Consider the following 115343-nt stretch of genomic DNA (forward strand, 5'->3'; position numbering starts at 1 on the left):
ACTTTTCCAATCAGTCAGGTGTATTCTCTTCGTTATACGAAAGAATACTCGCATCCGAAGATGCTTTTCTCTGCCTGAATCCGGTAAGTGCCCACACAGTTTGCTTGGCTTGGTATATTGTTAAAGAGCGACGCTTCAGTCCCTTGGGGAACTCTGAAGCGGGATGCGTATTTTACGCTTTCCGGGGCCAGCGTCAAGATCCTTTCGGATCTTTTTTTTGCAAGCGCTTCGCGCTGCTGGCTCGTGTCACTGCGGCTTATGCCTCGGTGACAACGGCGGCGAATTATAAGGATCATCGCCGCCCGTGCAAGATCTTTTTTCAAAAACCCAATTGATTGCTTAGTTTTTAATCAGACTTGATTGTTTCGTCTTCAGAATGCTGTTTTTTTGCACTTTCGTCATCTTTTTTCTCAACCTCATCATCGCAGTCTTCATCAGTATCTCCGACCACGTGTTTTAATTCTAAACGGTTTACCGAGCGAATTGTGAGGATGGGTCCAGACAGCGCGTAAAGGAAAAAGATAGTAAAGAGAACCAGCGACGGTTCAGTTGCCACGACTACAAAAGCAAGTACGACGGCCAGAATAACGACAAAGGACACACGACCACGCCAGTCGACATCTTTAAAAGAGTGATAACGGAAATTACTCACCATTAACAGGCCAGCACAGATAGTGACTATCGCTGCCAGGTAGCTAATCGAATTTGGATCCACCTCGTATTTACTACCGACCCATACCAGGCCACTGACGATGGCAGCGGCGCTTGGAATAGCAAGCCCCTGAAAGAAACGTTTATCTGAAGAGCCAAGATTGGTATTGAAGCGTGCCAGACGCAAAGCACCACCAGCGACAAATATAAAGGCTGCCAGCCAACCGAACTTACCAAGATCCGACAAGGCCCAGTTATACATAACTAACGCAGGGGCCATACCGAACGATACGATATCGGCCATACTGTCGTATTCAGCGCCGAAATCACTTTGCGTATTGGTCATGCGGGCAACACGTCCATCCAACCCATCAAAAACCATAGCGATAAAGATTGCTATCGCTGCGGATTCAAACTGATTATTCATAGATGCGACAATGGCGAAGAACCCAGAAAACAGGCCTGCCGTCGTTAACAGATTAGGCAGCAGAAAAATTCCGCGGTTCTTAGTCGATGAGTTGTTTGACATAGGATTATCCTGGTTGCAATAGTCGAGACCATTCAGGATAGCATAGCATGGGAGCCGCGATAAATAGTGCCACCCACTGGGCGGCACTGATTTTATGCTTCACTATCAACCATTACTGGACGATGGTTATCTGCTCATCCTGATAATCCACTTTAATGGGCGTGCCTGGTAATAGCTTACCGGCCAGCAACTGCTGCGCTAACGGGTTTTCAATTTCCTGTTGGATTGCCCGTTTCAAAGGACGCGCCCCGAACACCGGATCAAAGCCCGCAGCGGCAAGGTGATCCAGCGCCGCATCGGTCAATTCGATACTGTAATCGCGATCGGCCAGACGCTTATACAGGCGCTGCAGCTGGATTTCAGCAATCGCCCGGATTTGCGATTTCGCCAGCGGATGGAAGACCACAGTTTCGTCCACACGATTCAAAAACTCTGGACGGAAATGATGTTGCAGGATCTCCATAACACCCGCTTTCATTTGCTCGTAGCTCTGCTCATGCGCACGCTCCTGGATAACATCAGAACCTAAATTCGAGGTCATGATAATGACCGTGTTGCGAAAATCGACCGTACGCCCTTGTCCATCCGTCAGGCGTCCATCATCAAGAACCTGCAATAAGATGTTAAAGACATCTGGATGCGCCTTCTCGATTTCATCTAATAAAATCACTGAATACGGACGCCGTCTTACAGCTTCTGTCAAATAGCCACCTTCTTCATATCCGACATAGCCAGGAGGCGCACCCACCAGGCGGGCAACCGAGTGTTTCTCCATGAACTCTGACATATCGATACGAACCATGGCATCTTCGGTATCAAACAAAAAGCCCGCCAGTGATTTACAAAGCTCAGTCTTACCGACACCGGTTGGCCCTAAAAACAGGAAGGAACCTATGGGGCGTTGCGGATCAGCAAGGCCTGCTCGTGACCGGCGAATCGCGTTGGCGACTGAGGTCACCGCTTCATCCTGGCCGACCACGCGCTTATGCAACTGGCTCTCCATCTGCAATAACTTCTCGCGCTCACCTTCCAGCATTTTGCTGACCGGAATACCGGTCCAACGAGACAGCACGTCGGCAATCTGTTCATCTGTCACCTTGTTCTTTAACAAGGTCATGCTTTGATCCTCAGCCTCGACGGCCGTTTCCAGTTGCCGTTCCAGCTCTGGAATCTTGCCATACTGCAGCTCAGACATACGGTTCAGGTCACCGGCACGACGGGCGATATCCAGATCAGTTTTAGCCTGCTCAAGTTGTGCCTTGATATTCTGAGCACCTTGCACAGCGGTTTTCTCTGACAACCAGACCTCTTCCAGCTCAGCGTATTTACGCTGCTGATCTTCAAGTTCTGCTTCCAGAGTTTCCAGTCGCTTCTTACTGGCATCATCATCTTCTTTCTGCAGCGCCTTTTGCTCCAACTGCAATTGAATAATGCGCCGTTCCAGGCGATCCAGTTCTTCGGGCTTGGAGTCGATTTGCATCCGAATACTCGACGCCGCCTCATCAATGAGGTCAATGGCTTTATCAGGCAACTGCCGATCCGTGATGTAGCGATGAGAAAGCGTCGCCGCTGCAACAATAGCTGGATCCGTGATCTGTACTGAGTGATGCACTTCGTAACGCTCTTTCAGACCACGTAAAATGGCAATGGTATCTTCAACTGAGGGTTCGTCGACTAATACCTTCTGGAAACGACGTTCAAGTGCCGCGTCTTTCTCGATGAATTTGCGGTATTCATCTAATGTCGTTGCGCCCACACAGTGCAGCTCGCCACGTGCTAGTGCAGGTTTGAGCATGTTGCCGGCATCCATGGCACCTTCTGCTTTGCCGGCACCGACCATAGTGTGCAGCTCATCGATAAAGAGGATGATGCGGCCTTCTTCTTTGCCCAGCTCGTTCAGCACAGCCTTCAGGCGCTCCTCGAACTCACCGCGGTATTTCGCGCCGGCAAGCAAAGCGCCAAGGTCTAACGACAGTACGCGCTTGTGCTTAATGCCTTCAGGAACTTCACCGTTTACGATGCGCAGCGCCAGACCTTCGACGATAGCCGTTTTACCAACGCCCGGTTCACCGATAAGCACAGGATTATTTTTGGTACGGCGTTGCAGCACCTGAATGGTACGGCGAATTTCGTCATCACGGCCAATCACCGGATCAAGCTTGCCTTGTTCGGCGCGCTCGGTCAGATCAATAGTGTATTTATCGAGCGCCTGACGTTGATCTTCAGCATTTTGATCGGCAACGTTTTCGCCACCACGAACCTTCTCTATCGCGCTCTCAACTTTGCTTCGGGTCATCCCCAGACGTTTCAGGAGGTCACCGAGCTTGCCTTTATCTTCTGTAGCAGCGAGCACAAAAAGTTCCGAAGATATGTACTGATCCTTACGTTTCTGCGCGTACTTATCACACAGGTTGAGCAAGGTGCCGGTGGCCGCTGATGCCTGAACATCACCGCCCGTGCCCTCGACCTGTGGCAGACTGTCCAGTGCTTCACTTAAGCCAGCGCGCAGCTGGTTACTGTCAACCTGCAGATAGGTCAACAACGGACGCAAGGTGCCGCCGTCCTGATTCAAAAGCGCCTGCATAATGTGTACCGGCTCAATAAACTGGTGATCACGGCCCAGTGCCAGCGACTGTGCATCAGCAATGGCGAGTTGAAATTTGTTGGTTAGTTTGTCAAATCGCATGACTTTATTACCTCTTAAACAAACAGTATGTCCTGACTGTTTATGTGGGTATAAAATGTACGATTTCAAGAGGCAGGAATTAGATTTTCCAAATTAAAGAGGCGATACGCCCACTGCTGGGATCTCTGCGGTGAGAGAAAAACCGGGCATCGCTATAGGTGCAGAGGTGACTCTGGGTCACCTCTTTAACGCCATGTCCGAGTAACAGGCGCTCGGCGAGCAACGGCAGGTTTGCCAGCCACTTGCCCGATCGATGGGGATGAAAGGTGGACGAATCAACGATTCCGAGTCTGGAAAATGCCTGGCGAACTTCGTCACCCACTTCAAAATGAGACTGACTAATCGCCGGTCCAATATAAGCACGAAAACACTCGGTGCGTTGTGGCAACTGGGCCAGCGTTGTGCCAATAATGCCCTGTGCTAAGCCCCGCCAGCCGGCGTGAATAGCTGCAATGATGGCGCCATCTTCACTGCAAAGTAAAATCGGCAGACAGTCTGCGGTCAGCACAGCACAGCAGCTATCAGCAGCAGAAGCCCAAATGGCATCCGCCCGACTACCCAATACACTGCTTTCTTCAGCGACCACCACGGTGCTGTGATACTGACTCAACCATTTGGGCGCCCGCCGCAAACCCAATGCGCGTTGCAATTGGCGTCGGTGCAGCAGCACCCGGGCCGGATCGTCACCGACATGCGCCGCAAGGTTACCAGGCGCGTCCACCGTAGTGATACACGCCTGAATACCCGGCGGCAGTTGCCAGTTTGGCTTGATACCAAAATCAGTCAATTGGATTTACTCGTCCGGGTGTGCCTTGCGGTCGGCCCGCAGCATGGTCAGCAGCTCGAGAAAATCCTTTGGCGTTGGCGCATCCCAACTCATCCATTCACCAGAAATCGGATGATGCAGAGATAGCCGGGCAGCATGCAAAGCCTGGCGGCGGAAACCGCGCAAAAACTCAAGCAGCTCCGGGCTGGCATTTTGCGGTGGGCGTGGACGACCGCCGTAAGTGTGGTCCCCTACCAACGGGTGTCGCAGGTGCGCCATATGCACCCGGATCTGGTGAGTCCGGCCGGTTTCCAGGCGTAATCGCAGATGGGTATGATTACGAAACCGCTCAGCAACTCGATAATGTGTCACTGCAGGTTTGCCCGTAGCCACCACCGCCATATGGGTGCGCTTAGTAGGATGACGGCCGATGGGCTCGTCCACATGACCACCAGCGGTCATCGGGCCATTACAGACCGCTTCATACTCGCGTGTAATCTCACGTTCTTGCATGGCTGCAACTAAGTGCGTCTGTGCAGGAATGGTTTTCGCTACCACCATTAAGCCGGTGGTATCTTTGTCCAGGCGATGAATAATACCCGCCCGAGGCACCTGATCGATGGCCGGGAAATGATGCAACAAGGCATTAAGCAAAGTCCCATCGGGTGTCCCCGCGCCCGGGTGCACCACCAATCCATGAGGTTTGTTGATGACCAGAATGTCATCATCTTCATAAACGATATTAAGTGGCATAGGCTGGGCTGCGAAGCGCTGCTCTTCAACGATCTCAGCATTGACCTCGACGACCATGCCAGTGATGACTCTTTCTCGTGGCTTATCGACCTTTTTTTCGTCGACAACAACACAACCCTCGGTAATCCAGGTTTTTAACCTTGAACGCGAGTAGTCGGGGAACAACTCTGCAAGAGTCTGGTCCAAGCGTTTGCCATTGCAAGAAGCGGGGACCGTTCCAGTTAATTGAATGTGTTCACTCATAAAATAAATAATGGACCTGTGAAAGCAGCCAAGGCTGCGATAGAATGCAAGCAACGTCGAAGTGATTAGTGTACCTGTTTGGGGCGCTATGCACCAAAAATTAAATTAACAGAGATTAGAACAGCAACTTATGAAACTGCGTATTAGCCTGCTTTTAGCTTTATCCGTCATGCTCGCAGCATGCTCAAGTTCGCCAGACGATGAAGCGCTCGATTCCCGAGTCCTGAACGACGCTGATGCACTGTACCAGCGCGCTCAATCCAATATTGCTTCCGGTAACTTCAGCACCGCACAGGAAATCCTGCAGCAGCACGCGACCCGTTACCCGTTCGGCCCTTATGCGCATCAAGTGCAAATGGATCGGATTTACGTGTATTACAAATTAGGCAACATTGACAAAGCGTTGGCTGAAATTGACCGTTTCATGCAGTTGAACCCGAATCACCCTAATCTTGATTACGTGATGTACATGCGCGGCCTGGTCAACCACCGGGCTGACTCGAACACCATACAAGATTTAGTAGGTATCGACCGCTCCGATCGGGATCCCAGTAAAGCAGAAGAAGCCTTTAATGACTTTGCTCGCCTGCTACAGCAATTCCCTGATTCCAAGTATGCAGCAGATGCCAAACAACGCATGGTTGCGATTAAAAGTCGCCTGGCAAAATATGAACTCGCAGTGGCTCGCTACTACCTCAAACGAGAAGCATGGTTAGCCGCTGCCAACCGCGCTAAATATGTGTTGGAGAACTACGCCAATGTGGCCGCGACAGAAGATGCTCTGGCGATCATGATGCAAAGTTATGATGAATTAGGCCTTACCGAAATGCGCGATAATGCTCGTGCAACCCTGCAGGCGAACTTCCCAGGTAGTGACTACCTTTAAACAACCCGCTGCAAAATAAAACAAGGCGCCGTTATCAAACGGCGTCTTCGTTTTCCTCGCCCGTACGAATGCGAACTACACGCTCTACATTGCTGACAAAGATCTTACCATCACCGATTTTGCCTGTTTGCGCCGTTTCCATAATGGCATCCAGACACGCCTCAACCTGATCATCAGCGACCACAATCTCGAGTTTCACTTTAGGTAAGAAATCGACCATATACTCAGCACCACGATAGAGCTCAGTGTGGCCTTTCTGCCGGCCGAAACCTTTGACTTCGGATACTGTCATACCGGCGATGCCAACTTCGGATAATGCTTCTCGCACATCGTCCAGTTTAAATGGCTTGATGATAGCTTCAATTTTTTTCATGCCGTGCCTCTGCCGTTAGTTGCCGCTCTAATTCGTAGCGAAAATGATTGGTGATGGGGTAACGTCTATCCTTCTCAAAATTGCGAGAAGTGATTTTAGGACCCACCGCGCCTTGTCGACGTTTGTATTCATTCATATCAACCAAGCTTATCACACGCAAGACGTCAGCGTGTTCAAAACCCGCGGCAATAATGTCCATAGGAGCCCAGTCCTGCTCAACGTACAAGTGGATAATCTTATCCAGAACCTCGTAATCTGGCAGGCTATCCTGATCGGTTTGTCCCGGCGCCAGCTCTGCTGAAGGCGGCCGTTCGATCACTCGCTTAGGTATAACATCAGCTGAGGCTGTGCTGTTCATATGCTCGGCCAGAGCAAATACCATCATTTTTGGCACATCTTTGAGGGGCGCAAAACCACCACACATATCGCCGTACAAGGTGCAGTAACCCACCGCCAGTTCACTCTTATTGCCAGTGGTTAATACCAGCGAGCGGTTCTTATTCGACAGCGCCATCAGGATGACCCCACGGCTACGCGCCTGCAGGTTTTCCTCGGTCGCATCGGGCTCGTGATCGGCAAGTTGCGGCGCTAATTGCTGCATAAAGCTTTCGTAGATCGGCTCTATCGCGATCACATCATATTTAACTCCCAGTGAATGGGCCTGCTTTGCAGCATCTTCGCGGCTTATCTGGGAGGTGTAACGAAACGGCATCATCACCGCATGGACATGTTCGGCACCAAGCGCTTCTACTGCCAGCGCCAATGTCAGCCCGGAATCAATCCCGCCTGAAAGACCTAAGGTAACGCCCCGGAATCCGTTCTTCTGGACATAGTCGCGGATAGACAGCACCAAGGCCTGCCGCACTTCTTCAAGGCGGTTAAACTGTACATCCATTGCATCTCTGGCTTTGGGTTTAGTCAGTTCAGTCAGTGCCTTTATACCCTTGGCAGAAATATGCACATGGCCACAACATGGCTGACAATGAGGAAACTCTGCAACTAACTCGCCATTGCTATCAAGTACCAGTGAGTGACCGTCGAATACCAGCTCGTCCTGTCCGCCGCAATTATTCACGTAAACTATTGGGCAGCCAGTCTCGTGCACACGCTGTTGCAGCACATGCATACGTTGCTCATGTTTATCGACTTCAAAGGGGGATGCGTTTATGGTGATAATCCAGTCCGCACCAAGATCGACGATACGTTTTACCGGCTCAGGGTGCCAGATATCTTCGCAAAGGGTCAGGCCAATGCAATGCCCTTGCCAGTCAAAAACACAGGCCTCATGGCCGGGAATGAAGTAGCGCTGTTCATCGAACACGCCATATTGCGGCAGGCGTTGCTTGTGATAGCGCGCCAGGCATTTGCCCCGGTGCAAAACAGAGATGCTGTTAAAAAGCTCATTCCCAACGCGCTGCGGATGACCAACCACGGCCACCTGCTGCACTGCCGCCTCGGCAATCTCTTCTAACGCGTTTTCTACCAGCTGTTCAAAGTCAGCACGAAACAGCAGATCTTCTGGCGGATAGCCGGTGATCGCCAGCTCTGGAAATACGACGATATCCGCACCTTCCTCTTCAGCAAGGCAGGTGAGGATTGTTGCGGTATTTTTGGTAATCGCTCCAACGGTAAAATCCAATTGTGCGATGGCAACCGTGATGGGTTTCATAGGGCGTCTGTACCTTTACGCTAAACTAAGCAGCGCATAATATAGCAGGCTCCCTCAGCGAGCAAATTCATCGCTTAAATTTGGCCTAAAATGAACCGGCTAGTGCCACTCTTAAGTACAACCTCATCGGACTCTGGATCAATTGTTGCGGCCTCTACCCATTGGTAATAAACGTTGCGATGGACTTTGGCCTGCAAGCCATGATCCAGTTGCACATAAGGCACAGCATTTTTAATCAACAGAGGGTAATCTTCGGACAGAGGGTATTGACTGCCAATGTTGGTTGTTACCTGTATTACCGGCGATTCTGGCGCAGTAACGGACTTCCATTCAGTGACAATAAAAGGAGCGTCAGCAACGGAAATCTTTACTCTTTCCGCTGGTGTGATTAGAAAGAAATCGCCATTTTCCTGAACAAGTACGGAAGCGAATAGCTTAACCAGTTGTTGTCTTTTAATGCGCGAATTTTGATAAAACCAGTCACCTTTCTCATCGATATGTAATGGGATTTCACCGCAATACGGTGGGTCCCACTGGTCTGTCGGTGCATGGTTGCGCAGTTCTAATGACTTTAGAAGCTGCTCTAATTGCATATTAACTCACCAGGCGTTTTTGACGTAACAAGTACCAAAGCGTTGCCTCAGTACGATTTGAAACCTTAATAGCCTTAAAGATAGCAGATAAATGCACGCGGATCGTCCCTTCGGTAATACCGAGGATGGTGGCAATCTCTTTGTTGGATAAGCCCTGGGCGAGCAGCTGCATGATTTCCAGTTGCCGCGGCGAGAGGAAACTTTCAGCCTGCGAGTTCCGTGGAGCGAGTTCACTTAAGCGCGACTCATCAGGTAGATAGCGATCGTTTTTCAGTAATGCCCGTATTGCTAGCTTGGCATCCTCTGCACTGGTATCTTTAGGAAGATAGCTACGGACGCCAGAGGCGAGAGCTTGACGAATTTCAGACATGGGTCGCGACCAACAATACAAAACGATATGGGCTGTCGGTGCATATTTTTTGATGAATGCGAGGGACGGTCTGATTTCTGCGTCTGGTAAATCCATATCCAGAAAAATTAAATTATACTGGCTACTGTGTTTTAGGTAATCAGTGGCAAGCTCAAAGGTAGGAGCCTCGAAGATCGAGACATCCGAAGTGTAACTGGTGCATAGGTGAATTAGACCAGCACGAGTAAAAAACTGTGAATCGATAATGAGAATCTTCATGGCAGCCCCAAAATTCAAAACCCTAATTCGTCGTAATATAACTTTCGTTACGGCCTTTGACTAGGTAGTGTACACACTTGATAAGTTTATTACACCAAAACTGTTGCCTAATTGTAAGTAAGTATAAACAAACAGAGAGAACCCCATGCGAATTGTTTCTTCGTTGTTAGCTTTAGTTGTCTTCTTTATTTCGTTTGCCGCTAGTGCGCAAACGGTCCTTTATCATAATTTCAATGGCTATACGCTGACGGGTGAACCCGGTAACGGCGCGGTACTGAAAGAGTTTGACGCCATGCTGGTCACCGACGGAAAGGTGGCCGCCGTTGGCACTTTGGCGTCGATTCAAGCCAGTTTAAATCCTGCCACAACGCAAAAGGTTGACTTACAGGGCAAAACCCTGCTGCCCGGTATCATCGATGCCCATGGCCATATGCTGGGCTTAGGTGAAAATTTGATTCAGGTGGACTTGCGTAACGCAGCCAGCGAGCAGGATGCGGTTGCCCGCGTCGCTGATTTTGCCGCTGCGGAAATGGGTCCTTGGGTGGTCGGCCGCGGCTGGAACCAGGAAAACTGGAGCGAGCGCTCGTTTCCCACGGCGAAAAGTCTCGATGAATTTATCGCCGACCGTCCCGTCTGGTTAACCCGGGTCGACGGGCACGCGGGCTGGGCCAACAGCAAAGCTCTTGAGCTGGCCGGCATTACCGCAGAAACAGTCAGCCCCGAGGGTGGAGAAATTATCCGCGACGCCAGTGGCGAGCCAACCGGCGTGCTGGTCGACAATGCTATGGCGCTGGTAGAGAGCCAAATGCCAGCGAAGAACGCAGAGTACTACCGTCGGGCGTTAGTGACAGCCTTCGACCATCTGGTTTCAGAAGGTATTACCGGTGTTCACGATGCAGGTGTCGATGCAACCAATCTTGCGGTGTACCAACAGCTTGCCGCAGAAGGCAACATGCCAGTGCGGGTTTACGCCATGTTAAGCGCATCTGAGCCGCGTTTACCTGACCTGCTCGCTGACGGCCCTATTACCACCGAAGACGACAGCCTGACCGTTGCCAGTGTCAAAATCTATACCGATGGCGCGCTAGGTAGCCGTGGTGCGGCGTTAATTGACCCGTACAGCGATGCCCCCAATACGCGTGGTTTGTTGGTGACTCAACCGACTGATATCGAGCAACTGTTCGAACTTATTATCCCGCATGGCTTTCAGATCAACATCCATGCGATTGGTGATCGCGCCAACCGTATTGCGCTGGATAAATTTGCAAAAGCCTATGCCACCATCGGCGGCCGTAACCTGCGCCATCGCATCGAGCATTCACAGGTGGTTCATCCGGACGATATTCCGCGCTTTAAGGAGCTGAATATCATCGCATCCATGCAGCCCACTCACGCAACGTCAGACAAAAACATGGCGGAAGACCGTATTGGTAAAGAACGTATGCAGGGCGCTTATGCCTGGCAAACCTTCCTTGACCAGGGCACTATCGTTGCCGCCGGCTCTGACTTCCCGGTGGAATTATCCAATCCATTCTTTGGTGTCCACGCTGCGGTAACTCGCCAGGACCGCGATAATCAGCCCCAGGGTGGCTGGTACGCCCACGAAGCAATGACCCTTGAGCAGGCGCTACGTGCGTTCACGCTTGATGCAGCCTATGCCTCAGGCCAGGAACAACAACTAGGTAGCCTTGAGCCGGGCAAATGGGCTGATTTTATTGTCCTGGATCAAGATCCATTTGCCGTAACCAGCGATAAACTATGGCGCGCCGATGTACTGGCGACCTATGTTGCTGGTGAAAACGTCTACACTCAGGAGTAATTATGAAGTTGCACGATGAACGTCGGGATTATGAGCGGGCGCAATTGCGCCGCTCGGTTCTTAACGATGATCCGTTTAAACAGTTTGAATCCTGGTTTGCCGCAGCAAAAGAAGCTGCGGTTCTGCCTGATCCAACTGCCTTTACACTAGCGACAGTGAATGCCCAAGGGCAACCGCACCAACGTATCGTGCTAATGAAAGATCTCGATGCCAATGGCTTCGTGTTTTACACCAATTACGCCAGTCAGAAAGGTCACGACCTGGCCGCCAATAATAAGGCGTCGATGCACTTTTCCTGGCTGCCGCTGGAACAGCAGGTACGTATTGAAGGTCAGGTCGAAAAAGTTGATCGGGCGGTAAGTGAAGCCTACTTTCACAGCCGTCCGCGCACCAGCCAGCTCGGTGCACTCGCATCACAGCAAAGTGAAACCATTGGTTCGCGCACGGAACTCGAGCAGGTGTATCACGACCTTACTGAACGTTATGAAGGCAAAACCATTCCTATGCCAGAAAGCTGGGGCGGCTACCGGGTCTGCCCTGACTATTTCGAATTCTGGCAAGGTGGCAGATTCCGTCTGCACGACCGTTTTATTTATCAACGCGACGCAGCAGGAAGCTGGACCATAGAACGCCTGCAGCCCTGATTCAGGGCAAGGGCTGCTGACAAAACTCAGCGCACCACTCTAATTGACTCCAGGTGGCTGCGCTGTAGCTGATGCCCTGCCGCAACTGCCGCTCCCGCGTGGCTAACGCACCTTCGCCTGGCACCCGCACAGGCTGATTCGGATCAATAGGTTCGGCGGCCTTCACCGCATTAACCAATTGCTGCGCTTGTCGCTCAAAAGCTCCGGCCGTCATCAAGGCAGTCGGATCAACAACCTGCAGCCACACCGTATTGGCATCACCATCTTCAGCTGCCGCGTCAGCGCGACCGTAATTACTCAGACCTAAGGTCCAGAACTCACTAAACAGATTCAGCCCAGTGCCTTTATAGCCCAACTGTTCACCGCCTAAACTCGCCAACACGCTGGGTTTTTCGGCAACAAAGGTTTGCGGATCACAGCTGTAATCGCCAGCTGGCGTGATCAGTGCCGGGTACGGCAGTTGACATCCTTCGGCCAGCGCCGTACGTACTTTGCCCGCAGCGGTCATCGACAAGCTCATGTCGAGCAATACGGGTTGCCCGGCGGTGGGCACGCCAATAGCAAACGGATTGGGTGAGAAACATGCGGATTTGGCGCCATGAGGAGCCACCACTTCCTGCGCCGGCGTACTGCACATCATCTGGATCAACATACCGGCCTGCGTGGCCTGCTCCAGGTACACCGCCAGCGCAGCCACATGCTGAGCACGGCGGATAACCAAAGTGCCGGTACCGTAGTCGCGCGCCATATCGATGGCGCGGGAAATCGCCAGGGGAAGTACATATAACCCGGAGAGTAAATCCGCATCCCAAAGCTGAATGGCCGCCCGGCGCTCAATCACCTCTGGCTGCCCTGCGCCTTTGGTCGCTCCCTTGGCTAACGCCTGTAAGTTATAGCGTAGCCGCAGCAGACCGTGGGTTCTGAAGCCCAGTAAATCACCGGCAACCAGGTGCGATGCCATGCTTTGTGCGACGTCTCTTGTCGCACCTTGCTGTTCCAGACAGCGTATCGCCCAGTTGGTCATTGCCTCAGCTGATCGTTTTTTTTCGTTGCTCATGAGCCCCTTCGCTTGTTATTCCGCTGTAGTTCGATAAGCTTACCAAATACTTAACGTCAGGCAATACAGAGGAGTAAGCCGTCGGTGTCTGTCAGCAAAAAAATACAACGGATTGCAGTGCTCACCAGTGGTGGTGACGCACCAGGAATGAATGCCGCGTTGCGCGCGGTCGTGCTTGCCGCTGATCATTATGGTATCGAAGTTATCGCGTTTCGACATGGTTACCAAGGATTACTGGACAATGAATACCTGACGATGAAGCCCAAAGATGTGCTCCATGTGCTGCAATACTCAGGCACCATCATCAAAAGCGCGCGCTGCCAACGCTTTAAAGAAGAAAGCGCAGCGACCGAAGCTGCGGCTAATCTTGAGGCGCTGAATATCGACGCACTGGTGATCATCGGCGGTGACGGTTCCTTTCGTGGCGCTGACCATTTAGCCAATCACTGGCAAGGGCAAATTATTGGCGTGCCGGGCACCATCGACAATGACTTGTATGGCACCGACGCAACCATAGGCTATGCCACCGCTGTAACCATCGCCATGGATGCGCTGGATAAGATCCGCGATACCGCGGATGCCATGGATCGGGTATTTATTGTTGAAGTCATGGGCCGTGAAGCAGGCTTCATCGGTCTTGGTAGTGCAACGGCCGCTGGCGCAGAACGCGTGGTATTGCCGGAGTTACAAAAGGACAAACCCCTCACCGTCAGTGCCTTGGTCAAACATATCCAGCGGGTAAAAGAAATTCGCGGCGAAGGCAGCTACGTCATGGTACTGAGTGAACATCAATGGCCCGGTGGTGCAGTCGCCCTCGCTGAACAGCTCGACGCCGAATACGACCTGCCGTGCCGCCCCTGTTTACTTGGCCACATTCAACGCGGTGGTCCGCCTGCTCCTGCAGACCGGATACTGGCCTCCGAGCTTGGTGTTCATGCCATCGAGCTGATTCTGCAGGGCAAGCATCGGGTCATGGCCGGCATGCGCGCAAATCAGTGCGTGGATGTGCCGTTGCGCGATACCTGGGAAAAGAAAAATCCGCTCGCGAGCAACTTGCTGCGCATTCAGCATGAAATCTTTAATCCAGTGAAGAAAAATCCTCGTATGAATACGCAGTAAAGGAGTAGCATTCCGGGGCTTTTACGCTGATAATATGCGCCCTTGTAAAACTGCCCTTGCTGCCCTGTTGCAACGACGGAGGTGATTGATTTTGAATCAACAATCAACTGATGCGGTAACACCCGTACAAATTGAGACATTAACCCCTGTGCGCGAATTTTTTGGCGCCAAAGTTGATGGAACTATTCACGCCAATGCCACGCACATGATTGGTTTTGGTTTTGATGGCACCGCCTGTTTCCGTAAGGGAACGCGCAATGGCCCCGATGGGCTGCGCGCGGTATCTGAGGATATCGAATCCTATTCGCCTTATTTGGACGCAGATCTCTTTGATCTGCCCTTCTACGATCTTGGCAACCTGTCACTCGGCGAAGGCACTGACATCGAAGGCCAATGGCAACATGCCACGGACCAGTTTGATGCGCAGTTTGGCAAGCTGGATTTAGCCGAGCACAACATTCGCTTACTGACCCTGGGTGGCGAACATTCGATTTCTTATGCGCCGATTCGCAAGTATCTGGCGCAATATCCCGATCTGGTCTTGTTGCACCTGGATGCGCATGCTGACCTACGCGATGGATTCCTGGGTTTTCACTACTCCCATGCGTCGATTATCCGGCGTTGCCTTGATCATTTTGGTCCAGACCATCAGCTGATTCAGTACGGTATCCGCTCCGGTACGCGTGACGAGTACAAATACATGAAAGAGAACAAGACCGTACGCACCTCGCGTAAGGACTTCCTTGAAAGTGTAGCGGCTATCGCAGCCGATCGGCCGATTTACCTGACCCTGGACCTGGATTATTTTGACCCTTCATTTTTGCCAGGTACGGGTACGCCAGAGCCAGGCGGTGAAGACTTTCATTCGTACGTAAGCCTGATGAAGATTTTACGCGAAAAGAACCTGGTGGGTGCCGACGTTGTGGAGCTATCACCGGAAATTGACCCTACAGGTAACTCTGACGTTTTTGCCGCAAAAATCGTCCGCGAATTACTGATTGTTTTAAATGAAAAAGGAGCCCGCTAATGGCTGACGGCAACAGCAACTGGACCATCGACGACGCAGAAGAACTCTACGGCGTTCGACGCTGGGGCGCGGGCTATTTCTCGATCGGCGACAGCGGCAATATTCAGATTGCCCCGAATCATCGCCTACCTGATGTCACTATTGATATGAAAGACGTGTTGGATGAAATCCGCGCCGAAGGCATTCAACTGCCCGCGGTCATCCGCTTTCATGACATTTTGCGCTCACAAGTTGAGATTTTAAACGAGACGTTTGCGCGAACCATTGAAGAAGCCAGCTACACCGGCAAGTACAGTGGCGTATTTCCGATCAAAGTGAATCAAATGCGCGAAGTGGTCGAAGAAATCATCGACGCCGGCGAACCCTACAACTATGGTCTGGAAGCAGGCTCAAAGCCCGAGCTTATGGCCGTGCTTGCCTACAATGAAAATCCAGACGCGCTGACGGTGCTGAACGGCTACAAAGATGAAGACTATCTGACCCTGGCGCTACTGGGTCGTCAGTTACGCCGTAGAATGATCATCGTCATAGAAAAATTCAGCGAGCTGGAAATGCTGATTCCGTTGGCGAAAAAGCTCGGTGTGCAGCCATTGATTGGCCTGCGCAGCAAGATGATGGTGCGCAGCTCCGGTAAATGGGCCGGCTCAAGTGGCGATCGGGCCAAGTTTGGCCTAAGCATTACCGAGATCCTCAACATCATCGAACTGCTGAAAAAAGAAGACATGCTCGACTGTGCGAAGTTGCTTCATTTCCATATCGGCAGCCAGATGTCCGACATTCGTAAAGTCAAAGAAGCGGTGTCTGAAGGTGCACGCCTGTATGCCAAGTTGATTAAAGAAGGCGTACCGCTGGAGTATCTGGATATCGGCGGTGGCCTTGGTATCGATTACGATGGCACCAGCTCAACCACAGATTCTTCCCGTAACTACTCCACCGACGAGTACGTTGCCGACGTGGTCTACGGGGTGAAACAGATTTGTGACCTGGAGCAGGTTCCGCACCCTAACCTGGTTAGCGAAAGTGGCCGGGCGATTACGGCACACCATAGTTGTGTCGTCACCAATATCGTCGGTGAAATCAAAAACACTGGTGCCCAGTTTGATATCAGCGCCAGCGACGGCGAGCATATTCTGGTGAGTAACATGCGCGAACTGGTCAACAGTGCCGACATGCACCCGCAGGAGCGTTACAACGACGCGGCATCGTACAAACAAAGTGCTTATGAAGCCTTTAAACTTGGCATTCTCTCGCTCAATGAGATGGCCAAGTTAGATACCATGTACTGGCGCATTCTGGTCGAGATCCACAGCTCTCTGGATCGTGAAAGCTTTGTGTTTCAGGAACTGGAAGAGCTCGAAGACATGCTGGCCAGTCAATATCTGTGTAACTTTTCGATTTTCCAGTCGGCGGCAGATACCTGGGCCATCGGTCAAGTGTTGCCTATCGTCCCTGTAAGCCGTTTAAATGAAAAACCTGAGGTGCGCTGCTCAATCGTCGATATCACCTGCGACAGCGACGGTAAGCTCTCAAAATACATCGAAGGCACAGAGATCAGCGACAACATTCCTATGCATACGCTTCACAAAAACGAAGACTACTATGTGGGCATGTTCTTAACCGGCGCTTATCAGGATGTCATGGGAGATATGCATAACCTGTTTGGTCGTTTGACCGAGGTCCATATCTATTGCCACGACGACGAACCGGGCGACTTTTACATCGAAGAAGTGGTTCCAGGCACCTCAGCAGAGAAAGTGCTCGAAACCATGCAATACAACACCGATTTCATGGCCAAAACCGTGAAAAAGTGCATTGACCGCGAAGTTCGTAAAGGTCACATCGCCCCGCGGGAAGGCGTACGCTGGACGGACTATTATGAAAAATGTCTGGCGGGCAGTACCTACTTAAAGGCGTAAAAACCAGCAATCTGCGTATTTCCTGAGCAAACGGTCGAAAATCGCTAAAAAGCGGTTGACTCTGACCGCAAAAACTCGTTTAATACGCCCCGTTGCCCAGATAGCTCAGTCGGTAGAGCAGAGGATTGAAAATCCTCGTGTCGGTGGTTCGATTCCGCCTCTGGGCACCATTATTCTAAAGGCCTCGCACTCATGTGCGGGGCTTTTTTCGTTTTGGTGATGAAAACTGGCGCTTCAATAGCAGTGAATTACCGATGACTGACAGCGAACTTGCAGTCATGGCCACGACACCAATCATTGGGTGCAGCAAGCCTACCGCGGCAATGGGAATGGCAGCGACGTTGTACGCACTCGCCCAAAGCAAATTTTGCAAAATCTTACCGAACGTCGCCCGCGATAAATGCATCGCGTCGACAACACCAGTAAGCTCACCGCGCACTAAGGTTACGTCTGCGGCCTCAATGGCCACGTCGGCGCCTGCGCCGATGGCTATACCCACGTTGGCTTGCTTTAAGGCTGGCGCATCATTAATGCCGTCGCCGACCATAGCTACGTAGTTACCGTATTTTTCCTGTAATTTGCGCACCGCATCAACTTTTCCAGCAGGCAATACTCCAGCCTGCACTTCGTCGATCCCTACTTCGTTAGCCACGGCACGAGCAGCACGTTCATTATCACCGGTGATCATCACCACGTGCAGACCAAGCTCATGCATACCGCGAATAGCGGCTAACGATTCCTGCTTAATGGTATCGGCAACGGCAACAATGCCGCGTGCGCTGCCATCAACCGCAACCAGAACTGCAGTTCGGCCCAGGCCTTCTAACTTGTCCAGCTCCGAATCGAAGTCCTTCAGGGCGCCAACATTCTCTTCATCCAGCAACCTGCGGTTGCCAATTAACACAAAAGCCCCATCCACCCACCCTGAGACCCCTCGAGCACCAGTTGAGCGAAAATCAGTAACCTCAGCGGATGACACATTACGCTCGACAGCTCCTTCAACAATGGCTCTCGCAATTGGATGTTCCGAAGCATTTTCCACCGCCGCCGCCCAGTGTAGGAGTTCCTGCTCAGTAACACCTTTTGCGGTTACCACTTCGGTCAACTTAGGCTGACCTCGGGTAATAGTGCCGGTTTTATCCAACACCATAACCTGAATATCTTTGAACGTTTGAATGGCTTCGCCCGAGCGAATTAAAATACCCCGCTCGGCTCCGATACCCGAGCCAACCATCAAGGCTGTGGGCGTTGCCAAACCCAACGCACAGGGACAGGCAATAACCAATACAGCTACCGCTGACAATATCGCGAGTACGAGGTTGCTTGCATCAGGGTCAACCCAGGGTAAAAAGCCTGCGCCCCATTCCAGAACAGGCCGCAAGGTATCCGCCGCAAGCAGCCATACGATAAAGCTAACCAGTGCAACCAACAAAACGATGGGGACAAAGCGACCGGTCATACGGTCAGCAAACTCCTGAATAGGCACCCGCGAGCCCTGCGCTTGTTCAACTAACTTAATAACCTGAGACAAAAAGGTGTCACCGCCCACTTTGGTCACTTTGACCCGCAAGCGACCTTCTTTATTAATCGTTGCGCCAATAACAGTATCACCTTTAGATTTAAAGACTGGGACGGATTCGCCGGTGGCAATAGATTCGTCCAGGTGACTTTCACCATCCACTACCTCACCATCGGTCGGGATCTTATCGCCGGGCCGGATCGCCATAATATCGCCGGGTTTTAGTTCTTTGACAGGAACTTCTGACTCTTTACCATCTCGCTCTACACGAGCCGTTTTTGCGCCCATGGTTACCAATTTACGAATCGCTTGAGATGCGCGTCCTTTCGCTTTAGCTTCGAGATAACGTCCCAGTAAGTGGAACGTCATGATGGTGGCAGCCATTTCGATAAATGAGGTCATGGTGTAGAAAAAGCCGACCAGGCCAATGAGATAAGGCGGAACACTGCCAAGAGAAATCAGCACATCCATGTTGAATGTGCGATTGGTAAGCGAACGCCAGCTTGACTTATGCGTCGCAGCGCCGCCAAACAGAAATACTACAGGGAATGCTAATACAGCTATGATGGCCAGATAACCCGGAATAGGTTGCCAAAACATATGTGGCACCATTAACAGCATAATGAGGGTCGTGGGTATCCCGGCAATCCACAGCCGCTTGGCGGCTTGGCTTAAATAAGCCTCTTCGATTGCGACATCCTGGCCATAATCATCGTTATCTAGAGTCGATACTTGAGCAACATCATAGCCAGCCTTTTCTATGGCTGTTTTCATTTCCTCAAGGTCTAAAACTTCTGGATCATAATGAGCTTCGACGCGATGAGCCGCAATGTTGGTTCTGACATCACCCATGCCCTTCAGTCGTTTCAACGACGTTTTTACTATTCCTGCGCAATGATCGGATCCCATCCCGGGTACCGTGAACCTTACCCGACTCTTGTCGCCTTTCATTGTTTTGCTCATGGTTATCTCCGAAGCGATAGCTCCAGTCAAACCGGGGCTTACCGGTGAATAATCAACGTTCCCAAAAAGCTACATATCAGAAAAGCGGTTCGCTGTTTGTACCATTCGTTTTATCTCGTTTTCTTCTACATTTTGGATCGTTTCGAGCAACTCTTTTGCACTATTTATATCGACACGAGAATAAAGATGATTGTAAAGTTCGAGCACCTGTTCATGATGGTTGACTATCTTCTCCATAATGTGCGACATATCCATCTCTTTAAAAGGTGAATCGCAGTGACCATGTTCAACAATTGGGTGTTTATCAATATAGTCATAACACCAGGTATTCAGTGCTTTTTCCTCAGCAATATTTTCAAATCCTTTCACCATACGCTCAAGACTGCCCTCATGCTCGGCCAAATAACGAAGGATCATCTGCGAGCGCTCGTCCTTGTTCTGCTTAGAGCAATGTAGCAAGCAGTCTTTTAAGTTACGGTGAAAAGAAATCGTCCAATTGAGCACATCTCTAATTGTTTCGACTTGCATATCCCCTCTCCTCAGAGTGATTATTTTTGATTGCGTTTACCACCTGAACCTGTTGGATCTCCATGACAACTGCAGGGTGTGAGGCTCAATTCTTAGCGTACGTCTTACACGATTCATTAAACCTATAATCAATAATAGCTCATGCGTCTTACAATTGATTACCCGATCCAACGTTCTGGTTATTCCTAATGCCAATCATGCACCCAAATTAGTCGAGTCACAGAAATTCCAGTGAGCAGCGCATTGACGTGAGTAGCTGCGGCGGTGAGCATGTGCGGGGCTTTTTTCGTTTCGGCAGGGTCGAATACAATCAAGCGGGCGAAGAGCGTTAGCGAGGCCCATCCCTGAGCCTGGCTAAAGCTATGTGGTTTACTCTGATGATTCTGGCATGTAGCTCAGATCTTGGTGCAATGCGTACATGTAGCTCCACCATTCACTGACTGATGCTCTGAAATCGGCTTGTAGCTTCTCAGCTTTTTTCTTGCCAACTGCTGTTTCAAGACGCTTCCAGACACCTGGATCTTCGGCATCTAAGGCAGCGGCATCAGCATAGGGTTCAACGACAAAGAAGTGAGAGGAGTCGCGTCCGCCCATTTTGTAATACCAGTCTGCGCTTTGTCCCCCATCACCTTTGATGCCTTTCTCGATTGCTGCCACGGTTTTCTCGAATAATTCGAAGTCACTCACCGTAAAATAATAGACAACAACAAAGCTGGCAGCGGACGGTTGGTCAGAACTCCAGTCAGGCATATAGCTTGCTATCTGATGGTCGGTTGAATCCAGATGTGGTAAAACACGTTCTTGTACCACTCCGCGGCAGCTTTCATCCGTAGCGTCATCAGCAAAGAACTCTTGCCAGTTCTCATAGTTGCCCGTGACAACAAATACACTGCCGGGCCCCTGGATGCGACTCCAAATCCACCATGGTGTGTCATCACCGGCATTTTTATAACACTCGCGAACCGCTTTCACGCCATCCATGAAGGCCTGGGTGTGACCCAGCTTCACCGACAACTCGGTTGTGGAGAGATAAAAACTCTCCCGTTCGTGATTATCTGCGCTGGCGACCTGACTTAGGAGTGGCGTTATACAAAAACAAACACTTATTAGTAATAAAAATTTCTTCATTGGTTTTTCTCCTGAAAAACTTGGTTTAGATCATCCCTTCTTGAACCACTAAGGCATCTGGCCTTAAGGCTTGAATATAGTCGAAAAACCAGCAGGGAAAGGCTTCTATAGCAATAGACGGGGGCGGCGGTGTACATTTTGTGACCACCTGTTAACCAAATTAGGAAGTAAAAGGCGGCATAGATTTCGGGTTCACCTGCTTGTTTTTTATGCTAACCTCAACTTAACTTTCTTTTTTTTAGGTGACATTGTGCGAAATGCCAGTGTAAATCATCATCTTACCAACGTTTCCTGGGGTCTGGGCTACGGCTCTGTTGCCGCCATAATTAACTATTTCCTCGCATTCGAGGTTTACGGTTCGGTGACGATCCTACTGGGCCAGATGATCGTATTTTTGGCGCTATTTACCCGTGGCCTCACCGCCGCTGTTATCGCGGCGTTAATGGCTTCCGCTGCCGTCTACCTCTATACCCAGAACGCCTTTTTCTTCATCACCCTCATTTCAGAAGTGTTAACTGTCTACCTGCTGTACCGTCGCAAAGTTCCTATTTTATTGGCGGACCTCCTATACTGGGTGTTACTGGGCATTCCTATGTCCTATCTCTACCTTCCGACAGTTCTCGATTTGCCGACAGATTTTCTGGTCATTATTATGGCAAAGCTGGTGTTCAACGGCTTGCTGTACACCGCCCTGGCGATTTTGCTGTTCCAGCTGGTTCCCAAAAGTTGGCGCGTGGTGCCCATGAAACCGGTATCCGACTCCCTCACGGGTCGAATTTTTTACCTCAGCTTTCTCTGTATTGTCGTCACATCTTTATCCTTCTCTTTCCTCTATACCGTGCGTTCAGCACAGCAGATAGAACAACAAATCGTTGCTGACATCGGTGCCAAAGCAAACAGCCTGCGTGAAGTCACTGAGGATTTCGTTACCGATTATGTGGTCGCGGTGCGAAACCTGCGCGATAGCATGGCTTCGCTTGCTAGTTTTGAGGAGCAACTCGAGTTAATGGCACTGACCCAGAATAATTACCCAAGCTTTGTCTCCATGTTGCGCGCAGATGCCAATGGCAAGATCTTGCATGGCGTGCCAACTGACCATTTTGGTGAAGTTCTGACACAAACCTCAACCTTGCCGGATATTGATGACCGTAATTATTTTCAGGCGCCAAAAGCGACCCGTGAAGGCTATGTTTCCAGTGCCTTCAGGGGACGTGGATTCGGGACGCAGCCCATTATTGCCATAAGCGAGCCGCTGCTTAAAAACGGGGAGTTCATGGGGATTGTTGAAGGCTCTCTGGATATTCCAGAGCTGAACCGCCTGGTACGGCGCACGGATATCGATCCACGGTATCAATCAGTGGTCGTTACCGATAACGATAACCAGGTTATTTTCGCCTCTGATCAACTTAATTTAATCGCACTGGCAAGCTTTTCACCACGTAACCTGCTTAATTTATATACGCAGGACTTACCCTTAACGCGACTTCAGAATCGTGACATGCTCTATACCCAGCGCTTGAACAAATATGGCTGGAATATTTATGTATTCTCGAGTCCCGAACAGCTTACTCAATTATTCGCTCATAATCTGATTGTTTTGTTTGTTTTTCTCATTCTGATAGGCGCTTTGTTTGCTCTGGTCACCCGCCGCTTCGCACGCGAAATTACACGGCCATTGGAGAGTCTCGCTGAGCAGCTGAATCATGACACCGACCTGCCTCTTGCTATCGATCAGTCCGAGATGAGTCGTGAGGTACGCACCATTGCAGACAATCTTATTTCCGCACGTAAGTTGATGGTGAACTTTAATCGCCAGCTTCAAACTCAGGTCCAGGAAAAAACTGCCGACCTGGAGAAATTAAATGGCAAGTTGGAAAAATTAGCCCGGGAAGATGGCCTAACTGAATTGTTAAACCGCCGTACCTTCGATGATCTGGCGGAACAGCGCTATCACGAAGCTATGGCCACCCGTAAGCATGTTGCCCTAATTCTGATGGATATTGATCACTTCAAACGCATCAATGACACCATGGGTCATCCCGTGGGCGATGAATGCATCCGCATGGTTGGGCTGATACTGAAAGAATACTTCGAGCGCAAAGGTTGTCTGGTTGGCCGCTATGGCGGCGAAGAGTTTGCCGTGTTTGTCAGCGAAGTGGATGACCTGCGTGCACTTGCTAAAGAGTTCCAGGACGCACTCGCCACCTCGTGCCAGGTTGAGGGACAGATGATCCCGCTGAACATGAGCATGGGCATCGTCGAAGTACGCAGCAGCTTTTCCGGTGGTAGCTTCCGCCGTTTGGTTGCGCATGCCGATAAATTGCTGTATCAAAGTAAAGATTCTGGCCGTAATCGCATTTCAATTGAAACCTTGTAGGACCTACTAACATGCACAACAAACGTATCGTCATCACTGGCGGCGCCAGTGGACTGGGATTTGCTTTGGCTCAATTAGCAGCAAAGGCGGGCTGGCGAGTGTGCATTGTAGATCGCGATGAAGAACGCGGTGAGGCAGTGATTAGTAGCTTACAGCGGTTACAGGCAGATAGCTTTTTCATGCCCGGCGATGTCACCCGGATCAAAGATCTTGAGCAGGTTGCCGAAGCTCTGACCGAGCGCTGGCAAGGCGTTGACGTGGTGGTAAATAATGCAGGCGTGGCGCAGGTGGGCAAGCTCACCGATACCAGCATCAGCGACTGGCAATGGATTATCGATATCAACCTGCTCGGTGTTGTGCGTGGCTGCAAAGTCTTCGTGCCTATGTTGCAGCAACAAGGCGGGGGTCACATTATTAATGTAGCTTCTATGGCTGGTTTACTGGATGTGCCCAATATGAGCGCCTATAACGCCACCAAAGCTGCAGTCGTGAGCCTGTCAGAGACCCTGCAAAACGAGCTTGCCGGGGACAACATTCATGTCGCTGTCGCTTGTCCCTCGTTTTTCAAAACCAACCTCGGCAAAGGCATGCGCTCCAACATTGAAGGAATGGAAGCGAAGCTCGACAAACTCATGGCGTCGAGCAAATTGAACGCGACCGATATCGCCAAAAGTATAATGCGTACTATCGAACGGCAACAAAGCTATACATTACCTCACCGTCAGGGCCGCTTTGCCTGGTATTTAAAGCGTTTCCTGCCCCGTAGCTGGTACCGCCGCATTCTGCATAAGTCAGTGAAAAAGCACGATAGATCAGATAGCTAACCTTTATATAGAGCTACCTTTTTCGAGGTATCTCTTTATTCCTTTAACAATTTACTAATCCCTCAGCTGCCGCCATCATCTTTTGTGGTAGTATGCCCGCGCAATCCTCCCTAACAACCTTTGTGTGCAAGGAAAATAGACACATGTGGAAGCTACTTCTTGTTGCCTTCGCTTTCTTAATCGTTAGTCCTGCAGCATTCGCTGCGTCAGGGCCCTTGGATTTAACTACTTCAACCGTTGGTATTATCGCACTGGTCATCTTTACCGCGGCTTATGTGCTGGTCATGGGCGAAGAACGCCTGCATATGCGCAAGTCTAAACCCGTTCTGGTCGCTGCCGGGCTGATTTGGATGATGATTGGCTGGGTCTACATCGATCAGGGCTTTCCGGGCGTCGCTGAAGATGCCTTCCGGCACAACCTGCTGGAATTTGCCGAGCTCATGCTGTTCCTGTTAGTGGCGATGACCTACATCAACGCGCTGGAGGAGCGACGTTTGTTCGATGCCTTGCGCTCATGGATGGTAAAAAAGGGTTTTACTTACCGCCAGTTGTTCTGGATATCCGGTTGTCTTGCATTCTTCATCTCTCCCATCGCCGATAACCTGACCACCGCCCTGCTGATGTGCGCGGTGGTTATGAAAGTGGCCGATGGTGACAAGAAATTCATTGGCATGAGCTGCGTCAGCATCGTTGTTGCGGCAAACGCTGGCGGCGCATTTAGTCCTTTTGGTGATATCACCACGCTGATGGTCTGGCAGGCAGGCATTGTCGAGTTCCATGAATTCTTCGTGCTCTTCATCCCCTCAGTACTGAACTACCTGGTACCGGCGCTGATCATGAACTTTTTCATCGACAACAAAAAGCCGCACGCGGTGTATGAAGAGGTTGAATTAAAACGCGGTGCACTGCGCATCACAGGGCTATTCCTGCTCACTATAGCCACCGCTGTGTCATGCCATATGTTCCTGCATTTGCCGCCAGTGCTGGGCATGATGATGGGCTTGGGTTACCTGCAGTTCTTCGGTTATTACCTGCGTATGACATTGCCAGGCTCGCTGGCCCGTAAACGCGCCATGGCGGAACGCGCCGGCGATATAGAGCGCTTAAAACGTCTCGGAAGTGTGGTTCCTTTTGATGTCTTCAGCCGCGTGCAACGCGCCGAGTGGGATACCCTCTTGTTCTTTTACGGCATTGTAATGTGTGTGGGCGGCTTAGGCTTTTTGGGGTACCTGCATCTACTTTCCGACACCCTCTATACACAATGGTCGCCTACCTTAGCCAACGTTGCCTTGGGGGTCATGTCTGCCGTTATCGACAACATCCCGGTCATGTTTGCCGTCCTTTCCATGCAACCTGATATGTCCCACGGGCAGTGGCTGCTGATTACCCTGACGGCCGGTACCGGCGGCAGCTTGCTATCGATCGGTTCAGCCGCGGGCGTGGCTCTGATGGGGCAAGCGCGCGGTTACTATACCTTTGCTAGTCACCTGAAGTGGGCGCCGGCAATCGCTTTAGGCTTTATTGCCAGTATCTTTGCCCACTTATGGCTAAACGAACAACTCTTTACCATTTTTGGTTAAGGGTTCTCCGCGGTTTCGGCCACCAGTTGCCGGAACCAGCGGTGGCCAGCGTCATGCTGCAGTAGCGGACTCCAGATCATAGTTAAATCGAGATCTGGAATTGCAAAAGGCGGCTGACGCAGGGTCAATTCTTCATCATCTTGATACAGCAACGCTGCCCGGGTGGGGAGCGTTGCTATCAATCCTTGCCGCGCCAGATGCATGGCAACGTGATAATTACGGGTAAAGACCCTGATATCACGCTTGTGCCCGAGCTGGGCCAGAGCTTCATCAACCCAGCCGAGCTTCTGTGCGTCATGGGGATCCATACCAACGCCTACGCCAAAGCCAGTTTTGCTGACCCAGACGTGCTCCGCCTGCAAGTAATTCGCCAGACTGTAGTCCTGCAATAACGGGTGATCGTTACGCATCAGGCAGGAAAAATCGTCTTCCCACAGGGCTTTTTGATGGAATGACTGCGGCAGCTTCTCAAAACGGTTGATAGCAATATCGACTTTACCGTTTTCGACGTCATGAAAGCTGATATCGCTCGGCGTCATGATATCTAAGGTCACCATCGGGGCCTGGGCTTTGAGACTGGCAAGCAACTTTGGCATCAAGGTTGAGGCGGCGTAGTCTGAAGCCATGATACGAAACACGCGATCCGTAGACGCCGGCTCAAAATCGCGGGCCGGCTGCACCATTTCTTCCACGGAATATAAGATCTGACGCACAGGGTCCTGCATGCGCTTTGCGGTCTCCGTCGGAATCATGCCTTCACTGGTACGCACCAGAATCGGATCATTGAGCAAGCTACGCAAACGCTTTAAGCCGTTACTCATGGCGGGTTGGGTAATATTGAGCTGGGCAGCGGCTTTGGTCACGTTCCGTTCGCGTAACAGCATATCCAGATAGACCAGTAAATTGAGGTCAATGTCTTTTATATTATTCATAAAAAAAATAAATCCCGCTATACGAATATAGCGGGATTATAACGAGCTTCTGGTAAAGATACAGCCACAGCTGAAAATTTCAGCCTACGACCTTGGTCTATTCCCAGAAAAATGCTGCGCGCGGCGCGGCTTCCGGTACCAACTGGTTCATGTTGGTAGCATCGTACAAACGGCCGTTGACCATGGTATGAGTGACCCGGTCGGTGACGCGAATGTTCTCCAGCGGATTACCATCAATGACGATAATGTCCGCCAGCTTGCCCTCTTCCAGAGAACCGATCACATGGTCCAGACCAAACTCCATGGCTGGGTTAATGGTGGACGTCGCCAAAGCTTCCAGCGGCGTCATCCCGCCTTGCGCCATCATCCAGATCTCCCAATGCTGCGCGAGTCCTTCACGTTGACCATGAGCACCTGCGACCACTTTCACACCTGCATCGGTTAAACGCTTTGCAACTTCAGCATTATTGATGTGGTTATAGTGGTGGTCAGGCGCAGTTTCGCGACGCATGGCCTTGCCGACTAAGTTATCCTGCGGCACGAACTTGGATAGTTTTGGATGTTTCCAGACGTCAGTCTTGGCGTACCAGTAGTTTTCACCCCAGATACCGCCGTAGGCCACACCTAAGGTTGGCGTGTAATAAACGTCCGTTTGCTTCCAGAACTGCTCAATGTCGTCATAGATTTCAGCCACCGGGATTGAGTGCTCAATGGTGGTGTGACCATCTGCAATCATCGACAGGTTGTGTTGCAACAACGAACCGCCTTCTGGCACCACCATCATCTCGAGTTCACGACCTGCCTGAATAACCTGCTGACGTTGATTACGACGTGGCTGGTTGTAGCTCTTCACCGAGAAAGCACCGACTTTTTTCAGGCGTTCAAGATGGAACTTGGCATCGTCCAGACTATCGATGTGAGAGGTATAGCCTGGTCCGTTCGCGCCATACAAAATGGTACCGGTCGAGAACGTCCGCGGCGCAGCGATAAGACCTGCTTGTTGCATTTCGCTGGCAGTAAAGATCTCCGACGTATCATTGGATGGGTCGTGAATCGCAGTTACGCCGAAAGCGAGGTTGGCATAGGCCTGCCAGTTCTGCTCAGGAATGATCTCATATTCACCCTGACCACCGTGCGCATGCCCGTCAAACAACCCAGGCATCACCGTTTTACCGGTGGTATCGACAACGTAAGCATCGCTTGGGATCTCCACATCGGCAGCACGGCCGACCGCAATGATTTTATTGCCGCGCACCACAACCGCACCGTTGGTGATCACCTTGTCGCCGTCCATGGTAATGACCTGGCCACCAACAAAGGCTACGGTTTCGTCGTGTATCGCAGTATCCGCTGAGAAACTGATATTGCTGCCACTACTGACTTTATCAAACTCGGTGTCACCTTTATCAATAGTAAATAAGCCACCGACTGACGCATGATAAAGCTCAGGCCCTAATGACCAGTAAATATTTTTACCATCTGCGGTCCAGGAAATGTTTTCACCGGCGCGCACCGAGAGCTGCTCGACAGGGAACTGCTTATCACTCGGACCAATAGTGATTGGCGAACCACGTTCGACCAAAGGTGTCACAAATACTTTAAAACGCTCAGCAAAGGCCAGGTGCTGACCATCTGGCGATACCCGGTATTCAGTGGCATGCTCAGAAGTATAGAGTGTGCGTTGTTCTTTCGTTGCCAAATCAACGGACATTAACTGTTGTGCGCCCGCTGAACTCATCAGATAGACCCGATCGTTGCGCGCACCAAACTGTGGCTGGAAGCCGCCTTCACTAACGAGTCGCGGCTGCGCGTCAGCAGCTAATGACAAGTGATAGACCCCCGGATTCAGACCGTAGGTGTCCGGTGTCAGATAACCACCGCTGACTTTCCGGTAAACCACAGAGTTGCCATCCGGGCTGAATACAGGCTCAATAAATTTGCCTTTGCCCGTCGGCAATACGCGCTCTTTGCCGCTGTTCAGGTCACGAACGATAAGTTGTCCCTGCTCCTGATCATCCCAGGTGACATAGATAAGCTTATCGCCATCGCGGGAATAACTTGGATATAGCTCCCAGGCACCCTCACGATCGGTCAGACGCTGCGGCTTTCCGTTTGGCAGAGCGCGCTGGTACAAATGCCCTAACGCTTCATAGACCACACTTTCGCCATCAGGGGCGACCTGCACGCTACGTAACATTTTCACATTGAACTGGTCTTCACCCAGACTTTGTTTGAAATGCAGTGCCGTCTGAACTTTTTTCGTGGTTTCAACAGTAAATGGAATCACCCGCGCCTGACGCGTTGCCACGTCAAGTTTCATGATCTTACCGTCAGCCCAGAACACGATAGACTCGCCATCGGCAGTCCAGTCCATGGTCGGATAAACACCGTGAATCGCCCAGGTTTCCTGCATGTCGCGATCAAGTTTCGTATACAGGCGCTTTTCTTCACCGGTTTCGAGGTTGTAGGTGTACAACACGCTGTTGAAGTCTTCGCGTTTGATGTAAGCCAAGTGCTTGCCATCAGGTGAAGGTGTCGGACGGATTGCACCGCCGGCCCCACCCAGTAACACGTCAATGTCACCGGTTTCGCGATCAAAACGTTTGATGGTGTAGATACCCTCTAAGGAATCCTTGCTGTAATGGAAGGTCTTGCCGGGAGTATCATCTTGAGAAAAATAGATGTAACGCCCATCAGGAGAGAACGCTGGCTCGCCCAGATCTTTTTGATCGTTGGGGCGCTCGGTCAGCTGTACACCGCTACCACCGTTCACGTGATACATCCAGACTTCACCGGCTCCAAGAGAGCGGCGCGCAGTGTAGTGTTTCCGAGCCACTAAGAACTGGCCGTCAGGGCTCCAGGCAGGGCTGTTCAGCAGGCGGAAGGTTTCATTGGTCACGGCACGGGCATTGCTGCCGTCTGCATCCATGACCCAGATGTTGTCGCCACCGTCAGCGTCAGAAGTGTAAGCGATATACTTCCCGTCAGGGGAGAACACCGGCTGCATCTGCCAGGCAATACCACCGGCAATCAGCTCCGCATCACCGCCGCTGGCGGGCATGCGGTAAATGTCGCCCAGTAAGTCAAACACCAGCCATTTGCCGTCCGGACTTAAATCAACGTTCATCCAGGTGCCTTCATTGACCTTGATCTGAACGTCTTTAAATTCGCCTTGTGGCGCCTGTACGTCCCATGTTTCTTCGGCTAGAGCCTGGACTGGAAGCGCCAGAGCGACGCTGACCGCAAGGGCCAGCGTGGTTAATTTTTTCATGATTAGACCTTTGTGTTGTGTTATTGCTTCGCTTCGTATTTCGCGGCTTCACCTTTAGCAGGCACGGTCGACTCAATAAACGTACGTACGTCACTGTTTGCCGACTTAAGATCTTCTGCGCGTAAATACATCATATGACCGCTGCGATAGCCTTTAAAATCGATCCGGTCCGCCATACGACCGCTTGGGTCAAGGTGCCAGGTCGTGTACTTGGCATCAAAGTAATTGGTCGCACCATCGTAATAACCTGACTGCACTAAGACGTTCAGGTAAGGATTTTGCGCCATTGCCTGGCGGAGGTTTTCGCCAGTGTTGTTATTGCTGCGATCCCATGGATGAACAGGACCGAACATGTTGTATTTAACGTCGGTCTTGTAGTTCAGCTCTTCACGCAGGTAGTAATTAATCGCAGGCGTGAACGAGTGTAACCACGACGTCAGTTCGGCGTTGTAATCAGGGCTGGCACCAACATCATCACGGTCGATACCAAGATAACGCGAGTCCAGTCGGCCCACGGTTTGTCCGCGGTCGCGTAATAGCTCTTTCCAGAAAAAGCGTGGATTAATATCAAGGTTTGCGCGCAACACAGTTTGCTTGCTTAAACCTGAGAACCGCGCGACCTGCTCGGCAACCTGCTCGCGCTCAGCGGCGGGGAGCATCGCGCCTTTGGCCAGCGCCGGCAAATAGGTATTCAGCGTATAGGCTTCAACTTCGTCCAACACTTCCATCAGGTCTTTGCTTTGCAGGTCCTGATTTAAAGCATCGTGATACCAGGCGGTGGCGGCGAAGTACGGCAGGCGGTTGGCAGCTTCCACCGGACCCAGACGATCGATACCGATTTCCGTAGGAGAAACCAGGATAACGCCGTTCAGATACATCCACTGGCGATTTTGCAGCGCCAGAGCTAAGCCGGAAACCCGTGTCGTACCATAGCTTTCACCAATCAGGTACTTCGGCGAGCGCCAGCGTTCATGACGGGTGACAAAGGTATTGACCCAATCCGCCAGGTAGTCGACGTCCGCGTTGACGCCAAAGAACATTTTTTGCTGTTCACTCTTCGACGGCATTTCGCCTTCTGCGTTAGGCAAAACGCGCGAGTAGCCGGTATTCACCGGGTTTACGAAAACGATATCCGCCACATCTAAAACGGAGTGTGGGTTATCTTTTACGCCGTACGGCATAATTGGAAAGCCTTCATCGTCGACGCGCAGGGATTTTGGACCGGTGTAGGCGATATGCATCCACACTGAAGCTGAACCAGGACCACCGTTGAAAGAGATCAGCAATGGCCGCTCTTCACGGTTTTTTACGTCCTGGCGCTCATAATAAGTGAAGAACAAAGCTGCGGTAGCTTCACCTTCGTCGTTAAAGACCGGTTGCGTACCCGTGGTCGCCGTATACTCAAAGCGCTCGCCATTAATTGAGGCGCGGTGATTGGTCACAACCACATCATCAGCGGCAATTTTTGCCACCGGAGCACCGTGATCATCTGCCAGGCTTAGTGGGCTCAACAACAACGCAGCAGTAACACAGCTCGCGCTGATAGCTCTGGATAAAACATTCATTAGCATCAACCTCATTGTTTTTAGAGTGCCTTCATTTAAGGGTATGTAGGCGCAAACCTCAAGCTCTGTGAGTCCAATGCCACGGATTTGCGGATGACTCGCACCACTGCCTAGCCCAGCACCAACCAGACCAGATAGACCAGGCTAAAACCACATAAATACGTGAGTCCTAGCCAGGCCCAAATATGTAACCCCATCGCCATCCGTTGCTTGCGCACCAGAGTGTAGTTTAACCAGGCAAAGAATGGCGTGGTTAAAAATGCCAGAGTCATGGCAAAACTCAGCATGGGCCCCAACGCGCTCTGAAAGTAAAGAATCACTAACATACCGGCAATGGCCTGACCGATAATCCATAAGCGCAGGCTGCTTCTGCGGCGGCTAATGAGGCGATAGCTTTCACGCAGTGTACGGGCGTAGCCATCAAGCACCGCCAGTGTCGTACCGAACATGCACAAGAAGGCGATGCCCCCTACAAAATACTCTGACCAGTCACCAATGGTGGCGCTGTACATGGATACAAACTGCTCAGCAAAGGTCACCCCGGCCATAGCTATCGGCTGCGCAGCACCAAATTGCACCAGCGCTCCTAAGGCTAAGAATAGTAATGCCAAGATCACCGTCGCCCAATAACCAAGGTTAAAGTCGAACAAGCCATCGCGAAGTGTTAACACGGTGAGTTTTTGCTTGCTGCGCAGCCACAACGAATTAATTGCCGATAGCTCAATGGGAACCGGCATCCACCCCATCATTGCCACCAGAAACGCTAGCGCAGAAAGCTTCCAGGGGGATGGCGGCACAAAATCTGCGGGCGGCGGCACATGATTGAGCCAGGCCATCACCACCGCAACGACGGTAGCAAGCGTCAGTGCCACCATAATCCACTTGGAGATCAGATCTAGGCTGCGGTATTGGCCGCCGAGCAGCACGATAAGGCACGCAAAAAGAATCAGCCAACATAACAGACTGAGGCTGAGTCCCGGCACAAACAACTGCAGCAAGCTGGCGGTAAGCAGCAGCACGCCGGCCGTATTGACAACCGCGGCAATGACATTGAGAACAGCAAAGCCCCAGAGGTACAGACGGTGTTTACGGTAGTAACCGCTTACTAAGCTTTCGTTATGACTGAGGGTGTAAGAGACCCCGAACCGGAAGAACGGGTACTTCAGAATATTGACCAAGGCCACCAGCCACCACAGCTGCCAACCAAATAATGCACCGGCCTGAGTTGAGGCGACTAAATGAGATGCGCCCACCGCTGCGGCAGCAAGAATAATACCAGGACCAAGTGTTTTTAAGGATGGAGCCATTGTTTTTCAAATTCTTCCGGTGACATAGGACGGGCAAAGTAAAAGCCTTGACCCTGTTCGCAGCCTAGCTTTTGTAGCAGCATGGCCTGCTCTTCGGTTTCGATGCCCTCAGCAATCGTTGTCAGTCCTAAGGTTTTTGCCATAACAAGAATGGTATTAACCAGCGTTTTACTCTGCTCGTCAAGCGTCATTGCATGCACAAACGAAATATCTATTTTTAAAATATCAACATCGAACAACTGCAGATAGGCAAGAGATGAGTACCCCGTACCAAAGTCATCAATCGCTAACTCAAAGCCATACTCACGCAGTCGTTTGGTCACTGCAAGTGCTTGTCTGGGATCAATCATCAGGTCACTTTCGGTGATCTCCAGAATGATAGAGCTGGCCGGTAAATCGCCACAAATACGGACAAATTCGTCGACCATGTCAGCGGACGCAAATTGTTGCGCGCCTACATTAACCGAGACCGGTGGAACCTGTTGGTAACGCGTTTGCCAATCCTCAATAAGGGCGCAGGTTTTCTTTAAGACCTGCCAGCCCAGTTCGGGCAGAACCCCTTGCTTTCGGGCAATGGCGATAAAGGTATCCGGAGGTACCGTCCCCAACTCATCGTCGAACCAGCGACACAAGACCTCAGCACCAAGACACTGCTTCGAGTTGAGGTCGATTTGTGGTTGCAAGTGCACGGTAAGTTCCTGGTTTTGTAGCGCACGAAGGAAACGTTCGGTCTGACGACGCTCCAGACTCACCTTCTGTTCTAAATCTGTATCGAACGTGCAATAGCTCAGGTCATTTTGCTTGGCTTCATACATCGCGATACTCGCCTGCTGCAGCAACTCAGAGCCGGACTGCGCAGTTTGTGAAAACGCCCCGCTGACTTTAAAGTTGAGTAGTAGCTGATGGTCGTGAACCGCTATCGGATCAGCGAAAAGCTGTGTCAGGTGGTCCGCCAGTTGCAAAAAGTCGCCAATACCCGCGCTGTAATTTGCACTGACCACCACAAACTCATTGCCGGTAATCCGAGCCAGGAAGGCTGACTGATCAAATTTACGCAGCTCCGCTTGTAGTTGCCTGGCGATAACACGCAACAGCGTATCCCCGGTCTGTAAGCCAAAACGCTGATTGATGGCGCGAAAACCACGAATATCGAGAAGGACGAGTAACAGATCTGGCGCCGATGTTTGTTCATATTCCCGTTGCAAAAAGTCCAGTAGCGCCGGGCGATTGGGCAATCCCGTCAATTCATCACTAAAGGCGATTTCGGCAATTCGCTGCTGCTGCAAATGCTGCTCAGTAATATCCCGCAGGAAGCCCTCAAAATGGGTGATATCGCCGTTGTCTGAACGTACTCCCTTACCTTGCTCCCAGACCCACCGCACCGCGCCATCTGCGCGGATGATCCGATAATTAACCTGAAAGTAGGAGTCGCTGGCCACTGCCAACCTTATTGCCCGGTCCAGCTCATCACGATCCTGTGGGTGAATCAGATCAGCATAGGCGATTTCGTTATTATTGAGTAACTGCTCAGACTGATAGCCGGTGACCTCGTACACGCCCCGACTCATCATTTCCATAGTCCAGTAGCGGTCATTTTTGCAGCGGTAGGCCATGCCGGGCAAGCTATCCATCAGCGTCAGCAGCTGTCGCTGGCTTTCTTTAAGGTGGTTGGTGAAGCGCATTTGCGCCAGCTCAGCAGCTGCCTGAGAGGCGGCGACCTGCAACAGCGCCAACACATCTGTTGAATACTGCATTGGCGCGTCATTAAGAATCGCCAGCAAGCCCAGTTTGGTGCCCTCAACCGTCAGCATGGGCACGCCGATGTAGCTTTCTGCGCCAAGCGTCTGCAGCATCTCATCATCAGGAAAGCTTTGACATACACCTTCATTAAAGATGCAGGAGTCGGAATTTAAAACGCTCTCACAGGGCGAGCCCTGCAGGTCATAGCTTCCTGATGTCTGATGACAACCGCCCGAGAAAAACGAGATAATGTGGGCCCGTTTGGGATCGTGATCAAAAACCTCAGACACCATGACATGGTCAGCACTAAGCAACTCACTGAGCAGTCTCGTGAGATTTTCTATAAATTTGAGTTCACTTTGCGCACGAAGGTTTTCCGCCAGCAGGTGAAATGCTTTTTCCAGGTTGACCCGATGGATGGCTTTTCTCCCCCAACCATTTGAATTAACTTTTTATTTTCATAAATACTTAGCATAGATATGTTCATGAAAAGGTCAATAAAAAAAAGGGACTCAAATGAGTCCCTTTTTGTTCGTGTGAGCTTTTAGTTATTCTTATGAAATAACTCTTATAATCACTCCACAGGAATCAGGGTACTGTGGAGACAGCGCATTTTGAATAAGTCGTTTAAAGTACATAGCGATTACGTACGCACAAAAAGCGAGTCAAATCTGGGTAGAATCGAAGTGAAGTACGCGGTTCACTCACTACTAAATCAATTTGCTGATATAAACTATCGATTTCTAACATTAATTGAGTTAGTTGCTACCTGATCTAACAATGGCATCAGAAAAACTTAGTAACTGTCAGATCAGATCTGGGGTTATAAACGCAAAAGAAACTATAAATTTAATTATCAATGCTCTTCAATTTTCTCCAAAATTAACACCCTCAACATACCTCTCAGTTTATCGTTAAAGGACTCTACGAAGTCGTCTTCTCGAACCGAAATTTCATCTTTGACTTCAGCAACAACATCTTCATACAAGCACTGGAGGTCTTCAGGAGTAGGCTCGAACAATCCCTCTGCTCTCTCGTCAAACCGACTTTCAATAGCGAGTTCTGGAATCGTATATCCAGCTTGATACTCCTCTATTTCAGCCTCTACAAAGCTGTCCAAACTATCGTATAACTCGTCTGAGGGACTGTCATCGGCTTGTAAACTAACGTGTTCTAAATAAGAAGCAAATTTTTCTGAATATAAATTTTTGTAATAACTAAGGTCAGGGTCACCTTCGAAAAAACTTTTGTCTACAGAAAGGTTTTGAAAAATACCATCGACTAACTTTTCCGGATCTATAGACCTAGATAATACTGGCCCGCAAACTTGCCCATAAGAATACCTTTTTAACGAATTTTCAAAGGCTATATCACAAATATGATTTAACGCACTTTTATCAGGGTTCTGTGGGATGTATATAGGCGTTATATCTGGATATTTCTTCTTCATAAAATTCCACATGAGGTCAGCGACATTTTCCCCCCCCGAGTCACTTTCACAAAGCAACTCATCGTAACTGGGATAACGTCCGCGATCGATTTCCCGATCTGGAGAGTCTGAGCTTAACGAAAAATTCGCTGACCCGTACACTATATGGTCATCTCTCTGTAAAAATTTAATATGTGATAGATTTTGAATTAAGACTTCCAATGTACCGCCGGTTTCACGCTGGTCATTTATTTCAACTAACCTTTCAATAACAGCCCTAATTTCTCTAGGCTTGGAGTCTCTTGTAAAGCTAAAGACCAGTCTTACCTCACCTGTACACTCATCTATCGAGTCTTCGACAATTTTGGCAAATCCTTTGCTCACCGTATAAGTGAACATTGTCATTTTTTTGCATGGCACTACATCGAAGATCCCAGACATTGATAAATTACTAGGCTTCAAGAAAACTTCAGTACCGAGTGAGTTGATTTTTTTAGATATAAATTCCAGTTCTTCCACGAGGGCTTTATCCGCCTCTCCCGCCATTTGTGCGTTCAAATGTCTAAAAAAAGAAGTTCCCATAAATTCCCTTTTACTATATTCACCAAATTACAAATTAAATAAAAACAGCTAACCCAGTGAGAGAGAGAGAGCAATACACAGCTTTCACCAGCCGTATTTAGGTCCGGAACGAAAGTATTTCCAGCAAAGTAAGTCTTCCCCTCTCCCCAATCACCATCAAGAACTAACGATGAATCGCTCAGGAGACGTCTGATCTGCTGAGAGATATCACCCGCTTTTGTTTCGTCTGAAATCAACTTTTTTCCTTAATGATAAAGGGCTCGTTAAGCGCTAAAGAAATCATAAAAGCCCACAAGTGCAGCCACGATAAAGACCCATCCAAGAATTTGGAACAGCTGAGAAAATCGTGGTTGAGTGAAAATAAACCCCGTCATTTTATTCTTTTGAGATAAGATTTGTTCGTGATACCAAATCGGAGCCAAAGCATAAAGAAGCATATACGATGTAAGCACCAATCCCAAAGCGAGTGAGCCCCACTCGCCTATCAAGGCAACATATACTGTCAGGCCAAGGCTCCAACCTACAAGGCTCCCTGAACAACTAAGATAAATTGCTTCCACTATACCTGAAAAGCTTTTAACAAACGTTCTGAAATAGGACCTTCTTTCATAGCTTGAAGCTGCTAAGAACCCGGTAACAAGTAGGTAGGCATAAAGAAAAAACACGAAGCTATTTCTAGCTAGCTTTTCCTCCTGAAGCAGTTCGAATTTAACAACGCCAAACTTAGCCAAAATAGTAAATGAAGCAACCACTAATAACGTAACTATGAATGACCACACATTATCCTCCTTGATCTCCAATCATTAGCACAGAAAACCTCCTAGCTGATTTATATCAACTAAACGGCTACAGCAATTCCGTTTTCATGATCCCTATACTTATTTGACGTTGACCGAAAGATTTTTCCATTGATCATTCTCTACGAGGGTGGAAGCATAAATTTTTATTCTTGAGCAGCCTTTAATTCCCTTTAGTAATTGCTTTATTTCTGATACTACTGACTTGGGCAACCAAGGACTCAGACTTATCTGGCTTATTGTATTTTTTGGAATGGCAACACGTAGACCATTTTGGATGGAGCGCTTTGGGCCACTAAACAACCGAAGTTCGCATTCATCTCTATAGGGGTAACGCTTTAAAAAAGGCAGATCTTCTCTCTGTATCAATGCCCCTCGCATTTCCTTTATGGTTTTGTACTGAACTGGGCCGACAGTTAAATCATCAATTTTTTCGACTTCTGAAACAAACTTCTCGCGGTCAAAAACTATACAAACCCCACTCGTACCTGATGAAAAGATCTTCCAGTGATGGTAGGTTTCCGGGGCTTCTGTTAGACACAACGCATATACATCTTCTAAGCCACAAAGCTTCGAATACTTTTCTAGATAGTAGGAATCATTTCTATCGTCCCAAGTTCTGGGGCTTGGCAAAAAAAGCTCTCCTGTCGCTAAGAAGTCTATTAAAAAAGGAAGTTCGGTATACCGTCTTAAAAAATTAGATGCTCCCATGCCCCCTCCTCTTTTAAGTAAGCTGTCAACACCCTAAATCTAAGTTCGAATGCTAGTTTTAAATACCTCACGCTTTTACAGGAACGGAAAAGGCATTGATGAAAGTATCAGCTTTCAATTCAAATTGGTTCAACCGTTTGATTACCTCAGACATGCTCCCACTGACGTCAGGATTAACAAGTTGCTTGCTTAAAGCTCTAAGGTTGGTTCGAAGCTTTTCTAACCCCGCTGGGTCAATAACTCGCATGCTATTCACAAGACTAGCCCCTTGTCCGAGTTCGCGATTAGGATGAATAATAATAGGAATCACTGACGAAGCTGGATACCGCTTCTCAAACCAACCAATTGATTGCCCAAGTTGACCTGCATCTCTCTTTGAAATGCCATTCGATGAGGTCACTCCATTTTTGCATTCAATCACGAGGAATGAGCTATCTGGCAATGCCCATAGGTTATCAGGCCCTTCTTTATAATCTTTTTCTGGCCTCTGCCCCTTTATACCCAAAAACCATGCAAGGGAATTAATAGCAGCCTCAAAAATGTCAGAAGTCTCAGGCTTGAACTGTAAGTCGGCGCACAATTCGTCTGCAAAAAGTTGCATTTGAGTTGCATCCAAAAAACGACTTTGATGATTACTTATTAAAGCCGACGCTTGTTGCCCTATTGCCGGTCCAATCGTTTTATAAGTCACGCCATGCATGGGCTTGGTGATACTTGGCTCCATCCGGTGTGCAACAATTAGCGTTTTTTGCGCTCCATCGGCATCGATAGCATGTTGAAAAACTGCCTTTTTAGACAAAAGCCAAGCTTTAATATGGTCATCAGATGCCTCGTCGATCACCTTATCGATAACGCTAAGGGCAGCCTGATGCTGGTTCATTCTTGCGCTATCAAAAGCTGAACGAAGGGCTAGCTTCCCCGCGTCAAAACGTAACTCGTCATCAGACTCTAAGTTTAATAGAACCTTCTTGCTGATTTTTATCCAATTGGGATCACGGTTTAAGCATTGTAAAATCACATCTTCAATTTCTTTAAGGCCAGTAGCACCAAGTTTCCTTGCTATTTTTCTAGACAGTTCCAGTTGAGCTCTGGTAGAGGGCGTCAACATTGATTGCCCTTCAGGCGCTCGCAGTCGACTAGTAAGTTTAGGGCCCAATAGAAGTACTACACAGTAGTCTTCGTTTGACCTCACTCCACGACCCATGCCCTGCTCTATTCGCTCTATTTGCCTCCGCAAATTTAGGCTCGTGCCACTTAATACCTCACTATCAACTAAGTCAGAGTAGGAGTTAACTTCTGGCAAATCAGCCACGACAAGCACCCGGCAGGCGTCTCGAGGTAAGTCAATACCGTCATAACGATTAACTAGTATAGTAAGACCGACATGCCCTTCACGCAGCTTCTTAACCCCTTCGGCAACAGCGTCTCCAATTAATACTTGATCAGCTTTTTCTTCCCAAATCCTTACCGCTGCCTTCGATGGCACTATAACAACAATATTTACTCTTTCAGAAAGCTCTGAAAGCAAATCTCTTATCTCAATAGTTGTAATGTCCGCATTCAATTCTTGTGGCATAAGAATCATACGTTCGCCCATTGATTGGGACGAGGATGGTACTATTGGAGAGCTAAGATCATCATGATTAGCCCCAAAATGGGTAACAATCACACTATCATCTGCTAGGGTAGCGGTCATGTAAATCCGACGCTTAGCGCGACGGAAGGATTGAATTAGGTCACTCGCAGGGAAATAGGGTTCGATTTCTAAGTACTGTCCGCCAATCACGCATCGGCATTGTGCGAGCAGCTCACTTAGTAAAGGGTAGACAAATTCAAGTTCACTATCACTTCGATGTTCATGTAATATTTTTAAAATTTCAGAGTGATGTACATGCCATGACCAAAAAGGTACTTCCATGTGTGCACGGGGGTCGCTCGCTTCGAGGTCGAGAAAGCGTGCCTCGTTATAACCCTTAAGATCTTCAGCAAGAGTACTAAATATCTCTTGGTATGCTTCGTGTGTGTTAGGAAGACTAATTCGAAATTGCTCAGTAATCGTTGAAACACATGCGTGCGCGTCGTCGATAACTACTGTGCCGATGTCAATTTTACTATTACCAACTCCGAAAACCGACTTACCATTGAAAAGTTTAAAGACGTTGATAACGCAAATTTTCTCTCCGGCAAGATAATCTGGATCTCTTGGATTATCGGTGACTTCAATGCCAAGACTTTTCGCTTCTTGCATAACCTGTTGAGAAAGTTGTTTATCCGGCGAGACGTATAGGGCTGGTCCTTTACTCTCATTTAATGAGCTTTGCAGGTGCAGAAGACCTATTAATGTTTTTCCACTACCTACGTTTAACTTAATTATGCTGTCTCGTTCATTCCTTCTTTCGAACCACTGGTTCATGACCTCGGTTTGGATATCTCTTGGAAACGAAAAGCTTGGTCCCCGATTGAGAGTAAAGAAAATGTCACGCGGATGAAGTACTACCTCATCGTCATCATCAAGTAAGTCAGAAAAATCAATAGGCATACGTCTCATCCCTCTGAACTTTTAAGTTCCTTCAAAGCTTCCGATCAGGCATCATCAAAATCGGAAACGACCCGTCATATAAATACAAACAGTTCTCAATTCACTGTTAGCTGTCGGTTGACTCAACTGATACTCTGCCAGACCCTGCCATAAGCAGCAACTGTTCTTCCTCAGTAAGCTGATTAGCCGCAGCTTTACCAAAATATACCCATCTCTCGATCATCTCATCAACCGTCTTGGGCAGTTTTTCCAAAGCAGCCTCGGCAGCGGCAATCAAATCATCTGGTAAGGCCTGAGATTTTCCGACACCTTTTATGGTAAAAATGTAACTATGACCATAAGAGGTAAATCATGGGTAAAGGTATCCGATATTCGGACGAGTTTAAACAAGAAGCGGTGAATCAAGTCGCAGTGCATGGCTACAATGTCAATGATGTTGCTGAACGGCTCGGTATAAGCACTAAAACGCTGTATGGATGGCTCAAGAAGTTTTCCAAGCCAACAAAAGCGCGTGAAGAAGAGCAAGACTTACGCGCCGAAAATGCACGATTAAAGCGTGAGCTAAAGCGCATTGAGCAAGAGCGGAATATATTAAAGGAAGCCGCGGTGTTCTTTGCCGGCGAGTCAAAGAACGGTACCGGTTCATAAAATCTCGTAGTTCACGTTATCCCGTGAGAGTTTTGTGCCGAACGTTAGACGTTCACCCCAGTGGCTATTATGACTGGTTTAAATCGCCAGTCAGCAAGCGAGAGCGTGAAGACCAACAACTCGCGCAAAAAATTAAGCAGTTTTGGATAGAGAGCGGTGGTTTTCATGGCTACCGCAATATCTATATGGACTTTCGTGATGCTAACCAATATTGCGGTCGCGATCGGATCTTACGCTTAATGCAAAAAGAAGGCGTTCGTGCGCAGCGGGGTTATAACACGCCACGCGGCTATTACGGCGGCAAGACCGATATTGTTGCCGACAACGAGTTCAATCGTGAGTTTAACGTCGAACACCCTAATCAACGGTGGGTGACGGACATCACTTACATCAAAACGCATGAAGGCTTTCTTTTTCTGGCGGTCGTCATGGACTTATTTGCACGTAATATCGTCGGTTGGTCGATGAGCGACCGAATGACTGAAGACTTGGCTATGCAAGCCATTACAGCCGCTTATTGGCGACGAAAACCGCAGCAGCAAGTCAGATTGCACTCAGACCAGGGCTCTCAGTATTCCAGTCGGCAGTTCAGAAAGTTACTCGATGCATACAATATTAAACCCAGTATGAGTCGACGTGGTAACTGTCATGATAATGCGGTCGCTGAGAGCTTCTTCAGCAATTTAAAGAAGGAAAAAATACGCCGTCGTATCTATCCAAACCGGGCTGAAGCCAAGCAGGCCGTGTTTCATTATATTGAGATGGTTCACAATCCAACTCGACGTCATACAAAAAATGAAAGAGTGTCGCCAAACAACTTTGAGCGTGAATATTTTAAACGGGTAGAAGGTGTCTAGAAAAATCAGGCCTTACCAGTTTTATCTATTCAAAAGAATGATATTAGAAATGAATATGATGGTTACTGGCAGGTAATTAGAGATGCACATTCAGATATGATTTGCAGCGCAATACTGCCAAATGCAATGAGAAATATTTTGGAGCACTTCTTCTCCTTTGTGCACAAAAAAGACAAACTGACAAATTTAGGCGACGAACACCACAACTTTAGACCGCTACTACGTTATATCAGCCGAGGTTCACATTCTGACATGGTTAACCTAACAGACTTTGGTGATATAGATGTTCGACAATTTTTAAATATCTTCAAGGAAGTATTTATTCAAGCTGATTATGAAGAGCATTACAAAAGAATGATGAAAAAGTGAAATACGCGTTGCTTAAGTTATTCATTTCTTTCAGAGGATAACTCGGTAGAGCAAATGAAGAAGCCCGCACAAGGCGGGCTTCAATTTTAAACGGCTTATTTACGGTAAACGACTTATTTATTCCCATTAAACGACTTATTTCATGGAAATATTTAGTGAGCTTGCTTAGCGATAGCTCTCAACTGCCGGGCAGCTGCACATCAGGTTACGGTCACCGTAGACGTCATCGATACGATTGACGCTTGGCCAGAATTTATTGGCCGCTACTGCTGGTACAGGGTACACGGCAGTAAAGCGATCGTAAGGGCGATCCCAGTCGTTATCGGTGATATCCGCCAGGGTGTGCGGCGCATGGTGCAACGGGTTGTTGTCCTGCGGCCATTCGCCCTCTTCCACTTTACGAACTTCATTGCGAATGCAAATCATAGCTTCAATGAAGCGATCAAGTTCAAACTTGGACTCGGATTCCGTTGGCTCTACCATCAAGGTTCCCGCGACCGGGAAGCTCATGGTGGGCGAGTGGAAACCGTAATCCTGCAGACGCTTCGCAATGTCCATCTCAGTCACATCACAGCTGTCTTTGAGCTGACGTAAGTCGATAATGCACTCGTGCGCAACACGGTCGTTGCGGCCTTTGTACAGGATTGGGTAGTGTCCACTGAGTTTCTTGGCCACGTAGTTGGCATTTAAAATGGCAACTTCGGTCGCTTCGCGCAAACCGCGTGAGCCCATCATGACAATGTACATCCACGAAATCGGCAGAATACTCGCGCTACCAAAAGGTGCCGCTGACACCGCGCCGTTGTCCAGGTTAGTACCATGAATAGGCACGACTGAGTGGTTCGGCAGGAATGGTGCCAGGTGCTTCTTGACACCGATAGGACCCATACCTGGGCCACCGCCGCCGTGCGGAATACAGAAGGTTTTATGCAAGTTCAGGTGCGATACATCTGCGCCAACGTAACCCGGTGAGGTGACGCCGACCTGCGCATTCATGTTGGCGCCGTCGAGGTAAACCTGGCCACCGTGTTCATGTACGATGTCACAGATGGTGCGGATACCTTCTTCGTAAACACCGTGGGTTGACGGGTAGGTCACCATGATGCACGACAGCTGGTCGCCTGCTTCTGCTGCTTTTTCCTTCAGATCGTTCAGATCAACGTTACCGTTCTTGTCACAGTCGACCACCACAACCTTCATACCCATCATCTGTGCAGATGCCGGATTGGTGCCGTGCGCTGAACTTGGGATCAGGCAGATATCGCGATGCGACTCACCGCGGCTCTCGTGGTACTTATGAATAGCCAACAAGCCGGCATATTCACCCTGAGCACCCGAGTTCGGCTGCATCGACATTGCATCGTAACCGGTAATATCGATCAACCAGTTCGACAGGGTTTGCAGCAACTCATAATAGCCGGATGCCTGGTTTTCCGGGCAAAACGGGTGTAACTGACCAAACTCTGGCCAGGTGACCGGGATCATTTCTGCGGTGGCGTTCAGCTTCATGGTGCATGAACCCAGCGAGATCATGCTGTGGTTCAGGCTCAGGTCTTTATTCTCAAGCTTTTTGATGTAGCGCAGCATCTCGGTTTCAGAGTGGTGCGTATTAAAGACTTCATGGCTCAGGATTTCGCTTTGACGCCGCAATTCTGCTGGAATCGAGTGACTATCGCCAGCACCTGCACGCGCGTCCAGAGTATCGATTTCAAGGCCATGCTCATCACCAAACAGAGCATTAAACAGAGTCTCAACATCAGCGCGGGTCTTGGCTTCATCCAGACTCACACCAAATTGATTATTCCCATCCACGCGCAGGTTGAAGCCATGCTCGACGGCACGGTTGATAATGTCTTGCTCGTTGCCCTCAAGCTTAAAGGTCAGGGTGTCGAACCACTGTGAGTTGACGACTTCAACGCCTTTATCCTGCAGACCAAGGGCGACGATGTCCGTTAAGCGGTGGATACGCTCGGCGATGGTACGCAGGCCTTGTGGACCATGGTAGACGGCATAAAATGACGCCATATTCGCCAGCAGCACCTGTGCGGTACAGATGTTCGAATTAGCTTTCTCACGACGGATATGCTGTTCGCGGGTCTGCATCGCCATCCGCAGGGCCAGATTGCCACGGCTATCTTTGGATACACCAATAATACGGCCTGGCAGTGAGCGCTTAAATTTGTCCCGCGTCGCAAAAAAGGCAGCGTGTGGTCCGCCGTAGCCCATAGGTACACCGAAACGCTGTGCCGAGCCAAATACCATGTCGGCGCCCATCTCACCCGGCGACTTCAGCATGACCAGGCTCATAATGTCCGCCGCCACTGCGACGATGCCTTTGTTGGCCTGGATGTCTGCAATTAATTGCTCGATGTTATGCAACTGACCGAAGCGGTCAGGGTACTGCAATAACGCACCAAACACATCGTGTTCCGTGGCTTCACGGGCAGGCGCGATGATCACTTCAAAACCGAACATTTCCGCACGGGTTTTCAGTACGTCGATGGTTTGTGGGTAGACGTTATCGGCAACGAAGAAGGCATTGGATTTATTTTTGCTTACCCGCTTTGCCATCGCCATGGCTTCGGCAGCAGCAGTTGCTTCATCCAGCAAGGAGGCACTGGCCAGCTCAAGACCGGTCAGATCCATGGTCATCTGCTGGAAGTTCAGAATGGCTTCCAAACGTCCCTGTGCAATCTCTGGCTGATAAGGGGTGTAGGCTGTGTACCAACCCGGGTTTTCCAGAACATTTCGTAAAATGACATTCGGCACCAGTGTGTCGTAGTAGCCCATACCAATGTAAGAGGTCAGCACCTTGTTCTTACTGGCAATGGTTTTTAACTTGGCTAGCGCTTCACGTTCAGAAAGGGGCTCACCGACTTGTAAGAACGGGTCACGCAAAATTGCGCCAGGCACCGTATCCTTGGTAAGTGCTTCGAGTGAATCAGCACCGAGTTCGGCAAGCATTTCGGCTTGCTCATCAGCACTTGGTCCAATGTGACGACCAATAAATTCACCATGATTTTCTAACTGCTTAAGCGTTGCTGTGGTCATTTACTTCTTGTCCCTTTATTGGGGTTGATTCAGGGGAGCAGGAAACACAAAACCCCGGTGCATTGAACCGGGGTTTGTGCATTCCATTGCCTAATTACTCTTCGTCGATAACTGCTTGATAACCTTCGGCATCAAGCAAGCTTTCTACTTCAGTTGGGTCTTCGGCTTTTATCTTAAACAACCAACCATCACCATATGGATCACTATTCACGGTTTCTGGCGAGTCTTCGAGCTCTTCGTTGACTGCAGTAATTTCACCGGCAATAGGTGCATAGATATCTGATGCTGCTTTCACAGACTCTGCTACAGCAATGTCATCACCAGCGGCAACGGTATCGCCAACTTCTGGCAGCTCGACAAAAACCATGTCGCCTAACAGATCTTGTGCGTGTTCACTGATACCTACGGTGAAAATGCCATCGCCATCATTGCGAACCCATTCGTGAGTGGCTGCGTACTTTAATTCTTTAGGGATTGAGCTCATGTTCTGATCCTCAGGTTAGTTGTTCTGTTTAGCGTTTTAGACAAGGCTTTTGCCGTTGCGAACGAAGCTAGGTTTTACCACGCTAACTGTAACGAATTTTTTGCGCATTTCCACTTCTGCGGTTTCACCCACTGAAGACGGTACCCGCGCCATAGCGATGGAGAAGCCAAGGGTCGGTGAGAAGGTGCCCGAAGTAATCATGCCTTCGCCGCCATCAACGACAACTTTTTGACCGTGGCGCAGTACGCCTTTCTCGCGCATCACCAGGCCGACAAGCTTATCGTGACCTTCCGCCTTCTGTTTTTCCAAGGCGTTGCGACCGATAAAATCGCGATCTTGCGGTTCAAAGGCAACACTCCAGCCCATGTTTGCTTCTAACGGGGTGGTGTCCTCGTCCATATCCTGGCCATAAAGGTTCATGCCAGCTTCCAGACGCAAGGTATCACGCGCACCCAAGCCACAAGGTTGTACGCCAACGTGCAGCAGATCATTCCAGACTTTCTCAGCAACGTGTTCAGGCAGAACGATTTCGTAGCCTGCTTCACCGGTATAGCCGGTGGTCGCAATAAACAAGTCGCCAACCTGTACCGACATGAATGGTTTAATACCTTCAACCTTGCTGAAGGCTTCATCACCCAGTACCAGCTTAAGTTTCTCCGCTGCTTTGGGTCCCTGCAGGGCGATCATTGCAAATTGCGGTTGCTCAGCGATCTCGACGTTAAAATCTTTCGCGACACTTTCGATCCAGCCTAAGTCACGTTCGCGCGTGGCAGAGTTCACCACTAAGCGGTACGACTCATCCGTGAAGTAATACACGATCAAGTCATCGATAACGCCGCCTTTGCTATTGAGCATGCTGTTGTACTGGGCTTTGCCTGGTACGGTCAGCTTGGCAACATCGTTGGCCAACATATGGCGTAAGAATGCTTTGGCTTCGCAACCCAGCACATCTACGATGGTCATGTGGGATACATCAAACACACCGGAATCCTTGCGCACTGCGTTGTGTTCTTCAATTTGAGAACCATAATTCAGCGGCATGTCCCAACCGTGAAAGTCGACCATCTTTGCGCCGGCTTTCACATGCGCATCATATAAAGGGGTACGATTTGCCATGGCGTCGTCGTCCTGTTGTTTTGCTTAAAGTGCCGCAATTATAAAACCCATCGGCGCTCGCAACAAATTAATATTCCTTATGCTATTATAATATTTGCTTATACAAACCTGATAACTATTGTCTTTGTTAATAATTTAGGTGTTTTCGTGCAGCAATTGCCCTTAGATAGCTTACGCGCTTTCATCAGCGTCTATGAATTACAAAGCTTTACTGCCGCCGGTCAGCAACTGGGGCGGTCACAACCGGCCATCAGTTTGCAACTGCAGCGGCTGGAAGACATGCTCGGGGTAAGACTCTACGCCCGCACCGGTGGCCGCATTCAACTGACCCCGGCCGGCGCCGAACTCATGGATGCCGCCCGCGCAATGCTGAACCTCAACGATCAAATCATCGCGCGCTTAACTGAGCCTGAGTTAAGTGGCCGGGTGCGGCTAGGTATAACCAGTGAATTTGCCAGTAAGTTATTACCCCAAGTGCTCGGCCAGTTTGCCCACGGCTACCCTAATGTCGCACTGGAAGTCACCTCAGCTTTAAGCAAACAACTGATCGCCAAAGCCGATGATTTTGATGTCATCATTGCGCTGACTGAGCAAGGCGGCAAGGATGCGGCGCAACTGGTCAATCCGGTGCAATGGCTGGAACTGCGGCAGGAGCCTCTGGTTTGGGTGGGTAACCAGGACGCTCACCTGCTCCCTTCACCGTTGCCGCTGGTACTGGCGCCCGATGGCTGTATTTACCGGCGCCGGGCATTGCGTGGCCTGCGCCAGGCTGGGATCGCATCACGGATCACCTACACCAACACCGATTTTAGTGGCTTAACCGCGGCCATTGAGAGTGGTCTGGGCATTACCGTACTCGCGCAAAGCACAGTCCCTGCGCATCTGGAAGCTCTACAGCGGGTGGCAGATAATGTGGTGTTACCGGAATTGGGTGAGGTCGGGGTGATGTTATCAACCCGCGCCGCGGAAAATTCTGCGGCGCAGCAACTGGGGCAATTTATCCTAAAGCGGATTTGATCAGTTTGCGTTTCAGCGGTGCTAGCCGATCGGCCAGGCGCAAACCCAAACCACGCACCAACTTCGCGACCGGCGAGGCAGTACCAAAGCCACGCTTAAAGCTTTCCATGGTGGCTATCATCTGCACCGCGGCAACTTTGCGTTGGCGCTCCCATTGCCGCAAGTCTGCGCTGCCAAATTCACTTGCCGTTACCGCTAATAAAGCGTGAACATCGCCAAAACCAAGGTTGGCGCCCTGCCCGGCCAAGGGATGAATACTGTGTGCGGCGTCACCGATGAGCAACAACCGTTGCTGCAGCCAGCGCTTGGCATATTGCATACGCAGCGGGAAGTAACCTCGTTGTGACACCAGTTCAAGCTGACCCAGACATTGATCACTCACCCGCTGCAGTTGCTTGATAAAGTCGTTATCATCGAGCTGCTGCAGTTGCCGGGCAAGCTCACTATCAGCCGACCAAACCAGAGAAACGTGATGCGGATCTGCTAATGGCAGCCAGGCCACCGGACCACTGGGTAGGAACACCTGGCGGGCACAGCCGTTATGGGGTTCGCTACACCGGATCACAGCAACACAACCTTGTTGCTGATAGTCCCAAAATGTTAACGGCAATCCTGCGGCTTGTCGCAGTGGCGATTTAACACCATCGGCAGCCAATAAATAATCGCCGCGCAGGCGCTGCCCGCCGGCTTCAACCCAGACTTCAGTAGCGCTCAAACCGTGGTCCTGGACCGCGGTTTCCGGCATGAGCTCAACGCCAGCATCGACTGCCGCTTGCCACAGGTGCGTCTCCAGCACCCGGTTTTCGACAATCGCGCCCAAATCGGCCTGGTTGACCTCGTTGGCGGCAAACGCGATGCGACCGAAACTGTCCTGGTCCCAGACCTCCATCGCGGTGTAGGGGCCAAGTCGATCTGCAGGCAGCTGTTGCCAGACCCCTAACTCGGTTAATAAAGCCCGACTATGATGAGCGATGGCGCTGACACGCAGCTCAAGCTCGTCGCTGTAGGTCGGTGCTTTGCCTTGTTCAATGAGGGTCACGCGGTGGCCTTGCTGACGCAACCCTAAAGCGCTGGCCAGGCCAATCATGCCGCCGCCAACCACGATAAAGCGTTGACTCATCTGCGTTCTCCTTTGGCCAGGTGGCTCAGCCCCATGGTTTGCCGGGCAAAACTATTGCGAACCAGTGGTAGTGCATCAAGGCCCAGCAGGGCAAGGTTACGTAGCTTGTTCATGGGCCAGTGGTGATTGGAAAAGCCGCGCACCAACAGATCCGTAAGCCCAATGATTTGCCGATAGTCCTCTTTGCGCTGCTGCCAGTAATCTGCAAGCGTCGCGTAAGCGCCCGGGTCAGCTGCGCGCGCCAGCTGATCGCTAAGTGAAATGGCATCGCGCACACCAAGATTAAAGCCCTGTCCCGCAATGGGATGGAGCGTATGTGAGGCATTGCCAATGATGACCGCGCGATGGGCAACACTGCGCTCGGCCAGATGCAGTTGCAGTGGAAACTGCAAGCGCTCGCCGATACCGACCAGGCGCCCGGCACGATAGCCAAACACCTCCTGCAAGTCGCGCAGAAAATCTGCATCGCTTAACGCCAGAGTTTTATCTGCCTCGTCGGCAGCCACTGACCACACTAATGAGGCTTGCCGGTTTGGCAAGGGTAAAAGTGCCACTGGCCCGGTTTCGGTGAAGCGTTCATAGGCCCAACCCTTGAGGGACTCAGCCAGCTCGACCGTGGCAATAATCCCCACTTGCTGGTAGTCGGTCACCTGCATGGTAATGCCCAGCGCCTGACGCACAAACGAACGTTGCCCGTCGGCACCAATCAGCAACTGACAGCGTAGCTGTTCGCCCTCGCCCTCTCCCTTGCCCGCGGCATCAACCACGGGAGCAACGGTCACTTGCGCGCTGTCACTGTGCTGCGCAACCGCGGTCACTTGAGTGCCACCGCGCCAGAGCACATTAGGTAAATCGGCCAGATGCTGATAAAGCGCGCGATTCAACGCGGCTGCTGGTACCACCTGACCCAGAGCTGTCACACCCTCATCTTCGGCATGCAAGCGGGTCGCGCCAAGATAGCCGCGATCGCTGACATGAATATGCTTAATCGCTTCACTTTCTGCCGCCAGATCCGGCCAGATCCCATGTTGCTGCAACAGCTCCACAGTTGCCGCAGCGAGCGCAATCGTGCGCTTATCGTCGACCGGCCCATCGGCATTAGGTTCGACAATACAAATACTGAGATCAGAGCGCCGCCGCGCCAGCAATAGCGCGGTTAAGGAGCCCACCAGGCCCCCGCCAGCGATAATAATCGAAGTTAGTTTGTCTGCATCCACGCTTCAATCTCTGCTACAGTCTTGGGCACATCCGCGGTCATATTTTCATAACCCGACTCTGTAATAATCACATCATCTTCGATACGAATACCCATGCCTCGCCATTTGTCTTCCACATCATCGGCATCAGCAGGAATATAAATCCCCGGCTCGACGGTCAGCACCATGCCAGGTTTTAACGCCGTCAGCTGCTCGCCTTTTTGATAGTCACCAACATCATGTACGTCTAATCCTAACCAATGGCCCAAGCCATGAATGAAAAATCGACGATAACTCCCCTGTTCCATGTGCGCAGTGACTTCGCCCTGCAAGATACCCAGCTCGACCAGGCCTTTGGTAATTTCTTTCGCGGCCGCCTGCTGGGCGCGTGGCAAGTGACTGCCTGGCTTTAAGGTGGCAAACGCTGCCTCTTGTGCGCGCAGGACAACCTCGTACAACTGCCGCTGGGTAGCGCTGAACTTACCGTTAACCGGGAAGGTGCGGGTGATATCGGCAGCGTAGCCCTGATACTCAGCTCCGGCATCGATCAGTAATAAATCACCGTCGCGTAATTGGTCCTGATTTTCGGTGTAATGCAAAATGCAGGCATTGTCACCACTGCCACAAATGGTGCCATAGGCAGGGGCACTGGCTCCATGAAAAGCGAATTCATGATGAAGTTCGGCGGCGACCTGATATTCGTAACGACCGGGAGCAGCGAAACGCATGGCGCGTTTATGTGCAGCCACGGTGATGCGTGCAGCTTCACGCATGATATCCAGTTCTGCCGGCGACTTCTGTAGGCGCCATTCATGCAGCCAGGGGCTTAAGTCAGCATACGCGCGGGGCGCCTGCTGGCCCTTTTTTTTGCTTTGCCGGAGTTCAGCACTAAGGTCCTGCACGTGCGCCAGCCACTCGGTTTTCTCGTGGTCAATCAGCACGGTGTGCACGCCATCAAGCAGCGGCAACAGATGATCATCTAGCTCATCAATGGCATGCGCAACATCAACGCCCAGTTCCGCCACTGCAAGTGCGACACCCAGTCGCCGCCCATGCCAGACTTCCTGGTGCGGATCCGATGGCTGGCAGTACAACTGCACTGGCATTTCACTATCAGGCGCCAGCACCAGTACGGCACCCGGCTCGTTGAAGCCCGTTAAGTAGAAAAAGTCACTGTCCTGACGAAACGGGAATTCCGTGTCGCGGCTGCGGGTCGTCAGCTCAGCACTAGGGACAATTGCGATAGCAGAGTGAGTTTCAGCAGCCAGGCGTTTTAACAGGCGCGCCCGGCGCTCAGCAAATTCAGACTGGGGAATCGTTAAGCTCATAATTAATGCAGCGTCTTGTTCGTTTTGCAGCCATTTCCGCCGTTTTGCCCAAGCTCATTGAAACAAAGCATTGCGGAGATCCTTAAGTATTCCATGATTTCAAAGTAGGCCCGCTCGGCTTCCTCGTCATCATCGACAGCGATATCCAATTTGGCAATTTCAACCATATCGTCGATGGCTTCACGCAAGTCGGCTGACAATCCGGCCAGGTTGGTTTGATTCACCCCAAAGCCTACCAGGAACGACTGCACCCAGGCCGTCAGCGCCTGCAAGCGTTCATGCAGCGGTTCATGGTCACCGGGCAGCAACAGCTGAAAGCCCAGATCAGGGTCGCGCAGACTGGCACCTAACTCAGCAGCCATCAGACTGAGACGCTCGCGTACTTCCGGAGGAAACGACTGCCCTTCATTGATCAGATCACTGAGCAGCAGTAACCACTCATCCCCCTCGAGGCTGGCACCGCCAGCCACCATGCCGGTCAGCAAGCCGTGAATTTCAGCCGCGCTGGATAACAGCCCGTGGCGTTCGAAGAATTCAGTAAGGCGGTCATAGGCTTGAGAGCTTGTCTCAAGTTCCGCCGGTTGATCAGAAGTTGAATCAGTCATGCAGGTCTATCTCTTGCTTTTTGATAACTTGCATCCTACCACTGTGCTTCCTTTCAGGCTAGCTGACAAAGCCCCTCAAGACATGGCATAATGCGCGCAAATGCACTATCAACCAGCAAGGAACCTTGGTATGAGTCAGCGCACCATGGACATCAATTTGATGGAGCGTCACTACAAAGTGAATTGTCCTGAAGGACAAGAGGTTGCGTTGCAGCAAGCGGCAGACAAGTTAAATCAAAAGCTTGAGCATATTAAACAAGCGACACGCCTTACTCATCCTGAGCAAATCGCAGTGATGGCGGCGTTAAATTTGTGCCACGAAAGCGCGCAACTTGAACTCTCGCAGCGTCAGCGCATCCAAGAGCTGGAAGAGAAAATTAAATTACTGCAGGAAACCCTGGAGCAAGTGACCGCAGAGCAGCGGCCAGGGCGCAAGTAAGACAAAGAGTTATGATCGCCTGGGATGTTCGCCAGCACGCTAATGTCCCTGAGCCGATGTCATCAGTAAAGGGGCTCACTGACCGGCTATTGTGCAAGCTCGACCTGTATCGAGAAGCCTACGGCCGCGAATTTGCGCCCCGCCTTGAACCAGTGGGTTCAAGGGCCAAGGCACGCAGCGGCATTCCGGGTGATCACCCCTTTTCATAGACGACGAAAGTGAACGGCGAAAGCTATTCTGCTTTCGCCTTTTCAACAATTTTACGTACGTCTGCTAATAACTCCTGCGCATCGTAAACGATACCGTCTTTAATGGTGTATCGGACACCCTCAGTACGCATCGGTTGGTTATTTTCATTAAGTTTAAAATGACCTGTGCCGTAAAGTACTTTGAAGTTCGCTAATGGGTTTTCCGCTACGACCACTAAATCGGCTTTTTTGCCCGGTACCACACTACCAATCTCATGCTCTAGACCAAGCGCTTCAGCACCGTTTAAGGTCGCTGCCTGAATCACTTCCAGCGCATTGAATCCTGCTTCGCGCAGCAATTCAAACTCACGAATTAAACCAAAGCCGTAAATCTTGTAGATATAGCCAGCGTCAGAGCCGGTCGTAATGCGGCCACCTTTATTTTTAAAGTCGTTTAAGAACGCCATCCACTTCTGGTAATTTTTGCGCCATGCGACTTCTTCATCGGTGGTCCAGTCAAACCAGTAGGAGCCATGTGCGTAACGGCTTGGTTCGAAGAAATCCCACAACTGCGGCAAGGTGTAATCGTCATGCCAAATCGCTTGCCGCTCGCGCATCAGGTCACGACTTGCTTCGTAAATGGTCAGCGTCGGGTTAATGGTGAAATCAAGCGCGATCAGTTCGTCACGAACCTGGTTCCACTTGTCACTGCCTGGTTCGGCAGCTTGCTGCCATAACTTGCCCGCTTCGGCAAAACGGTCCTGCTCGTTGTTGTAGTTATAATCTGCCGGGTAATCCTGAATCACCTGGCCGGTGAACATGGCTTCTGGCAGACCGTACCAGTGCTCCATGCTACCCAGTCCCATCCGCGCCGAATCCACCACGTTGGTACGCACCACATTGAGCTGAGCATGGTGCATCATAGTGCCTAAGCCTTGCTTGTCGGCTTCATCTAAAGCTGCGGCAATGATTTCGGGCCGTGCGCCAAAAAATTTAATGCCTGCTGCGCCTTCGCGCTTGGTTGCTCGCACCCAGTCACGCGCCTGTGCCGCGTTAAAAATCGGTTCGTCGGCATTCATACCGAAACCTAAGTAGGGAATAATGCGTGGCGAAACAATTTTATTTTCCTCTGCTTGTTCCTGATGCCACAAGGTCCAGTCCAAGCCGTTAAAACTGCCCGGCTCGCGCACGGTGGTAATGCCATGAGCAAGCCACAGCTTCAATACGTACTCGGCGGGAATGCCTTCCGCAGAACCACCGATGTGCCCGTGCATGTCAACAAATCCAGGCAGCACGTAATGACCGGTTAAGTCCATTTCTTTATCGCCATCACGCAGTTGCGGACGGTTATCAGGTAAAATCGGAACACCAGGGTTACCGACACTGACGACGTTGGTGATGCGGTCATTCTCAATCACGATATCGACCGGCCCTTGCGGCGGTGCGCCTTCACCATTAATGACGGTCACGCCCCGTAAAATAAGACGTTGATAAGGTCCTTCGCCTTGCTCACCGCGTGGCGGCGCTTTCGGCGGAGCCGCAAATACCTGTGTGCTCAGCGCCAGGCCGAGCATTGCCATAGTCAGTAGCCGTTTAATCATGATATAAAGTGCCTTCTTCAATAGAAAACGCATGCATAACGATGCGTTATAAGATTTCTCAAGAATACCAGCGACATGAACCGACAGCAATTGCGAAAAGAACTGCTCGCGCAGCGCCAGGCTCTCTCCCCACAGCAACGTGAAGACGCTGCGATGCAAGTGTTGGGCCATCTGCAACAGTTACCTGAGCTTGAACAGGCCTGCAACATCGGCAGTTATCATAGTGTGCGGGCGGAGCTTCCGACTGCGCAGCTGAATAAAGCGCTGCAGGCGCAGCAACACCAATTAGCATTGCCGGTTTTGCATCCGGTTCGACCTAATCATTTGTTGTTCCTGCGGGTCAGCGACACCACCGTTTGGCAGCCTAATATTTACGGTATTCCGGAGCCAGTGCTCGCCTGCACTGATATCCTGCCCCTCGCCCAACTGCAGGTGTTATTGGTGCCATTAGTTGGCTTCGACCTGCAAGGGAATCGCTTGGGAATGGGGGGCGGCTTTTATGATCGTACGCTCGCGGCCTGGCATGCAGGTCAATTGCCCCACCTGCAGCCCATTGGTTTAGCCTTTGATTGCCAACAGGTCGACCAGCTGCCTCACGCCACCTGGGATGTGCCGCTGCCGCGGGTGATCACACCAGCGAAACTATGGGACTTTCGCGACTAAAACTGTATACTCAAAAGCCATAGCCCACTGATTCAGGATGCAGGCATGGCAACCTCTCAAGAACAACTCAAACAGCAAGCAGCACAAGCAGCATTCGACTACGTTAAAGAGCACTTCAAACCCGGCTCAGTGATCGGTGTTGGTACCGGTTCAACGGTAAACTTTTTCATCGATTTACTCGCCGAAATGAAACATGACATCGAAGCCGCCGTTTCAAGCTCTGAAGCGTCAACTGAACGACTTAAAGCGCACGGTATCCGCGTGGTTGATCTCAATTCAGTAAGCGAGTTGCCGTTGTATATCGATGGTGCTGATGAAATCGACAGCCACCTGCGCATGGTCAAAGGCGGTGGTGCAGCACTGACGCGCGAAAAGATCATTGCCGCAGTAGCTCAAACCTTTGTCTGTATTGTTGATAAGTCGAAGCAGGTCGGCCGGCTGGGAAATTTCCCGGTACCAGTGGAAGTTATCCCCATGGCACGCTCTTATGTCGGACGGCAAATCGTCAGGCTTGGCGGTGATCCAGTCTGGCGCGAAGGGGTTGTTACCGACAACGGTAATTGGATCCTCGACGTGCATAACTTCGATATTCTCGACCCGATTCATCTTGAGCAACAGCTCAATAATATTGTCGGCGTTGTCACCAATGGCCTGTTCGCCCAACGTGGCGCAGATCTTGCCCTCGTTGCCAGTGCTGATGGCATTCAAACCGTGAAGTGAAGCGCATGACCCAAGTTTCCCTGGCCAAAGACCGTATCAAATTTTTACTGCTTGAAGGGGTGCATGAAAGCGCCGTCGAGATCCTCAAGCAGCGTGGTTACCACAACATTGAGTACATCAAAACAGCGCTAACAGAAGATGAATTATGCAGCAAAATAAGTGACGCCCACTTTGTTGGCATCCGCTCGCGCACCGAACTCAGTGACCGGGTGTTTGCCGCAGCCGAAAAACTCATTGGCGTCGGTTGTTTTTGTATTGGTACCAATCAGGTTGATCTGCAAGCTGCCCGTCGCCACGGCGTGGTGGTGTTCAACGCCCCCTTTTCCAACACCCGTAGCGTTGCCGAGTTAGTACTGGCCGAGATCATCATGTTGTTACGCCGCGTACCTGAGAAGAACGCTGCCGCCCATCGTGGTGGTTGGGACAAATCCGCCACCGGCAGTTATGAGGCGCGCGGCAAAGTACTCGGTATTGTCGGTTACGGCCACATTGGTAGTCAGTTAAGTATTTTGGCCGAACAATTGGGCATGCAGGTGCGTTTTTATGACATCGAGAGCAAGCTGCCTCTGGGTAATGCTCATGCGGTGGGTTCCCTTGATGAACTGCTGCAGCAAGCTGATGTGGTCACCTTGCATGTACCCGAAACTGCACAAACTCAGTGGATGATTGATGCGCCACAACTGGCAAAAATGAAAAAAGGCGCGCTGCTGATCAACGCTTCGCGCGGCACTGTCGTGGTCATTGATGCGCTGGCGGAAGCGTTGCGATCTGGTCACCTGGCCGGTGCCGCCATCGATGTGTTCCCCGTTGAACCTGGTAGCAACAACGAGGTTTTTGAGTCCCCGTTACGCCAGCTCGATAACTGTATTCTTACTCCGCATGTCGGCGGCTCGACCCAGGAAGCACAAGAGAACATTGGTGTTGAAGTGGCCGGTAAGCTGGCGCACTACTCAGATAATGGCTCGACGCTATCCGCCGTTAACTTTCCTGAAGTTTCGTTACCGGCGCATCATGGCGCGCGGCGGTTATTGCACATTCACGAAAATCGCCCGGGCATGTTGACCCGCATCAACCAATTGCTGGCCGAGCAAAGCATCAACGTCTCAGGGCAGTACCTGCAGACCGATGCCGACCTTGGCTATGTGGTCATCGACATCGATACGCCAGCCGAGAGTGATATCGCCGACACCCTACTCGACGCTATGCGAGCCATCGAGGGCACCATCCGCGCACGCGTGCTTTACTGAAACCTCATTGAAAATGTGGTGTTATTTCAGGGGAAAGGTCACCCTCATTACCGCATCACGTTTATCCGTGATTCTTTCTATAATCAAAAATGCCAGAGACAGCTAAAAATAAAGTATATACCCCTCCTAAAAAACCAAGTATAAGGATAGGCCAATATAAAGGCTCATTTTCGAGGATTCTAATACCTCTGTAAGAGATATGGCCTGTATCCCAACTATGGTAAGTAAGTGCTAAGAGTACAATGGCAACGATTAAATATAGCCAATTAAGTTTCTTAGATTTATTCAAGTCTATCTTCCTCTATTATTAACTTTGTTGCCTCTTCTGCCACACGAGATGCCGTTTCTTCCGTTATTACTGCGACGGTATCACTCGCACCTTTTCTGGAAATATACTTTCCTGCACCTTTACCAACCGCGGTCGCCGCTACAGCGCTTGGATCATCGTAAACTGTCGCTAACAAAGTCGCAGATAGAAAAGCTACAGCTTGCGTTGGCGGCGTAGGAATAGAACCGTTGACCTGAACTTGTGTTTCAAGCATTTTTTTGCCACCAAGATCATTAACCAGCCTCTTTGGAACCTGTTCTATATTTTTAGTCGTGATCTCTTTATTAACTAACTCATCTGGTATTAAATTTTTTAATGGGTTAAATAAGGATTCCAAGTCAACACTAGATCGGCCATCGGGATCAACAAACTTAAAAGGGTTATTATTAGCATATGCGTATCGGTTGAAGCCATGAATACCGTTTGCCGTCCCCAAATGAGCAATAGCGCCAACCGGATCATTCGAATAAAACCGCCCAATCACTGGATCATAGTATCGTGCCTGCATATACACGAGGCCGAGGTCGTCGTCTTCAACGTGGCCGGTGTAGCCAGGCGCATCGCTTTGCGTGCTATCACTGTAGCGCGCGACCATTTCACGACCTAGGTAATAGTAGTCAGTGTAATCGCCATTGGCATAGGTGCCAAGCAGTTGGCCGTCCTGGCTGTAATAGCTATAGGTGGTGCTGCCTGAAATGGTCTTCGCCACCCGGCGGCCGTGGCCGTCGTAGCGGTAGCTGATGCCACCTGAGCCGCTGATTTGCCCAGCGCGGTTAAAGCTAAAGCTGCGCTGCCCATTGCTAATCACATTGCCGCGGTTATCGTAACTAAAGTTTCGCGCGGTGCTACCACTGATATGCGTCAGACGCTTCGCACTATCGTAGTGATAGGTGTCGCTGGCACTGCCAAGCTGCCGCGTCAACACATTGCCATTGCTGTCGTAGCTAAAACTGCCCTGGCCCCAATGCCCCGTGGCAGCGACTAAGCGGTCAAGGCCATCATAACTGAGTCCTGTAACGCTATGGGTGCCATTGACGCCATCGATGATGCTTTGGATATTATGATTGGCATCATAGGTGTAGCTCAAGTTTACAACGTGGTCGTAACCAAACACCTCACGTTTTTTTAGCCGCTGCTGGCTGTCGAGGGTTTGCCACAGCGTCAGCCAGTTCGCTGTATCGTAGCCACGCAAAATACCATTGGCATAATAGCTCGCATTAGTGGCGTAGCTGCCCGCTTGTGTTGGCTCGCCATAGGCGTTCGGCGCATAGCTCACTACACGGCCCGAGGGATAAATGGTCGACACCCGATGTCCAGCGGTGTTGTAGCCGTAGTCGGTCAGAAACTGCAGACCATCAATACTCAGTTGTTCACTCTCAAGCAAGCCCAATGTGTTATACCAATAGGACCAAATCGCATTGCCAGCAGTTAATTGTGTGAGCTGCCCTTGTGCATCAAAGGTAAAAAAGCCGACTCAGAGGTCGGCTCGTAACGTCATTAATCAGGGTTATTCAGTGTCGGGCGCTGCACGACCGACGGTACGCGCCATTGACTCTGGCGAGACGTGACGTACGTCTTTTCCTTTCACGAAAAAGATAATGTACTCGGCGATGTTTTGGCAACGGTCGCCAATACGCTCAAGTGAGCGTGCGGACCAAAGTACGTTCATCACCTTCGGAATTCCGCGCGGGTCTTCCATCATGTAGGTCATTAGCTGTCGCGTGAGGCCTTCGTACTGACGATCGGCTTGCGCGTCCATCTGGTGCACTTCATAGGCACTATCGAGGTCCATGCGGGCAAACGCATCGAGCACCCCATGCAACATCGCTAGTACTTGCTGCCCCAGGTTTTCTAAACTGACCAGGAATTCTTGCTGGTCGTTGTTAAAACTCTCCAGCGCAACGCGCGCAATCCGCTCGACTTCATCACCAATCCGCTCGAGATCGGCAATCGTTTTCAGAATTGCGATGACTAAGCGCAGATCGCTTGCTGCCGGTTGGCGCTTCGCAATGATCTGTACGCAAGCTTCATCAATTTGTACTTCCAGCGCATTCACTTTGTAATCACGCTGTAAAACTTGTTCTGCTAGCTCGTGATCGGACTTTTCGATGGCAACCAGCGCATCCCGTAATTGTTGCTCGACCAAGCCCCCCATGTTCATGACTTGGGTACGAACGGTATCAAGCTCATCATTAAACTTACCGGAGATATGCCGGCTCATATTCAACTTGTCCATGCCTGACTCCTGTTAGCCGTAACGGCCGGTAATGTAATCTTCAGTTTGCTTCTGACTCGGGGTCGTAAATAACGTATTGGTATCGGCATACTCAATAAGTTTACCCATATACATAAATGCGGTTTGGTCAGAAACCCGCGCTGCCTGTTGCATGTTATGCGTAACAATCACCACGGTGTACTTTTCTTTTAAATCAGTAATCAGCTCTTCAATGGTAAGCGTCGAAATCGGGTCAAGTGCCGAGGTCGGCTCATCCAGAAGCAGGACTTCCGGCTCAATCGCAATGGCGCGGGCAATAACCAGTCGCTGTTGCTGACCACCAGAGAGACTAAATGCACTGGCGTTCAATCGATCTTTCACCTCTTCCCAAAGGGCAGCGCCTTTCAGTGAACGCTCCACCACTTCATCAAGTGTACGACGGTCATTGACCCCTTGCAGGCGCATGCCGTAAACCACGTTCTCGTAAATCGACTTAGGAAACGGGTTCGGACGCTGAAACACCATACCGACGTTACGACGCAAGGCTGCTGCATCCACATCTTTGTCGTAGATATTCTTTTCGTGTAAACGGATTTCACCGCTGATTCGACAAATTTCTACCAAGTCGTTCATACGATTTATGCAACGCAACAAGGTGGATTTACCACAGCCTGATGGTCCGATAAACGCAGTGACACGATTTTTTGGAATCGCCATGGAAATATCGTAAAGCGCCTGAGCATCGCCGTAGTGCAGATTCAGATTGCGAATTTCCAGTGCGGTTTCTTCCGCGGATAAATTTTCTAAATCCAGACGTTCTGCCTGATTTTCTGTCGGAGTTACCGAAATCATAGTAAGACCTTTCGCTTCTGCTTCGTTAATTAATGCTCAAGTGAGCGATATTTTTCACGTAAATGGTTACGTACGCCAATCGCAGTCAGATTCAGACCGATGATGATGGTAACCAGTAAAAATGAGGTTGCATAGACCAAGGGGCGCGCCGCCTCGACATTTGGACTCTGGAAGCCAACATCATAGATGTGGAAACCAAGGTGCATAAATTTACGATCCAAATGGAAGTACGGGAAGTTGCCATCCACCGGTAACATCGGCGCTGACTTGACCACACCGACCAGCATCAACGGCGCAACTTCGCCCGCTGCCCGCGCAACTGCCAGAATCAAGCCTGTCATAATTGCTGGGGAGGCCATTGGAATGATGATCCGCCACAGAGTCTCAGCCTTGGTCGCGCCTAGCGCTAAACTACCTTCACGGAGCGTACTCGGGATCCGCGATAAGCCTTCCTCGGTGGACACAATCACCACCGGTAGGGTCAGGATCGCCAGAGTAATCGCCGCCCACATGACACCCGGGGTACCAAAGGTTGGGTTGGGCAATGCTTCCGGATAGAAGATTTGGTCTAACGAGCCACCTACCATATAAACAAAGAAACCCAGACCAAATACGCCGTAAACAATCGACGGCACCCCCGCGAGGTTAATCACCGCGATGCGGATCAAACGCGTTATAGCATTCTTGCCAGCATACTCGTGCAGATAAATCGCCGCCACCACACCAAAGGGTGTCACAATCACCGACATCAGCAAGACCATGAACACGGTACCGAAAATCGCCGGGAACACCCCGCCTTCAGTATTTGCTTCGCGTGGATCCTGGCTCACAAACTTACCGATCTGCACAAAGAAATGGCCCAGCTTGGCGAAAAAGCCCATGTCGTTCGGGAAGTGTACGGCCAACATGCGATACATGGGTAAGGTCACCACTTCGCCGCGCATGTCGCGCACCTGGACCTGATCACGACTGGCTTTGTCACGCAGGGCAAACAGTTGCTCTTCGAGAACCTTATAATCCTGGCGTAACTGCTCTTCTTCAGCGGCGATTCGCGCTTCTTCGGCAGGCGTCAGATTACCGGCCAGCTCCAGCGCACGACGCTCGAGCCGCAACTGATTCAACTGGTAATTGATCGCGCTGATCTCACTGTCCTGCAGATCAGTTGCCTGTCCATTCAGTTCTACCGCACGTTCAATACGCTGCCTTAACACCTCACGAATCGACCCCTGCTCGGCTACAGAAACGCCATCTTCGAGCACATCTACCACGTAACCGTAAAAGTTACCGTCCTTGGTGCGCTCAAAGACTGCCAGGTCCGCAGGCGTTTCGTCACGCACAATCTGTGGCTCTAGTACCCAGGAGAAATCCAAAGGTACATATTCACGGTTACCTACTTTGATGAGCCAGCGCTCCAGCGTCGGCTCATTAAAGTTATCGAGCGCCACACCAGATTCTTGCAAACGCTCAATTGGAATCGATTCGGTCTCGTAAATTTCACCGATAATGGTTGAAGTCGAGCCGTCATTGGCGCGCACTTCCATTTCGTGAATTTGCGCAGGCCAGAAGAACGACAAGCCACGCCAGCCAATCAAGATCAACAGCCCGAGAACAGCGATCAAACTGATACTAACAGAGCCTGCTGTCAGCCAAATCCACGGTTTTCCTGATTTAAACCATTGCTTCATGGAAATCCTCTCGCTTACATCGAGCTGTATTTATCGCGTAACCGCTGGCGCACAAGCTCTGCCACAGTATTAAACGCGAAAGTGAAAACAAAGAGCACAAATGCCGCTAAGAACAGGATACGATAGTGCGAACTACCTACCTCTGACTCCGGCATCTCGACCGCGATATTGGCCGACAAGGTGCGCATTCCCTCAAAAATATTCCAGTCCATAATCGGTGTGTTACCCGTCGCCATTAATACGATCATGGTTTCACCGACGGCGCGACCCAGTCCCATCATGACGGCTGAGAAAATACCCGGGCTTGCGGTTAACAGCACAACCTTGGTCAGGGTTTGCCAGGTTGTCGCACCCAGCGCCAGCGAGCCATTGGTCAGGTGTCTTGGCACACTGAACACGGCATCCTCAGCAATCGAAAAGATGGTTGGGATCACCGCGAAGCCCATGGCAATACCGACCACCAGTGAGTTGCGCTGGTCAAAGGTAATTCCCAGTTCGTTAGTCAGATAACGGCGCACATTGCCGTCGAACAGCCAGTTTTCAATCAGTGGCGACATCTGAAATGAGAACCAGCCGACCAATGCCACTAATGGCAACAAGATAAGCGCAGCGCGCCCATCGGTAAAACTGTTGCGGATGCTCTGCGGTAGGTGACTGGTTAAAAATGCGAACATCACTATAGCCAGAGGCACCAGCAGTATTACCGCGATAATGCCGGGCAAGTAATGTTCAACAATAGGTGCTAACCACAGCCCCGCGAGGAAACCGAGAATGACCGTCGGTAACGCCTCCATAATTTCGACCGTAGGCTTCACTACTTTGCGAACACCGGCCGACATAAAATAAGCTGTGTAAACCGCTGCAGCTAAACCAATAGGTACTGCAAAAAGCATGGCGTAAGCGGCTGCTTTGATGGTACCGAACGAAATCGGAACCAGGCTGAACTTAGGTTCAAAATCATCGGAACCAGAGGTCGACTGCCAGACGTAGTCGGGCTCCGGGTAGCCCTCATACCAGACTTCCTGCCATAACCCACTCCAGGTCACTTCTGGATGTTCGTTGATGAGGTCAAATACGTGCAAACGCTGATCATTCAGCAGCAGTAACGTATTCGCGCGTGGGTCAATTACCACACGTTCAGCGGCAACATCATTGGCTTGACCACGGTAAAGTTCAGCTTCCGATGTGGTATGGAATACACCCAGTTCGCCAGCAGCCGAGATGGTATAGAAGGTACGGCGGTAATACTCAACCACGATATCGGTGATTGCCGTTTCTGCAGCCTGGAAGTCACGAATAAACTGGTAACGGCGGCCGTCATCACCAGCGACTTCGAACCACTGACTGACTTTGCCGTTAGCGTGGCCAAACAGCACTGAACTGGCTCCAGCTAATAACTGCATGCTGGTGACCTCGCCGAAGCGACGCGCGTCGAGCGTGATCAATTGCCGCTCTTTCACTGTGCCTGTGCGAGATACATCGTAGACCCAGAACCGGTTATTCTGGCGAATCAGTACTTGCCGTAAATCAGGAGTAACGACGATCTCACTGATGGCACCGGTAATGGGCAGTTCCGTGAACTTTGATTCTAATTCGACAGCTCCGGAAAGAAAGTTCCGGGAAGCCTGAATGGAATTAACGATGACGCGGTTATCTGCAGTTTGCGCGGCAAACAACATGGACTCACCGTCGTACTCGTGGGCCAGCTTGGTCAGATTTTCACCTTCAGGATCAACCTGAATCAATTCACCGGCATTCACTTCGCCCACTTTGGGTGTAATAAACAACTCACCATCGCGGAAACGGCTATTAAATTTGGGCTCAACCAGCAGTACCGCACCACCTTCCACCGCATAGGCATAGCGGTTATTCTGTGGCTGGGTCTGGGTGAAGGCCGTCGGCTTTGACGCGGTCAGTTGTTGCCTTAATAGCGCTTTGCCTGGCTCCCAATCCGTGCCCTCTTTGGCTTTTAACGCAAAAAACACCAGTTCGCCATCGGCGCTAAACTGATAGCCAATTTCAGACTGTTCCTCGACTCCCATGGCGACGACTTCACCACTCACTGGGCTTGTAAAGCTGCGCTCGTGGTTGACTTCTACACCGCGGAATATGGGCTCGATGACATAAAGCAAATAGAAGAATATCAGCAATAGTGCGACCAGAACCATGACACCGCCCAGGCTTACGCCCCAGCGTGCCGCCCGGTCCTTGAACAGTCGATAATTGCTGGCTCCCAATGCGGGTTGTTTTGCCGCCATTATTACCTCGAGTGGTTTAACAAGTTTGAGTTTAATTGGCCGGAAGTATAGCCGAGAATTATGACAGTACTGTTACAGAACCGTCATAAAAGTGACATTTTAGAAAAAATAAAAGCCGGCAGATGCCGGCTTTTACTGACTTTGACCTTAGTTTAAGCCAAGCTTTTCCAGCTCTTGCTCAACTACAACTTTTGGCAAAGGAATGTAACCGTCTTTATCAACAATCTCTTGTCCAGTTTTTGACAGCACCATTTTCAAAAACTCGGCCGTTGCCGGGTCTAATGGCTTATTCGGGTGTTTGTTCACATACACCACCAGGAAGCGCGCGAGTGGGTACTTACCAGCTAAGGCACTCTCAGTCGTCGCGTCCACATATTCCTCACCTTCAGCAACTGCCAAAGGCACCGTTTTCACGCCAGAGGTCATGTAGCCAATACCAGAGTAGCCGATAGCATTCAGAGAGGTTGATACCGACTGCACCACTGAAGCAGAACCAGGCTGCTCATTTACGTTAGCACGGAAATCACCGCCACATAATGCGATATCTTTAAAGTAGCCATAGGTACCAGACACTGAGTTACGACCGTAAAGCTGCAGATCGCGGCCAGCCCAACTGCCTTCAAGACCCAGGTCACCCCAGCGCTGTACCTGACTGGTAGCGCCACACAGACGGGTTGAACTGAATACCGCATCAACTTCAGCAATGGTCATGCCTTGGATCGGGTTATCTTTGTGCACAAACACAGCCAGCGCATCGATGGCAACACGCACAGGCGTCGGTTTGTAACCATGACGCTTTTCAAAAGCTTCGATTTCTTTGGACTTCATATTGCGGCTCATAGGGCCGAAGTTCGAAGTACCTTCCGTCAGTGCTGGTGGCGCAGTAGATGAGCCCGCAGCTTGAATCTGGATGTTCACGTTCGGGTAAAGGCGCTTAAACTCCTCCGCCCAGAAGGTCATCATGTTGGCCAGAGTATCTGATCCAACAGATGATAAGTTGCCTGACAGGCCACTTACTTTCTCGTATTCAGGAAGGTTGTCGGTTGGTTTTTGTGCGTGTGCTGAAGTAGCAACAACACCCGCTAAACCTAAAGCAAGAAGAATTGATTTAACTTTCATAATGACTCCAATCGTCAGAGCTGCGATACAGCTATTGTTCAAGTGACACTGGAGAGTGTAGATGGTCAATGTGACATTTTAATGACAAACACGCAATTGGTGTCATATTTCTGCCAATTTTCTGTCATGCGGTTGGCTTGCCGACCACCAGCTCTTCCGGAACCCGCACGATAAAGGTCGAGCCTCTGCCTACGACAGAGTTAATCGACAGCTTACAATGATGATGATCAATGGCCTGTTTCACAATTGCCAGCCCCAAACCTGAACCGCCTTTACTGCTATTGCGATCTTTATCGATGCGATAAAAGCGCTCAGTAATGCGTGGGATATGTTCCGCAGGTATTCCCGGGCCATTATCGCTCACGCTAAACTCCATTTGCTTACCCACTGGTTGCCAACGCACCACAATACGTCCTTCGGGCTGGGTGTAATGAATCGCATTGGTGATGAGGTTAGAAAATACGCTGCGCAGTTCATCTTCATGGCCAAACATGGATTGATCGGATAGCTCGAAAACCAGCTCATGCTGCTTTGCTGTATTTAATTGCTCAGCATCTTGTTGCAGCCGTTTGAGCAGGTCAGGAACAGGTACCACCTTATCGAAAATATCGCCTCGCGCGGAGTCCATTCGCGACAACGACAGTAATTGATCGACGAGATTGCGCATCCGCGTGCTTTGCCCGACCATGTCAGTTACGGCTTTCTGCAACAGCGCTGGCGGCATTGCCGCGGGATCTTCGCTCACCATCTCCAGATACCCCTGAATCACCGTCAGCGGTGTCTTCAGCTCATGGGAAACATTGGCAACAAATTCTTTGCGCATTTGCTCCAGTTGCCGCAGTTGGGTGACGTCCCGTGCCATCAACAGATACTGATCCTCGCTGTAAGGCATGATGCGGATCTCCAGCTCGACCTCATCCCGCACCGGAGACGGCAGGTAGATTTCGTCACTAAAGTCGCCTTTTTGCAAATAACTGATGAACTCGGGATGACGGATCAAATTCGACAGGCGGATGCCAGTATCGGCTGGCCACTTTAAGCCAAAATGAAATTGTCCAAGCTTATTGCACCAGATCAGGGCGCCATCGCGACGAAATACGATGGCTGCATCAGGGATGGCCTCGGAGGCTTCCCGAAACCGGCGTAAAATTCGTGCCAGTGCACGACGGCGTTGCTGACTGCGTCGCTGGGTGCGATAAATACCATCGTAGATATAGCTCCAACTGCCCGGTGCACTTGGTGGCAGCAAAGTTCGACGATTCCACAGCCAGTCGACGAGTTTATACTGAAAGTAATAATGCCAGGCGAGAATCGCCAGCAATCCCAGGCTTAAGGTCTGCCAGAAGAAGCCGATCAACCAACCAATCACGCCCAACGGCACTGCAAACCAGAGAAAACCGCGCACGATAAAGACCGTCGAGTAGTTCTTATCCATCTAGAGTTACCGAACCAAGCTAGCGACTGGAGAAGCGATAACCCACGCCCCGGACGGTCTGCACCAAACGGTCGTGGCCATGCATTTCAATAGCTTTGCGTAAGCGGCGAATATGGACATCAACGGTGCGATCTTCGACATAAACGTTGGTTCCCCAGACGTGATCTAAGAGTTGCTCACGACTATACACGCGTTCAGGGTGCGTCATAAAGAAATGCAGTAATTTAAATTCAGTGGGGCCCATATCTAATCGGTCGTTATAGGCACTGACCCGGTGGGACACGGGGTCTAGATTAAGACCTTCGATCTCCAGCGGCTCATCCAATACTGTCGGTGCCACACGACGAAAGACTGCGCGCATGCGGGCCATCAGCTCCTTAGGGGAAAAGGGCTTAGTAATATAATCATCGGCACCTACTTCCAGGCCGCGAATTTTATCTTCTTCTTCGCCTCGCGCGGTCAGCATAATAATCGGGATACCGCGCGTGAAATCATCACTTTTTAGTTTTTTCGCTAACTGAATACCCGAACCGCCCGGTATCATCCAGTCCAGTAGAATCATATCAGGAAAGGGTTCAGTGATTTTCTCCAACGCAACCTGGTAGTCGCCCGCTTCCACAGCCTGATAACCATGCTGTTCCATGACAAAACTCAACATTTCCCGAATGGGAGCTTCATCTTCAACGATCAGTATTTTTCTTGACATCTTTTTCACCTAGTCGTGTTCAAGCTGCGTCGATTATTACTGTAATGTATGACACTTTTATGAATCTACGACAATTTTGTGAAAATTACTGCAATTGGATGTCAATCCATACCAGTCGATGATCGGATGACGCTTCCCGGCCGTCCATCAATTGCGCCTTAGGTGATGAAGGCGTCGGCCAAAATACACCACCGTCGATGATCTTAATCCCATAGGCCGAAGGTAATGCGTAATCCGCACGCTTGCGCCAGCTTGCGGTATGTTGCTCAGCCAGAGGATTATCCGGTGTGTGTGCTGCACCTCCGGCACTGATCGGCACGAACTCACCCTGAATGAGCGGGTTCTCAAGCAGTTGCTCGATCGCGCCAGGTAAATTGTCATCACTTTCGATCGATGCGTTTAAGTCGCCTAAAATCACAAACCGCTGTTCATCCCCTAGTCCGCCCCGTCGGCCCTGGTCGTCGTAAATGAAATCAGTCGATGCGCGACCAATGTACTCCTTCCAGAAGCGTATTTCATCGAAATTGCGGCGGCCGTTGCGATTTTCCTCGCCATCAAATACTGGCGGCGTAGGATGGCTCACCAGCAAATGTAAGTCGAAGCCATTTACTTCAGCCACCACATCCCAATGGGATTTTGAGCTTAGCGGCATCTCCGCCCAAGCGGCGGGGCTAAACCAGGGCTCATAGGTGTTCGGTACCAGCGGTTGCAAAGCGCCGGGGAGGTCGCGCCAGAGAAAATACTGGAAAGTGCGACTCTCTTCTTTATTGATAGGAAAACGGGAGAGCACCAGCATTCCATACTGGCCCGGATAATTGCCATAGCCCCAGGCATCATCCCCGGTGCCACTGGCGGTGCCATCACGATTCAAATCAAAAGGACTTGGCCGTCCGGTGTTGACCGGTGCGTAATAGTGATAAGGATAGTCAATGGGAGCTTCGCCGTTTTGACTGACCGCCAGGTAATTCTCCTGAAACGTGGCTACGACATTTTCATCCGGCAGGTAATCAAACTCATTTAAAACCAAGATATCCGGACGGGTATGCTGAATAATTTCTGCGATCGCCTGAATTTGCGAATGGCCATCGGCCAGCGCTTTTGGCAAAGCCTTATTCCCCTTCGTCTGCAAATCCTCGACCGCAATGTAATTTGAGGCATCCATGCTGACATTGAAAGTAGCGACACGGAGTGTCGTAGGCGGTTTTGGTGTTTTTTGTGGCATATCACATCCAGTTAAGAAACCAATAAATAAAGCTATAACTCCGAGCGTGACTGGCTTCATCGAGTTTACCGTCCTTTTATGCAGCTAATAGACAACCAATATGCAACTAATCCGCATGTAAGGTGCAATTAAGCTGCAAGTTCGCTGAGACAAAATCTTACTGTATTCGTTCAAGAAAATCGGTGCAATTCTAATCGCTTTTGATTAAAATGCTGTCACATTTTTGACACGTTCAAGTGTTATAAAAGCTTCGACTTTATTTAAGGCTCAACATCAAGCGGTAATGCCTTTCAAATTTTTTTCAAACCACAACCCAGGAAATTTAGAAAGATGACAACATCTCTGCGATTTTCCCGCACCGCAAGTGCTATCGCAGTTGCTTTAGGCTTGGCCTCAGCAACAGCAGTAGCACAAGACACTTCGGCGTCTTTACGTGGTGAAATTTTAGGCCCACAAGGTAGTGGCGCTGCCAATACCAAAGTTGTTATTGAGCACGTACCTTCAGGTTCCCGAACCGAAGTTACCACCGATAACTCTGGTACTTTTATTGCCAGCGGTCTGCGTGTCGGCGGTCCCTACCGCATCACCTTAGACTCAGACGTTTATCAGGACGCCCAGTATTCAGAAGTGTTCCTGAAACTTGGTGAGACCTTCCGTTTAAATGCACAGCTTGAAGCCAATGATGTTGAGCGCATTACCGTAACCGGTCAGGCAATTAACTACGCACAGCTGAATAACGGTTCAAGCAGCTCATTCGGTGAAGAGCAAATTGAAGCGTTACCAACCTATAGCCGTGACCTGAAAGAAATTGTCCGCTTGAACCCACTAGCAACCCAACTGGGTGACGGTGATCAACTGGTTGTTGCTGGTAATAATCCACGCTACAACTCAATCACAGTTGATGGTATCGCGCAAAACGATGACTTTGGTCTGAACAGCAATGGTTACCCTACTCAGGGTTCACCTATTTCTATCGACGCGATTGAGCAGATCACTGTTGATGTTGTACCTTTCAACGCAAAAGACACCAACTTCACCGGTGCCAAAGTTAACGCGGTAACCAAATCTGGTACCAACGAGCTTAAAGGCTCAGTTTTCTATCAGTACACCAGTGACAGTCTTGCTGGCGACGCTGAAGCATCAAAATACGATGAAGATGCTCTGCCACCGAATGTCGATTACGAAGAAAAGACGCTTGGTATCAGCCTTGGCGGCCCTGTCATTAAAGATAAATTGTTCTTCTACGTAAACTACGAGACGCAAGACGAGACCAACGCTCCTTACCGTGGTCCTATCGGTTCTGACGCGGCCAACATTGCCAACATCACGACCGAAGAACTGGAACAAGTTCTGGCGATTGCGCGTGACGTGTATGGTCTGACTGACGACCAGCTTGGCGGTTGGGATATCCCGGCTGAAGAAGAAGATGAAAAACTGTTGGTGAAACTTGACTGGAACATCAGCAACGAGCACCGCGCAGCCTTCACTTACCAGCACACTGATGGCAACTCAATTCGTAACCAGTACGGCGGCGATGGTACGCTGACGCTTTCCTCAAGCTGGTACAACAACGAGCAAATCCTCGACGCTTATGCGCTTCAGGTGTATTCAAACTGGAATTCAAACTTCTCCAGCGACATCAAGTTGTCGTACAAGAATGTTGAAGCTAACCAGGATCCGTTGAACGGTCGTACCATGGGTATGGTGACGGTCGAAGTTGGTGGCCGCAACGCTATTGAGTTTGGCCCAGACTACTCGCGCCACGCCAACGAAGGTGAGAACTCTACCCTGGAATTCCAGGCGAATGGTGAATACCTGTTAGGCGATCACGCGATTGGCTTTGGTTATGCTTTCTCTGAAACCGATATCTATAACCTGTTCGTACAAAACGCTCTGGGCTCATGGGAATTCGACAGTATCGAAGACTTCGAAAACCGCGAAGCCGGCGCATTTTATTACGCAGGCAGCCTCACGGGCGACATCAACGATGCCGCGGCTAACTTCACGCAGGGTACCCAGGCGCTTTACATTCAGGATACCTGGCAGCCAACGTGGGACTTAGAGTTGATGTTTGGTTTGCGCTATGAGCGTATGCACGCTGAAGACAAGCCGGTGTACAACGAGAAGTTCGCTGCCCGTTACAACATCTCGAACACTGAAAACCTTGATGGTAAAGACCTGTTCTTACCACGCCTGGGCTTCAAGTATCAGTTAACTGATGATGTTCGTGTGCGCGGTGGCGTTGGTCGCTATGCAGGTGGTCGTCCAAATGTATGGGTATCGAACTCGTATACTAACAACGGTGAGACCTTCTCACAGTTTGACCGCTTCTTGTCTGATGTGCCTTGGTCTGTGTTCTTCGATAATGTCGACCCAACCCAGGTTCCACAAGCGGTGCAAGACGGCTTGATTGCTGACGGTTACGTCAATGCAATTGACCCGGAATTTGACCTGCCGTCAGACTGGCGTGGCAGCTTAGGCGTAGATTTCAACAACTTCAGCATTCCTGTGCTAGGTGATGACTGGTTTGCAAGTGTTGAATACATCTATACCCGTCGTAAAGATGACGTACAGTGGAAAGACCTGACTCGCGTACCTTTACTGGACGAAGACGGTAACCCACGTACCACGATTGACGGCGGCCGTATTCTGTACGTTGTTGACGATCCCCTCGACGATCACGAACCAATGAGTGTCGGCGACCACGGTAACGTACAGCGTTATGACTTGCTGTTAACTAATGGTGATGGCGGTAAGAGCCAAATCTTTACCACCACCTTAGGTAAAGCATGGGATAACGGCTTTAGCTTCCGTACCAGCTACACCAATCAGGATATCGAAGAAGCCGTTGCGGGTAGCTCAAGCACTGCCATCTCGAACTATCGCTTCCCGGTTGCTATCGATCGTCAGAACGTCCGCCCAGGTACTGCTTCCTATCAGGTTGAGCACCGTTTCATGGCTGACTTCACGTATAAAACTGAGCTCTTCAGTGGCTACACTTCAACCTTCGGTCTATTCTGGGAACGTTACTCAGGTCGTCCATGGGGTTATGTGTATGACAGCTATGGCGACGTAAGCTTTGGTAACCAGCCGTTTGGTACTTTAGGTCAATCGTCTGTGTACCTGCCGTACATCCCGACTGGACCTAACGATCCTGCGGTCGCGTACGAGAATAACTTTAGCTACGAGCAGTTCATGGACTATCTGCAACGTGCAGGCCTTGAAGGTTACGAAGGTGGTTACCTGCCACGTAACACTGAGCGCGGCCCGTGGACCACAAACCTGGATTTCAAATTCACTCAGGAATTACCAGGTTTTGTTGAAGGTCACAAAGGTGAGCTTTACATCAACGTTCGTAACCTGATTGCTATCTTTGATAAAGAAGCTGGCCAGAAGCACGTATTACCTTACGGCGATAACGTTCGCGAACTGGTAAGTGCGACCATCAACGATGACGGTCAATACGTTTATGGCGTGCCTTACAACAGCCGTGCCTTTGACGTAGTCACCCAGGCTCCGACGCGTTACCTCCCAGAGCGCTCGACCTGGCAGGCGAAGATCGGTATCCGTTACCGCTTCTAAGCTGGCTCCGCGCCACAACAAAGTACAGAAATGTACCAAAAGCCCTCGCTTTCGCGGGGGCTTTTTTTTAGAATGCCCGTCATTGCTGGCAAACGGGATTGCTAATGGAACACGAACGCTACATGCGCCGCGCTTTAGAACTCGCCCACCACGCCGAACAATTGGGAGAAGTGCCGGTTGGCGCCGTCCTCGTTTACAACAACCAGATTATTGGTGAAGGCTTCAATGAGGTTATTCGCCGCAACGACCCTTCAGCGCACGCTGAAGCTCAGGCCATTCGTGCCGCCGGACAACACCTTGCCAATTACCGGCTGGTCGATACCACTTTGTATGTTTCCCTGGAACCCTGCGCCATGTGCGCTGGGTTAATTACTCATGCGCGGGTTAAAACTCTGATTTTTGGCGCATTCGATCCGCGAACGGGCGCCACAGGCACCGCCATCGAGGTGTTAAATCATGCCTCGATGAACCACAAGGTGGACGTGATCGGTGGCGTGCTGGAACAGGAGTGCGCAGCGATCTTGCAGGATTTCTTCCGTAAACGCCGGAAAAAGGCGGCTAAATAGTCAGAACGTAAAAAATGATGTGAACCTGCTCATTTTTGACTACTATTTCATCAAACTGTCACACAAGGTTACTAAGCTTTGTGGACCAGGAACGCTAAACATCTTAACCACAACCCAGGAAAGCAACATCATGTTGAATAAAAATCCCAGCCGCATTGCTGCCGCAATTGCCCTAGCGATAGGTCTCTCCGCGACTGCAACTGCTCAAGAAACTTCATCAAGTCTGCGTGGTGTCGTCACTAGTGAAGCCACTGGGCAAGCTATCGCCAACGCATCGGTAACCTTGCGCGACGAACGTACCGGTACCACGACCACCTTCAGTGCTAACGATAGTGGCCTGTTTTCAGCCCGCGGTCTTGCCGTCGGCGGTCCATACACACTCACCGTAACGGACGCGATGGGCAACAGCGAAGTTGTTGAGAACGTTTACCTGACGCTTGGTGAGACAGAAAATGTTCGTGTTCAGGTCGCTCAGCAAACTGTCGAGCGTATCTCGGTGGAAGGCCGTCGCCTGACCATGACTTCTGGTGCCAGCAGTCCTGCATCGAACTTTAACTTGCGTGACATTCAAAATCAGCCTGCACCGAATCGTGACATCAAAGATGTTGTGCAAATTGACCCACGCATTTACATCAATGAAACCAATGCCCGTGACATCCAGTGTGGTGGTGGCAACCCGCGTTTCAACAGTCTGACCGTCGATGGCGTCCGCACCAATGACAACTTTGGTTTGAATTCCAGTGGTTACCCCACAGAGCGTATGCCATTTTCTTACGATGCGATTGAGCAGGTTGCAGTTGAGCTGGCCCCCTTTGATGTCGAGTACGGTGGCTTTACCGCATGTAATATTAACGCCGTCACCAAGTCAGGTGAGAACGAGCTCTTTGGCAGTGTATTCTTCGATTACACCAACGACTCACTCACCGGTGATGAGCTGGAAGGTGAACCGGTTAACATCGGTGCGTTCAATGAAAAGCGCTATGGTTTTAACGGCGGCGGTGCGCTGATTAAGGATAAGCTATTCGCCTTCATCGCTTATGAAAAGCTCGAAGGTTCCGATACGTTCGATCGTGGTCCTGAAGACGCCAGTGTCGCCACCCCTGTGCAAGGCGTGACCCAAGCCGACTTAGATCGCATCGCAGCGATCGCTCGTAATGTTTATAATTTTGAGCCAGGTGGGTTCCCGGCGAGCTTACCCGTTGAAGATGAAAAATTCCTTGCCAAACTCGACTGGTACATCAACCAGGATCATCGTGCGTCATTCACTTATAACTACAATGACGGTTATTCCATTGCTGAATCCGACGGCGATAGCGACGAGCTTGAGTTCTCCAACCACTTTTATGAGCGTGGTGCGGAGTTTAACTCCTATGTTGCACAGCTCTACTCTGACTGGACTTATAACTTCTCAACGGAGCTTCGTGCCGGTTACTCAGAGTTAGAAAACCGCGTCGAGCCGCTCGGCGGCAACGATATCGGCGAGGTTCAGATTCGTCATAACGGCAATACCATCTACCTTGGTGCCGATGACTCGCGTCACGCCAATAAGCTGGCCTACGATACCTCCTTCTATAAACTATCCGGTACCTACCTGTTAGATGATCATACCCTCACTTTCGGTTACGAATACGAAAGCTATGACGTCTTTAACCTGTTTATTCAGGAAGCTCAGGGTGAGCATCGTTTTAATTCAATTGATGACTTCGAAAGCGGTTTAGTCGACCGTCTGATATACGAAAATGCAGCCGGCACCAACAATCCAAACGATGGCGCTGCGCAATTCGAATATGCGGTCAATACCCTGTATGGGCAAGATGAATACTACTTCATCGATTACGACTTAACCCTGACATTGGGCCTGCGCTATGACTGGTACACGACCAACGACGCACCTACTCTTAATCAGGCATTTCTTGATACCTATGGCTTTGAGAACACTGCAACACTTGACGGTGAAGGGCTGATTCAACCACGTCTGGGCGTGAACTGGGTCGTCAATGATCAGCTTGAAGTTCGTGGTGGTTTCGGTCTTTACTCCGGTGGTAATCCGAACGTCTGGTTGTCGAACAATTACTCGAACAACGGTGTGACGCTGTATGAAGCAAACCGTTTCGACGTCAATATGTTTGATCTGGACTACGGTTCTGGCTCACCTATCATTGATGTGCCTTTGGAAATGATTGACGAGGTAGCAACCGCTGCTGGCCGTGGCCCTGTCAACGCATTGGATCCTGATTTCGAAATTCCAAACGAATGGAAGTTTGCAGTTGGCGCAACTTATGTCACCGAAAACGACTACGTTCTGATGGCTGACTTCCTCCACACTCGTAAGCAAGATGCAGCGATCATCAAAGACTTACGCGCAGAGCAGAGCGGTACAGCTCCGGACGGTCGTCCGATCTATTCGCGCAATGGTTCTGATGCCTTCCTGCTGACCAACGTTGACGGTGACTCAGGTGAGCAAACGAGCATCAGCTTTGCCGTTTCGAAAGATCACGACTGGGGCTTTAACTGGTCACTTGCGTACGCCTGGAACAAGTCAGAAGATGTCAATCCAATGACCAGTTCCGTCGCTTACTCGAACTACACCAGTGTCGCGACAGCAGATGCGGAGAACCCGGGTATCGCAACTTCGAACTATGAGATCCCTCATCGTTTCACGTTCCGTGGTACCTACACCAAAGAGTTCTTCTCAGGCTATGACACCACCTTCAGCCTGTTCGGTTCAGCCAATAAAGGTCGTCCCTACAGCTTCACTATGAATGCACCTGTTGGCGACATTACCCGCGGCCGCTCACTGCTGTACGTGCCGACCGGCGAAAATGATAGCAATGTGGCTTGGGGCGACGACCTGACCAGCAGCGATATCCAGGAATTCCTGGCATTTATTGAAGAGTCAGGCCTGAGTCAGTACGCTGGCGGTATTGCTCCTCGTAACGAGTTCAACAGCGACTGGTGGCATAAAGTTGACCTGAAGGTCGAGCAGGAATTACCTGGCTTTATGCAGGATCACAAGTCTCGTGTCTATTTCGTTGTGGATAACTTCACCAACATGCTGAACGATGACTGGGGTGTGCTGTACGAAACCAGCTTCCCGCGTTCTGTCAACGTTGCTGAAGTCGGCATCAACGACCAGAATCAATGGGTGTTCGAGGATATTACCCCGCGTATCAACCAGGTTCAGGGTCGTGCGGGTCAGCCATCACTTTGGAGTGTTCGCCTGGGCTTCCAGTACGACTTCTAAAACGCACTCAGACGCTCGCGAGCGTCCATAAAAAAACCCGGCAAACGCCGGGTTTTTTATTATCTAAAACACGTTAGCCAAGATAGACGCGCGCGTTTCTGAACATGCGCATCCACGGACTGTCTTCGCCCCATTCATCAGGGTGCCAGCTATTGGCAACAGTACGGAAGACGCGTTCCGGGTGCGGCATCATAATAGATACGCGACCGTCCGGCGTAGTCAGTCCGGTGATCCCTTCGGGCGAGCCGTTCGGGTTTGCCGGATAATCCATGGCGATGCCACCTTTGTTGGTAATATAGCGCACCGCGACCAGCCCCTGCTCAGTAACAGTCGCCAGGTTTGACCCTTTAAATTCCGCGCGACCTTCGCCATGAGACACTGCGATGGGCATTTTTGAGCCTTGCATACCGTTGAAGAATAACGACGGGCTATCCTGGATCTCAACCATGCTCACGCGTGCTTCAAACCGCTCCGAGCGGTTGGTCACGAAGTGCGGCCAAGGATCAGCTCCCGGAATCAGCTCGCGCAAGTTCGAGAGCATCTGACAGCCATTACAAATACCCAGCGCAAAGGTCTTTTGCTTCTCAAAGAAGGCCGCAAATTCGTCTCGAGCCCGGCTGTTGAACAGGATTGATTTCGCCCAGCCTTCACCAGCTCCAAGTACATCACCGTACGAGAAACCACCGCAGGCAACAAGTCCGTTAAACTTATCAAGGCTTATGCGGCCGGCAAGGATATCGCTCATGTGCACGTCAATGGCGGCGAATCCGGCACGATCAAACGCAGCTGCCATCTCGACGTGGGAATTCACGCCTTGCTCCCGTAGGATAGCGACGACCGGATCACGTCCAGTGTTAATGTAAGGCGCGGCAACGTCCTCACTGGCGTCAAAAGAAAGGTCAGCGAAAAGCCCAGTGTCATCCGCTGCTTGCTTCGCTGCAAATTCCTCATCGGCACAGGCGGGGTTATCACGCAGACGCTGCATTTTATGAGTGGTTTCAGCCCAGATCTTACGGAAATGGCTACGGGTACCATTAAGAACCATGTCACCGTCGCGCTCAAAGCTGATTTCATCACCTGCGGCGACTTCACCAATCACTTTGACTGCATCAGCCAGACCTGCATCGGTATAAGCGGCGACGACTTTTTCCACATCGTCGCTACGCACCTGAATCACCGCGCCCAGTTCTTCGCTGTAAAGCGCCGCCAGATCGTCTGCATGAACCTCATCAAGACGAATGTGCGCTGCACAGTTTCCGGCGAATGCCATCTCTGCAACGGTCACGAACAAGCCACCATCTGAGCGATCGTGATAGGCCAGTAATTTTTTATCACGAACCAGCTGTTGCGTGACGTTAAAGAAACCTTTTAAGTGCTCTGCACAATCGACATCAGGGGTTACATCGCCAAGCTGACGGTAAACCTGTGCAATAGCCGAGCCCCCTAAACGAGCCTTGCCCATGCCTAAATCAATCAGCACTAAGCGTGTATCGCCCTGATCCGTGCGCAGCTGTGGAGTGACTGTACGACGTACGTCACGCACCCGACCGAAGGCAGTAATCACCAGGCTCAAAGGCGCAGTAACCGCTTTGGTTTCACCGTCGTCTTGCCACTGGGTTTTCATCGACATGGAGTCTTTACCCACCGGGATGGTGATACCCAGCTCCGGACACAACTCTTCGCCCACTGCTTTCACTGCTTCATACAAGCCAGCGTCTTCACCAGGATGACCTGCGGCGGCCATCCAGTTCGCAGAGAGTTTAATGTGCTTGAGGTCACCGATATCAGCAGCGGCAATATTTGTTAATGCCTCACCCACCGCAATTCGTGCCGATGCGGCATAATCTAATAGCGCTAATGGCGTTCGCTCACCCATTGCCATCGCTTCACCGGCATAAGAGTCGTAGCTTGCTGCGGTAACTGCAACGTCAGCAACAGGAATCTGCCATGGACCTACCATCTGATCGCGCGCCACCAGCCCGGTCACACTGCGATCACCGATGGTAATCAAAAAGGTTTTCTCGGCAATCGCCGGCAGTCTAAGCAGACGTTCTGCTGCCTCAGCAATATCGATAGCCCCTGTTTGCAACGCTTCTCCGGCAACCTGCTTACGTTGCACATCGCGGTGCATCTTCGGTGCCTTACCCAGAAGTACATTGAGCGGCAAATCGATCGGGGTGTTTTCAAAGTGGCGATCGGTTAAGGTTAAATGCTCTTCCTCTGTCGCTTCGCCTATCACCGCAAAAGGTGCGCGCTCACGTTCACAAATCTCGGCAAAAGTGGTCATCCGATCTGCGGCAATCGCCATAACATAACGTTCTTGCGACTCATTACACCAAATCGCAAGTGGCGACATACCCGGCTCATCGTTGGGTATTTCGCGTAATTCGAATTTGCCGCCACGGCCACCATCGCTGACTAGTTCCGGCATAGCATTGGAAAGACCACCTGCGCCGACGTCATGGATAAAGGCAATCGGGTTCTTGTCGCCCAACTGCCAGCAGCGATCGATGACTTCCTGACAGCGGCGCTCCATCTCTGGGTTATCACGCTGTACCGAGGCAAAATCGAGATCTTCGCTGGAACTGCCCGACGCCATTGACGATGCTGCGCCGCCGCCCAGGCCTATGTTCATGGCAGGCCCACCGAGTACAACCAGCTTGGCACCTACAGGAATCTCGCCCTTCTCGACGTGACTCTCACGAATATTCCCCATACCACCGGCGATCATGATCGGTTTATGGTAACCACGGACTTCAGTACCGTTATGGCTTTCAACGCGTTCTTCATAGGTACGGAAATAACCGGTCAACGCCGGGCGACCAAATTCATTGTTGAATGCAGCACCGCCCAGTGGCCCTTCCAGCATGATTTCCAGCGCGGTGACAATACGATCAGGCTTGCCAAAATCTTCTTCCCAGGGTTGTTCAAAGCCCGGAATACGTAGGTTGGAGACGCTGAACCCCACCAAACCAGCTTTAGGCTTAGAACCGCGGCCGGTTGCGCCTTCGTCGCGAATTTCGCCGCCTGAGCCCGTCGCCGCACCAGGGAACGGAGAAATCGCCGTCGGGTGATTGTGGGTTTCAACTTTCATTAAAATATGGATAGGCTCATGGAAGTAGCTGTACTCACCAGCTGCCTGCGAGCCTGCCGGATACGGGAAAAAGCGCCCGGCTTCTGAGCCGACCATGACCGCAGCATTATCCTTGTATGCGGACAACACGTTATCAGGGGTCACCTCAAAGGTATTTTTAATCATCTTGAACAGCGACTTTAACTGCTCTTTACCGTCGATGGTCCAGTCGGCATTAAAGATTTTATGACGGCAGTGCTCGGAATTCGCCTGCGCAAACATATAAAGTTCGATGTCGTTAGGGTTACGCCCTAAGCTATTAAAACTATCGAACAAATAGTCTATTTCATCGTCGGCGAGGGCTAAGCCCATATCAATATTGGCGCGTTGCAGCGCTTCACGGCCACCGGCAAGAATATCGACTGAGGTCAGCGGCTCAGGGGTGGCGGCAGCGAACAGTGCGTCCGCTTCGTCCAGATCCCGTAACACCATCTCGGTCATGCGATCGTGCAACACAGAACTCGCGCGAGTCAGCTGATCTTCATTGAGATCGCCTTCAAGATAGTAAACCATGCCGCGCTCAAGCCGCCGGATTTTTTCCAGTCCGCAGTTGTGCGCAATGTCGGTCGCTTTCGACGACCAGGGAGAAATAGTGCCTACCCGCGGCACAACGGCGAGCATAGCTCCTGCCGGAAGGTGTTGGGCAAGTGCTGGACCATAGGTCAGCAGCTTTTTTAAGACCTGCTGCTCGTCATCTGATAAAGAATCGGTAACATCAACAAAGTGTACGTACTCGGCATACACATCCTGCGCCGGAACATCCGCCTGATGTAACCGTTGCAATAATTTTTCCGTTCGAAATTCAGATAAGGCTGGGGCGCCGCGTACTATCTCCACAGGTCGTTCTCCAGGTTGGCAGTGGATGGTTTTCACCGACTTTTGAGGACGCGTATTATAGTCTTTTTTTGCTTGCTAAACTACCGCGTTCGACTGCAAGTTAATCTTCTTTCTCACATAAACGAAACCATTTCTGGCGTCGTTCATTTTTTAGATGCGTGCGCTTGCGTAACCAAGCCCGGCGCCGGGCATGTGGGACCAGTCGTTTTTTTGTGCGCATCAGTTTACCTCGTCTCCGCTACCAATCGGCAGTGAGATCTCCAGGGGCTGAGCTGGAATACGTCCGCGTTCATCCAACCAAACCAGAGTGTCGTAATAGCGACGAATGTTCCCTACATATCGCACCGGTTCATCACCACGCGCAAAACCAAAGCGTGTTTGTCGATAATATTTTTTCTGTCTCAATAAGGGTAGTCGTTTTCGCACATCAATCCAGCGATCCGGATCCCCACCTTGGCGTTCGGTTAAGACGCGCGCATCTTCCAGGTGGCCATAGCCAATGTTATAGGATGCTAAGGCAAACCAGGTACGGTCAGGCTCAGGGATTCGTGCGGGAATAGTCCCTAACATACGTTCGAAATAACGAGCGCCGCCGCGAATACTCTCTTCCGGATTCAAACGGCTACTTACGCCCATCTCCTCGGCGGTCGGCAGGGTCAACATCATCAGCCCACGCACGCCGGTTGCGGAAACGGCGCGCGGATTCCACAGACTTTCCTGATAGGAAATAGCAGCGAGCAGGCGCCAGTCCAACTGCCCTGAGTGCTCGACAAAGAAATCCCGATATTTGGGCAGTGTGGTTTGCACCGCATCGATGAACAGACTGGTATCCACATAGTTAAATTGTGAGACGTGGCCAAAGTGCTGATCCACCAAACGATCCAGCTCACCTGACTGACGCAGATCACCAAAAAACTGAATCACTTCGGCATAGAGGGAGGCATCACGCCCGGGACCTAACATCCAGCTGACATCCAGGTTATCCCGCACGGTGAAGGCAACACTGATATTCGGGAAGTAGCGCCTTTGCATATCCAGAATATTGCTGTCCGCGATGGTGAATGCAATTTCGCCGTCTATGACGGCCCGTAATAACTCCGTGGCATCGTGCTCATTGGTTGCCCGCCAGCGCAGTTCAGGAAAGCGTTCGCTGTTGCGGCGTAACCAATCATGGTGACTGCTACCAGCGACGACCACCACCTCGCCATCGACCTGGCTCCAGTCCCGCGGACGGGTCCGTGAGCCCTGGCGATAGACCAGTCGCTGCGCGACTTCCTGATATGGAGGTCCAAAGCGGTAATTGCGGTCCCTACGGGGAGTGCGATCCAGCCCGGCGGCCACCACATCGACCTGGCCGCGATCGAGTAAGCCAAACAGGTCTTTGATATTGTAGCGGGAGACGATCTCGAGCTCGACGTCGAGCTGTTCAGCGAAGGTGGCGGCAAGCGCGTACTCAAGACCGCCCTCACTCTCGAATTCGTGATAGTAGGTGGTCGGTCCTAACAGGGTGCCGACCCGAAGAACACCACGTTCTCGGATTTGGGTAAGGTGATCAGGCTGCGGTTGTGGCGCGCAGCCGGCCAGTAGCACTAATGCCAGCAGGGTCAGAAACCCTTTGCAATAATTCATAAGCTCAATGTGCCCAACCTGCAGATATAAAGTCAATAGTTACGACTGATCGCCTGGCGATATACCAACAAAATTTAGATGTCTGGCATTGTGCCTCAAGCCCTTGCTGATGTATATCGTCAGTGTAATTTCAAACGCGGTTTTACCGCACGCTTCAGTTTATCCACCAGCAGCAACAGGAACATTTTCCACCAGCCATGCAAGACGCGCTGATGCAGGCGGTATAAACTCGCGTAAGCCCAGCGTGCCAAAGTTCCCTCAAGCGGCACCGATAAACTCTTACTTTGCATAAAATTACCGACCGCGGAATAACGACTCAACGAGACCAGCGACCCACGGTCTTTATAGACAAACCGCTTTGGCGGCTGCAACTGGTATTCGCGTACAATATTCCGATACAGACGTTTCGCCATTTGGTGTGCCGACTGTGCGCGTGGCGGAACCCAGCGCTCGTCGTCAATGGGACACGCCGCACAGTCACCTAACGCATAGATAGCTTCATCTGATAGGGTTTGCAGGTACTGATTCACTTTAATTTGATTATTTTTCCGCGTCTCCAAGCCCCAGTCTTTGACAATGTCAGGAGCCCGTACCCCAGCCGCCCAGACGATCAAATCCGCCTGAATAGGCTCACCTTCACCGAGTACAAGGGTATTTTCTTTTACCTCTATAACAGGGTTATTCAACATAACTTCGACGCCCAACGAGCTGAGTTTTTTCTCAACCAGTTTCGACAAACGCTCGGGTAATTCGGGCAAAAGCCGCTGCTTTGCTTCTACTAAACAAACTTCAAAATGTTTTCGATCAAGATGAGACAAGCCATAAATTGACAGCAGTGATACTGAATGAATCAACTCTGCTGCTAACTCAACGCCGGTAGCGCCGCCACCGACAATAGCCAGTGAAAGTTTCGTCGCATTACCTTCTCCGATGGACTTATTGACCCGCAAAAACTCATTCAGCAGGTGTTCATGGAATCGATCCGCCTGCCGCAAGGAGTCCAGGAAATAGCTGTGATCTTTAACTCCGGGAGTGCCAAAATCCGCAGTCACGCTTCCGATGGCTAGAATCAGGCGATCATAGGAAAGGCTTCGTGCAGCAACGACTTCTTTGCCACGATCATCACGGATCGCAGCTAACTGAATCGTTTTGTTATCTTTATCTACCGACTCCAGTGTTCCCAGCAAAAACTCAAATCCGCAGCGCGCACTTTGGCCTCTATAATCGAGCTCCTCCATACGTGAATCCAGCGCGCCCGAAGCTACTTCATGCAATAACGGTTTCCATAAATGCGTACTGTTGCGATCAATCAAGGTGACTTTTGCTTGCTCACTGCGGCCCAGCTTGCGCCCGAGCATCGTCGCCAGTTCAAGGCCTCCGGCACCACCACCAACAATGACAATTTGCTCCTGCATATGAGTTTCGCTCCTTTAAAATTAAAAAAGCCACTGACGATAATAGCGTCAATGGCTTTCAATAACCAATCCGTGGTTAGACACAACAGGATGAATCTACTCCCATTCGATCGTTGCCGGTGGTTTACCTGAAATATCGTAAACGACCCTTGAAATCCCGTCGATTTCGTTGATGATGCGGTTCGAAACCGTTTCCAGCAGCTCATAAGGTAAATGCGCCCAACGTGCCGTCATGAAATCAATCGTTTCGACAGCCCGTATAGCAATAACCCAGTCGTATTTGCGGGCATCACCCATCACCCCTACCGAACGTACCGGCAGAAACACGGCAAATGCCTGACTCACTTCGTGATACAAACCAGCTTTGCGCAGCTCTGTAATGAAAATATGGTCGGCACGGCGTAACAGCTCGCAGTACTCTTTCTTAACTTCGGCCAGTACCCGAACTCCCAGGCCTGGACCCGGGAAGGGATGGCGATACAACATATCGTAAGGCAGACCAAGTTCCAGACCTATTTTACGAACCTCATCTTTGAATAGCTCGCGCAATGGTTCAACCAGGCTTAACTTCATGTCCGCTGGTAAACCGCCGACGTTATGGTGCGACTTGATTACATGGGCTTTGCCTGTTTTCGAGCCCGCAGATTCGATGACATCCGGGTAAATGGTGCCCTGCGCCAAAAAGGAAACGTCGTTGATGCTGGTGGCCTGTTCATCAAAGATTTCGATAAAGACACGACCGATAATCTTACGTTTGGCTTCCGGATCATGTTCGCCGGCTAAAGCATCTAAGAAACGGTCTTCAGCATCCACATGCACAATGTTCAAACCGTAGTGGTCGCCAAACATTTCCATGACTTGTTCTGCTTCTTTCCAGCGTAACAAGCCATTATCAACAAACACACAGGTTAATTGGTCGCCGATGGCCCGGTGCAACAGCATCGCTGTGACGGAACTGTCGACGCCACCAGACAAGCCAAGTACGACCTTGCCATTGCCCACCTGCTCGCGAATACGAGCAACGGCATCATCAATAATGTGTGCCGCGGTCCAGTTGGTTTCGCACTCACAGATTTCCACCACAAAATGCTCAAGCATCCGCTTACCCTGACGGGTATGCGTCACTTCCGGGTGGAACTGTAAGCCATAAAAATCGCGCGCTTCATCAGCCATGGACGCAATCGGGCAGGTTGGGGTCTGCGCAACGATACTAAAGCCTTCGGGCAATTCGATGACCTTATCACCATGGCTCATCCAAACGTCCAGCATTGGATTACCATTGTCATGCACGCTGTCTTCAATATGGTGAAACAGCGGGCTGGGTGCAGTGCGTTCCACCAGGGCGTAGCCAAATTCACGTTCCAGAGAACCTTGTACTTTACCACCTAACTGCGCTGCCATGGTTTGCATGCCATAGCAGATACCCAGCACAGGTACCCCCGCCTCAAACACATAATCCGGGGCACGTGGAGAGTCTGCTTCGGTCACCGACTCCGGGCCACCGGAGAGGATAATCCCATTCGGGTTAAAGTTTTTGATGTCTTCAGCATCGACATCCCACGCCCACAACTCACAATAAACACCGATTTCACGGATACGGCGAGCAATCAGTTGCGTGTACTGTGAACCAAAATCTAAAATTAATATGCGATGTGCATGAATATCTTGCATCTTGTCTTAACCCATTCGGTAGTTAGGAGCTTCTTTGGTGATTTGCACATCGTGCACGTGAGACTCGCCCATACCTGCAGATGTCACCCGGACAAATTGCGGTTTGGTTCGCATCTCTTTAATGTTTGCTGAGCCGGTCAGGCCCATTGCTGAGCGCAGCCCACCCATTTGTTGGTGAATAATGGTGGCCATTGGACCTTTATAAGCAACCCGACCTTCAATACCTTCCGGTACTAACTTCTCGGCTTCGTTTGAGGCCTGGAAGTAACGGTCTGATGAACCATGGCGCTGATCCATGGCACCCAGGCTACCCATGCCCCGGTAGGACTTATAGTAGCGGCCCTGGTAGAGTTCAACTTCACCTGGCGACTCTTCCGTACCGGCAAGCATACTGCCCACCATGACACAATCCGCTCCGGCTGCGATAGCTTTAGCAATGTCACCAGAGAAGCGGATGCCGCCGTCAGCGATAACTGGAATACCGGTTCCCTTCAAGGCGTCAACCGCATCACTGATCGCGGTAATTTGCGGAACGCCACAGCCAGTAACGATGCGAGTGGTACAAATTGAGCCCGGGCCAATACCGACTTTCACGGCATCGACACCCGCGTCCGCCAGAGCTTTCGCGCCTGCGCCGGTTGCTACGTTACCGGCAATAAGCTGCAAGTCAGGGTATTCTTTGCGTACATAAGCTACGCGATCGATAACGCCCTGCGAATGGCCGTGGGAAGTGTCGATGAGCAAAACGTCAACGCCCGCTTCAACTAGCGCAGCGATGCGCTCTTCTGTGCCTGGACCCACACCTACAGCCGCGCCCACACGTAAGCGGCCCAGTTCGTCTTTACAGGCATTTGGCTTGTTTTCGGCTTTGGTAAAATCTTTTAGGGTAATCATGCCACGCAGATGGAACGCGTCGTCGACCACCAGAATTTTCTCGATACGATGTTGATGCATCAAATCAAGAATTTCTTCGCTCTTGGCACTTTCTGTGACAGTGATCAGGCGCTCTTTTGGCGTCATTATAGTCGCCACACGCTTACTGTTGTCACTTTCTGCGCGAGCATCACGACCAGTGATAATTCCCACCAGCTCACCGCTCTTTTCAACCACCGGGAAGCCATGGAAGCCGTGTTCGACGTTAAGGGCGCGAATTTCGCCCAGGGTCGTGTCAGGTGTTACTGTTACCGGGTCCGAAACCATACCACTTTCGTACTTCTTCACTTTACGTACGTGAGCAGCCTGTTCTGAGATGGTCATGTTCTTATGCACGAAGCCAAGCCCACCCTCTTGCGCCAGCGCAATGGCCAGAGCAGCTTCAGTCACCGTATCCATGGCCGCAGAGACCATTGGAATATTAAGTTCAATGCCGCGCGTTAAACGCGTGCGCAGGTCGGCAGTATGAGGTAAAACAGTCGAATGACCGGGGACGAGTAAAACATCGTCGAAGGTAAGAGCTTCTTGAGCGATTCGTAGCATGGCAACATCCCACTAGCTGAGTTAATGTTGCGGGCAGATTTTACTCGTAAAGCGCTTTTCAGTAAACTGATTTTTTCACTTAGGACGGGTTTATAACATGAGCAAAGCCGCAATTTTCACTGTTGGCCAGTTAAATGCCGAAGTACGTCAAGTACTTGAACGCGGCTTTGGCTCAATTTGGCTAATTGGCGAAATTTCGAACTTTGCTGCGCCGGGCTCTGGACATTGGTACTTCACCCTTAAAGATGAGCGCGCTCAAATTAAGGCGGCCATGTTTCGTAACGCCAACCAACGCGCCAAAGTACGTCCTCAGCATGGCATGCAGGTGCTGGTGCGGGCCAAGCTGACCGTTTATGAACCGCGCGGTGATTACCAGCTGATCGTCGAGCATATGGAGGATGCCGGGGCCGGGTTGTTACAGCAGCGTTATGAGCAACTCAAGCACAAATTGCAAGCCGAGGGACTTTTTGCGGCAGAGCATAAGCAGCCCCTCCCCAGCGAAATCCGCCGCGTGGGCGTGATCACGTCGCCAACGGGCGCTGCTATTCGTGACATTCTGGCGGTGCTGAAACGGCGTGATCCAAGTGTTGAAGTGATTATCTACCCCAGCTCAGTGCAGGGGCAAAGCGCGGTAAACGAGCTGCTATTTGCCCTGCAGCGCGCCTGCCAGCGTAACGAAGTCGATGTGCTGCTGCTTAGTCGCGGTGGGGGCTCACTTGAAGATCTGTGGTGCTTCAACGACGAACATCTTGCCCACGCCCTGCACAGCTGCCCTATTCCCGTGATCAGCGCGGTCGGCCATGAAGTCGATTTTACTATCGCTGATTACGTTGCTGATGTCCGGGCGCCGACACCATCCGCTGCCGCTGAGCTGGTCAGTCGCGACCAGCGCGAAATCCTGCAGCGACTGGTACAGCTTGATCACCGTTTACAACAGCACTGGCAACGTCAGCGCAGCTTTTTACAGCAGACTCTGCAGCATTGGCAGCACCGCTTACAGCAACAACACCCGCAGCGGCGGCTGCAACAAAACAGTCAGCGCGTCGATGAACTTTCGGCGCGGGCAAGCGCAGCCTTACAGCGCTTGCAGCGTCAAACTCAACAACGTTTCAGCACCACCCAACAGCGGTTACAATCTCTGCACCCACAACGCCAGCTGGCTCCGTTGCAGCAACGTTTTGCGCAGCTGCAGGCCCGAAACAATCAGGCCATTCAGCAGATTCTTAAATTCTGGCAGCAAAAGCATGCTGCGACGTTACAAAATCTGCAAATCGTCAGCCCATTGCAAACCATTGCCCGTGGCTATGCCGTGGTACGCAGCGAGCAGGGTGAACTCGTGCGCAATCCGGAGCAGTTGCAGGACGAGGAACGGTTTTCAGTAAAAGTGGCCGAAGGCGAATTCTGGGCTAAAAAATCTTCTGCAGATACTGCAGAATAAAAAACCAGATTGGCAAAGTAATAAAACAAAGTAACACGCCATAGCCGACCACAGCTGCAGATAGTGTGGGTGCCAGCCCTGCCATAATCGCCAGTGCACCGGCAGAGATCATCGCTGGCATCGCCGCCTCCATAATGGTCACCTGCACCGCCAGTTGATCCAATCCAAAACCTATTAAGATGAGCAGTGCGACCAGCGGTGTCACGCCAAGCTTAAGCACCAGTGCCCAGGCCAGCGGGCCACGGTCTTCAGCGGGCAGTCGAAAGCGCAGCTGGAAGCCGACCGCAACCATGATCACCGGGACTAAGGTGATGGCCAGCGAGTCGATGAACTGTTTAACAGTATCAGGGTAAGTGACCCCGCGCAGAAGCAGTGCCACGACCAGCGCGATAAAGGGCGGAAAGCGCAGGATCCGCCAGGCAATAGCGGCGGCCGAAGGGCGTTGTGCCGTATCACCTTCGGCATGACTGTAGATGGCAGCGATCACCGTGGCATAAATCGACAAAATAAAAAACGAGCCTAATTGATCATAAAGCAGCGCATAGGGAATGCCTTCAGGACCAAAGAACGCCTCGATCATGGGAAAGCCGACAAAGGAGGTATTGCCTAAGGGGATCACCAGCAGCATTGCCCCTGTGGTGGTTCTTGACCAGCCGCGCCAACGCGCCAGCGCCAGCACCACAGGTACCGTCAATGCCAGCAATAGCCACGGCATCAGGGCTGGATAGAGCAGCTCTTTGCCAAACGTCAGTAAGGGGATTTTTTGCAGAACCACGGCGGGCAATGCCACGTAAATAACGTAGGCATTGAGGATTTGTCCTGTGTTTTGCGCAAACTGCTGGCTACGGCGCAGCAAAAGTCCGATCACGACGTAGCCAGCAATAAAGATAAAGTTCGCCATCATAGTTCAGATGTATGAATGATGGCGATAGTGTACCTAGCTTTGCGCCAGGATAACACTCACACTTTGGTCGTGTTTTACGACCTAGAATTTATGTTCAATACCTACTGCGATATAACGCTGTTCCGCTTCGATGGTGTCAAGGTCGCGACCCGTATACCAGGTATAGACTTTGGTGCCCTTAGCAAGTTTGTAGTCAACACCAAACGAGAGCGAGTCGTCATCGCCATCGATAAAGTCCATCATTTGATATTGCGCCTTGAAGCTGAAGCGGCCCCACGGTTGTTCAACACTGGCAACGAAACCATCTGCCTCAGCGGTGCCATCAACCCGTTCCTGTTGCTGCCACATTAAGCCGAACACGGTGGAATCAACCTTGGTATAACCGATCAGCCGTTCGATATCATAGCCATCGACATCGCGATCCATTGCAGCGCCGAAATAATAGCCGGTGTCATCAAGACCGTCGTCACCATAGGTGACTGCCAGCGAGTAACCGTCGTCCTGGGTATCGCCTTCGCTTAATACCACGCTACCGGCCACACGAATGTGATGGAAGCTGGGCGAGTAATACGAGATGGTGTTGCTGGTACGGTTTTCACCTTCAAACAGCGCTTTGATATCGGCTTCATAATCGTTGAACTGATCGAGATCGCCCTGCAGCGTCTTGAGCACTGTGTCGCGGCGTCCTACGGTCAGCTCACCAAAGTTGCCACGCAAGCCGACAAACTGATTACGTGACTTCAGATTATCATCACCACCTAAGTCGGCCAGGTCGACCTGCCACTCGAGCTGATAAATGACTTCTAAATCGTCACTGATCTTAGTGCCACCCTTCACGCCGATACGTGATGCGTTGCTCTCTAATTCAGTTTCAGTACTGGTGCCATCATCATTGCTCTGCAATGAGACATTTGCTTTACCGTAAAAATCAAAGGAGATCTTCGGTTCGTCGTTGCTCTCCTGAGCTGCCAGCGCAGTGCTGGTCAAAGCGAATGGAAGCATCATCAAAGCTACATGTTTAAAAGTCATAAGGTCCACCTACGCAATCTATGGTTCGGATGAGCGATCGATTTATCACTCAAGCGCGCATAGCATATTGCAACTTTATGACAGTTTCATGACTATGTGACAGTTTTTTGCTGTTTCGATAACTTTTTTATGTCGCTTCGGTGTCGTTCTGATGTCGTGCCAGTGACACTTTTATGACGACTGCAATTCTTTAATGCGCTCAGCCTGCTCTTTTTCAGAGGTGGCGTAGCGTTCCCACTGCCCTGCTGCCTTGCGCGCGTCGGCAAATGCTTTTGCTTTCGCGAAAGCCTGTAGCGCAGGATTATAGTTCTCTTGTTCAAGTTCAGCCATGCCGATAACTAAATGCATGGTACCGGGCTTTTCCAGATTACCTTTCGCCAGTGCAGTTTCCGCTGCTGCAATGGCTTGCGGATAACGTTCGGCATTGAGCAGCACCTGCGCACGTTGCGCATCTAGTTCACCATCACTGCTTAATTCAGCAGCTTGCTTTAAGGCGTTGACGGCTTTATCGGTTTCCCGGGCCGCAATCCAGCTTTGTGCCAGCAACTTCAGATTCCGTAAATCAGCCTCCAGTTTACCTTGGGCGATGGCTTGCTCCATCACCTGCCCCGCCTTAAAGGGGACGCCGCCAAAGAAGTAGCTTTGCACCAGCATCTGCAAATCCTGGCCACGGGTTAGAAACCCCTGTTGATAGGCCGCCTCGAGCATGGCTAACTGCTGCTGGTCACGGCCAAGCTGGCCGTACACGCCCGCCAACTGAGTCCAGTACTCAGGTTTATTGAAATGCTTGATCATTTGCTCAAGAACGTCGGCAACGGCTTCGGTCTGGCCTAATTCGTAGTGGATCGCGCGTTGCAGCACATACCAGGCTTCCTCACCGGTTTCGTTAGTTGCCCGAGCGGAGCTGATGGCGCGTTTTATCGGTGTCAGCGCCTGCTCGTAGTCACCTTTTTGGTACAGTGCCTGCGCCCGCAGTACATCGGCTTTGGTTGCCTGTTGCTCGCCAGTGACTTGCTGCCAGCGGTCCAGATAGGCAAGGGTTTGTGCATAATCGTTTTGCCCTAAAGACAACTGTGCCAGGCTGAACAAGGTCGTTTGCTTTAATGCGTCCGGAATGGGATCTTCGCTGACCACTTTGTCGAAGTAGGTAATCGCTTTGCCGATACGGTCTTTACCGTAATGCATATAACCATAGAAGTTCCACAGCATGGCGCGCTCGTAACTATTCATACTACTGAGCTTACCTTCGACCGCTTTGAGCGCTGCCAGGCCAGCCTCCACGTCACCGGCATCAGCCAGTTCCTGAGCCCGCGCTAACTGACTGTAAACCTGCTCGCGTAACGCAGGAACCCGTTTGCTGTCCTGCGCGCTCGCCGCCTGATGCACAAACTGGCTGATGACAATCCAGACAATAATAACGATTAAATGACGCATTGTGTTCTCCTAGCCATCGATTTCAAAGGTAATCCGGTTTTGCACGCCTTCCACTTCAACGGCGTCACCATTGACCACACGAGGTTTGTATTTAAACTTCAAGACGGCATCCATGGCAGCTTGATCAAAAATCTGTTCCGGCTGGGCCTCGACCACTCGCGGATCGCGCACAGTCCCCTGTCGGGTCACGGTAAACTCCACCACTACGTAGCCTTCTATACCGCGCTGTAGGGCGCGACGTGGATAGGCTGCCTGGACTTTCACAATAGGCAGATACTCGCCATCACTGGTATCCAGGTTCATGCCACCGGAGAGTCCGGTATCCGCTTGTGCGGAGGTGGAAAAATCATAGCTGCCGCCATCCGGCGAAAGCTCACTGGTGTCCATTTGTGGCGTCGGCATATCGGGCGGTGGCGCTTCTGGCTCTGGCGGCCGTTCCGGCTTACGCTCCTTCTGCTGTACGACTTCTTCTGGTTTGATCCGTACGAAATCGAGTACGCTGCCTTTTGCCGGCTCGGTCATCGCGCCTTGGCCACCCGTGATCAGCGAGTGCATCAGGTAAAACAAGCCGAGTGTCACGATAGCGGCGACGGCCAGTGCTGCTAAAAAACGCATGGTTCTACTCTTCCTGCGCTGCTATTGAGACATCGAAGACACCCGCAGCTCGCGCAGCGTCCATAACCTTTATCAGAGTTTCAGTGGTCGCTTTCTTGTCCGCTTGTATCACCACTGAACCTTGTGGGTTCTCTGCGTACAAACGTTCAATGTTGGCTTGCACGGCACGTGCATCGACCTGGCGTTTATTAATCCAAATCTCGCCTGTATCACTGATGGCAACCAGAATATTGGCGCGATCCTTTTGCACCGCGGTAGCGGCTTCTGGGCGGTTTACATCGATGCCGGCCTCTTTCACGAAGCTGGCGGTGACAATAAAAAAGATCAGCATGATAAACACCACGTCGAGCATTGGCGTCATATCAATCTGGGCTTCTTCTTCGTCGATCAAATTAGCAAAATGTTGTTTCATTATTCAGCCCTCTAGTGGTGTTCCATTAGCATGCGATCTTCCAGCTTCAGACGTTCGCGCTTCGCTGTTCGTTGTAACCAGGTGGTCGCAAACACACCTGATAATGCGCCCACCATGCCAGCCATGGTCGGGATGGTGGCTTTGGATACGCCAGCAGCCATCGAGCGGGCATTGCCGGTCCCCGCAACTGCCATCACATCAAATACTTCGATCATGCCGGTCACCGTCCCCATCAATCCCAGCAGTGGACAGAGTGCCACCAGCGCTTGCAACACCGGCAAACGCCCCCCCAGAGCAATGGAAACTCGCGAAATCATGGCCTGTCGGATCTGCTCGGCATTCCATGACGATTTATCCTCCCGCGCTTTCCACTTCTGCAACACTTGCTGTTTTTGCTGCTGGTGCCCACGGGTGAAGTAAAAAATGCGCTCCAGAATCATCAACCACATGATGAAAATCAGGATGCCGATGATCAGGAGTACCTGACCACCTGTTTCCACAAAGTCCTGAATCGCATTATAAAAGTCGATAAAGAACACCATCATTAGTGCCCCCGCTCAGAGCGCTCCGCAATAATGCCTGACGCCTGTTCCTGCAACACGTGGACCAGATTCTTACTCCGCGTATTTAAGGTGGCAAACAGCAAGGTCATCGGGATCGCGACCACCAGACCAAGGACCGTGGTAACCAGGGCTTGCGAAATACCGCCGGCCATTAGCTTCGGGTCGCCGGTACCGAACAAAGTGATCGCCTGGAAGGTATTAATCATACCGGTAACGGTACCTAACAGACCTAGCAGCGGCGCGACCACAGAGATGATCTTGATAAAGGTCAGATTGCGCGTGATCTTGGGAACTTCTCGCAAAATAGCTTCGCTGAGTTTCAACTCCAGGGTTTCGGTGTCGGCCTGTGGGTACTTGTCTTTTACTGCCATGACGCGACCTAAGGGGTTGTCGTCTTGCGCCTGCGCGTTCTTCAACTGGCGTTTTACTTTACCGCCCATCAATATCAGGGTAACGAAACGCTCTAATGCGATCAGCAGGCCAACAGCGCCAAGGGCAAGAATGATGTAACCAACGGTCGAGCCCTGATCAATGCGCTCCTGCAGATCTGGTGCTTGCACCAGCAACCCAAGAATGGAGCCGCCGGTGGGATCCAGGCCAAAACGAACGGGATTATCATTACTTTCCACAAGGGCTTCAGCGGTGTTGAGGTAACGCCCCGCAGGCTGACGCATGAGTTCAGCAACCGCGTCCGTACCCGGAATCAACTCAAGGTATTTGCCGTCGGAAACCATATTGAAGGTCCCTACACGGATCACTGGCTTGGTTTCTTTTTCGCCATTGGCCAGCGTCACCTGGGTATTGAACTGGCTCACTTTGCCGGATTCTGTCATCTCTTGCTGCAGTGCAAACCAGACCGATTCGATCTCCTCGATGCTGGCCAGCTTTGAACTTGAGCCCATTTTCTGAGCGAGGTCACTCAGGGCGTCACTGCGGCCTGGAAACTCGACCGAAACGTAAGAGTTTCTTAAGTTGCTGGCGGTGTCACCGGCCACTTGCTGTAGTACGCCGAACAGCTCTTTTAAGGAGCCCATGCGCTGCGTCAGCGCGTCTTCAAGCGCAGCCAGATCACGTTCATTGGTTTCAAACTGCCCCTCAAGACGGGCGCTGGCCTGCTCCAGCTGGTCGCGTTTGGCGATGGCTTCCCGCAAAACTTGCTGCTGCTGTTCAGCTTGCGCGCGGAACCGCGCCTCACGTTCTTCATTAGCCTGCGACTGGGCAAACTTGCCCTCTTTCAACTGCTGTAAAAGCTGATCTAGGTTCACCGGTTCCTGGCTAAATGCCGGAGCTGCGAATGCCAGAGCTAAAGCAGCGATGCAATGTTTTAATTTCAACATGGGTTAGTCTCCCGCCTGCGCAGTTTGAGTGAAAACCGGAAGCATTAATAAATCCGGGGCCAGCTGCTTGCGGGCAATCCGCAGCGCTTCCTGTACATCTGTGGCGTAGCTGGAATCCAGTTGCTGCCACTCACGGGCGAGCTGATTCCAAACGCCCATTTGCTTGCCATCACGGGTCTTATAGATGAGTACCGTACGGCCGATGCGCAGAAACTCGACATCCTGGGGCTGACCAGCAATGGTCATCTCGCCGTTGTAAGCTTCAATGGTACGGCCGTAATCGGCTTCAATCTGATAGGCTTCCATGACCCGGCGAAATTTCTCGGAAACATCCACATCAGCCCGATCCATCAGCTCATGCAAGCCAGCGATACGACCTTCACGCTCGGCAGAAAGAAATGGCACATCGAGGTTTACAAAGGTATCGAGGCTATCAATCATGCGCAGCATAAGCGGTGTGATCTGCCGCTCAACCACACTCACCTCGTCAATAGAATCATTGAGTTCGGCTTTTTCCTGTTGCTGAAAATCGATTTGTTTTTGCAGCTGCTGCACATACACCTCCAGACCTTGGATCTGGCGGTTGATTTGCTTGAATTGCTGCACGCGATCTTGCGTCGTGTCGGCGATTTTATCGACGGTGAGCTGGGAGGAGCGGGCGGCTTGATTGATTTCATTGGCGGCATCAACCACCGGCTCAAGCGCCTGATCTTGAGCGACAGCACTGGTACTTGCAAAAATCCCTGCGAGTACCAGCGTGCGAGCGAAACATGGTTTCATAGAAACACCTTGCACAGGTTGTGAGTGATGATGTGCAAGATACGTCAGTTGTGTGACAGCTTGGTGACTGCGCTATGTCAGTTTTGTGTCAGGATGAACTTTTTGTGCCACTTTGATTTAAGTTTCGTGTCATTTCACGCATATCAATACCACTTGGATGCTGGAATACGCGTAAACCGAACTCCGGCAAAATCGATAGCAAGTGGTCAAAGATATCCGACTGAATACCTTCGTATTCGGTCCAGACAATGGTGTTGGTAAAACAATAGACCTCGATAGGAAGACCGTCCGATGTCGGATTCAGCTGCCGTGCCATCAGAGTCATCTCTTGATGAACTTTCGGATGATTCTCAAGATATTGCAGGATATAAGCACGGAAGGTACCAATATTAGTGATACGCCGGGTATTTACCGGTTCCTTGCCTTCGTCTTTGAGTTGTTGGTTCCAGTCATCGATTTCCTGTTGTTTATTTTGCAGGTAATCTTTTAACAGCCGGAAACGCTTCACCGCTTTCAGCTCATCGTCTGTTAAGAAATGAATGCTTTGCTGATCTAACAACAAACTCCGCTTTATACGCCGGCCACCTGACTCCTGCATGCCACGCCAGTTTTTAAAGGGGTCAGAAATAAAGCGCCGGGTGGGAATGAAGGTAATGGTCTTGTCCCAGTTCTGCACTTTCACCTGGTGCAAGGCGATGTCGATGACATCGCCATCGGCGTTCAGATTGGGCATCTCCACCCAGTCACCGACCCGGATAATATCGTTCGAGGTAATTTGCACACTGGCGACCAGACTCAACAATGTATCCTGGAACACCAACATCAGCACCGCGGCCATCGCACCCAGACCGGAGAGCAATATAACGGGCGATTTATCGATCAAGACCGCAATCATCAGAATCGTTGCCACCGCATAGATGACAATTTTAGCGACCTGGATGTAACCTTTAATGGGCCGTTCTTGCGCCTGAGGCTGACGCTCATACAGCGTGTTTACAATGGTCAGGGTGCCACTTATCGCGCGAGCGATGGTGATCACGATGAACGCGAAACAGACGTTGGTGACAACAATGGTGAGTTCTTCAGCTAAGTTGGGAACCGAGGTAATGCCAAAAGCGATGACCAAAGCTGGAATGACGTTCGCTAGTCGCGCCACGATATTCCGCTCTATGGCTTGCCGGTCTTTACCTGCGGGTGTGTAGCTTAAAATTCGCAGCAGGCCACGTAGCAATACTTTCTTCACGATAAAGTTTGCCACCCAGGCACCCACCAGCAACAAACTTAATTTCGTTAAAGTATCCATGTCTGGCCGTTCAACCAGCCAGCTCTGCGCTGCTTCTAATTTCTCTTGCATATCTTGCATAGAAAATTGCCACTCGTTGTTCAATCTAAGAATCAAAAACGCCTCTGCGTGCCTCTATTGTATAACAAAAAACGGGAGCCGAAGCTCCCGTTTTATGACGTTGTTACAAACTCTTAAAAAGAGTAGCTGTATTCCAGACTGACTCCGGTACCGACGCTACGCGACTGAATCAAACGTCCGCCCTGTTCGATTTCAACATCCTCGCCCAGCATGTTTTGCACCTTAAGCTTCACCTTCGAATTAAAATCCGGATAATAGGTGTACACCAGATCCAGGCTATGGAACGGCTGCTCGACGGCATCGTCAATGCCTACAGCACCTTCTTTAACGCCAGCAAAAGCAATTCGCTCACCGGCTACATTGTAGATAAGTGATGCGCTGTGCTCACCATTTAATGAGTCATAGCCCAGCTGCAAGTTGGTGACGTACTTCGAGTGACCTGTCATCCGTCGGCTGTTATTCGTCAGCTCTACGTTACCCGTGTTAGCGATACTGATTTCTGAGTCTGAGAGAGTCAGGTTTCCTGATACGAACAGGCCATCCGTCAGCAGGGTCAGGTCTTTCAGGAATTCAAATTCCAGACCGTAGACTTCACCCGACTGGCCATTCAGGAAGGTAATGACGCGATCCGAATCAGTACCTTTAGCTTCAACAGCCTCAATCGGATTGGCCAGATCTTTGTAGAACATCGCGACCGAGTAATTTTCTCCAGCCGGCAAATACCATTCCCAACGTACATCGAAATTATCAATATCCGTGGTCATCAATTCGCTGTTCCCACGTACCTTAAAGTTGGTCAATGGGTCAACGAAAATCACCTCGGTCAGCTCTCGCAAATCAGGTCGTACAACAGTGCTGCCATAACCGAAACGCAGCTGCATCTCGTCATTGAGTTGGTACGTCAGCGCCAGCGAACCATAGAGATCATCTTCAACGCGGCCAGCATCAGCAACATCACCAACGACTCTCATGGTGCGAAGATCAAGTTGAGCAGCGACCTGAGTGTATTGCTCCCAACGCAAACCACCACTGACGCGCCAGTCATCGTTGAGCTGGATATCGGCAAGGCCATAACCGGCTTCGATCTGTTGCGCGGCCAGATAATTCGGATCGGTCGCCGTAGGAGCACCAAACAAAGCGAAACCAAACTCCGCATCCGTGAGGTTTTCATCACTGAACAGGTCGTTGTAGCTGACATTTCGTAATTCACCGTTGGCAACCTGCTCAGCACTGATTGCAAAGCGTCGGGAATATGAAGAACGAGCTTTCTTCGATACTTGCCCGCCGCCCTTAAGCAGGATCTCCATCGCCGCCAGTGATACAGGCAACTCACCGTCAACGCGCCAGTCCTGAGCGTCATCTTCCAGATTCTGATACTGCAAGGTGGTTGCGGTCCGGGTTTGCTGAAATGCCAGGTCGCCAACACCTTCGCCTAAATCACGATTGTTGATCTGACGATAAAAGACTTCACCTGGTGCATCACGGCTTGCCCGCGAATCAGCATACTGCCAGTCCAGCGCAAAGCCCCATAATTGAGGAAAATAATGCGAACCACGGATTTGATTGGTCAGTAATTCACGCTGTTCATAGCGGGTTTCGGTATCAAAGTAGCTTAACCCGGTTTCATCGATGGAGTTGGGGGTTTCAACCACGCCCTGCTCCACCCGATCAGCGGTATTCCGCAGAAAGATAGTTGAGGTCTCAATGCGGTGATAATCACCAATTTCTACACCGAAATTAAGCAAACCGCTGAGTTCTACATTCTGTGTAGTCACCCTGCTCTCGCTGGCCTGATCGATGGCCGCCGCACCCTCTGCAATTCCCAGTACCAGCTCAGATTCTTCGCTATTGGACCAGCTGTTGCCGTAATCCACCGCAGCAAGAAAGCCAAAAGTTAAATCGTCGCTGACTTCGTAGGCATTACCGTAGGTCACCGAGCCATCGAGATCCGGGCGCATAGATTTACTGTAGACTTCATTCTGTGTATTCAGTGACGCCGCCAGCTGTCGGTTAATGGCCGCCGCTTCGCTACTTGAGATACCCTCACTTGAGGCAATGCTGGGCGTATTGATACTTTCCTGATAACGCGCCAAGGCTGCCCGCATCTCTGCTGACAATGCCCGGGTGCCATCATCTTTACCTAACCAGTCATCATCACCGCCAGCGTAGGTCAACCCGTCGTCTGAGAAGTTACTGTTCCAGCCCGTTCCGACCGATACCTCAAACACTTCATCGGTAGGAATAGAAACCGTACGGATATTGACGTTACCACCACCGAAATTAGCGGGCATATCCGGCGAATAGGACTTTTGCACAGCCATACTTTCGATAATGCTGGCCGGGAACATGTCTAACGGGATGACGTTACGAGTCGGATCAGGTGACGGCACTGAAGCCCCATTTAACTGGGTACTTGAATAACGTTCACCGAGCCCGCGTACGTAAATGAATTTACCATCGACCAGAGTCAAACCTGTGACACGACGCAGCGCGGCCGCGGCATCGCTATCGCCTGTTCTGGAGATTTGCTCTGCTCCAAGAATATCAGCGACGAACGCCTGAGCCTTACGCTCTTCGACCACTGCGGCCGCTGAACCTTGCAATCGCGTGCCTGTGGTAACAACTTCTTCAATGGTGGTATCGCTCGTTGCTTGCGCTTGATCTTGCTGAGCGTAAGCAAGGGGACCAGACAACGCGAGAGCGATCGCGAGGCCCAGTTTACTTTGCATTAATACAGCCTGCTTTTTCATAGGAAACTCCGCATGCGTGACTTAATTATCAGGGGGAAAAGCTGCACATCCATGTGCTCCAATTCCTTCATTAGTCGCGCAGGCCTACGGTCCAGCCATTTGTCCAATCGTTGTCTTCACTAACTGCGCCAACAAAATCCACATCATCAAAGAATGGGTTCAGTGTGCTCAGGTCGGTTTTCGGCGTGACTGTTACCGGGGCACCGGAAGCGTCCGTCATATCAGCAGCAGTGACATATCCAGAGGTCAGCACAGTCGCAAGCTCGTCTAAGGTGACGTTCGAGGCTTCGCTTTCGTACCAATCCTGGGTCGCAACGTCAGCGAAGTTTTCGCTACAGGCAATAACTGAGTTAGCAATGCTAAGCGTACCGGCATCGGCGTTGGCAAAGGTGGCAGCGTTATCGATTTCCAGACATTCGCCACGTGCGTCAGTGATAACAAAGTTATATAAAGAACCGCGCGTACCCTGACGTAACAACACACCTTCAGATTCGTCCGAGCCGTCAGTTGCTGTTAACGAACCAATCGATGTGAAGTTTGCAATAATCGGATCTGAGTACGGGGTTGCATCGTTATTGCGGCTATTACCATCCGCTTCGATAGCACGGTTCGCACGGTCGTCAGCGTGTTTGGTGATAATGTACTGGATGTTACCCTGCCAGCCATCGGCCCAATCCAGTGAGTCATCGTCGTTACCTGTCAGCACGACATATTTTGCGTTGGCAGCACCGCCAAAGAACTCGATACCATCATCAAGGTTATTGTGAACCTGAATGTATTCAACTGTGGTGTCTGAACCGACACCATAGAAAGTAATGCCGTTCAGTTCGTTATCAAGAGAAACTTCGTAACCGGCATATTTCACCAATACGTAACGCAGGATACCTGAGTTGTCGGTATTGTCATCACCGCCGTAGAAACCAGCACCACCTTCGCCCTGCAGTACGCAGTTTGCCAGGTCATCCTGATCACATTTATTTGAGATACCAAATCCGTTAAGTACTAAACCGCCCCACAAACCACGCGCGTTCGGATTGCTAACACCATTTTCCACTTCTTGTACTGAAGTAAAGGTAATAGGTGCGTTACGATTGCCTTCCGCAATAATGTCTGCGCCACGTGCAATGCGCACAAATGAATCGCCGTCTTCAAACGCCAGCGTAGCACCGGCATCGATAGTCAGGGTGGGTCCATCACGTTCAACACTTGCGGTTTCCTGCACGTTTTCACCAATGTAGAGACCATTAGGGAAGATGTGCGCGCCACCTGGGAGCTCTACCAAGCGGATATCAGTCACAACCGGGCTTTCTGGCGTAGAGAAACTGCGTGGATAGACGCAGTCAGCGCCAATCTTTTCGCCACGTACGGTTGCACCAGCGTCCTCGTAGGAGGCACAGTTGTTGGTATCGGGAGCCGAGCCACCATTAGTATTGGTTGAGTTGTCGATAGAGGTCGGGGTCAAATTAATATCACCGCCACAACCGGCCAGCATAAAGGACGCGGTAAGTGCAGACAGAGCAAAAGCTTTGGTACGATTCATGAGATTCTCCGTTGAATTGAAGGCTTACTTTGTTTTCGTGCTGGCACTTTAGAGTTTCTTTGTGACAGCTAAGTGACGCCCTTGTGAACACTTCATGACAGCCTGTTTAGCATCGCTCTCGGTTGCGCTTCCGCGCAGTTGGGATAAACTGAGCAAACCTTTGCCAACGAGTACATTGATGTCGAGCACCACCAATATTTCTAAATCACTGTTAACCAACGTCCTCTCGGTGTATTTCGTACTTACACTGATAGTGACCTGTGTGCAGGTGATGGGGGAGTATTTCGATACCAAAAGCCAGCTCGTACAGGAACTGCAAAATCAGCAAAGCACCTTCAGTAACTCCCTTGCTCGATCATTGTGGGAGTACAACAACCGGCAAATTGAAGCCATCGCTGAGGGCTTAATTAATATTCCTGCCATCGCTGGCATTGTCATTCGTGATGAAGCTGGTGATACCATCGTTAAACTCGGTTTAACGGAAAGCATTAACGCGCTAAACCTCACCTCAGACGTTGAAGACTTCGTCATTCAAGAGCGCAATGGTTTATTTGGCTATTACTCGTCTATCATTTTCGAATTTGCCGGAGATTCGAATCGAGTCGGTGACGTTACCTTGTTCTCAACGCGTGATATTGCGCTGGACCGGATCAAGTTCAGTCTGTATTTCATTTTTGGTAACGCTATTATCAAAAGTACCTTTTTGATTGTTCTCTTCACGTTAGCGTTTAGCCGTATGCTCAACCGGCCCATGAACATCCTCACCCAACAAATTCGCAATTTCCGACTGGATGATTTAGAGCATTCACGGATTAATCTGAAGAATAACCGTCACACCGAGTTCAATATGGTGGAGCAGGCTTATAATCAGCTGCTGGATAACCTTGAGGACTATCAGGAAGATCTTAAACGTACCCAACAACAATTACTGCATGCCAATCAACAACTCGATGAACAAAATGCGGTGCTCGAGCAAGAGGTCGCGCGCAAAACATCAAGCCTGAGTCAGGTATTAACTGACCTGGAGCGGCGCAAAGATGAGCTGGAGCGACGTCAGGGCAAGCTGGAACGTGAGATCCGACAACGCAAAATTATTGAAGACGACCTGCGTGAGACCAACAGCCAGCTGCAGTCGTCCGTCACGGCCTTTGAACGTGTACAGGACCAATTGATTGAAGCAGAGAAACTCGCCTCACTGGGCCGTCTGGTTGCCGGTATTACCCATGATGTAAATACACCGCTTGGCATTGGCATTACCGCCACCAGCTTGCTGCGCGATAAACTCGACAACATGCAGCAAGCCCTCGAGAATAAGCAGCTCACCGAAGCGCAAATGCGCGAGCTTTTAGATGCCAGCCTGCAAAGCGTGGAGCTACTTGAAAGTAATCTGGGACGGGCTTCTGACCTGCTGGACGGCTTCAAACAAGTGGCCGTTGATCAGACGTCAGACGCGGTCCGTGAAATCAACCTGCAGCACTACATTCAAAATGTCTTACAGGCGTTGCAGCCACGGTTTAAAAATACCAACCACAAAATCAGTCTGGACTGCCCCGATACCATTATCGCGCGCTGTAACGCAGGCGCTTTGGCGCAGATCATTACTAATCTGGTGTTGAATTCACTGATCCATGCATTTGAAGATGACCAGCACGGTCGTCTCGAATTAACCGTTCGCCGACAGGGTGGAGTTCTGCACATCGACTATAAAGATGATGGCAAAGGTCTCACCGAGGCTCAGCAGGAAACCTTGTTTGACCCCTTCTTCACAACGCGCCGCGAGCGCGGTGGCAGTGGGCTAGGCACTCATATCGTTCACAATCTTGTTGAACAAACCTTCAACGGCACCATCACGGTGCAATCGGCTCCAGGCGAAGGCCTGAGCTATCATATTGAGCTACCGATGCAGTTTATCGATAGCGAATCAAATTAACAGCCAACCCCAAGGAACGAAGTTATGTGGTTTCGCAATTTGCGTATTTATACTTTAGCTGATGATTTTCAACTGCCAGAAGAGCTGGCATCACCTTTAACTGAACATCAGTTTAAGCCCTGTGGACGTAATGAATTAGCAAGTTTTGGCTGGTCCTCTCCCTTTGGCCCGCGTAGCGAAGAACTGTTTCACAAAATTGGCGACCAGTACCTGTTTTGCGCACGTAAAGAAGAAAAAGTTTTACCTGCAAGCGTCGTCAATGCACAACTCGAAGAGCAAATTGAAGCCATTGAGTCGGACCAGGGTCGCCGTGTGGTCGGTAAAGAAAAACAATCATTAAAAGAAGATCTGGTGCATCAGCTGCTGCCGCAAGCATTCACTCGCTTCAAGCTGACCTGGGGCATGCTCGACATGCGCCATCGGATTGTTGTCGTTGATGCTTCCGCCAGTGCCCAGGCCGAAGACTTTTTAGGACTGTTACGTAGCACGCTCGGATCACTGCCGGTGAAACCATGGTTCAGCGAGCAGCCCACCGAGCTGTATTTCACGCAATGGCTGAAACAAGGCTCTCTGCCGGGTGACTTCGTCTTTGGTGATGAAGCAGAACTGCGCAGTAGCGATGAGGAAGGCGGCATTATCCGTTGCAAGAATCATGAGTTGACCAGCCCGGAAATAACCGCGCACTTAGAGCATGGCAAACAAGTCACTAAACTCGCTGTAGAGTGGCAAGAACGCATCACCATGGTGCTTGAGCAAGATATGGCCATCAAACGCTTTAAAGCAACAGATGTGCTGCTGGACGACCAGGATAAACTCGTTGACGCTACCCCGGAACAAAAGATAGATGCTGACTTTGCTCTGCTAAGTGGCGAGCTTACGGAGTTGTTTCCGGAACTTGTGCGTTTATTTAGTGACGAGATAAGCGTAGATTAAACCAGTATCTACCACTCAAACAACAAACAATAGGTGCTCTATGAAACGCTCAACCTCCATGACTTTAACAGCGCTGGCGCTGCTCACTCTGAGCGCCTGCGGCCCGCAACAGACGGCCAATAAAACTGCGACATCTGCGCCGGCATACACGCTGAAAGAAGGCGCCGAAAAGCGCCTTGGTATTTACCAGCCGGTCGATTTAACCGCGGATCTCAGCCGCCTGAATGCCGACCAAAAGCAAATGATCAAGCTGCTGATCGATGCTTCGAAAATTATGGATGAGCTGTTTTGGCAGCAAGCTTTTCCTGGTGATAAAGAGCAGCTGCTCGATGCGCTGGACGATCCCGAGGTACATAAGTTCGCGCAAATCAACTATGGCCCATGGGACCGTCTCGACAACAATACGCCGTTCCTGACTGGCTTTGGGCCTAAGCCCGCCGGGGCTAACTTTTATCCGACGGATATGAGTAAAGCGGAATTTGAGCAAGCCGAGTTTGCCGGTAAAATCGATTTATACACTTTGGTGCGCCGCAATGACGCCGGTGAGCTCTATGCGATTCCTTATAACGAAGCCTATCGCGACGAACTTGGACAAGCGGCACGCCTGCTTCGTGAGGCAGCCGAACTCGCTGCCAGCGAGAGTTTTGCAGAGTATCTGAAATTGCGGGCAGACGCTTTTGAAAGCAATAGCTATCAGGCCTCAGATTTTGCCTGGATGGACATGACAGAAAATCAGATCGATATCGTCATGGGCCCGATCGAGACCTACGAAGATCAACTTTATGGCTATCGTGCGGGCTTTGAGTCTTATGTATTAATTAAGGATCTCGCCTGGAGTGCGCGCTTAGAAAAGTACGCAGCCTATCTACCAGAGTTGCAACGAGGTTTACCTGTTGCGGCCGAGTATAAAGCTGAAATGCCAGGTTCTGATGCGCAATTAAATGCCTATGACGTGGTGTATTACGCCGGGCATTCGAACGCAGGCAGCAAAACCATTGCGATTAACTTACCCAACGATGAACAAGTGCAGTTGCAAAAGGGCACTCGCCGCCTGCAACTCAAAAACGCTATGCGTGCTAAGTTCGATCAGATCCTGCTCCCGATTGCCGATGAGTTGATTGTGCCAGAGCAACGCGCACATATTACGTTCGATGCCTTTTTTGCCAACACCATGTTCCATGAGGTTGCCCATGGTTTAGGTATCAAAAACACTATAGATGGCTCCGCCACCGTCCGCGAAGCACTGAAAGAGCATGCCTCAGCTCTGGAAGAAGGTAAAGCTGACATTCTCGGACTTTATATGGTCACTCAGTTGCTGGAAAAAGGCGTGATCACAGACGGCCAGTTGGAAGACTATTACACCACTTTCCTGGCAGGAATTTTCCGTTCGGTGCGGTTCGGTGCCTCCAGCGCGCATGGCAAAGCCAATATGATCCGATTTAATTATTTTGCCGATGCCGGTGCGTTTACCCGCAATGAAAATGGCCAGTATGCGGTTGATATGGACGCAATGCGCGCAGCCATGACCAGCTTGTCAGATAAAATTCTGACCTTGCAGGGCGACGGTGATTATGAGGGGGTGGGCGAACTCTTTGCCCAGCAAGGCAACGTTGGCGCCACCTTACAGGCAGATTTGGATCGTTTATCCGCGGCCAGTATCCCGGTGGATATTACTTTTAACCAAGGTAAAGCGGTGCTGAATCTTTAAGTCAGAATTGTTATCCTGAACCGGCGAGGTAAAACTCGCCGGTTAAGCGCCGAAATTCTGCGCTGTAACCTTTGCCAGCGTGAATCACCAACTCGCGCTGCTGCACATGTTGGCACGGCTCTCGCTGCCAGCCCTGAATGACCAGCCGCGGACCTTTTCTCAAAGTACTGTAAACCAGCAGTTCGTCGCGCAACTGCAAGCCGCAAGCAGTCGCTGCCTCCGTTCGTGGTGTCTTTTGAGCAGCAGGAACGACCCAATAAAACTGTCCGGACGGGCTCAGGTTACGCAACACACAAGCCAGCCACGCCGTGACTGGGGCGAGGCCCTGACGGGCCATTTCACGAGCTGCTGTGGCACTGGCAAGATGCTGCGGAAAATAAGGCGGGTTGCAGATGATGAGATCGTAGTTCTGACTTGCCTGCCAGCTGGCGACGTCAGCCAGATAACTCGTCATACGCTCCGGCCAGGGCGATGCGATAAAGTTTTCCCGCGCCTGGGCAACCGCATCCTGATCTGCATCAATCGCATCGACGCGCAGCATAGGCTGGCGCTGGGCCAGCATCAACGCCAGTAATCCAGAGCCGGTGCCTAAATCCAGGGCACGGCATACTCCCGCAACAGGCACATAACTTCCTAAAATAAGACTATCTGTGCTTACTTTCATCGCACATCGGTCGTCTTTGATATAAAATTGCTGGCATTGAAAGCCCATGCTGACCCCGACGAAGCATATCGTTTGGAATAAAGGAACACATCATGACCCCCGATTGGGATCAACTCGAACTCGATGATGAACTCATTGACGTCCTACTTGGCGCAGAGCTCAATAAGCCTGCCAAAGTTCAACAAGCGGTTATCCCGCTGGCGCTGGCTGGCCAGGACTTATTAGTCAATTCACCAACAGGCACCGGAAAAACGCTGGCCTTTTTGTTACCGGCCCTGCAGCATCTGATTGACTTCCCGCGCCAGCAACCAGGCGGCGCGCGTGTGCTTATTCTAGCACCAACCCGTGAACTGGCGCAGCAGATTGCTGAGCAAGCGGATGCCTTTGAGGAAACCACCGGACTGCGTTCTGTGCTGATCACAGGTGGCGTGAACTATGGTAGTCAACATCAGCTGCTCGAAGCACCGCACGATATTCTGGTCGCCACACCCGGTCGGTTGCTTGATTTATTAAATGCCGGACAGTATGAGCTTGAACATATCGAGTGGCTCATTATTGACGAAGCGGATCGCATGTTGGACATGGGCTTTGCTGAATCGGTGAAAATGATCGCGCAGAATGCCTTACACCTGAAACAGTCGCTGCTGTTCTCAGCAACCCTGGAAAGTCCCGGGGTGCTGAAGTTTTCCGCGGCGATACAAAATGATCCGCAGCACATTGTGGTGCAGCCGCCAAAGCGTGAAAAAGGTAAAATCCTGCAGCGCTGGTATCAGGCTGATACCGCCGAGCACAAGCTGCAACTGCTGCTCCGTCTGCTTCAGGATTACCCGGGCCGCCGTGTGGTCTTTGTCCGAACCCGTGAAAAAGTAGAAGAGTTATCTGCCAAGCTATGGTCGGCAGACATTAAGAATCTGACCCTGCGGGGCGATATGCCACAAGATGAGCGGCAAAAAATCATTGCCCGTATGGAGACCTATACCGACGCCACGCTTATCGCTACGGATATTGCTGCCCGGGGCCTTGATATCGAAGCTATTGAGCTGGTGGTCAACTATGACTTACCACGCCAGGCGGATGTCTATCTGCATCGTATCGGGCGCACCGCGCGCGCCGGCAAAAGCGGTGTCGCAGTCAACCTGGTCGAAGCCCATGATGCTGACCTACTAGGCCGTATAGAGCGTTATCAGGACAGTAAAATTGAACGCCGCGTGTTTGCCGAACTTAAACCTCAGTATAAGTTTCCGGACCCACGCAAGCGCAGCAAGAAGAAGAAAAGTAAAAAGGCCGACGCTGCTAAGTCGAAGAAGAAGAAGAAGTCTTAGCCTTTTGTTTGCGATGGCGCACAAAGCGCCACCAGGCAATCAAGTAAAACGTTGCTGCGCCGGCTCCGTCGGCCAGCAAATCGCCCCAACTCGAGTCCCGGTATGGCAAGAGTTCCTGCACATACTCAATTAGCAAGCCGTAGCCCGTCAGAACAATAAGAGCGAGCCATATCGGCAGGCGGAACGCATGGTGAAACGCCCAGGCAAGCACAAAAAATGAGCCAAAATGCACCACTTTGTCCAGGTGCTCAACGCGCGGCAGGTCTCCGCTTGAGATCTGCATCAGGAAGGCTGCCGTCACAGCAATCAGGAGCAGAATAAAAATAACGCGCGCTAAGTTTTTCGAACTCATTAAGTATCCTTGTTCGTTACTGCATCAACGCTCACGACGAGGTTGATAAACGCCTACATTGTTATAGCCTTGCTCCTGTAAGTAAAGAGCCTGAAGCTTACTCATTACACCTTTTTCACAATAAAGAAGATAATGTTTCTCTGGAGCAAGGTCAGCGAAGGCTGTTGCCAGCTTAAAAAACGGAATGTTGTGCTGCGACACCCCTTCCGGCAAGTGCTTCAGGGGCTTGGCCTCCTGCTCATCAAGACTGCGAATATCAATGATCACTTCACCTTGTTCTACCGCATCTACAGTACTGACGGGATGAACCTGAGCGTCGGTTGCTTCACCGATATGCCGCACATCTTCAACGTTTGCTGCCCGGACCACCCGTTCCAGCAGTTCAGGATCCAGCTTGGCCTCGGCGTCCAGTACCGCATCACGCTGCGCTTTCACCGTCGGCTTGATCGATATGACACCACAATATTCCGGCATGCTACGCGCAATATCGGCGGTGCCGATACGCTCGGCAAGGTTAATGATTTCCTGTTTGTCCATGGTGATCAGCGGCCGCAGAACCAGGGTGTCAACGGCTTCGTCAATCACGCTCAAGTTGCTTAAGGTCTGACTCGAAACCTGCCCCAACGCCTCTCCCGTGACCAGTGCACTGGCATTGATACGTTGTGCAACGATCTGTGCGGTACGCAACATCTGACGCTTTAACACCACGCCCATCAAGCCGTTATCCACCTGGCTCAGGATCTCTTCAACTACCGGTGCGAAATCGATACTGATAAATTTTAGCGGATGGGAACTGGCATACGTCTGCCATAGGTAATACGCCGTTTGTCGAACGCCCGTCTCGTGTCGATCGCCGCCTAAATTGAAAAAGCAAAAGTGGGTCCGTGCGCCCCGCCGGATCAACTGAAAACTTGCCACACTGGAGTCAAAGCCACCGGACAACAAGCTGACAACCGTTTCCTGCGTGGGGAGTGGGAAGCCGCCAAGGCCATGCTGTTTGTCACCAAACACACGTACGGTTTCGTTATCCACTTCAATTCTTAGTTCAATATCCGGTTGTTTCAGAGCCACCCGGGTACCGGCCACTTCCTGCAATACACCGCCACCGATGTAACGCTCCAGATCCATCGAACGAAAACCATGTGTGCCCTTGCGTTTTACCCGTACCGCAAAACTACGGTGGCGCAGTCGCTCCGCCCAGCAGCTCAGTACCTGTTCCAGAATCGGCTTAAAGTCAGCTTCGCTGGTGGAGTTCAACGTTAACTCATGGGAGCGACTGAACCAGGCAATGCCCGGGATGCGTTGTAGCTCATCACTGATCTGTTCAGCAATGAGAGGCTCCTGACTGGCGACATCGACCTCAATCCGGTCCCATAACCACCGCACTTTTATAGGTGCTGAATCGTCTACCTCAACGCGCTTTAAAATGTTTTTCAGGTTGTTGACCAACACTTTACCGTAACGTTTGCGGACACCTTTACTCTTGATGGTGATTTCAGCGTGTAAGCGAATAATAAATTTCATGACCGGATGACTTCTATAACTTTAAAAGCGCGCTAGTATACCTGATTTGACCGTACATCGGAATCAGGGTAACTTGAGCGCCACAAGCATCAACAGGTACTGCTATGAGTGACTTATCGCTAGAACAAGCCATCCAGGAACTGGAACAAATTGTTGTGCAACTTGAGCAAGGAGAGCTGCCACTCGAGCAAGCCCTTGAACAGTTTGAGAAAGCTGTCCGTTTGTCTCGTGTCAGTCAGCAAAAGCTGCAACAGGCCGAACAAAAGGTCAGCCAACTGCTGCAGCAACAAAATGGAGAGGAACTTACTTCGTTTGCCGCGGATGGCGCAGAAGAGGATGAGTCGTGACCCTTGATTCTCTGTTAAAAGCGCCGCGCGAACATATCAATGCAGTGCTTGAACAACAGCTCGCTGAAAACAATTCCGCTGACGCGAAACTGCAGGCGGCAATGCGCCATGCCCTGATCCTGGGCGGCAAGCGGGTGCGACCTTTTTTAACCTATTCGGTTGGCGCCATCTGTGCTGCCCCTGAGCAGGTGTTAGACCGCGCTGCTGCGGCGATTGAATGTATTCACGCATATTCACTGGTACACGACGACTTGCCAGCCATGGACGATGATGACCTGCGCCGCGGTCAACCGACCTGTCACCGCGCTTTTGACGAAGCTACGGCGATTCTCGCTGGCGATGCCCTGCAGACCCTGGCGTTTGAGTTGTTAAGTACACCTCAGCCTGAGCTGCGTGCAGAGCGGCAGCTACTGATGCTGCAGGTGTTAGCGTATGCCAGCGGCAGTCGTGGTATGTGCGGTGGCCAGGCACTGGATCTGGCAGCCACCAATGCGCTGTTGAGCGAAGCCGAGCTTGAGCAAGTGCACGTGCTTAAAACCGGCGCGCTGATTACTGCTGCTGTGCAGCTGGCGGTGCTTGCCGGCAGCGATGACGCGCAGCAGTATTACGATGATTTTACCGATTTTGCGACCTGGCTGGGCCTGGCGTTTCAGGTGCAGGATGACATTCTTGACGTGACCAGCTCGACAGAAACCCTCGGCAAAACAAACGGTAAAGATGTAGCCGCGAACAAAAGTACCTACGTGCAATTGCTTGGTCTGAAGGGCGCGCAGGCAAAGCTCACGCAATTACACCAGAAAGCGCTTCAAGCCCTCCACAGAATCCCCTACAATACACAGTTACTAGAAAACTTTGCAGAACAGTTGTTAAACCGGGATTATTAATCGCATGACATCTTCGTCTCGTTCATCTCACGATGCTTATCCGTTGCTTGACGGTATCGACAATCCAGCGGATTTGCGCACCTTGTATGAACGTCAGTTACCACAGCTATGTGCTGAAGTCCGTGAGTTTTTACTCAGCTCGGTCAGTCGCAGCAGTGGCCACCTCGCATCTGGACTGGGTACGGTCGAACTGACCGTTGCCTTGCATTACGTATACGCCACGCCATATGACCAATTGGTCTGGGACGTCGGCCATCAGGCCTACCCGCATAAAATCCTGACGGGGCGTAAGCATCAGTTGCACACGATTCGACAAAAAGATGGGCTGCATCCGTTCCCATGGCGCCCCGAGAGTGAGTACGACACCCTGAGTGTGGGTCACTCCAGTACCTCAATCAGTGCCGCTTTAGGTATGGCCATCGCCGCCGAACGCGAGCGCTCTGAAAAGAAAGTCGTGGCGATTATCGGTGATGGCGCAATGACTGCCGGTATGGCGTTCGAGGCGCTCAATCATGCCGGTGATATTAAGCCTGATATGCTGGTGATTCTGAACGACAATGATATGTCGATTTCTGAAAACGTTGGTGCCTTGAATAACCATCTGGCACGCGTGCTGTCGGGCCGGTTTTATACTTCATTGCGCGAGAGCAGCAAGAAGCTGCTGCAAGGCATGCCGGGTATCCAGCACCTTGCCAGCCGCGCAGAAGAGCACATGAAAGGTATGGTCGCTCCAGGCACCATCTTTGAGGAGCTGGGCTTTAATTACATTGGTCCGATCGATGGCCATGACGTCAATCTACTGGTGTCGACGTTACGCAATATGCGCCATCTGAAAGGCCCGCAATTCCTGCACATAGTGACCCGCAAAGGCAAAGGTTACGAGCCTGCAGAAAAAGATCCTATTGGCTATCATGGCGTGCCAAAATTTGATCCAGCCACGACCTCCTTACCCACGAAAAAAGCGGCAACGCCTTCGTACTCAAAGGTATTCGGCGACTGGCTCTGTGAAATGGCCAGCCAGGATGACAAGTTGATGGCCGTCACCCCGGCAATGCGCGAAGGCTCTGGTATGGTCGAGTTTTCCCAGCGCTTTCCGAAACAGTATTTTGACGTTGCTATCGCTGAACAGCACGCCGTAACTTTTGGCGCTGGTTTAGCCATAGGCGGCTATCATCCGGTGGTCGCTATCTACTCAACCTTCTTACAGCGCGGATACGACCAACTCATTCACGATGTTGCGCTGCAAAGTTTACCGGTGCTTTTTGCCATCGACAGGGCCGGAATTGTCGGTGCTGATGGACCCACCCACCAAGGCGCATTCGATCTCAGCTACTTGCGCTGCATTCCCAACCTGGTGGTGATGGCGCCAAGCGATGAAAATGAATGTCGTAACATGCTGTATACCGGCCATAAGTTACAACAACCTGCTGCCGTGCGTTACCCGCGGGGTAATGGTACCGGGTGCAGCATCGACAGCGATCTGCAAGCACTGCCCATCGGCAAAGGTCGGATCCTGCGCGAAGCCAGCAGCGAAGCAGCCGCGCCCAGAATTGCGATATTAAGCTTTGGGACTGTACTAAACGACGTCCTGCCCTGTGCCGAGACGCTTGATGCTACAGTGGCCGATATGCGTTTCGTGAAGCCGCTTGATGAAGACTTGATTCGCAACCTCGCCGAACGTCATGCCCTGCTCATCACGGTGGAAGACAATGTGGTTGCGGGTGGCGCTGGAAGTGGTGTCGGTGAGTATCTGCATGCGCAGGGCATCAGCACTCCATTGCTGCAAATTGGCCTGCCCGATGACTTTATAAAGCACGGCAGTCAGGACGAAGTGCGCGCTGAGCTTGGTTTAGATGCGCAAGGGCTAGAGCAGCGTATTCGTGAGCGCATAGCCAGCATGTAAAAGGACACAGCTGACGATGCCAGCAAGGATATCGTCAGCCATGATGCCCAACCCGCCTTTTAGCTTTTTATCGCACCAGCCGATCGGGCCAGGTTTATAAATATCAAAAAAGCGAAACAGCAGAAAAGCCAGCAACAGGTTCAGTGCTGTTGCCGGTAAAAAGCTCATGGCCAGCAGATAACCGGCAATCTCATCCAGTACTATCGCCGGGTGATCATGCACACCTAAAGCGTCCGCTGTAATACGACACATGGCAATGCCCAGACCACTGACCAATACGGCGATCGCAAGGTACAGCCAGGGATCTAACCCTTGCATCAGCATTACCAGCGGCACCGTAACTAAGGTACCAAAGGTTCCGGGCGCTTTTGGCGCCAGACCACTGCCAAAGCCCAGCGAAAAGAAATGCACCGGGTGAGCCAGTTGTTTCCAGCCCGGCTTGCGCAGCCTGGCTTTACTGTTAGCCGAAGTGGTCATATCCGCCCTTTTCATCTGCGCCTTGCCAGGGCTCTTCATTGCGCTCCAGACGCAGTTTATTGGCTTCACTGGTAATACGCCCGATACAGGTAGGTTTAGCGGGATGGCGGGCCAACACGGTATCAAAAACACCACGCCGGCTTTCTGGCACGGTGAAGCACAGTTCGTAATCATCACCGCTATGCAGCGCGTAACGAATTGCATCTTCGCCGGTGACGGATTCGGTCAGTGCCAGACTCAATGGCAGTTCGTCCACGTCGACACGAGCACCGACATTCGAGGCTTGCAAAATGTGACCCAAATCAGCCTTCAGCCCGTCTGAGATATCAATAGCGCTGGAAGCGATGTCGCGCAGTGCCTGGCCAAGAGCCACCCGGGGAGATGGGAAGTAGAGTCGTTCGAGCACGCGGCGGTAATGACTGTCAGAAATTTGCACTTTGCGTTGCTGGGCCGCGAGCGCAAGTCCAGCATCGCCGATACTGCCACTGACGTAAATCCAGTCGCCGGGTTTAGCACCATCACGACGCAACGCCGTGCCTTGAGGTACAAAACCGTGGGCCGTGACGGTCAGTGTCAGGGGGCCCTTGGTGGTGTCACCGCCAATCAGATGGCAATCGTAGTAGTCACAGATCTCGCGCAAGCCATGGCTAAAACCTTCCAACCACTCCTGATCCATTTCAGGTAAGGTCAGGGCCAGCGACAGCCACGCCGGTTCGGCGCCCATGGCGGCAAGATCACTTAAATTGACCGCAGCAACCTTATGGCCAACGGCACGGGCAGGCATTTGCTCATCAAAATGCACCCCAGAGACCATGGTATCGGTTGCAATGATGAGTTCAGAATCACTGGGTAGCGTAAGAATGGCAGCGTCGTCGCCAACCCCTTTCACCACATCGTCGCGCTTCGGCCAACGATGGGTGAAATAGGTATCGATCAGATCAAACTCGCCAAAGGCCATGATGCGATTCGTTATCTGCGGCTAGGGCGCAGACTATCAATGGCTTTATCAAGCACGCCATTGACGAACCGGTGGCTTTCGTCGGCACCAAAAGATTTTGCCAGCTCGATCGCTTCGTTAATTGCCACTTTGTAAGGCACGTCCTGGCGCTCGCGCAGCTCAAATGCGGCGAGGCGAAGGACCGCTCGCTCGACGTGGTCAAGCTCTGCCAGAGGACGGTCGAGAAACGGCGATAAAGCTTCGTCTAAGGTTTTGACCTGTCCCGCAACACCACGTACCAGCGCCAGAAAGTAATCAACATCGACCTTATTCGTATCGTTATCAGTGAGAAACTGAGCTTCGATATCGCTCATGCTGTTTTCACTAAGTTGCCATGAATAAATGGCTTGTACTGCAAGCTTACGCGCTTTACGACGTGCAGCTGGTTTCATAGTTATTCCTCTTAAAGCTGCTCAAGCACATTGACCATTTCAAGCGCGCTTAAAGCTGCTTCTGAGCCTTTATTACCGGCTTTAGTGCCGCTACGCTCAATGGCTTGCTCGATGGTATCTGTGGTGATCACGCCATTTGCTACAGGGATATCAAACTCATGCATGACCCGGCTCAGGCCGCTATTGCATTCGCCTGCAACGAAATCAAAATGTGGTGTGCCACCGCGGATCACGGCGCCGATAGCGATGATTGCGTCATAGTTACCCGACGCTGCCAGACGGCGAGCGACCAGTGGTAATTCGTACGCACCCGGAGCTTTAACGACGGTGATAGCATCGTCAGCAACCTGGCCGTAGTGTTTAAGTGTTGTCACAGCGCCATCAAGCAGGCTGTCGACAACGAAATGATTAAATCTGGAAACCACCAGAGCAAACTTTTTCCCTGGCGCAGCGATGCCGGCTTCGATTACGTTCATGATTGCATCCTTATAAAGAAATCGGCGCGATAATAGCACAAATTTTATTTTCAGGCATGCTGAGGATTTTTACCTACAGCATGGCTTACAGCCTGT

At 50.9% G+C, this 115343-nt stretch carries 90 protein-coding genes, 1 tRNA gene and 1 other RNA gene (1 of these 92 running past the window's edge); 30 read left to right on the forward strand and 62 right to left on the reverse strand.

Features of this window, described 5'->3' with window-relative positions; all coding sequences use genetic code 11:
• The coding region (locus tag J6J28_RS09595; protein WP_301721373.1) for a hypothetical protein at positions 1–335 on the forward strand (335 nt) is incomplete at its 5' end.
• A gap of 11 nt (positions 336–346) precedes the next feature.
• Here the strand turns inward: J6J28_RS09595 and pssA are convergent.
• The 4 genes from pssA to rluD form a co-directional block, all read right to left on the reverse strand.
• The gene (gene pssA / locus J6J28_RS09600; protein WP_301721374.1) at positions 347–1180 is read right to left on the reverse strand and encodes a CDP-diacylglycerol--serine O-phosphatidyltransferase; all 834 of its coding nucleotides are present in this window, start codon (positions 1178–1180) and stop codon (positions 347–349) included.
• A gap of 112 nt (positions 1181–1292) precedes the next feature.
• On the reverse strand, positions 1293–3866 hold the full coding sequence (gene clpB, locus J6J28_RS09605) for an ATP-dependent chaperone ClpB (protein WP_301721376.1): 2574 nt from the start codon (positions 3864–3866) through the stop codon (positions 1293–1295).
• Positions 3867–3945: 79 nt separating this feature from the next.
• Positions 3946–4653 carry a peptidoglycan editing factor PgeF gene (gene pgeF, locus J6J28_RS09610; protein WP_301721378.1) on the reverse strand — a complete coding sequence of 236 codons (708 nt, stop codon included), beginning with the start codon at positions 4651–4653 and terminating at the stop codon, positions 3946–3948.
• A 6-nt stretch (positions 4654–4659) separates the two neighbouring features.
• Complete coding sequence (rluD, locus tag J6J28_RS09615; protein ID WP_301721380.1) at positions 4660–5628, reverse strand: 23S rRNA pseudouridine(1911/1915/1917) synthase RluD; 969 nt, start codon at positions 5626–5628, stop codon at positions 4660–4662.
• A 130-nt stretch (positions 5629–5758) separates the two neighbouring features.
• Here rluD and J6J28_RS09620 point away from each other — a divergent pair, with 130 nt between their 5' ends.
• Entirely contained in the window at positions 5759–6514 is a 756-nt protein-coding gene (locus J6J28_RS09620; protein WP_301721381.1) for an outer membrane protein assembly factor BamD, read from the forward strand.
• 34 nt (positions 6515–6548) lie between these two features.
• On the opposite strand, the gene glnB is transcribed toward J6J28_RS09620, so the two are convergent.
• The 4 genes from glnB to J6J28_RS09640 all read right to left on the reverse strand — a co-directional run bounded on the left by glnB (position 6549) and on the right by J6J28_RS09640 (position 9519).
• Positions 6549–6887, reverse strand: a complete 339-nt coding sequence (glnB, locus tag J6J28_RS09625; protein WP_301721383.1) for a nitrogen regulatory protein P-II — start codon at positions 6885–6887, stop codon at positions 6549–6551.
• Positions 6874–8556, reverse strand: coding sequence for an NAD+ synthase (locus tag J6J28_RS09630; RefSeq protein ID WP_301721384.1), 1683 nt, complete (start codon positions 8554–8556; stop codon positions 6874–6876). Before J6J28_RS09630 ends, glnB begins: the two co-directional genes overlap by 14 nt.
• Positions 8557–8630: 74 nt before the next feature.
• On the reverse strand, positions 8631–9149 hold the full coding sequence (locus J6J28_RS09635) for a DUF1285 domain-containing protein (protein ID WP_301721385.1): 519 nt from the start codon (positions 9147–9149) through the stop codon (positions 8631–8633).
• 1 nt (position 9150) lies between these two features.
• Positions 9151–9519 carry a response regulator transcription factor gene (locus tag J6J28_RS09640; RefSeq protein WP_301721386.1) on the reverse strand — a complete coding sequence of 123 codons (369 nt, stop codon included), beginning with the start codon at positions 9517–9519 and terminating at the stop codon, positions 9151–9153.
• A 403-nt stretch (positions 9520–9922) separates the two neighbouring features.
• Between J6J28_RS09640 and J6J28_RS09645 the strand changes: the two genes are divergently transcribed.
• Positions 9923–11596: an amidohydrolase gene (locus J6J28_RS09645; protein WP_301721387.1), complete on the forward strand. Its 1674-nt coding sequence runs from the start codon at positions 9923–9925 to the stop codon at positions 11594–11596.
• 2 nt (positions 11597–11598) lie between these two features.
• The gene (gene pdxH / locus J6J28_RS09650) at positions 11599–12240 is read left to right on the forward strand and encodes a pyridoxamine 5'-phosphate oxidase (protein ID WP_301721389.1); all 642 of its coding nucleotides are present in this window, start codon (positions 11599–11601) and stop codon (positions 12238–12240) included.
• A gap of 1 nt (position 12241) precedes the next feature.
• On the opposite strand, the gene J6J28_RS09655 is transcribed toward pdxH, so the two are convergent.
• Complete coding sequence (locus J6J28_RS09655) at positions 12242–13297, reverse strand: Ldh family oxidoreductase (protein WP_301721390.1); 1056 nt, start codon at positions 13295–13297, stop codon at positions 12242–12244.
• Positions 13298–13381: 84 nt separating this feature from the next.
• Here J6J28_RS09655 and J6J28_RS09660 point away from each other — a divergent pair, with 84 nt between their 5' ends.
• The 4 genes from J6J28_RS09660 (at position 13382) to J6J28_RS09675 (ending at position 17529) form a co-directional block, all read left to right on the forward strand.
• Positions 13382–14416, forward strand: a complete 1035-nt coding sequence (locus J6J28_RS09660; RefSeq protein ID WP_301721391.1) for an ATP-dependent 6-phosphofructokinase — start codon at positions 13382–13384, stop codon at positions 14414–14416.
• A 91-nt stretch (positions 14417–14507) separates the two neighbouring features.
• Positions 14508–15443: an agmatinase gene (gene speB, locus J6J28_RS09665; protein ID WP_301721393.1), complete on the forward strand. Its 936-nt coding sequence runs from the start codon at positions 14508–14510 to the stop codon at positions 15441–15443.
• Positions 15443–17359, forward strand: coding sequence for a biosynthetic arginine decarboxylase (speA, locus tag J6J28_RS09670; RefSeq protein ID WP_301721394.1), 1917 nt, complete (start codon positions 15443–15445; stop codon positions 17357–17359). The genes speB and speA overlap by 1 nt, the downstream gene beginning before the upstream one ends.
• A 94-nt stretch (positions 17360–17453) precedes the next feature.
• Positions 17454–17529: transfer RNA gene (locus tag J6J28_RS09675), tRNA-Phe, on the forward strand.
• A gap of 20 nt (positions 17530–17549) precedes the next feature.
• On the opposite strand, the gene J6J28_RS09680 is transcribed toward J6J28_RS09675, so the two are convergent.
• The 3 genes from J6J28_RS09680 to J6J28_RS09690 form a co-directional block, all read right to left on the reverse strand.
• Positions 17550–19841 carry a heavy metal translocating P-type ATPase gene (locus J6J28_RS09680; protein ID WP_301721396.1) on the reverse strand — a complete coding sequence of 764 codons (2292 nt, stop codon included), beginning with the start codon at positions 19839–19841 and terminating at the stop codon, positions 17550–17552.
• A 69-nt stretch (positions 19842–19910) separates the two neighbouring features.
• Positions 19911–20369: an ATPase gene (locus J6J28_RS09685; protein ID WP_301721398.1), complete on the reverse strand. Its 459-nt coding sequence runs from the start codon at positions 20367–20369 to the stop codon at positions 19911–19913.
• A 369-nt stretch (positions 20370–20738) separates the two neighbouring features.
• Complete coding sequence (locus J6J28_RS09690; protein WP_301721399.1) at positions 20739–21497, reverse strand: hypothetical protein; 759 nt, start codon at positions 21495–21497, stop codon at positions 20739–20741.
• Between the two features lie 250 nt (positions 21498–21747).
• Here J6J28_RS09690 and J6J28_RS09695 point away from each other — a divergent pair, with 250 nt between their 5' ends.
• From J6J28_RS09695 to nhaD, 3 genes are all read left to right on the forward strand, one after another.
• Positions 21748–23874 carry a diguanylate cyclase gene (locus J6J28_RS09695; protein ID WP_301721400.1) on the forward strand — a complete coding sequence of 709 codons (2127 nt, stop codon included), beginning with the start codon at positions 21748–21750 and terminating at the stop codon, positions 23872–23874.
• Positions 23875–23885: 11 nt separating this feature from the next.
• Entirely contained in the window at positions 23886–24698 is an 813-nt protein-coding gene (locus tag J6J28_RS09700) for an SDR family oxidoreductase (protein WP_301721401.1), read from the forward strand.
• Between the two features lie 143 nt (positions 24699–24841).
• Positions 24842–26278 carry a sodium:proton antiporter NhaD gene (nhaD, locus tag J6J28_RS09705; RefSeq protein WP_301721402.1) on the forward strand — a complete coding sequence of 479 codons (1437 nt, stop codon included), beginning with the start codon at positions 24842–24844 and terminating at the stop codon, positions 26276–26278.
• On the opposite strand, the gene J6J28_RS09710 is transcribed toward nhaD, so the two are convergent.
• The 9 genes from J6J28_RS09710 to J6J28_RS09750 form a co-directional block, all read right to left on the reverse strand.
• Complete coding sequence (locus tag J6J28_RS09710; protein WP_301721403.1) at positions 26275–27210, reverse strand: LysR family transcriptional regulator; 936 nt, start codon at positions 27208–27210, stop codon at positions 26275–26277. The two genes, nhaD and J6J28_RS09710, sit on opposite strands and share 4 nt — an antisense overlap.
• Before the next feature lie 97 nt (positions 27211–27307).
• Positions 27308–30481: an amidohydrolase family protein gene (locus tag J6J28_RS09715; protein WP_301721405.1), complete on the reverse strand. Its 3174-nt coding sequence runs from the start codon at positions 30479–30481 to the stop codon at positions 27308–27310.
• Between the two features lie 20 nt (positions 30482–30501).
• Positions 30502–32046: a S10 family peptidase gene (locus J6J28_RS09720; RefSeq protein WP_301721406.1), complete on the reverse strand. Its 1545-nt coding sequence runs from the start codon at positions 32044–32046 to the stop codon at positions 30502–30504.
• Between the two features lie 110 nt (positions 32047–32156).
• Positions 32157–33353 carry an NRAMP family divalent metal transporter gene (locus tag J6J28_RS09725; protein WP_301721407.1) on the reverse strand — a complete coding sequence of 399 codons (1197 nt, stop codon included), beginning with the start codon at positions 33351–33353 and terminating at the stop codon, positions 32157–32159.
• Entirely contained in the window at positions 33338–35512 is a 2175-nt protein-coding gene (locus tag J6J28_RS09730; RefSeq protein WP_335342739.1) for a putative bifunctional diguanylate cyclase/phosphodiesterase, read from the reverse strand. Before J6J28_RS09730 ends, J6J28_RS09725 begins: the two co-directional genes overlap by 16 nt.
• 437 nt (positions 35513–35949) lie before the next feature.
• Positions 35950–37104: a phospholipase D-like domain-containing protein gene (locus J6J28_RS09735; protein WP_301721409.1), complete on the reverse strand. Its 1155-nt coding sequence runs from the start codon at positions 37102–37104 to the stop codon at positions 35950–35952.
• 263 nt (positions 37105–37367) lie between these two features.
• Positions 37368–37883: a hypothetical protein gene (locus J6J28_RS09740; RefSeq protein WP_301721410.1), complete on the reverse strand. Its 516-nt coding sequence runs from the start codon at positions 37881–37883 to the stop codon at positions 37368–37370.
• A gap of 99 nt (positions 37884–37982) precedes the next feature.
• Positions 37983–38612 (reverse strand): hypothetical protein, encoded by a 630-nt coding sequence (locus J6J28_RS09745; protein WP_301721412.1) that lies wholly within the window; start codon positions 38610–38612, stop codon positions 37983–37985.
• 67 nt (positions 38613–38679) lie between these two features.
• Positions 38680–41151, reverse strand: a complete 2472-nt coding sequence (locus J6J28_RS09750; RefSeq protein WP_301721413.1) for a DEAD/DEAH box helicase — start codon at positions 41149–41151, stop codon at positions 38680–38682.
• A gap of 351 nt (positions 41152–41502) precedes the next feature.
• Between J6J28_RS09750 and J6J28_RS09755 the strand changes: the two genes are divergently transcribed.
• Positions 41503–42656 (forward strand): IS3 family transposase gene (locus J6J28_RS09755; RefSeq protein WP_301721414.1). Its coding sequence is split into 2 segments (ribosomal slippage): positions 41503–41752 and positions 41752–42656, totalling 1155 coding nucleotides; the frame shifts between segments, so codons are not numbered across the junction.
• A gap of 27 nt (positions 42657–42683) precedes the next feature.
• Positions 42684–43025: an AAA family ATPase gene (locus J6J28_RS12755; RefSeq protein WP_418055179.1), complete on the forward strand. Its 342-nt coding sequence runs from the start codon at positions 42684–42686 to the stop codon at positions 43023–43025.
• 165 nt (positions 43026–43190) lie between these two features.
• Here J6J28_RS12755 and gcvP read toward each other — a convergent pair whose 3' ends face one another.
• The 3 genes from gcvP to gcvT all read right to left on the reverse strand — a co-directional run bounded on the left by gcvP (position 43191) and on the right by gcvT (position 47676).
• Complete coding sequence (gene gcvP / locus J6J28_RS09760) at positions 43191–46076, reverse strand: aminomethyl-transferring glycine dehydrogenase (protein ID WP_301721415.1); 2886 nt, start codon at positions 46074–46076, stop codon at positions 43191–43193.
• 94 nt (positions 46077–46170) lie between these two features.
• Positions 46171–46560 carry a glycine cleavage system protein GcvH gene (gene gcvH, locus J6J28_RS09765; protein ID WP_301721416.1) on the reverse strand — a complete coding sequence of 130 codons (390 nt, stop codon included), beginning with the start codon at positions 46558–46560 and terminating at the stop codon, positions 46171–46173.
• A gap of 36 nt (positions 46561–46596) precedes the next feature.
• Entirely contained in the window at positions 46597–47676 is a 1080-nt protein-coding gene (gene gcvT, locus J6J28_RS09770; protein WP_301721417.1) for a glycine cleavage system aminomethyltransferase GcvT, read from the reverse strand.
• Between the two features lie 147 nt (positions 47677–47823).
• Here gcvT and J6J28_RS09775 point away from each other — a divergent pair, with 147 nt between their 5' ends.
• Positions 47824–48693, forward strand: coding sequence for a LysR family transcriptional regulator (locus J6J28_RS09775; protein ID WP_301721418.1), 870 nt, complete (start codon positions 47824–47826; stop codon positions 48691–48693).
• Here J6J28_RS09775 and J6J28_RS09780 read toward each other — a convergent pair.
• Genes J6J28_RS09780 through J6J28_RS09795 form a run of 4 tightly spaced genes read right to left on the reverse strand, consistent with a single transcriptional unit; the run spans position 48674 to position 52942 of the window.
• On the reverse strand, positions 48674–49813 hold the full coding sequence (locus J6J28_RS09780) for an FAD-dependent oxidoreductase (RefSeq protein WP_301721419.1): 1140 nt from the start codon (positions 49811–49813) through the stop codon (positions 48674–48676). The genes J6J28_RS09775 and J6J28_RS09780 overlap by 20 nt on opposite strands.
• On the reverse strand, positions 49810–51030 hold the full coding sequence (gene ubiH / locus J6J28_RS09785; protein WP_301721421.1) for a 2-octaprenyl-6-methoxyphenyl hydroxylase: 1221 nt from the start codon (positions 51028–51030) through the stop codon (positions 49810–49812). Before ubiH ends, J6J28_RS09780 begins: the two co-directional genes overlap by 4 nt.
• Positions 51012–52337: a Xaa-Pro aminopeptidase gene (pepP, locus tag J6J28_RS09790; RefSeq protein WP_301721422.1), complete on the reverse strand. Its 1326-nt coding sequence runs from the start codon at positions 52335–52337 to the stop codon at positions 51012–51014. Before pepP ends, ubiH begins: the two co-directional genes overlap by 19 nt.
• Positions 52338–52339: 2 nt before the next feature.
• The gene (locus J6J28_RS09795) at positions 52340–52942 is read right to left on the reverse strand and encodes a UPF0149 family protein (protein WP_301721423.1); all 603 of its coding nucleotides are present in this window, start codon (positions 52940–52942) and stop codon (positions 52340–52342) included.
• 130 nt (positions 52943–53072) lie between these two features.
• Here J6J28_RS09795 and J6J28_RS09800 point away from each other — a divergent pair, with 130 nt between their 5' ends.
• Positions 53073–53381 carry a cell division protein ZapA gene (locus J6J28_RS09800; RefSeq protein WP_301721424.1) on the forward strand — a complete coding sequence of 103 codons (309 nt, stop codon included), beginning with the start codon at positions 53073–53075 and terminating at the stop codon, positions 53379–53381.
• A gap of 13 nt (positions 53382–53394) precedes the next feature.
• A non-coding RNA gene (gene ssrS / locus J6J28_RS09805) (6S RNA) lies at positions 53395–53577 on the forward strand.
• 36 nt (positions 53578–53613) lie between these two features.
• Here ssrS and J6J28_RS09810 read toward each other — a convergent pair.
• Positions 53614–55170, reverse strand: a complete 1557-nt coding sequence (locus J6J28_RS09810; RefSeq protein ID WP_301721426.1) for an amidohydrolase family protein — start codon at positions 55168–55170, stop codon at positions 53614–53616.
• 75 nt (positions 55171–55245) lie between these two features.
• Between J6J28_RS09810 and J6J28_RS09815 the strand changes: the two genes are divergently transcribed.
• The 3 genes from J6J28_RS09815 to serA are packed head-to-tail and all read left to right on the forward strand — an operon-like array spanning position 55246 to position 57800.
• On the forward strand, positions 55246–55833 hold the full coding sequence (locus tag J6J28_RS09815) for a 5-formyltetrahydrofolate cyclo-ligase (RefSeq protein ID WP_301721427.1): 588 nt from the start codon (positions 55246–55248) through the stop codon (positions 55831–55833).
• Positions 55834–55878: 45 nt separating this feature from the next.
• Entirely contained in the window at positions 55879–56553 is a 675-nt protein-coding gene (gene rpiA / locus J6J28_RS09820; RefSeq protein WP_301721429.1) for a ribose-5-phosphate isomerase RpiA, read from the forward strand.
• Positions 56554–56558: 5 nt separating this feature from the next.
• Complete coding sequence (gene serA, locus J6J28_RS09825) at positions 56559–57800, forward strand: phosphoglycerate dehydrogenase (RefSeq protein WP_301721431.1); 1242 nt, start codon at positions 56559–56561, stop codon at positions 57798–57800.
• A gap of 281 nt (positions 57801–58081) precedes the next feature.
• Here the strand turns inward: serA and J6J28_RS09830 are convergent, their stop codons facing one another.
• The 9 genes from J6J28_RS09830 to J6J28_RS09870 form a co-directional block, all read right to left on the reverse strand.
• Positions 58082–59518 carry an RHS repeat-associated core domain-containing protein gene (locus J6J28_RS09830; protein ID WP_301721432.1) on the reverse strand — a complete coding sequence of 479 codons (1437 nt, stop codon included), beginning with the start codon at positions 59516–59518 and terminating at the stop codon, positions 58082–58084.
• A 117-nt stretch (positions 59519–59635) separates the two neighbouring features.
• Entirely contained in the window at positions 59636–60364 is a 729-nt protein-coding gene (gene phoU, locus J6J28_RS09835) for a phosphate signaling complex protein PhoU (RefSeq protein ID WP_301721433.1), read from the reverse strand.
• A 12-nt stretch (positions 60365–60376) separates the two neighbouring features.
• Positions 60377–61195: a phosphate ABC transporter ATP-binding protein PstB gene (pstB, locus tag J6J28_RS09840; protein WP_301721434.1), complete on the reverse strand. Its 819-nt coding sequence runs from the start codon at positions 61193–61195 to the stop codon at positions 60377–60379.
• A 29-nt stretch (positions 61196–61224) separates the two neighbouring features.
• Positions 61225–62880: a phosphate ABC transporter permease PstA gene (gene pstA, locus J6J28_RS09845; RefSeq protein ID WP_301721435.1), complete on the reverse strand. Its 1656-nt coding sequence runs from the start codon at positions 62878–62880 to the stop codon at positions 61225–61227.
• Positions 62881–62894: 14 nt separating this feature from the next.
• Complete coding sequence (locus J6J28_RS09850) at positions 62895–65138, reverse strand: ABC transporter permease subunit (protein WP_301721436.1); 2244 nt, start codon at positions 65136–65138, stop codon at positions 62895–62897.
• 147 nt (positions 65139–65285) lie between these two features.
• Positions 65286–66257, reverse strand: coding sequence for a PstS family phosphate ABC transporter substrate-binding protein (locus J6J28_RS09855; protein WP_301721438.1), 972 nt, complete (start codon positions 66255–66257; stop codon positions 65286–65288).
• A 124-nt stretch (positions 66258–66381) separates the two neighbouring features.
• Positions 66382–67692 (reverse strand): phosphate regulon sensor histidine kinase PhoR, encoded by a 1311-nt coding sequence (phoR, locus tag J6J28_RS09860; protein ID WP_301721439.1) that lies wholly within the window; start codon positions 67690–67692, stop codon positions 66382–66384.
• A gap of 19 nt (positions 67693–67711) precedes the next feature.
• A complete protein-coding gene (phoB, locus tag J6J28_RS09865; protein WP_301721441.1) occupies positions 67712–68398 on the reverse strand; it encodes a phosphate regulon transcriptional regulator PhoB in 687 nt (228 codons plus the stop codon).
• 85 nt (positions 68399–68483) lie between these two features.
• Positions 68484–69620, reverse strand: coding sequence for an endonuclease/exonuclease/phosphatase family protein (locus tag J6J28_RS09870; RefSeq protein ID WP_301721442.1), 1137 nt, complete (start codon positions 69618–69620; stop codon positions 68484–68486).
• A 330-nt stretch (positions 69621–69950) separates the two neighbouring features.
• Between J6J28_RS09870 and J6J28_RS09875 the strand changes: the two genes are divergently transcribed.
• The 3 genes from J6J28_RS09875 (at position 69951) to J6J28_RS09885 (ending at position 77012) form a co-directional block, all read left to right on the forward strand.
• Positions 69951–73202 (forward strand): TonB-dependent receptor, encoded by a 3252-nt coding sequence (locus tag J6J28_RS09875; protein ID WP_301721443.1) that lies wholly within the window; start codon positions 69951–69953, stop codon positions 73200–73202.
• Positions 73203–73306: 104 nt separating this feature from the next.
• The gene (gene tadA / locus J6J28_RS09880) at positions 73307–73768 is read left to right on the forward strand and encodes a tRNA adenosine(34) deaminase TadA (RefSeq protein WP_301721444.1); all 462 of its coding nucleotides are present in this window, start codon (positions 73307–73309) and stop codon (positions 73766–73768) included.
• A 130-nt stretch (positions 73769–73898) separates the two neighbouring features.
• Complete coding sequence (locus tag J6J28_RS09885; protein WP_301721445.1) at positions 73899–77012, forward strand: TonB-dependent receptor; 3114 nt, start codon at positions 73899–73901, stop codon at positions 77010–77012.
• Positions 77013–77085: 73 nt separating this feature from the next.
• Here J6J28_RS09885 and purL read toward each other — a convergent pair whose 3' ends face one another.
• The 5 genes from purL to guaB all read right to left on the reverse strand — a co-directional run bounded on the left by purL (position 77086) and on the right by guaB (position 87173).
• Positions 77086–80982 (reverse strand): phosphoribosylformylglycinamidine synthase, encoded by a 3897-nt coding sequence (gene purL, locus J6J28_RS09890; RefSeq protein ID WP_301721446.1) that lies wholly within the window; start codon positions 80980–80982, stop codon positions 77086–77088.
• Positions 80983–81201: 219 nt separating this feature from the next.
• A complete protein-coding gene (mltF, locus tag J6J28_RS09895) occupies positions 81202–82611 on the reverse strand; it encodes a membrane-bound lytic murein transglycosylase MltF (RefSeq protein ID WP_301721447.1) in 1410 nt (469 codons plus the stop codon).
• Positions 82612–82730: 119 nt separating this feature from the next.
• Entirely contained in the window at positions 82731–84026 is a 1296-nt protein-coding gene (locus J6J28_RS09900; protein WP_301721448.1) for an NAD(P)/FAD-dependent oxidoreductase, read from the reverse strand.
• Between the two features lie 96 nt (positions 84027–84122).
• Positions 84123–85697 carry a glutamine-hydrolyzing GMP synthase gene (gene guaA / locus J6J28_RS09905; RefSeq protein WP_301721449.1) on the reverse strand — a complete coding sequence of 525 codons (1575 nt, stop codon included), beginning with the start codon at positions 85695–85697 and terminating at the stop codon, positions 84123–84125.
• 6 nt (positions 85698–85703) lie between these two features.
• Complete coding sequence (guaB, locus tag J6J28_RS09910; RefSeq protein WP_301721450.1) at positions 85704–87173, reverse strand: IMP dehydrogenase; 1470 nt, start codon at positions 87171–87173, stop codon at positions 85704–85706.
• A gap of 97 nt (positions 87174–87270) precedes the next feature.
• Here guaB and xseA point away from each other — a divergent pair, with 97 nt between their 5' ends.
• Positions 87271–88611, forward strand: coding sequence for an exodeoxyribonuclease VII large subunit (xseA, locus tag J6J28_RS09915; RefSeq protein WP_301721451.1), 1341 nt, complete (start codon positions 87271–87273; stop codon positions 88609–88611).
• Here the strand turns inward: xseA and J6J28_RS09920 are convergent.
• The 11 genes from J6J28_RS09920 to J6J28_RS09970 form a co-directional block, all read right to left on the reverse strand.
• Entirely contained in the window at positions 88580–89515 is a 936-nt protein-coding gene (locus tag J6J28_RS09920; RefSeq protein WP_301721452.1) for an AEC family transporter, read from the reverse strand. The genes xseA and J6J28_RS09920 overlap by 32 nt on opposite strands.
• A gap of 81 nt (positions 89516–89596) precedes the next feature.
• The gene (locus tag J6J28_RS09925; RefSeq protein ID WP_301721453.1) at positions 89597–90544 is read right to left on the reverse strand and encodes a porin; all 948 of its coding nucleotides are present in this window, start codon (positions 90542–90544) and stop codon (positions 89597–89599) included.
• Between the two features lie 171 nt (positions 90545–90715).
• The gene (locus J6J28_RS09930) at positions 90716–91978 is read right to left on the reverse strand and encodes a tetratricopeptide repeat protein (RefSeq protein ID WP_301721454.1); all 1263 of its coding nucleotides are present in this window, start codon (positions 91976–91978) and stop codon (positions 90716–90718) included.
• 9 nt (positions 91979–91987) lie between these two features.
• A complete protein-coding gene (locus J6J28_RS09935) occupies positions 91988–92593 on the reverse strand; it encodes an energy transducer TonB (protein WP_301721455.1) in 606 nt (201 codons plus the stop codon).
• 4 nt (positions 92594–92597) lie between these two features.
• A complete protein-coding gene (locus tag J6J28_RS09940) occupies positions 92598–93005 on the reverse strand; it encodes an ExbD/TolR family protein (protein WP_301721457.1) in 408 nt (135 codons plus the stop codon).
• Positions 93006–93016: 11 nt separating this feature from the next.
• On the reverse strand, positions 93017–93547 hold the full coding sequence (locus J6J28_RS09945; protein ID WP_301721622.1) for a MotA/TolQ/ExbB proton channel family protein: 531 nt from the start codon (positions 93545–93547) through the stop codon (positions 93017–93019).
• Between the two features lie 2 nt (positions 93548–93549).
• Positions 93550–94905 carry a MotA/TolQ/ExbB proton channel family protein gene (locus J6J28_RS09950; RefSeq protein ID WP_301721459.1) on the reverse strand — a complete coding sequence of 452 codons (1356 nt, stop codon included), beginning with the start codon at positions 94903–94905 and terminating at the stop codon, positions 93550–93552.
• Between the two features lie 3 nt (positions 94906–94908).
• Positions 94909–95685, reverse strand: coding sequence for a DUF3450 domain-containing protein (locus tag J6J28_RS09955; RefSeq protein ID WP_301721460.1), 777 nt, complete (start codon positions 95683–95685; stop codon positions 94909–94911).
• Positions 95686–95773: 88 nt separating this feature from the next.
• Entirely contained in the window at positions 95774–97048 is a 1275-nt protein-coding gene (locus J6J28_RS09960; RefSeq protein WP_301721461.1) for a mechanosensitive ion channel family protein, read from the reverse strand.
• A 113-nt stretch (positions 97049–97161) separates the two neighbouring features.
• Complete coding sequence (locus J6J28_RS09965; protein WP_301721463.1) at positions 97162–99798, reverse strand: TonB-dependent receptor domain-containing protein; 2637 nt, start codon at positions 99796–99798, stop codon at positions 97162–97164.
• 70 nt (positions 99799–99868) lie between these two features.
• Entirely contained in the window at positions 99869–101338 is a 1470-nt protein-coding gene (locus J6J28_RS09970) for a hypothetical protein (RefSeq protein WP_301721464.1), read from the reverse strand.
• Positions 101339–101516: 178 nt separating this feature from the next.
• Here J6J28_RS09970 and J6J28_RS09975 point away from each other — a divergent pair, with 178 nt between their 5' ends.
• From J6J28_RS09975 to J6J28_RS09985, 3 genes are read left to right on the forward strand one after another with little or no spacing between them, the layout of a single operon-like run.
• A complete protein-coding gene (locus J6J28_RS09975; RefSeq protein WP_301721465.1) occupies positions 101517–103268 on the forward strand; it encodes a sensor histidine kinase in 1752 nt (583 codons plus the stop codon).
• Between the two features lie 24 nt (positions 103269–103292).
• Positions 103293–104201: a recombination-associated protein RdgC gene (rdgC, locus tag J6J28_RS09980; protein WP_301721466.1), complete on the forward strand. Its 909-nt coding sequence runs from the start codon at positions 103293–103295 to the stop codon at positions 104199–104201.
• Positions 104202–104241: 40 nt separating this feature from the next.
• On the forward strand, positions 104242–105909 hold the full coding sequence (locus J6J28_RS09985; protein ID WP_301721468.1) for a dipeptidyl-peptidase 3 family protein: 1668 nt from the start codon (positions 104242–104244) through the stop codon (positions 105907–105909).
• A 10-nt stretch (positions 105910–105919) separates the two neighbouring features.
• Here J6J28_RS09985 and J6J28_RS09990 read toward each other — a convergent pair whose 3' ends face one another.
• Positions 105920–106573, reverse strand: coding sequence for a tRNA1(Val) (adenine(37)-N6)-methyltransferase (locus J6J28_RS09990; RefSeq protein ID WP_301721469.1), 654 nt, complete (start codon positions 106571–106573; stop codon positions 105920–105922).
• 92 nt (positions 106574–106665) lie between these two features.
• Between J6J28_RS09990 and srmB the strand changes: the two genes are divergently transcribed.
• A complete protein-coding gene (gene srmB / locus J6J28_RS09995) occupies positions 106666–107895 on the forward strand; it encodes an ATP-dependent RNA helicase SrmB (RefSeq protein ID WP_301721471.1) in 1230 nt (409 codons plus the stop codon).
• On the opposite strand, the gene J6J28_RS10000 is transcribed toward srmB, so the two are convergent.
• Positions 107867–108247 carry a VanZ family protein gene (locus J6J28_RS10000; protein WP_301721472.1) on the reverse strand — a complete coding sequence of 127 codons (381 nt, stop codon included), beginning with the start codon at positions 108245–108247 and terminating at the stop codon, positions 107867–107869. The genes srmB and J6J28_RS10000 overlap by 29 nt on opposite strands.
• A gap of 24 nt (positions 108248–108271) precedes the next feature.
• Entirely contained in the window at positions 108272–109771 is a 1500-nt protein-coding gene (thiI, locus tag J6J28_RS10005) for a tRNA uracil 4-sulfurtransferase ThiI (protein ID WP_301721473.1), read from the reverse strand.
• Positions 109772–109875: 104 nt separating this feature from the next.
• Here thiI and J6J28_RS10010 point away from each other — a divergent pair, with 104 nt between their 5' ends.
• From J6J28_RS10010 to dxs, 3 genes are read left to right on the forward strand one after another with little or no spacing between them, the layout of a single operon-like run.
• Positions 109876–110118, forward strand: coding sequence for an exodeoxyribonuclease VII small subunit (locus tag J6J28_RS10010; protein WP_301721474.1), 243 nt, complete (start codon positions 109876–109878; stop codon positions 110116–110118).
• Complete coding sequence (locus J6J28_RS10015) at positions 110115–111002, forward strand: polyprenyl synthetase family protein (protein WP_301721475.1); 888 nt, start codon at positions 110115–110117, stop codon at positions 111000–111002. Before J6J28_RS10010 ends, J6J28_RS10015 begins: the two co-directional genes overlap by 4 nt.
• A 4-nt stretch (positions 111003–111006) precedes the next feature.
• Positions 111007–112905, forward strand: coding sequence for a 1-deoxy-D-xylulose-5-phosphate synthase (dxs, locus tag J6J28_RS10020; RefSeq protein WP_301721476.1), 1899 nt, complete (start codon positions 111007–111009; stop codon positions 112903–112905).
• Here dxs and J6J28_RS10025 read toward each other — a convergent pair.
• The 5 genes in view from J6J28_RS10025 to J6J28_RS10045 are tightly spaced (at most 50 nt apart) and all read right to left on the reverse strand, a layout consistent with a single transcriptional unit that may run on beyond the window.
• On the reverse strand, positions 112867–113382 hold the full coding sequence (locus tag J6J28_RS10025) for a phosphatidylglycerophosphatase A family protein (RefSeq protein ID WP_301721477.1): 516 nt from the start codon (positions 113380–113382) through the stop codon (positions 112867–112869). The genes dxs and J6J28_RS10025 overlap by 39 nt on opposite strands.
• On the reverse strand, positions 113366–114340 hold the full coding sequence (gene thiL, locus J6J28_RS10030; RefSeq protein ID WP_301721478.1) for a thiamine-phosphate kinase: 975 nt from the start codon (positions 114338–114340) through the stop codon (positions 113366–113368). Before thiL ends, J6J28_RS10025 begins: the two co-directional genes overlap by 17 nt.
• Positions 114341–114351: 11 nt before the next feature.
• Complete coding sequence (gene nusB / locus J6J28_RS10035; RefSeq protein ID WP_301721479.1) at positions 114352–114771, reverse strand: transcription antitermination factor NusB; 420 nt, start codon at positions 114769–114771, stop codon at positions 114352–114354.
• An 11-nt stretch (positions 114772–114782) separates the two neighbouring features.
• A complete protein-coding gene (gene ribH, locus J6J28_RS10040) occupies positions 114783–115247 on the reverse strand; it encodes a 6,7-dimethyl-8-ribityllumazine synthase (protein ID WP_301721480.1) in 465 nt (154 codons plus the stop codon).
• Positions 115248–115297: 50 nt separating this feature from the next.
• A protein-coding gene (locus J6J28_RS10045; RefSeq protein ID WP_301721481.1) for a lysophospholipid acyltransferase family protein crosses the window boundary here: on the reverse strand, positions 115298–115343 show its end. The gene runs 473 nt beyond the window's last position; the window shows 46 of its 519 coding nt (coding positions 474–519); its start codon lies beyond the right edge, outside the window; it ends in the stop codon at positions 115298–115300.

It is taken from the genome of Pseudidiomarina terrestris (assembly GCF_030466375.1).
In the GTDB taxonomy this organism is placed as follows: Bacteria; Pseudomonadota; Gammaproteobacteria; order Enterobacterales; family Alteromonadaceae; genus Pseudidiomarina; species Pseudidiomarina terrestris.

Bases quoted from the DNA above. Each gene is read 5' to 3' on its own strand.
- tadA (WP_301721444.1), top strand. From the start codon at position 73,307: ATGGAACACGAACGCTACATGCGCCGCGCTTTAGAACTCGCCCACCAC.
- J6J28_RS09875 (WP_301721443.1), top strand. From the start codon at position 69,951: ATGACAACATCTCTGCGATTTTCCCGCACCGCAAGTGCTATCGCAGTT.
- J6J28_RS09985 (WP_301721468.1), top strand. From the start codon at position 104,242: ATGAAACGCTCAACCTCCATGACTTTAACAGCGCTGGCGCTGCTCACT.
- gcvT (WP_301721417.1), bottom strand. From the start codon at position 47,676: ATGGCAAATCGTACCCCTTTATATGATGCGCATGTGAAAGCCGGCGCA.
- J6J28_RS09700 (WP_301721401.1), top strand. From the start codon at position 23,886: ATGCACAACAAACGTATCGTCATCACTGGCGGCGCCAGTGGACTGGGA.
- J6J28_RS09870 (WP_301721442.1), bottom strand. From the start codon at position 69,620: ATGCCACAAAAAACACCAAAACCGCCTACGACACTCCGTGTCGCTACT.
- J6J28_RS09780 (WP_301721419.1), bottom strand. From the start codon at position 49,813: ATGAGTCAACGCTTTATCGTGGTTGGCGGCGGCATGATTGGCCTGGCC.
- rdgC (WP_301721466.1), top strand. From the start codon at position 103,293: ATGTGGTTTCGCAATTTGCGTATTTATACTTTAGCTGATGATTTTCAA.
- xseA (WP_301721451.1), top strand. From the start codon at position 87,271: ATGAGCAAAGCCGCAATTTTCACTGTTGGCCAGTTAAATGCCGAAGTA.
- guaA (WP_301721449.1), bottom strand. From the start codon at position 85,697: ATGCAAGATATTCATGCACATCGCATATTAATTTTAGATTTTGGTTCA.
- ribH (WP_301721480.1), bottom strand. From the start codon at position 115,247: ATGAACGTAATCGAAGCCGGCATCGCTGCGCCAGGGAAAAAGTTTGCT.
- J6J28_RS09750 (WP_301721413.1), bottom strand. From the start codon at position 41,151: ATGCCTATTGATTTTTCTGACTTACTTGATGATGACGATGAGGTAGTA.
- phoU (WP_301721433.1), bottom strand. From the start codon at position 60,364: ATGGACAAGTTGAATATGAGCCGGCATATCTCCGGTAAGTTTAATGAT.
- J6J28_RS09815 (WP_301721427.1), top strand. From the start codon at position 55,246: ATGAACCGACAGCAATTGCGAAAAGAACTGCTCGCGCAGCGCCAGGCT.
- J6J28_RS09690 (WP_301721399.1), bottom strand. From the start codon at position 21,497: ATGAAGAAATTTTTATTACTAATAAGTGTTTGTTTTTGTATAACGCCA.
- J6J28_RS09710 (WP_301721403.1), bottom strand. From the start codon at position 27,210: ATGAATAATATAAAAGACATTGACCTCAATTTACTGGTCTATCTGGAT.
- J6J28_RS10025 (WP_301721477.1), bottom strand. From the start codon at position 113,382: ATGACCACTTCGGCTAACAGTAAAGCCAGGCTGCGCAAGCCGGGCTGG.
- speA (WP_301721394.1), top strand. From the start codon at position 15,443: ATGGCTGACGGCAACAGCAACTGGACCATCGACGACGCAGAAGAACTC.
- glnB (WP_301721383.1), bottom strand. From the start codon at position 6,887: ATGAAAAAAATTGAAGCTATCATCAAGCCATTTAAACTGGACGATGTG.
- J6J28_RS09945 (WP_301721622.1), bottom strand. From the start codon at position 93,547: ATGGTGTTCTTTATCGACTTTTATAATGCGATTCAGGACTTTGTGGAA.
- J6J28_RS09620 (WP_301721381.1), top strand. From the start codon at position 5,759: ATGAAACTGCGTATTAGCCTGCTTTTAGCTTTATCCGTCATGCTCGCA.
- phoR (WP_301721439.1), bottom strand. From the start codon at position 67,692: ATGGATAAGAACTACTCGACGGTCTTTATCGTGCGCGGTTTTCTCTGG.
- J6J28_RS09715 (WP_301721405.1), bottom strand. From the start codon at position 30,481: ATGAAAAAATTAACCACGCTGGCCCTTGCGGTCAGCGTCGCTCTGGCG.
- J6J28_RS09960 (WP_301721461.1), bottom strand. From the start codon at position 97,048: ATGCAAGATATGCAAGAGAAATTAGAAGCAGCGCAGAGCTGGCTGGTT.
- J6J28_RS09900 (WP_301721448.1), bottom strand. From the start codon at position 84,026: ATGCAGGAGCAAATTGTCATTGTTGGTGGTGGTGCCGGAGGCCTTGAA.
- J6J28_RS09635 (WP_301721385.1), bottom strand. From the start codon at position 9,149: ATGCAATTAGAGCAGCTTCTAAAGTCATTAGAACTGCGCAACCATGCA.
- J6J28_RS09920 (WP_301721452.1), bottom strand. From the start codon at position 89,515: ATGATGGCGAACTTTATCTTTATTGCTGGCTACGTCGTGATCGGACTT.
- srmB (WP_301721471.1), top strand. From the start codon at position 106,666: ATGACCCCCGATTGGGATCAACTCGAACTCGATGATGAACTCATTGAC.
- pstB (WP_301721434.1), bottom strand. From the start codon at position 61,195: ATGATTTCGGTAACTCCGACAGAAAATCAGGCAGAACGTCTGGATTTA.
- J6J28_RS09725 (WP_301721407.1), bottom strand. From the start codon at position 33,353: ATGGCTCCATCCTTAAAAACACTTGGTCCTGGTATTATTCTTGCTGCC.
- serA (WP_301721431.1), top strand. From the start codon at position 56,559: ATGACCCAAGTTTCCCTGGCCAAAGACCGTATCAAATTTTTACTGCTT.
- thiL (WP_301721478.1), bottom strand. From the start codon at position 114,340: ATGGCCTTTGGCGAGTTTGATCTGATCGATACCTATTTCACCCATCGT.
- rluD (WP_301721380.1), bottom strand. From the start codon at position 5,628: ATGAGTGAACACATTCAATTAACTGGAACGGTCCCCGCTTCTTGCAAT.
- J6J28_RS09720 (WP_301721406.1), bottom strand. From the start codon at position 32,046: ATGAATGTTTTATCCAGAGCTATCAGCGCGAGCTGTGTTACTGCTGCG.
- J6J28_RS09810 (WP_301721426.1), bottom strand. From the start codon at position 55,170: ATGATTAAACGGCTACTGACTATGGCAATGCTCGGCCTGGCGCTGAGC.
- J6J28_RS09955 (WP_301721460.1), bottom strand. From the start codon at position 95,685: ATGAAACCATGTTTCGCTCGCACGCTGGTACTCGCAGGGATTTTTGCA.
- J6J28_RS09935 (WP_301721455.1), bottom strand. From the start codon at position 92,593: ATGCGTTTTTTAGCAGCACTGGCCGTCGCCGCTATCGTGACACTCGGC.
- clpB (WP_301721376.1), bottom strand. From the start codon at position 3,866: ATGCGATTTGACAAACTAACCAACAAATTTCAACTCGCCATTGCTGAT.
- dxs (WP_301721476.1), top strand. From the start codon at position 111,007: ATGACATCTTCGTCTCGTTCATCTCACGATGCTTATCCGTTGCTTGAC.
- nusB (WP_301721479.1), bottom strand. From the start codon at position 114,771: ATGAAACCAGCTGCACGTCGTAAAGCGCGTAAGCTTGCAGTACAAGCC.
- J6J28_RS09885 (WP_301721445.1), top strand. From the start codon at position 73,899: ATGTTGAATAAAAATCCCAGCCGCATTGCTGCCGCAATTGCCCTAGCG.
- pepP (WP_301721422.1), bottom strand. From the start codon at position 52,337: ATGAGCTTAACGATTCCCCAGTCTGAATTTGCTGAGCGCCGGGCGCGC.
- J6J28_RS09930 (WP_301721454.1), bottom strand. From the start codon at position 91,978: ATGCGTCATTTAATCGTTATTATTGTCTGGATTGTCATCAGCCAGTTT.
- mltF (WP_301721447.1), bottom strand. From the start codon at position 82,611: ATGAATTATTGCAAAGGGTTTCTGACCCTGCTGGCATTAGTGCTACTG.
- rpiA (WP_301721429.1), top strand. From the start codon at position 55,879: ATGGCAACCTCTCAAGAACAACTCAAACAGCAAGCAGCACAAGCAGCA.
- J6J28_RS09850 (WP_301721436.1), bottom strand. From the start codon at position 65,138: ATGGCGGCAAAACAACCCGCATTGGGAGCCAGCAATTATCGACTGTTC.
- J6J28_RS09745 (WP_301721412.1), bottom strand. From the start codon at position 38,612: ATGGGAGCATCTAATTTTTTAAGACGGTATACCGAACTTCCTTTTTTA.
- J6J28_RS09965 (WP_301721463.1), bottom strand. From the start codon at position 99,798: ATGAAAAAGCAGGCTGTATTAATGCAAAGTAAACTGGGCCTCGCGATC.
- J6J28_RS09735 (WP_301721409.1), bottom strand. From the start codon at position 37,104: ATGGGAACTTCTTTTTTTAGACATTTGAACGCACAAATGGCGGGAGAG.
- J6J28_RS09990 (WP_301721469.1), bottom strand. From the start codon at position 106,573: ATGAAAGTAAGCACAGATAGTCTTATTTTAGGAAGTTATGTGCCTGTT.
- nhaD (WP_301721402.1), top strand. From the start codon at position 24,842: ATGTGGAAGCTACTTCTTGTTGCCTTCGCTTTCTTAATCGTTAGTCCT.
- J6J28_RS10000 (WP_301721472.1), bottom strand. From the start codon at position 108,247: ATGAGTTCGAAAAACTTAGCGCGCGTTATTTTTATTCTGCTCCTGATT.
- J6J28_RS09685 (WP_301721398.1), bottom strand. From the start codon at position 20,369: ATGCAAGTCGAAACAATTAGAGATGTGCTCAATTGGACGATTTCTTTT.
- pstA (WP_301721435.1), bottom strand. From the start codon at position 62,880: ATGAAGCAATGGTTTAAATCAGGAAAACCGTGGATTTGGCTGACAGCA.
- J6J28_RS09655 (WP_301721390.1), bottom strand. From the start codon at position 13,297: ATGAGCAACGAAAAAAAACGATCAGCTGAGGCAATGACCAACTGGGCG.
- J6J28_RS09645 (WP_301721387.1), top strand. From the start codon at position 9,923: ATGCGAATTGTTTCTTCGTTGTTAGCTTTAGTTGTCTTCTTTATTTCG.
- J6J28_RS09800 (WP_301721424.1), top strand. From the start codon at position 53,073: ATGAGTCAGCGCACCATGGACATCAATTTGATGGAGCGTCACTACAAA.
- J6J28_RS09680 (WP_301721396.1), bottom strand. From the start codon at position 19,841: ATGAGCAAAACAATGAAAGGCGACAAGAGTCGGGTAAGGTTCACGGTA.
- J6J28_RS09795 (WP_301721423.1), bottom strand. From the start codon at position 52,942: ATGACTGATTCAACTTCTGATCAACCGGCGGAACTTGAGACAAGCTCT.
- J6J28_RS09975 (WP_301721465.1), top strand. From the start codon at position 101,517: ATGTCGAGCACCACCAATATTTCTAAATCACTGTTAACCAACGTCCTC.
- J6J28_RS10010 (WP_301721474.1), top strand. From the start codon at position 109,876: ATGAGTGACTTATCGCTAGAACAAGCCATCCAGGAACTGGAACAAATT.
- J6J28_RS09855 (WP_301721438.1), bottom strand. From the start codon at position 66,257: ATGAAAGTTAAATCAATTCTTCTTGCTTTAGGTTTAGCGGGTGTTGTT.
- pssA (WP_301721374.1), bottom strand. From the start codon at position 1,180: ATGTCAAACAACTCATCGACTAAGAACCGCGGAATTTTTCTGCTGCCT.
- pdxH (WP_301721389.1), top strand. From the start codon at position 11,599: ATGAAGTTGCACGATGAACGTCGGGATTATGAGCGGGCGCAATTGCGC.
- J6J28_RS09925 (WP_301721453.1), bottom strand. From the start codon at position 90,544: ATGACTTTTAAACATGTAGCTTTGATGATGCTTCCATTCGCTTTGACC.
- guaB (WP_301721450.1), bottom strand. From the start codon at position 87,173: ATGCTACGAATCGCTCAAGAAGCTCTTACCTTCGACGATGTTTTACTC.
- thiI (WP_301721473.1), bottom strand. From the start codon at position 109,771: ATGAAATTTATTATTCGCTTACACGCTGAAATCACCATCAAGAGTAAA.
- J6J28_RS09640 (WP_301721386.1), bottom strand. From the start codon at position 9,519: ATGTCTGAAATTCGTCAAGCTCTCGCCTCTGGCGTCCGTAGCTATCTT.
- gcvH (WP_301721416.1), bottom strand. From the start codon at position 46,560: ATGAGCTCAATCCCTAAAGAATTAAAGTACGCAGCCACTCACGAATGG.
- J6J28_RS09970 (WP_301721464.1), bottom strand. From the start codon at position 101,338: ATGAATCGTACCAAAGCTTTTGCTCTGTCTGCACTTACCGCGTCCTTT.
- gcvP (WP_301721415.1), bottom strand. From the start codon at position 46,076: ATGACCACAGCAACGCTTAAGCAGTTAGAAAATCATGGTGAATTTATT.
- phoB (WP_301721441.1), bottom strand. From the start codon at position 68,398: ATGTCAAGAAAAATACTGATCGTTGAAGATGAAGCTCCCATTCGGGAA.
- J6J28_RS09950 (WP_301721459.1), bottom strand. From the start codon at position 94,905: ATGTTGAAATTAAAACATTGCATCGCTGCTTTAGCTCTGGCATTCGCA.
- J6J28_RS09630 (WP_301721384.1), bottom strand. From the start codon at position 8,556: ATGAAACCCATCACGGTTGCCATCGCACAATTGGATTTTACCGTTGGA.
- J6J28_RS09940 (WP_301721457.1), bottom strand. From the start codon at position 93,005: ATGAAACAACATTTTGCTAATTTGATCGACGAAGAAGAAGCCCAGATT.